Genomic DNA, 112600 nt, shown 5'->3' on the forward strand with positions numbered 1-112600 from the left:
CGTCGAGTCGCTGCGCGCTGCCGGCGTGGAAGTCACCTTGGTCTGAACGACCGGAACGCTGCGTGGAAAGCCGCGCCTGTCCGAGGTTGAACACCACCACGGCAAGATCGCCATCCGCCAGCCGCCGCGTTCGCACCTCTATCTATCCGCCCGCATAGATACGCCCACCTTGCTTGTCGAGCGCGTCCGGGTCGATCGCGATCACGTCCTTATGGGTGAGCACGCTGCGCAGGCGGTCGCTCATCGCGGCGATGTCGCTGCCCGCGATCAGCGGTGCCGCCATCGTCGCCCGCAGGCTGAAGTACACGCGTTGCTCCTGACCGAGCGAACCTCATGGCCTACATAGGTCTTGGCGAGTCGGTCGCTTTTACGCGGACCAGCCACTCCGGAAGCACCGAGGCACTTGCATTCCATATAGCTTTCGTTACTCTCCGTTTATTATCGAATTATTTCCATTTTGCTGTCGATAACTTTCATTTTAGGAAAAAACGAAAGCTCTACCACAAGAGACCTGCCACGCATCTGCTGCCCGACACGTTTTCCGGGCCACCCGAGCCACCCATCCGCGGCGCCGGGCGTCCCTCTCGCTGCAACACGGTCGTCCACTTTGGGAGGAGTTATGCGACATCTAACATGCCGATTGTTCGGATTCCTGCTCGTCATGTCCTGCGCTGCGCCGGCGGCACAGGCCGCATCGAATACCGTACCGCTGGGCGGCAATGCCTATATCACCCAGGCATCGCCCACCGCGAACGAAACCATTACCGACACTGGCTTGCACAGCTGGAATTCCGACAAGGCCATCGTCAGCGTTTACTTCGATGTGCAGCAGGCGGGCGAGCTGCAACTCTCGCTGGTCGGCAGCTTGAACGGCGCCAGCCACAGCACGGTGAAAGTCACGGTCGGCGGCCAATCACAGCTGGTCAATCTTTCCAGCACGACTCCCGCGCCCTTCCCGGCCGGCAGTTTCACCATCGACAAGCCCGGCTACGTGAGGGTGGACCTGCAAGGCATCAGCACCGACGGCGGCTACTACGGCGATATCAGCGACCTGCAGATCGACGGCAGCGCCACCGCCGCCGGCGCGGTCTACGCCAACGACCCGGCCAATTTCTATTGGTCGCGGCGCGGCCCGTCGGTGCATCTCGGCTACAAGGTGCCGGCGAACACGGAGTACTTCTACAGCGAAGTGACCGTGCCGGAAGGACAGGATCCGGTGGGCTCCTATTACATGGCCGACGGTTTCAACGTGGGCTACTTCGGCATGCAGGTGAACTCGCCGACCGAGCGCCATATCCTGTTCTCCGTGTGGGACTCGCCCACCGGCAGCACCACGCTGGTGAACAAAGGGCCCGGCGTTATCACCAACGGTTTCGGCGGCGAAGGCACCGGCGGCCAAAGCCATCTGCGCTACGCGTGGGTCGCCGGCCAGACCTATCGCTTCCTCACCCGCGCCCAGCCCGACGGCAACGGCAATACCTTGTTCACCGCGTGGTTCGGCAGCGCCGCCGCGCAGGGTAATTGCAGTGCGCAGAACAGCGAGGGCAACTGCGACTGGCACCTGATCGCGACCTGGAAGTACGTGGGCGACACCCATTACCTGCGCGGCTTGTATTCCTTCCTCGAATCCTTCGACCCGGATCTTGGCTACATCGGCCGCCGAGCGGCTTATGGCAACCAGTGGGCCAAGCCCGTGGGCGGCGACTGGGTGGAAATCACTTCCGCCTATTACGACGTCGACCCCACCGGCCTCAACAAGCAGCGCCTGGATTTCGCCGGCGGCGTGATCGGCAACCAGTTCTACCTGCGCAACGATGGGTTCTTCACCCCATCGGTATCCTCCGGCCAGACGTTTACGCGCACGGCGACCGGTAACCCGCCGGATGTGGATCTCGACAACCTGCCTTGATACGCACGGCATCGCAGTCGGCCCCCCCGAGCGGGCCGGCTGCGAATGCCATCGCACGAAACTGACAGTGACGCTACGCGCCGCCGGTGTGCAGGTCGTGTGGTCTGAAGCCGTTGACCAACGGCGCTCAGAAGTCCAGACGAAAACTCGCCGTCGCCATCTTCGCTTGTTGCCGCTGACCAAGATACTGGTCGTAGCCAAGCTGCAGACTGGCGCGCGGCGTCATGTGCCAGTCCAGCGTGGTGCCGAACACGCCGCCATAACGCTGTAGTCCGACACCGCCGACGGGAGCGAACTGGTTGATGCCGCTGAAGCTGGCGTCGAAAACCTCGCCGCGCAGACCGAACGATTGCTGCCACAGCATTCGTCCCTGCAGGCTGAGGCTTCCGCCACCGGCCAGCGCCCAGTCATGGGTGGCACGCAGACCCGCGCCGGCCTGCCAGCGCGCCGTGCTCTGCGCAGCCGATTTCAGCCCGAAGCCATAAGCGCCCAGTTCGTTGAAACCATCGCGCTGGATCTGCGCGTATTGCAGACTCATGTAAGGCGTGACCTGCGTACGGCCCAACGCCAGCCGGTACCCGCTTTCGCCGTAGGCCACGCCGTACCTGCCATTGATATCGCTGGCCACACCGGCAAACTGATTGCCGAGTTCAAGCTGGCGACGCATGGTTTCGCGGTAGCTACCGATGCCGAAACGACCCATCGTGTACCACGCACCGCGAACCACGCCGCCATACAGCATGCCTTCCAGCGCATGGCTGTGACCCTGGTCCGCACTTTCGTTCAATCGGCCCAGCCCCTGGCTCTGGCTTAGCGCATAGCCGGCAAAGCCATTGCTGCCGATGCGATAGTCCTGTCCGACCAGCGAGCCGCTGAGGTCGTACCCGACATTGCCGTAGCCGCTGCGCGACATGCCGCCGTGATAACCGAGATTCTGCGTCCAGCTACCGGCTTTCGGCGCATCGAGCAGGCTGTCGAAACGGTCGGACAGCGCACGCGTGCCCGCGTCGATCGCCTCGAACGTCATCGCCGCGCTGGCCGCATGCAACTGGCCGGACAGACTTTCCAGCGAACGCTGCATGACCTCGGTGGAAACGGCGCGTTGCAGGCTGGCGGCACCGGCGATGAAGCCCGCGCTGGCTGGTGTGCCGCTGGCGGTGCCCTGCAACTGCAACTGGCTGTTGATCTGCTGGAACGCGCTCTGCGTGCGTTGCGCGGCGCTGTAGCTGGCGGTGGTGTATGGCAGACCTTGGATCTGGCTCAGGTTCACCTGCTGCACGTCGAGCCAGGCACTGTTGGGATCGTAGTTCAGCGTCGCGGTCAGCGCCACGCTCGGCGCCGTGCTCAGGGCCGAAAAGGTGCCCGTCAAACCACCATAAGCCGACAGCACCGTCGTGTGCGAGTTGAGGGTGTAGTTGGAATTGGCGCCGTACACGTAGAGGTCTCCACCGGACAGGGTGGCCGTGCCATTCACGTACAGCTGCGACCCTAGCGATAGTGCTATCCGCCCGTTGCCCTGCTGCACATAGTTGCCGCTTACATGGACGTCGCCCTGGCTGACCACCAGCACGCCCGCGTTGGTCACGTTGTTGAAGACATCGAAGCCGGTGGGATTCTGCGGCGTATCACCGGACATCAGCGTGCCCTGCGCGCCAATCTCGACGGGGCTGCTCAACCCGGCCACGGCGAGCGTGCCGCCCTGCACCTGGGTGAGACCGGTATAGCTGCTGCTGCCGCCCCAGAGGTTGAGCCTGCCCGTTCCCTGCTTGATCAATCCGCCGGCACCGGAGATCGGGTTGCCCCAGGTCGAGGTGCCGCTGAAGTTCACCGTGACATCGCCCCAGTCGAATTTGGCTGGCCCGTTGACCGCCTTGAAGGCATCCAGTTCGCCGTAGCCGAAGGTGGTATCGGGGCCGGGCGCGCCAAGATCGCGCGCGGTGCCCAGCAGCGTCTGCCTCACCAGATCATTGCTGAAATACGGATAAGCCTGCCATACCAACGCGGCAGCACCGGATACCTCCGGCGCCGCGAACGAGGTGCCGCTGACAACCCAGTAAGTCTGGCTGCCGGTGGTGGTGGCGTTCTTGTCGAGGACGACCACGTCACCGGGCGCGGCGAGACAGTAGTTCATCGCCTTGCCGCAGGCATTCGAGTAGCTGGCGAGCTGGGTCGGATGATTGCTGTCGACGGCCACCGCGACTAGCCAACCGGCTTCCAGTTGGGGGGCCACGCTGGGCAGCGCGGCGATGTCACTGGGATTGCTTTTGGAATCGTTGCCGGCGGCGAACACGACCAGACCGCCATGCTGCACCACGAACGGCTGGTAAGCCTGAGCGAAAGCTTGGTTGATCGTGGCGTTGCTGGTGTCCCAGTAGATGCCGCCCCAGGAGTTGTTCATCACCTGCACGCCGGCATTGATCAGGGCCGGGTTGAGCGTTTGCGCAAAGAAGTCGGCATCGGCGGCGGTCACCGGATTGCCGTTGCCTGAGCCGTCGTCCTTCGGCTCGACGTCGCTGATGATGCGCGCAGAAACCAGCGACGCCCTCGGTGCAATGCCGCCGGGAAATTGCGCAAACGGCGTACCTGCAGCGATCTCCGATACCCAGGTGCCGTGGCCGACCACGTCGTCGACCGTGGTGTTGTTGGTGGCCGGGTCGACATAGATCAATTCCTGCGTGACCCGCCCGGCCAGAGTCGGGTGATTGCGCATGATGCCGCTGTCGACCACGCCGATGGTCACTCCGGCGCCGGTATATCCCAGACCGTGCGCCCCGTAGGTATTGGTGATCGCGAGCTGAGCGTCCAGCGGTGGCTGGGTCGTCGTGGTCGGCGGGGGCGATGCCGGCGCAGTCGGCGGGGGTGTCGTCGGCCTGACGTTGCCACCGCCGCCACCGCCGCAGGCGCTGAGACCCAGCGCCAGGGCTATCACCCATGCCATTTCACGATGCCGCAACCCCAGATATCGACCCTGTCCAAGCGCTTTCATGATGCACCCCAAACGCATTCAATTTTCCGCATCGCCGACCTGCCGGTACGACACGATGCCCCCGCCGCCCATCTTCGCACAACGAAAATCCAATGAAACACGGTGCAGGTCGCAACCCAGCGCGACATGGCCATCGTTTGCCGATGTCCACGGCGGGCTGCGATAATTCGCCGGTTATCGGTCAGGCGCTCGCGCGCCCTCAGTCTTCCAGCGGAGTTATCCATGTCGGATGTCAGCGTAGTCATTGTCGGCGCCAAGCGGACGGCCATCGGCTCCTTCCTCGGCCAGTTCACCGGTGTCCCCACCACCAAGCTCGGCGCCACGGCCATTCGCGCCGCACTGGACCAGTCCGGCGTGGCCCCCGCCGATGTCAGCGAGGTGATCATGGGCTGCGTGCTGCCGGCCAACCTGGGCCAGGCCCCGGCACGCCAGGCTTCGCTGGGAGCCGACCTTCCGGCCAGCACCGGCTGCACCACGGTCAACAAGGTATGCGGTTCGGGCATGAAGGCGATCATGCTGGGCCATGACCTGATCAAGGCCGGTTCGGCGACCATCGTGGTGGCTGGCGGCATGGAATCGATGACCAATGCGCCGCATATGGTCAACGCGCGCACCGGCATCCGCTATGGCGACGGCACCCTGGTCGACCACATGGCGTGGGACGGCCTCACCAACCCATACGACGGCAAGGCCATGGGCGTGTTCGGTGAGCTGTGCGCCGACAAATACCATTTCACCCGCGAGGATCAGGATGCGTTCGCGATCGAGTCTGTCAAGCGCGCGCAGGCAGCGCAGCAAAACGGCGCGTTTGCCGGCGAGATCGTTCCGGTCACCGTGAGCGGCCGCAAGGGCGACGTGCTGGTGGATACCGACGAGCAGCCGGGTCGCTCCGACATCGCCAAAGTCCCGACCCTGAAAGCCGCCTTCCGCAAGGAGAACGGCACCATTACCGCCGCCAGCTCGTCCAGCATCTCCGACGGTGCCGCTGCACTGGTGCTGCTGTCCGCCGACGACGCCAACAAGCGGGGACTGAAGCCGCTCGCGCGCATCGTCGCGCACGCCACCCATTCGCAGGAGCCCGAGTGGTTCACCACCGCCCCGGTCGGTGCGATCCAGAAGGTGCTGGACAAGGCCGGCTGGAAGGTGGCCGATGTCGACCTGTTCGAAATCAACGAGGCGTTCGCGGTGGTCGCGATGACCCCGATGAAGGAGCTCGGCATCACGCACGACAAGCTCAACGTCAACGGAGGTGCCTGTGCGCTGGGTCATCCGATCGGCGCCAGCGGTGCCCGACTGGTGGTGACCTTGCTCAACGCCTTGAAAACACGCGGCCTCAAGCGCGGCGTTGCCAGCCTGTGCATCGGCGGTGGCGAGGCAACGGCTATCGCCGTGGAGTGCCTTGACTGATTTCGGGACTGATTTCCGCCCAGCGTCGCATGATCATTTCATGTCTTTCACATGACGGTCGGCTAAATCGGTTTTTAATATGCCCTGAAGCGCTACTATAAAAATGTGGCGCAATTTCCACGAAAGCGTTATTAATACACGGCCAAACGGCATTCCACGGCAAAGGAGATTCATCATGAAGTTTACGCGTACCCTACTCGCCGCCGCGCTCGTCGCGCTGTTGGCGGCATGCAGCAATGGCGCGCAGGATTCCGCGCAGGACGCCCAGAAGTCGGCTGATACCGCTCAGCAAGCTGCCGATACCGCGCAGAAGGCTGCGGCTCAGGCTCCGACCACGGCGGCCACAACGGCAGCTCCAGCAGCAGCCCCGGCCGCTGCGGGCACGGCACCTGCCGCAGCTCCGGCTTCGACCGCTCCTGCAGCAGCAGCACCGGCAGCGGCTTCCACCGCAGCGCACTGATCCTTTAGCGGTTTCCAGAAAAAGCGGCCGCCTTGTGCGGCCGTTTTTTTGTTCTCCACTTGCCATTTTCGTCCGGCAACTTTGGTCGCCGGCCAACGCCCGCTATCATCCTTGGCTTCGCCTTGCCGGCGCCCGTATCCGTGAGCCTCAGTCCATGAGCGTCATCGCCTCCCAGATCGATCCTCGTTCGCCCGACTTTCAGGCCAGCAGCGCGCAATTGCGGGCGCTGGTCGACGACCTGCAGCGCGAATTGATCCGCAGTGCCGAAGGTGGCGGCGCCAAGGCGAGCGAGAAACATGTGGCCCGCGGCAAACTGCTGCCGCGTGAGCGCATCCGCGCACTGCTGGATCCCGGCTCACCGTTTCTCGAACTGTCGCCACTGGCCGCACACGGCATGTACGAGGACGCCGCACCCGCCGCGGGCCTGATCACCGGCATCGGCCGGGTCAACGGCATCGAGGTGGTGGTCGTTGCGAATGACGCCACCGTCAAGGGCGGCACCTATTTTCCGATCACGGTGAAAAAGCATCTTCGCGCGCAGGAAGTGGCGCTGGAGAACCGCCTGCCCTGTGTCTATCTGGTCGACTCCGGCGGCGCGTTCCTGCCGCTGCAGGACGAGGTATTTCCGGACAAGGAACACTTCGGCCGGATCTTCTACAACCAGGCGCGGATGTCCTCGCTGAACATCCCGCAGATCGCGGTGGTCATGGGCTCGTGTACCGCCGGCGGCGCCTATGTGCCGGCGATGAGCGACGAGACGATCATCGTGCGCGAACAGGGCACGATCTTCCTCGGCGGTCCGCCGCTGGTGAAGGCCGCCACCGGCGAAGTGGTCGATGCCGAGACGCTGGGCGGCGCGGACGTCCATACCTCCATCTCCGGCGTGGCTGACCACTACGCCGAGAATGACGCGCATGCGCTGTCGATCGCCCGCGACATCGTGGCCCATCTCAACCGTAAGAAGGACATGCCGCTGGCGCTGCGCGCACCGGTCGAGCCAAAGTACGCGGCCGAGGAACTGTACGGCGTAATCCCACAGGACACGCGCCGCCCATTCGACATCCGCGAGGTGATCGCGCGCATCGTCGATGGCTCGGAGTTCCACGAGTTCAAGGCGCGCTACGGCAAGACGCTGGTCACCGGCTTCGCGCATATCCACGGCTACCCGGTGGGCATCATCGCGAACAACGGCATCCTGTTTGCCGAGAGCGCGCTGAAGGGCGCGCACTTCATCGAGCTGTGCAACCAGCGCAACGTGCCGCTGGTGTTCCTGCAGAACATCACCGGCTTCATGGTCGGCAAGAAATACGAACAGGCCGGCATCGCCAAGGACGGCGCGAAGATGGTCACTGCGGTGGCATGCTCGCACGTACCGAAGTTCACCGTGGTGATCGGCGGCAGCTTCGGGGCCGGCAACTACGCGATGTGCGGACGCGCCTACGGCGCCCGCTTCCTGTGGATGTGGCCGAATGCACGGATCAGCGTGATGGGCGGCGAGCAGGCCGCATCGGTTCTGGCCACGGTCAAGCGCGACGGCATCGAAGCAGCCGGCAAGACATGGAGTACCGAAGAGGAAGAGGCGTTCAAGGCGCCGATCCGCGACCAGTACGAGCGCCAAGGCCATCCTTACTACGCCAGTGCGCGACTGTGGGATGACGGCATCATCGACCCGGTCGACACCCGCCGGGTGCTCGGCCTGGCGATCTCCGCCTCGCTCAACGCGCCGATCGAACCGCAGCGCTACGGCGTGTTCCGGATGTAATCCCAGGCAGCTTCAGCGTGGCTGGCGCTCAGCAGCAGCGCCAGCGAGGCTGACAGGCTCAGCCTTGCGGCTGTTCCCCGCGCAGGCGCACGTCGTTCGGCAGCATGTCGGTACGCTCCACACTTTCCTCGCGCTGTGACTCGAAGAAGCGCTGCACCTGCTGGCATACGGCCATGGTGTTCTCGCGGGCGATCGCCGAGACCAGGAACCACGGCTGGGTCCAGCCGAGTTCGGCGATGATCTTCTCCGCGACCGCGGTGCGCTCGTCTTCGGGCAGCATGTCGGCCTTGTTCAGCACCAGCCAGCGCGGGCGTTCGAGCAGCTCCGGGTTGAACTTCTGAAGCTCCTGTTCGATCGCACGCACCTGGGCCGCCACGTCGGAGCCATCGATCGGCGCGATGTCGACGATGTGCAGCAGCAAGCTGGTGCGCGCCACGTGACGCAGGAACTGGATGCCCAGTCCGGCACCTTCGGAAGCGCCCTCGATCAGGCCGGGGATGTCGGCGATCACGAAGCTCTGATCGGTGCCCAGGCTCACCACGCCGAGATTCGGATGCAATGTAGTGAACGGATAATCCGCCACACGCGGCGTGGCCGCGGAAACCGCGCGGATGAAAGTGGACTTGCCGGCATTCGGAAAACCGAGCAGACCGACGTCGGCCAGCAGGCGCAATTCGAGCTTCAGCTCGCGCGCGTCACCGGGCGTACCCGGCGTGGCCTTGCGCGGCGCGCGGTTCACCGAGGTCTTGAAATGGATGTTGCCCAGGCCACCCTTGCCGCCTTGCGCCACCAGCATGCGCTGGCCGTGGTTGGTGAGATCGCCGATCACTTCGTCGGTATCGACGTTGGTGACCATGGTGCCGACCGGCACGCGAATCGTGGTGTCTTCGCCGCCCTTGCCGTACATCTGGCTGCCCATGCCATTTTCGCCGCGCTGGGCCTTGAAGCTGCGCTGGTGCCGGAAATCGACCAGGGTGTTGAGGCCCTCGTCCGCCACCAGCCAGACCGAGCCGCCATAGCCGCCATCACCGCCGTCGGGGCCGCCGAACGGAATGAATTTCTCGCGGCGGAAGCTGATGCAGCCATTGCCGCCATCACCAGCCTGGACCTTGATATTGGCTTCGTCGACGAATTTCATGGTGATGGATCCGGCATTCTTGGAAATCGGAAGAAGGATAGCTGAGTGGCTCCTCCATAAAACAAAAGCCCCGCCGAAGCGGGGCCTTCGCTATCGCGTCGCGAAAGGCTTATGCCGGGACGACGTCGACGAAACGGCGATTCTTGTCGCCGCGAACTGCAAACTGGACGGTACCGTCGACCAGCGCGAACAGCGTGTGGTCACGACCCAGACCGACACCGGTGCCCGGATGGAACTGGGTACCGCGCTGACGCACGATGATGTTGCCGGCTTCGATGGCCTGGCCACCGTAGATCTTCACGCCCAGGTATTTCGGGTTCGAATCGCGACCGTTGCGGCTGGAACCTACGCCTTTTTTATGTGCCATGACTCAATGCTCCAGTGCTCAGGCGTTGATGCCTGTGATCTCGATTTCGGTGAAATGCTGACGGTGACCCTGCTGACGCTTGTAATGCTTGCGACGGCGGAATTTGATGATGCGGATCTTGTCGGCACGGCCGTGCTTGCGAACGGTGGCGCTGACGGTAGCGCCTTCGACGACCGGCGCACCAACGGTGACCGACTCGCCGGAACCGACCAGCAACACCTGGTCGAAGCTCACGGTGGCGCCTTCGTCGGCGGTCAACAGCTCCACGCGCAGCACGTCGCCCTGCTGCACACGGTACTGCTTGCCACCGGTCTTGATGACTGCGTAACTCATGGGAATGCCCTTCTGTCGTTATTCTCTTGGGTATCGCCATGACCCAAATTCAGGTCTGGCGAACCGCGGATTATAACGACCTGCCTGCGCGCTGGTCAAATACTGACCACAAAAAAAACGGGCCACCCCGCCTGAACCGCGCCGACGGCCCTTCTGATGGCCCCGCAGCCCAGTCAGCGGTGTCCGCCGGAGCGACTAGAGCTTCGGCAAACCAGCGTCATCGTCGACGGAAAAAGGCCCCGTACGCCGATTCGGCCAACTGGTTTCAATGAACTATCGAAACTCCTTGGTATAGTAAAGGTTCCCCCCCATATACCGGCGTCATGGACACCATTCGCATCCGCGGCGCACGCACGCACAATCTCAAGAACATCGACCTCGACCTGCCACGCGACAAACTGATCGTGATCACCGGCCTGTCCGGCTCCGGCAAGTCGTCGCTGGCGTTCGACACGATCTACGCCGAAGGCCAGCGACGCTATGTCGAGTCGCTGTCGGCCTACGCGCGGCAGTTCCTGTCGATGATGGAAAAGCCCGACGTCGACCATATCGAAGGCCTGTCGCCGGCCATTTCGATCGAGCAGAAATCAACCTCGCACAACCCGCGCTCCACCGTGGGCACGATCACCGAGGTATACGACTACCTGCGCCTGCTGTATGCCCGCGTCGGTACGCCGCGCTGCCCGGACCATGGCATCCCGCTGGAGGCGCAGACGGTCAGCCAGATGGTCGACGCTACGTTGGCACTGGATCCCGAGCAGCGCTTCATGTTGCTCGCACCGGTGATCCGCGAGCGCAAGGGCGAGCACGTACAGATATTCGACCAGCTGCGCGCGCAAGGCTTCGTGCGCGCCCGCGTCGACGGCACCGTGTTCGATCTGGATGCCGTGCCGCCGCTGACACTGCGCCAGAAACACACGATCGAAGTGGTGATCGACCGTTTCCGCCCACGCGATGACATCAAGCAGCGGCTGGCCGAATCGTTCGAGACCGCATTGCGGCTCGGCGATGGCCTGGTGATCGTGGTGAACATGGATAACGAAAAGGCGGCCGAGCAGTTGCTGTCGTCGCGCTATTCCTGTCCCGTCTGCGACTACTCGCTGCCGGAGCTGGAACCGCGGCTGTTCTCGTTCAACTCGCCGGTCGGCGCCTGCCCATCCTGCGACGGCCTGGGCGTGACCCAGGTATTCGACGCGGCACGCGTGGTGGGTCATCCCGAGCTGCCGTTGTCCAACGGCGCCGTGCGCGGCTGGGACCGGCGCAACGCGCATTATTTCCAGCTGATCCTGTCGCTGGCGGCGCATTACGGCTTCGATGTCGACACGCCGTGGCACAAGCTTCCCGCGAACGTCCAGAAGGCCATTCTGTATGGCAGCGGCAAGGACAATATCGCGTTCCGCTACATCACCGAGCGTGGCGGCAAGGTCACTCGCGAGCACCCCTTCGAAGGCATCCTGCCGAACCTGGAGCGACGCTACAAGGAGACTGAATCCGCTGCCGTGCGCGAAGAATTGGCGAAGTACATCAGCGACCAGCCCTGCCCGGCCTGCGAAGGCCAGCGCCTGAACCGCTCGGCGCGCAACGTGTTCGTCGCCGACCATGCGCTGCCGTCGCTGACCCATCGCTCGATCGACGACGCATTGGCGTTCTTCGCGGATCTCAAGCTGGCCGGCTGGCGCGGCGAGATCGCGGTGAAGATCATCAAGGAGATCCGCGAGCGGCTGACCTTCCTCAACGATGTCGGCCTCAACTACCTCACCCTGGATCGGCAGGCGGACAGTCTCTCCGGCGGCGAGGCACAGCGCATCCGTCTCGCCTCGCAGATCGGCGCCGGCCTGGTCGGCGTGATGTACGTGCTGGACGAACCGTCGATCGGCCTGCATCAACGCGACAACGAGCGCCTGCTCGGCACGCTCACGCGCCTGCGCGACCTCGGCAACACCGTGATCGTGGTCGAGCACGACGAGGATGCGATCCGCATGGCCGATCACGTACTCGATATCGGCCCGGGTGCCGGCGTGCATGGCGGCGAGATAGTGGCGCAGGGCACGGTGCAGGACATGCTCGATTCGCCGCGTTCGGTCACCGGCCAGTTCCTGTCCGGCGCGCGGGCGATCGAGGTGCCCAAGGAACGGCGCCAGCCGATCGACAGCGACTCGTGGTTGCACCTGAAGGGCGCCAACGGCAACAACCTGAAGCACGTCGACCTGGCGATTCCGGCCGGCCTGTTCACCTGCATCACCGGTGTATCCGGCTCGGGCAAGTCGACCCTGATCAATGACACCTTGTTCCGTCTGGCCGCCACCGAACTGCATGGCGCCGGCACCCAGCCGGCACCGTACAAGTCCGTCACCGGTATGGAGCTGTTCGACAAGGTGGTCGACATCGACCAGTCGCCTATCGGCCGCACGCCGCGCTCCAATCCGGCCACTTACACCGGCCTGTTCACTCCGCTGCGCGAGATGTTCGCGCAGGTGCCGGAAGCGCGTTCACGCGGCTACACGCCGGGCCGCTTCAGCTTCAATGTGCGCGGCGGTCGCTGCGAGGCGTGCGAAGGCGACGGCATGATCAAGGTGGAGATGCATTTCCTGCCGGACGTCTACGTGCCCTGCGACGTCTGCCACGGCAAGCGCTACAACCGCGAGACGCTGGAGATCCTGTACAAGGGCCACACCATTGCGGACGTGCTCGACATGACGGTGGAAGACGCACTGAAGCTGTTCGAGAACGTGCCGACCATCGCGCGCAAGCTCGACACGCTGCGCGCCGTGGGCCTCGACTACATCAAGCTCGGCCAGAGCGCGACCACGCTCTCCGGCGGTGAGGCGCAGCGCGTGAAGCTGTCCAAGGAACTGTCCAAGCGCGACACCGGCCGTACCTTGTACATCCTCGATGAACCCACCACCGGTCTGCACTTCCACGACATCGAGCAGTTGCTCGACGTGTTGCACCAGTTGGTCGACCAGGGCAATACCGTAGTGGTGATCGAACACAACCTCGACGTGATCAAGACCTCCGACTGGGTCGTCGACCTCGGCCCCGAAGGCGGTGCCGGCGGCGGCCGCATCCTGGTCGCCGGCACGCCGGAAACAGTGGCGGCCACACCCGAATCGCATACTGGACATTTCCTCGCGCCGCACCTGAAGACGGCCAAGGCGAACAAGGCGGCCCGGGCTCCGGGCGCGGAAAAGCGGGTCAAGGCAGCGACCAAGCACATCGCCTCGGCCGACAAGTACAAGCCTATGCCGCGGAAGAAGCGTTCATGAGTCCGCGCAAGTCGGTCCCGAAGAACGGCGGCGACCTCGCCGCCGTGCCCGAGACGGTCGAAGCGGCGCCGGCGGCAACCGCCGGCAAGCCGCTCATCGTCGCGTCGATCGAAGTGCGCTGGAGCGACCTGGATGCTTTCAACCACGTCAACAACGCCACTTACCTCACCTACCTGGAAGAGGCGCGCCTGCAGTGGCTCAAGCATGTGCCTGGCCCATGGTTCGACGAGCAGTCGATGCCCGTGCTGGCCGCCAGTGAAGTCAACTACCGGCAGTCGATCGCATGGCCGGCGCGGCTGCACGTAGAGCTGCATTGCGCGCGGTTGGGTAACAGCTCGATGACGATCGCACACCGCATTGTCGATGCGGATGACGCAAACCGGCTGTACAGCGACGGCCAGGTGGTTCTGGTGTGGATGAATCCGGCCAGCGGCAAATCGGTGCCGCTACCCGACGCTATCCGCAGCTCCGTGGTCTAGGAGCGTCCGGTTGCTGGGACGTACGACCTCACCGATCGTCCCGCACCCAGATCGCGCCATCCTCTTCGCGCACCGGAAAACTCGCGATCGGCTCATACGCCGGCGGTTTCGTCACGGCACCTGTGCGCAGATCGAAGCGTGCGCCATGCCGCGGACACTCCACCTCGAAGCCGAACACCTCGCCACCGGCCAGATCGCCGCCGTCATGCGTGCAGGTGTCCTCGACCGCGTACAGCGCGCCGTCGAGGTTGTAGACCGCGATCGGCGTGTCGCCGTCCCACACCACCTTGAATTCACCCGGCAGCAATTCGCTGCGCGTGCCGACCTTGATCCAACCGTTCATGCCGGCTGCCCGACCAGATCCTTCACCAGCACCTCGAAGCGCAAATCGTCGCGGCGCGGGATGCCGAAGCGCTCGTCGCCATACGGAAACGGCTGGTATTCGCCGCTGCGCCGATAGCCGCGGCGCTCATACCAGGCGATCAGTTCGGCGCGCTGTTCGATCACCGTCATGCGCATCGCGCGGCACTGCCACTGCTCGCGCGCGATGCGTTCGGCTTCAGCGAGCACGGCCTTGCCCAGGCCGCCGCCCTGGCGGTCGGGATCGACTGCGAACATGCCGAAGTAACCGGACTCGCCCTGCCGTTCCACATGTGCACTGGCGATCAACCGGCCATCGCGTTCGGCCAGCAGCACGCAGCTGCGTGGCCGGCTCACGAGTTCGCCGACGGCTTGCGCATCGGTGCGCCGGCCATCGAGCAAGTCGGATTCGGTGGTCCATCCGCGCCGGCCCGAATCGCCGCGATAAGCGGATTCGACCAGCGCCACGATGGCGGGAATATCGGCAGCCCCGGCTGCGCGGAATACGGGGGAAGTAGGTTCGCTCATCGGCCGATGATAATGCGCACGCGGCCGGGATCACCATGATCTGCAACAGGCCTGGTGTGCGTGTCGCCGTCAAGCTGCCGGTGCGTGCGTTCTGCCGGCTTCGTATATCTTCAGATGCGCATAGGCCACCGCCAGCAAGGAGTGTTCGTCGCGCTGCCGATCGGCGCGGGCCAGCATGTCACCGATCACATGGTCGGCCTCGATCGCATGCCCGTGCTGCAGGTCGCGCAGCATCGATGCGGTCAGGCTCGAACCGACTTCGGTCAGCACCCCGCGAGCGCGTTGCATGGTCGCCTCGCCCGGCGCATGGCCGCAACGCTCCGCCACTGCCCGGCATTCTTCCAGCAGAGTGAGTGCCGCAGCGAGACCGCCGGGTGCCGCCACGATGGCGCCGACCGATCCACGCAGCAGGCAGGTGATACCGGCCAGCGATGCCAGGAACACCCATTTGTCCCACATGTCCTGCAGGATCGCGTGGCTGGGGCGCGCATCGAAGCCCACTTCCGACAGCGTCGAGGTGATCGCGCGCATGCGTTCGGACGCGCTGCCGTCGCGCTCGCCGAAAGTCAGGCTGTGCGACGTGTTGAGGTGCCGCACCGCGCCGTCATTATCCAGCGTGGCGGCGATCACGCATTGGCCGCCCAGCACGCGTTGCGCGCCGAACCGAGCATCAAGAAGATCCAACTGGCGCATGCCGTTGAGTAGCGGCAGGATCGCCGTGTCCGGACCTACCGCCGGCGCGATGTCGGCCATCGCCTGTTCGAGGCCGTAGGCCTTGCAGCTCAGCAGGATCAGGTCGTACGGCGCATGCAGATCGGCGGCCAGTACGGTCGATGGTGTCGGCAGATCCGCATCTCCCGTCGTGCTGCGGATCGCCAGGCCATGCCGCGCCAACTGCGCTGCACGCCGCTCGCGCACCAGGAACGTCACATCGCGCCCGTGCTGCAGCAGACGTCCACCGAAATATCCACCGATGGCACCTGCACCCACAACCAGGATACGCATGGATCAAGCTCCTTTCGGTGTGGGGTTTGCCGCCGCGTACATGCGCGCCGCCTGGGCATCTTTTTCGCGCCACAGCGTGTTCACCCACAATTTGACGCGCCCGCGGAACGCCGCGTCTTCGTCGTAATCGCCGGTCAACCCGGCCTCGATCGGGAGCTCGCGCACATGCACACGGATGTCGTGCACGCGTCCGGCAATCAGGTCCATCATCGTGCACGGGCCTTCCGGATAGACGATGGTGACGTCGAGGATCGCGTGCAGCGCATCGCCCATCGCGTCCAGCACGAACGCCAGGCCGCCGGCCTTGGGCCGCAGCAGGTACCGGTAAGGCGAGGACTGCGCGTCATGCTTGGCCGGCGTGAAACGGGTGCCCTCGGCAAAGTTCATCACCGATACCGGCATGTGGCGGAATTTTTCGCAGGCAAGCCGGGTCGCCTCCCTGTCCTTGCCCTGCAGCTCGGGGTGTCTGAGCAAGGTTTCCCTCGAGTAGCGTTTCATGAACGGAAAATCCAGCGCCCACCAGGCCGGCCCCAGCAGCGGCACCCAGATCAATTGCTGCTTGAGGAAGAAGCGCAGGAACGGGATGCGCCGGTTGAACACCTTCTGCAGCACCGGGATATCCACCCAGCTCTGATGATTGCACAGCACCAGATAATTGCCGTCGCGGCGCAGGCCGGCGAGTCCGTCGATCTGCCAGCGGATGCGGGTGAAGCTGTCGAACAGCCGATTGTTGACGCCTATCCAGCTTTCCGCGATGACGACCAGCACGCGCGAGCAGGCCAGCCGCACCGCGCGTATCGGCACGATCACCTTGAACAGCGTAAACACGAACAACGCCGTCACGTGCAGCACGATGTTGATCGCCAGCAGCAGCGACGCGAGCGGAATGCGGATCAGGCCGGGGAGCTTGGCGAACATGGGATCGATCGTGGGCAGGGGTATCGGCAGGATAATGCTCCGCCAGCGATGACGGAACCATTCGACCTTCCGCGGTCGCCTCACATCAGCAGCTTGCGCACCTTGAGCAGCGCGACGATGAACGTGTCGATTTCCTCACGCGTGTTGTAGAACGCCAGCGACGCGCGCAGCGTGGCGGGCACGCCGTAGAACTGCATCAGCGGATGTGCACAGTGATGGCCCGAGCGCACGGCGACGCCCTGCAAGTCGAGCAAGGTGGCCATGTCGGTGGCCTGGGCACCTTCCAGCAGGAACGAGATCACCGGCTCCTTTTCCTTCGCCTCGCCGACGATGCGCAGGCCGGGAATCTCGCGCAGACGTTCGGTGGCGTAGGCGAGCAGGTTCTGCTCCCATGCGTGGATCGCGCCAAACCCCACCGATTCGTAGTAGTCGATGGCCGCCGCCAGGCCGACGAAACCGGCGATGTTCGGTGTGCCCGCCTCGAACTTGTGCGGCGGCTCGGCGAACGTGGTGCCGCTGAAGCGTACTTCGCGGATCATCTCGCCGCCGCCGAAAAACGGCGGCATCGCTTCGAGATGTTCGCGCCTTGCCCATAGCGCGCCGGTACCGGTGGGACCGAGCATCTTGTGGCCGGTGATCGCATAAAAATCGCAGCCCAGCGCCTGCACGTCGACCGGCCGATGCGGCACGGCCTGGGAACCGTCGACCAGCAGCGCGATACCGCGCTTCTTGCACTCACGGGCGATCTCGCGCACCGGGTTGACCGTGCCCAGCACGTTCGAAACATGGGTTATGCAGGCCAGCTTCACCTCCGGTGTCAGCATCTCGATGTACTTCTCGACGATCAATTCGCCGCGCTCGTCGATCGGCGCCGCCTTGACCGTGGCGCCACTGCGCGCGGCGACCAACTGCCACGGCACGATGTTCGCGTGGTGTTCCATCACCGTGGTGAGGATCGCATCGCCGGCTTTCAGCCGCGGCAACGCGTAGCTGTAGGCGACCATATTGATCGACTGCGTGGTGCCGGAGGTGAGGATCAACTCGTTGCGCGACGTCGCGTTGATGAAGCGCGCCAGCTTGTCGCGTGCGCCCTCGTAGGCCGCGGTAGCCTCTTCGCCGAGCTGATGTACCGCACGCGCCACATTCGCGTTGTGCTCGCGATAATGCGCATTCACCGCCTCGATCACCGACACCGGTTTCTGGCTGGTGTTGGCGTTGTCGAGATATACCAACGGCTTGCCGTGCACGCTTCGTGCAAGCAGCGGAAAATCCGCGCGGATGCGCTGGACGTCGAAGACGGTGGGGGTGGGGGTGGCTGCGGCATTCGTCATGGCGTGTTCGCTTCGATGTGGTTCGGCGCGAGAGTGGCCCCTCACCCCTACCCTCTCCCCGCGGGGGAGAGGGTTTTACGGCATCTCCCAGCGTCCAGCATCACTGAAAGCATGGGAAGTGAGGCTCAGGCATTCGGCAATTGCGCGACCAGCATGACCGACAGATGCTCGCGCAACGCCTCGTTCGGCAAATCGTCCAGCACCGCGCGACAGAACGCGGCGGTCAACAGCGCGCGCGCTTCAGCCAACGGAATACCGCGCGAGCGCAGATAGAACAGCGAGCGCTCGTCGAGCTGACCGACGGTGGCGCCGTGCGCGGCCTTCACCTCATCGGCATAGATCTCCAGTTCCGGCTTGGTGTCGATCTCGGCACCCGGCGACAGCAGCAGGTTCTTGTTGCTGAGACTGGCGTCACTGCCATCGGCGCCAGGTGCCACCACGATCGCACCGCGGAATACGCCGCGGGCGCGGTCGTTGGCGACGCCGCGCCAGTTCGAAGTGGACGCCGTGTTCAGCGCCTGATGGCGGATCGCCAGCTGGGTGTCGATATGCTGGCGGCCGTGCGGCATGAACACACCGCGGGTATCGAACCGTGCCCCGTCACCAATCAGCTCGGCCCGCAGATCATGACGCACCAGTGCACCGCCAAGCTCCAGCACATGCAGCATCGCATGGGCACGCGCATGCAGGCGCACGCTGCTGCGCCGAATCAGGTTGGTACCGACCGCGACGCTCTGCAACAAGGTGTGATGCAGCCGCGCGCCTCCGCGCACTTCGATGTCACTGACCAAGGTGGCCAGCTGCGCCGGCCCGTCGCCGGAAACGTGCTGCTCGACCAGACTCAGCTCGGCGCCCTCGCCCAGCTCGATCACATTGCGCAGATGCCATGCGAGTTCGACTTCGGCCGCCGCGCCGACGAACACCAGCTGTACCGGTGCAGCGACCTTCACGTTGGCGGCAACCCGCAACACCACGCCATCGACCGCACTCGCTGCGTTGACCCGGGCAAATGCATCGCCTGCCTCGCGGACATCCCCGATCAAAGCCGGCCGCGCCAGCACGAAACGCAACGGTTCTGCGTCGCCGCGCAACGCTTGAGACAACGGCTGCAGAGTCAACCCGGCCGGCAACCTGTCGACCGCCGACAGATCCGCACGAAACACGCCGTTGACGAACACCAGCCGCGGTCCTTCGACGCCAGGCAGCGCGAATGTCGACGTATCCACCGCACGCGTTGCGGCAGCCGCATCGCCATGGGCAAAGCGGCGCTGCGCCAGCGCCCGCAGCGCGGTGTACTTCCAAGCCTCCACCCGCGTATCGGGCAGGCCGCCGGCAGCGAATGCCTCGCGATTCTGCTGACGCGCCGCATCCAGCCACGCGATACCGCTGACCGGCAGCGGCGCATCGAGCAGGGACTCGACCAACGGCAGCGGTGCCGGCTGACTCATGCCGGGGCTCCCTCGCCGAGGCCGGCGTAGCCGTGCTCTTCCAGCTTCAGCGCCAGCGACTTGTCGCCGCTTTCGACGATGCGGCCATCGGCCAGCACGTGCACGAAATCCGGCACCACGTAGTCGAGCAGCCGCTGGTAATGAGTGATCATCAGGAACGCGCGATCGGGCGAGCGCAGTGCGTTGACGCCGTCGGCGACGTGCTTGAGCGCGTCGATGTCCAGCCCCGAGTCGGTCTCGTCGAGGATCGCCAACTGCGGTTCCAGCACCGCCATCTGGAATATCTCGTTGCGCTTCTTCTCGCCACCGGAAAAGCCTTCGTTGACCGCGCGGTGCAGCAACTCGTCGGAGATCTGCATCACCTTGAGCTTCTCGCGCACCAGCTTTAGGAACTGCATCGAATCGAGTTCCTTCTCGCCACGCGCCTTGCGCTGCGCGTTGAAGGCCGCACGCAGGAAGTAGGTGTTGTTGACGCCGGGAATCTCCACCGGGTACTGGAACGCCAGGAACACGCCGGCAGCGGCGCGTGCTTCCGGCTCCAGCGCCAGCAGATCGATGCCGTTGTAGGTCACGCTGCCGGCGGTCACCTCGTAACCGTCGCGGCCGGACAGTACGTTGCCCAGGGTCGACTTGCCGGCACCGTTCGGCCCCATGATCGCGTGCACTTCGCCCGCATTCACGCTGAGGCTCAGGCCTTTGAGGATTTCCCTGCCCTCGACGCGGGCGTGCAGGTTTTCGATTTTCAGCATGTTCATTTCTTCGATTCCGCCGCCAGCGTGCACGGCCCGTTGCCTACCAGAGATTTGTAACCCTCGATGACACTGGATTTGCTTGCCGCACTCAAATCGCACGTGGCAACGACGGGGACTTCCAATACTTCGCCGAACAGCGAGGGGTCCGACAGCCAACCGGCCCGAAAGGACTGGCCATCCGTCGACAGTCGCAATCCCCACGGCACGGTGTTTTGCGTGACGGTCAGAACTGGTACGTGGGCGCTCCATGCGAACCGCCGGATCGGGCCCACCACGAAATGCCCTTGCGCATCGGTGACGACCTCGAGCTTCCTTGCGGTGGGGGCAGTCTCGCCGGACTCATCCATCACGTCCGCCAGATGTATGCGCGCACCCGCCACGGGCTGGCCCGCCTTGACGACCGTGCCGGTAATCCGCGGCGCGGTCAGGTAGTGATGCGGCCAGGGCACGCAGCCGGCGAGCCCCGCATACATGATGTACATCAACCATCGATGGACCGGCTTCATCCCACGGCACCTTCCAGCGATACCTCGAGCAGCTTCTTCGCCTCCACTGCGAATTCCATCGGCAGTTCGCGGAACACCTGCTTGCAGAAACCGTCGACGATCATCGACACGGCGTCTTCCTCGCTGATGCCACGCGAACGGCAGTAGAACATCTGGTCGTCGGAAATCTTCGAGGTGGTGGCTTCGTGCTCGACGATGGCCGTCGGATTTTTCACTTCCATGTACGGGAAGGTATGCGCGCCGCACTTCTTGCCGATCAGCAGCGAGTCGCACTGGGTGTAGTTGCGCGCGCCATCGGCACCTTTCTCCATCTTGACCAGGCCGCGGTAGCTGTTGGAACTGCGCCCGGCGCTGATGCCCTTGGCGACGATCTTCGACTTGGTGTGCTTGCCCAGGTGGATCATCTTGGTGCCGGTGTCGGCCTGCTGGAAGTGATGGGTCAGCGCCACCGAGTAGAACTCGCCCACCGAGCGGTCGCCGCGCAGCACGACGCTGGGGTATTTCCAGGTGATCGCCGAGCCGGTTTCGACCTGAGTCCAGCTGATCTTCGAATCGTCGCCGCGGCAGTCGCCGCGCTTGGTGACGAAGTTGTAGATGCCGCCGACGCCGTTCTCGTCGCCGGGATACCAGTTCTGCACGGTGGAATACTTGATCTGCGCCTTCTCCAGTGCAACCAGCTCGACCACCGCCGCGTGCAACTGGTTCTCGTCGCGCTTCGGCGCGGTGCAACCCTCCAGGTAGGAGACATGGCTGCCTTCCTCGGCCACGATCAAGGTGCGTTCGAACTGGCCGGTGTTCTGCGCGTTGATGCGGAAATAAGTGGACAGTTCCATCGGGCAGCGCACGCCCTTCGGGATGAACACGAAGCTGCCATCGGAGAACACCGCCGAGTTCAGCGCGGCGAAGAAGTTGTCGCCGGTCGGCACCACGCTGCCCAGGTATTTCCGCACCAGTTCCGGGTATTCGCGGATCGCCTCGCTCATCGAGCAGAACAGCACGCCGGCCTCGGCCAGCTGCTTGCGGAAGGTGGTGCCGACCGAGACCGAGTCGAACACCGCATCCACCGCCACACCGGCCAGCGCGGCGCGTTCGTGCAGCGGGATGCCCAGCTTCTCGTAGGTTTCCAGCAGTGCCGGGTCGACCTCGGCCAGTGATTTCGGCCCGGCCTTGGGCGCGGCGTAGTAGCTGATCGCCTGATAGTCGATCGGCTCGATGTTGAGCTTGGCCCAGTCCGGCTTCGGCATGGTCAGCCAATGACGATAGGCTCCCAGCCGCCATTCGGTCATCCACGCCGGCTCCTGCTTGATCGCGGAAATCTGGCGAACGGTTTCCTCGCTCAGGCCCGGCGGCAGGCCGGTCATCTCGATGTCGGTGACGAAGCCGGCCGCATAGCTGCGGCCAAGGACCTCGGCAACGCCGGCGTTGCCGCGAAGCGTGGCGGTGGTGCTGCTCTCGTTGTTCATGCTGCTGCTGTTCATTCGGTGATGGTCTCGCCGGTTTTCACGGTGACCGCAATCTTTCGGGTGTACGGCGGCAACGGCCTGAGCATCTCGGCCAGGCTGACCGCGCGCAGCGCGTTGTCCAGCACGCTGTTGATCCGCTGCCAGCTGCCGCGCACGCCGCATTGCGATTCGCGATCGCACTGGCCCTCGCCTGCACTGCATTCGGTCATGCCGATCGGGCCTTCCAGCGCCTCGACGATCTCGGCCAGCGAAATCTCGCTGGCCGGCCGGGCCAACCGGTAACCGCCATTGACGCCGCGGAACGACTCGACCAGGGCGGCGTGGCTCAGCGCCTTCAGCAGCTTGCTCACCGTCGGCAGTTCCAGATGCGTTTCGTCGGCGATCTGCGCCGTGCTGAGCACATCGGCCGGGTGCGCGGCAATGCAGGTCATCACCACGGTGGCGTAATCGGTAAGTCGGCTGACGCGAAGCATGGGTACGCTCGGGCCTGGACGGTCGAATCGGGACTAAAATGGTACTGATTTGGTGCACCGCGGTCAATCCGCGCCATGCACCATGATCGGGCAACGCCCATTGTGAGTTGCCCGCGAGTCGTGCATGCAAAGCCATCGATACAGCACCCGCGCGCACAATCCCTGCCCGGCCCCTGCGCTGCGGCGCTGGCATGCATCGTGCTGCCACGTTGCAACAAGACTCACGGGCGCTGGAGCGCGACATGAAATGGATCACGGCCATCATCAAGCCGTTCACGCTGGACGACGTACGCGAAGCACTGGCCGAAGCCGGCGTACAGGGCATGACAGTGACCGAAGTAAAAGGCTTCGGTCGCCAGCACGGACATACCGAGCTGTATCGCGGCGCCGAATACGTGGTCGACTTCCTGCCCAAGCTGAAGATCGAAGTGGCGGTGAGCGACGACCGCCTCGACCATGCGATCGAGGCGATCAGCACGGCGGCCCGCACCGGCAGGATCGGCGACGGCAAGATTTTTGTCGGCACGCTCGACCAGGTCATCCGCATCCGCACGCAGGAGCTCGACGCCGACGCGCTCTGACGCCATCGTCGCAGCTGTGCTGAGCGAGAGCATCTCGCCACTGCGCCGGCGGCTCGCTAAGCTGGCGCAGTCTTCCCATCTGTTGTTGCCATGACTCAAACGCCCGACCGCGCCGTCGCCCGCCTCGCCTGGACTCGCCAGGTACTGGGCGACGACACGCTGACACTGGCATCCGCCTCGGCCGACGCCAGCTTTCGCAGTTACTGGCGGACCCGGCACGACGGCCGCAGCTGGATCGTGATGGACTCGCCACCGGCGCAGGAGGATCCGCGGCCATGGCTGGAGATCGGTGCGCGACTGTCCGCGGCCGGCCTGCACGTGCCGGCGGTGTATGCGCAGGATCTGGCACAAGGCTTCCTGTTGATCGAAGATCTCGGATCGCAGCTGTACCTGCCGGCCTTGAACGACAGCACGGTGGATGCACTGTACGGCGACGCCATGGACGCGCTGCTGCGCATGCAGCGCGATGCGGACGTGACCGGCATGCAGCCGTACGACCACGCCTTCCTGCAGCGCGAACTGGAGATCATGCCGGAGTGGTTGCTGGCGCGGCACCTGGGCCATACGCCCGAGTGCGAGGAATGGGACGTGCTGGAGTCGGCATTCACCGTGCTGCTGCACAATGCACTGGAGCAGCCGCGCTGCTTCGTGCACCGCGACTACCACAGCCGCAACCTGCTGATCGTCGGAGCCGGCAAGCCGGCAACCATCGCGCCGCAGATGTCGAACCCCGGCATCATCGATTTCCAGGGCGCATTGATCGGCCCCATCACCTACGACCTCGCTTCGCTGCTGCGCGACTGCTACATCGTGTGGGACCGCGTACGTGTCGAAGCCTGGGTCGAGAGCTATCGGCACCGCCTGCAGGCGGCACGGCTGATTGCTGCGGATGTCGACCGCGAACGATTCCTGCGCTGGTTCGACTTGATCGGCCTGCAACGGCACATCAAGGTGCTCGGCATCTTCTGCCGGCTGTGCTATCGCGATGGCAAGCCCGGTTATCTCGACGATCTGCCGCGGGTATACGACTACGTGATCGACGTGGCCATCCGTTATCCCGAGCTGGCCGAATTCGTGGCGCTGCTTCGGCGTTGCGTGGGTGAACGCGATCTGCGCCGACCGGTGGCCGCATGAAGCACGCGCTGATCTTCGCCGCCGGCCTCGGCGAGCGCATGCGGCCGCTGACCGATCACACGCCCAAACCGCTGCTGCCGGTAAACGGCAAGCCGCTGATCGTGTGGCATCTGGAAAAACTCGCCGCGGCGGGTGTGCATTACGTGGTGATCAACACCTCGCATCTGGCGGAACAGTTTCCCGACACCCTGGGCGACGGCTCGCGCTGGGGTTTGCGTATCCGCTATGCCTACGAAGGCATCACGCCACTGGAAACCGGCGGCGGCATGTTGAACGCGCTGCCGCTGCTGGGCAGCGCGCCGTTCATCGCGGTGAACGGCGACATCTGGTGCGATGTCGACTTCACTACCCTGCCTGCCGAGCCGGCCGGCCTCGCCCACCTGCTGCTGGTCGATAATCCGCCACAGCATCCGCACGGCGATTTCGCGCTGGATGCGCAAGGCATCGTGCATGACGAAGGCGACGTCCGGCTGACCTTCAGCGGCGTCGGCGTGTATCGGCATGAGCTATTGCGCAACTGGCGCACGGTGATCGGCAACGCAGCCGGCGCCGAAGCCCAGCCGCCACGCTTCCGGCTCGTGCCGCTGCTGTGCGCGGCGATGGCGAATGGTGCGATCAGTGGCAGCCACCATGGCGGCAAGTGGACCGATGTTGGTACGCCGCAGCGGCTCGCCCAGCTCGAGGTGGAACTGCGCGGATAGCGCGCACGGATGATCTGAATAAAAAACGGCCCGGTACAAACCGGGCCGTTACGTTTCGACAGAACCTGTGCGCTTACGGGCGCCGCGCCAGTTCCGGATTTTCCTTGGTGACCGGCATCAGATCCTTCTTCGACACACCCAGCCACAACAGGATCGGGCTGGCGACGAAGATCGACGACAGCGTGCCGACCACGATGCCGATCAGCATCGTCACGGCGAAACCGTGCACGGCAGGGCCACCGAAGAAATACAGCGCACCCATGGTGATCGCCGTGAACAGCGAGGTGATGATCGTTCGCGACAGCGTGTTGTTGATCGAGCGGTTGAGGATCTCCTCGGGCTCGGCCTTGCGCGCCAGCCGGAACAGTTCGCGGATACGATCGAACACCACCACCTTGTCGTTGATCGAGTAACCGATCACCGCCAGCACCGAGGCCAGCACGGTCATGTCGAACTCGCGCTGGACCAGCGCCAGGATGCCCAGCGTCACCAGCACGTCATGCACTTCGGTGGCCACCGCCGCGATCGCGAAGCGGCGCTCGAAGCGTATCCACAGATAGGCCATGATGCCGAGAATCACAAACACGGCGGCCACAGTGCCGTCGCTCTTCAGCTCGGCGCCGACTTCGGCGGTAACCAGTTCGCGGTTCTTCAGCTTGGCGTCGGGACGCGAAGCGTTCAGCGTCTTGACTACATCTGAAGCGATAAGGTCGAGGTTGACCTTGCCATTGGCATCAACCGCCTTCTGGTCTTCCTTGGGCTGCATGCGGATCGATACTTCGCGGGTACCGCCCAGGCTCTGCACTAATGCATGGTCGAAACCACCCTTCTCCAGCGCCGCGCGCACGTCGGCGATTTCCACCGACTGATCGTAATCGATCACCATCGAAACACCGCCGGTGAAATCGAGTGCGTAGTTCAGAGGCTTGATCACCAGCATCACAACCGAGGCGATCATCAGGAACAAGGCGATGGCGATGCTGTACTTGCGCATGCCAAGGAACGGGATGTTGCTGTCGTGATTGAAAATTTCCATGGTGGTTCCTTAGACCGACAGCGTCTTGAGCTTGCGGTGGCCGTGGATCAGCGCGGTGAACGCATGAGTCAGCGTCACCGAGGTGAACAGCGAGGTCAGGATGCCGATCATCAGCGTCACGCCGAATCCCTTGATCGCGCCGGTACCCATCGTGGTCAGCGCCAATGCGGCGATCAGGTGGGTGACGTTGGCGTCCAGAATGGTCGACCACGCCTTCTCGTAACCGGCCCGGATCGATGCATGCGGCGTGGAGCCGTTGCGCAGCTCCTCACGTATGCGCTCGCAGATCAGCACATTCGCGTCGATCGCCATGCCGAGGGTCAGCACGATACCGGCCACGCCCGGCATGGTCAGGGTAACGCCGATCAGCGACATCACCGCCAGCAGGATCACCAGGTTGAAGAACAGCGCGATATCCGCGACCAGGCCGAACAATTTGTAGTAGACCGCCGCCGCCAGCAGCACCAGCGCCAGGCCCAGCATCACCGCCTTGAAACCCTTGTCGATGTTGTCCTGACCCAGGCTGGCGCCGATCACTCCCTCTTCGACAATATCCATCGGTGCGGCCAGCGCACCGCCCTTGAGCAGCAGCGCAAGGTCAGAGGCTTCCTTCGGGCTGCCCAGGCCGGTGGTCTGGAACTGCCTGCTGAAGGGGCTGGCGATCGAGGCGTCGTTGATCACCGTCTCGGTGATTTTGGGAACACGCACTTCCTTGCCGTCGACGATCTTTGTCTCGTAGACCTGTTCGACGTACACCACCGCCATCGGCTTGCCGACGTTGGCATTGGTGAAATCGCCCATCTTCTTGGCGCCGGCCGCGTTTAAGGTGACGTCGACCTTGGGCGTACCACTCTGCTGATCGATGCCCGAGGAGGCATCCACCAGCTGATTGCCGGTCACGATGATCTGCTTGCTCACTAGCACGGGCAGATTGCTGCCCCGCATACGGTAGAGGTTGGCGTCCGGCGGAATGCTTCCGGTCCGCGCCGCTTCCTGCGCCCGCGCGTCGCCGGCCTGGCCGATACCCGGGCGGTATTGCAGCGTGGCCACGGCGCCGATCAGCTTCTTCGCCTCGGTCGGATCCTGCACGCCGGCCAGCTCGACCACGATGCGGCTTTCGCCCTGCTGCTGGATCAACGGCTCGGACACGCCCAGCGCATTGATGCGGTTGCGCAGCGTGCCCAGGTTCTGGGTGATCGCACTACGCGACAGATCGCGCAGCTTCTCCGGCTTGATCACCACGTTCAGCACGAAGCGGTCGCCGGTGTTGGCACCGTTTGCCACGTTGAGGTCGGTGTATTCGTTGGCGATCGCGTCGGCGGCCGTGGAACGATCGGCGGCCGAACGCAGGACCACGGCGATACCCTGCTCGCGCACGGTATTGCGGGTGACCGACTCGTAGCGGATGTTCTTCTGCCGAAGCAGAGTGCGGATATCGTCGGCGTAGCTGTTTTCCTGCTTGTCGATCGCATCGTTCTGATCGACCTGCATCAGGAAGTGCACGCCGCCCTGCAGGTCCAGGCCCAGCGGCATCGAACGGGCGCCGATCGCGCGCAGCCAGGCGGGCACATTGGACTGCAGCTTGAACGCCACCGTATAGCCGTCGCCCAGTGCCGACTTGATGACGTCGGCGCCGCTCTTCTGCACGTCCGAGTTGGCAAATGTCGCCAGCAGATGGTCGCCTTCCACCACCACGTTGTTGACCGCGATGTGCTTCTCGGCCAGCGCAGCCATCGTCTTCTGCTGCACGGACTGGTCGATAGGCGGAGCGTCGCGGTTGGCAGTGACCTGCACCGCCGGCAACGGGACAAATGCATTCGGCAAGGCGTAGATGACGCCGAACAGCATCACCAGCGCGACCAGCGCGTACTTCCAGCGGGGAAAATCACTCATGCCCTGAATCCATCAAAGCCGCGGCAACAGGCCGCGGGGAAGCAACAATCGAGGAATAATCGTGTGAGAGGCCAACGCGGGGCGGCGCCTCGAAACCGACGATCAGACGGACTTCAGCGAGCCCTTGGGCAGCACCTGCTGGACTGCCCCCTTCTGTACCTTGACCTTCACGTTGGTCGCAATCTCGACCGTGATGAACGTCTCGCCCACTTCTTCCACGCGCCCGGCGATGCCGCCGTTGGTGACCACTTCGTCGCCCTTGGCCAGAGCGGCAATCAAGGCGCGATGCTCTTTCTGGCGCTTCATCTGCGGACGAATCATCATGAAATACATCAGGCCGAACAGCACCACCATCATGATGATCATTTGCAGGCCACCACCGGCGGCGGGCTGCGCGGCAGCGGCCTGGGCGATCACGGGGGAGATCGGAAAAGTCATCGTTTTGTCTCGCAAGTTGTGGCGCAGCCAAGGATTTCAGCTGAACGCCTGATAAAAGATCGTTGATTATGCCATGCACCCCGGAGCCGTGCACTGCGTGCCGGGCCCAAGGGTTATGGCGACATACCGGGCGTTTGCAAGCGCCGGGGCGGACTGCGACTCCGAGCTGGGCGGATCGCCCCGGATCGCCCGCCAGCGGGCTCCTACGCGATCTCCGTACCCTGGCGACGGGCGTAGAACCCGGTGGTGAACGCTTCCAGTGTGCGGTTGGCGATCGCCTCGCGCAGCCCGACCATCAGCCGCTGGTAGTAGCGCAGGTTATGAATGGTGGCGAGCTGGCTGCCGAGGATCTCGTTGCAGCGGTCGAGATGGCGCAGATAGGCCCGGCTGAAGCCATTGCTGCAGGCGTAGCAGTCGCAGCCCTCCTCGATCACCCGCGTATCTGTGGCGAACTTCGCGTTGCGGATGCGCAACGTGCCCTCGGCGGTGAACAGGAAACCGTTGCGCGCGTTGCGGGTCGGCATCACGCAGTCGAACATGTCGATGCCGCGGCGCACCGCCTCCACGATGTCTTCCGGCCGGCCCACACCCATCAGGTAGCGCGGTTTGTCCGCCGGCAGCAGCGGCACGGTGAAATCCAGCGCGTGGTTGCGCTCGGCCTCCGGCTCGCCGACCGCCAGACCACCGACCGCGTAACCGTCGAAACCGATGTTCACCAGTCCCGCGGCGGAACGCTGTCGCAGGTTCTCGTACACGCCGCCCTGCACGATGCCGAACAGCGCGTTCGCATTCCTCAGGTCGTCGAACGCCCGGCGCGAGCGCTCGGCCCAGCGCAGCGAGAGCTCCATCGAGTCGCCGGCCACCTTCTCGGTGGCCGGGTACGGTGTGCACTCGTCGAAGATCATCGCGATGTCCGAATCCAGCGTCTTCTGGATCTGCATCGACACTTCCGGCGACAGGAACACTTTCGAACCATCGACAGGCGATGCGAACGTCACCCCTTCCTCGGTGATCTTCCGCTTGTGCGCCAGCGAGAACACCTGGAAGCCGCCGGAGTCGGTGAGGATCGGCTTGTCCCAGCCGATGAACTTGTGCAACCCACCGAACCTCTCGACGATCTCCAGTCCAGGCCGCAGGAACAGATGGAACGTGTTGCCAAGAATGATCTCGGCACCGATCTCGGTGACGTCGCGCGGCGTCATCGCCTTGACCGAGCCATACGTGCCCACCGGCATGAACGCCGGCGTTTCCACGGTACCGCGGGCAAAGGTCAGGCGACCGCGGCGGGCGGCGCCGTCGGTGGCGAAGAGATCGAAATTCATGGCAGTCATCCGCCCAGTTTAACCGTTGCCGCCACTTAGCCGCCCTGCGGCAGGATGAGCATCGCGTCTCCATAGGAGAAAAACCGGTAACCCTGCTCGACCGCATGGCGATACGCATCGAGCATGAATTCGCGCCCGGCCAGTGCCGACACCAGCATCAGCAAGGTCGACTGCGGCAGATGGAAGTTGGTGAGCAGCCCATCGATGCTGCTGAAGTGGTAGCCGGGGAATATGAAGATCTGCGTTTCACCGGCGAATGGATGCAGCTCGCCGTCCTTGCTGGCGCTCTCCAGCGCGCGCACCACGGTGGTACCTACGGCAATGACCCGGCCGCCATTGGCCCGGGTGCGGCGGATCTGCCCGATCAGGTGGGCGCCGACATTCAGCCACTCGCGGTGCATGTGATGATTCTTCAAATCATCCGCACGCACCGGCTGGAACGTACCGGCACCGACATGCAAGGTGATGTAGCCGAACTCGACGCCACGTTCGCGCAGCGTCGCCAACATCGCCTCATCGAAATGCAGGCCGGCGGTGGGAGCGGCCACCGCGCCGGGCTCGCGTGCGAACACGGTCTGATAGCGCTCCATGTCGCTGGCGTCGGCGTGCCGCTCGATGTACGGCGGCAGCGGCATCTCGCCCAGTTTGAGCAGCAGCTTTTCCAGCGGCTCCTGCGCCTCGAAGCGCAGTCGGAAAAAGCCTTCGTCACGGCCCAGCACCACGGCGTGGCTGCCGTCGGCCAGTTCGATCCGGCCACCTTCCTTCGGCTTCTTGCTGACCCCGAGCTGCACGGTCGCCTCGTGCGCGCCGGTAACCCGCTCGATCAGGATCTCCACCGCACCGCCGGTATCCTTGCGCCCATACAACCGGGCCGGCAGCACGCGGGTGTCGTTGAACACCAGCAGATCGCCCCGCCGCAGGAAATCCGGCAAATCACGAAACATCCGGTCCTGCCGCGAATGTGCCGGCACATCAAGCAGCAGCATGCGGCTGGCCGAGCGCTCGGGCAGTGGTGCCTGAGCAATCAGTTCGGGCGGCAGTTCAAAATTGAAATCGGATTTCTTCAAGAGGTATTCGGCCGGCAAGCGGTAACGAGGCATTATCCCGCAAGCGCCAGTCCTTGCGTGTCGAACTACAACCAGCCCTTTTGCCGCGCCAGTCGATACGCCTCGATGCGATTGGCGACGCCGAGTTTGCCGATGGCTTCGGACAGGTAATTGCGCACTGTTCCATGCGACAGACTCAATTGCGTGGCGATGTCGCCGGCAGACTGGCCTTCGCCGGCCAGCCGCAATACCTGGCGCTCGCGATCGTTCAGCGGATCGGCTTCGGACCAGGCTTCCAGCGCCAGCTGCGGGTCGATCGCGCGGCCGCCGCGATGCACGGTACGCAATGCTTCGGCGAGGTTCTCGGCGGGCGCATCCTTCAGCAGATAGCCGGATACCCCGGCATCCAGCGCGCGGCGCAGGAAGCCGGGCCGTGCGAAGGTGGTGACGATGACCACCTTGATCGGCAATGCCTGGCGCTGGATGCGCTGGGCCAGCTCCAGCCCGGTCAGGCCAGGCATCTCGATGTCGGTGACCAGCACATCGGGCTTCAGCCTTTGAATGTCTCGCCACGCCGCTTCGCCATCCGCGGACGAACCGAGCACCTCGATGTCGGATTCCAGGCTCAGCAGCGCCGACAACGCCCCGCGCACCATCGCCTGATCCTCGGCCAGCAGGATGCGGATCATCCGGCGGTCCTTCGGTTGGCATCGCCGTGTGCGGAAAACAACGGTGATCTTTTCATGCTGCCGGTTGTCCTGAATCCGTTTCGGCCATTGCTGCATCGATGGGCATGCCCGCTGGCGCATGCGACGTTTCGACCAGCCGCAAGATCGGCAGCGGCGCAGTCACCCTCAGGCGAGTGCCCTGACCACGGGGCGATTCGATCGTCAGCGTCCCCGCCAACGCGCGCACGCGCTCGCGCATGCCGCACAAACCATTGCCGTCCTGGCCGATGCCGCCGCGACCATTGTCGCTGATCAGCATGCATACACTCGAACGTTCGCGCGTCAGCTCGATCCGGGCGCGGCTGGCCTCGGCGTGGCGCGCAATATTGGTCACCGCCTCGCGCAATATCAGCGACAGGCCGCGCTCGACGTCGCCAGGCAGGTCGGTGGGCAGATCGCCGTAATCCAGATGCACCCGGGAGGATTCAAGCAACAGCCGCGCCGAAGCCAACTCGGCGGCGAGATCGGTGGCGCGGATGCCGGTGACCGCGCTGCGCACCTCCGCCAAGGCGTGACGTGCCACCTTTTCCGCTTCCTCGACCTCGCGCCGGGCTGCATCGACATCACGGTCGAACAGCTTGCGCGAGAGTTCGAGCTTGAGGGTGATCAGCGACAAGGTATGACCTAGCAGATCGTGCAGGTCGCGCCCGATCCGCTCCCGTTCCGCCGTCGCGGCAAGCCGGCGCACCTCGTCGTGAGAAAGGCTGAGCGCCACGTCCTTCTGCTGGTGGATCTGCTCGACCGTGAGAATGGTGCAGATAACGAAGACCGTGACCGGCATGATCACCAGCAACGATTGCGGATAGCCAATCCACCAGGCCAGCGCCACGTAGACGGCATTGAGCAGCAACACCTGGATCACATAGCTGCGAAAGTGCCGCATGTCGCAACGGCTCAGCATCACGCAGGCATACACGAAGTAGCTGAGCCCGCTGGGATACCAGTGCAGCAAACTGAAGCACAGCGCGGCCATGCCCCACGCATAGAAATAGGCGGTCCGCCGCGGTGCCAGTTGAACCTTGGCGAACAGCAACAGGAATACCGGATACGAGGCCAGCGTGCACAACAGCCAGGTCCTGGTGTAGCCACGCAGGCCATGATCGAACAGCGGCGTGATGAAGATCCACATCGACCACAGCAAGTGCACGCTATCGGCCCAAGGCGATTTGCCGCGGCGAAGGTCGTCGGCCACACCGGAATCCGGTGCCGGCGCAAACCATCGGGTAATGAAGCCTGGAATCATGGCGGCGCTCTTCGCTAGCGGCTCGGACGGGACAGCATGCTACTTCAACCGTTGCGCCGCAGCCGTCGGGCCGCCAGCAGCAGAAAACCGGCGGCGAACCCGATCAGCACCAGCACGTGTGGCAGCAGCGGTTGCTGATCGAGGCCCACTGCTGCCAGCGCCAGCCTGTCGAGGTGATAGCTCGGCCATACTGGTGCGATCTGCTGCAGGAACTTCGGCAGCAGCGGCAGCGGCATCCACAGGCCGGACATGAACGACATCGGCAGATAGATTAGCTGCAGCATGCCGGGCGCACCCTGCCCCTTGATCAAGGTGCCAACGAACATGCCCAGCGCACAGAACGGCAGCACGCCGAGCATGCCGGTGAGCAGCAGCGCGCCGGCCTGGGCCAGGTTCAGCGTCACGTGCCCCAGCGTCAGCGCCATCACCAGGAGCAACAGGATGACTACCGCGGCAGCGGCCATCGCCATCAGCATCTTGCCCAGCAGATAGGCACCCGGTGGCATCGGCAGCGCACGCTTGAAGGTCAGCAGCCCACCGTCGCGCTCCAGCGCCAGCGACACACCGAAACCGAACAGGCCCGGACTCATCACGCCGAACACGCCGTAGCTGGCCAGCAGATAACGCGCTGCATCAGCACCCTCGGACTTCGCCATGAACACGCCGAACAGCAGGTAGAACATCCCCGGGAACAGCATGATCGGCAGCATGAAACCCGGCGCCCGCATGTAGCGCAGGCATTCGCTGCGCGCCTCTTCCAGATAGGCGCCGATGACGCGACGGCGCGGCATCACGAGTGACGTCGGCTCGTTGACAACTGGTTCGTTGACAGACATGACGGTTTCCATCTCAGGCGGCCTCGCGCTGGTCGGTATCCGATGCCTCGTCGGCATCGCGGGTGAGTTCGGTGAATGCCTCGGCCAGGCCGGCGCGCTGCACTTCCAGTTCGCGCAGTTGCAGGTCGGCTACAAGCAAACGGCGCACCACGACTTCTGCTTCGGCGGCGGTGATATGCAGGCGTTCGTTGTCCCGACGCACTTCGCTGACCTCGGGCCAGCCGCGCACCGTATCGATCGACAGCGTACTCAGGCAGCGGATGCGTTTGAGTGCCACCCGCGCCCGCAGTGCTTCGACCGTGCCCTCGTGGATCATGCGGCCGTGCGTCATCACGCAGACGCGGTCGGCCAGTGCCTCGGCTTCCTCCAGATAATGCGTGGTCAGCAGTACCGAGCAGCCCTCGGCGAGCAGTTGCCGGATCGCTGCCCACAGTTTCTGCCGCGCCTCGATATCCATGCCCACGGTGGGCTCATCCAGAAACAACAGCTCGGGCCGGCCGCACAATGCCAATGCGAATTGCACGCGCCGCTGCTGGCCGCCGGAGAGTTTCGCGTAAGGGCGCTTGAGCAGATCACTGACGCCGGCCAGTTCGGCGGTTTCCGCCAGCGTGCGCGGTGCCGGGTAATAGCTGGCGGTCAACCGCAGCAGTTCACCCACCCGCAGCGTCGGCGGCAGTTCGGCGTTCTGCAGCATCACGCCGATCCGCCGGCGCGCCTCGATCCGCTGCGGATCCTGTCCGAACAGTTCGACCGTGCCGGCATCGGCCCGGATCAGCCCCAGCAGCAGGCCGATCGCCGTGGTCTTGCCTGCGCCGTTGGGGCCGAGCAGGGCCAGCAGTTCACCGCGCTGCAAGCGCAGATCCGCACCGTCCAGTGCGGTGAGTCGACCATAGCGTTTGACGACGCCGTCAAGGCGGGCAATCGGATCACGAGTAATTGGATCAGGGGTATGCGGCATGGGTAATCCTCCAGTGCCGCACATCCTCCACGTAGCGGGCTGCCGCAGGCAGTCGCCGGCGTCAGTCATCGGGGGTGACAGCCGTCATCCGCGGCAGGGGCACGGGGTTACGGCCGCCGACAGCGCAAGGTATCCTGTGAGGAGTAAAGCCGCCCGGTTGGCACTGCCACGGCGGCGTGAAATGCCTGAAAACGTTGAGGAAGCGCCATTCGCCTGCGTTTTCCGGCACGCGTTCACTAATGTCCGTCTCCGGCATGGCATGCCGATCGGCGGGACTACGGAGGATTCATCATGGGTGTGATCAACCAGCTGCGCGAACTGCGCGAATTCGGCGGCAAGCCGCGGACCACCGGTCTGGACGATGCCAGCATCGAGCGCATGGCAGCGAACGGTCCCCTGCTGGGTCAGGCGATTGCCGATGCCGTGGCGCGCCATCGCGAACTGCGCGCTGACATGAGTGATTTCCTGAAACTGGACGAAGCAGAACAGCTTGCCCAGGCGCAAGCCGGTTTCGTCAATTTCTACCCGGACGATGCGATCAGCCCGTACCTGCCGGCTGCTGCACGTGGCCCGTGGATCGTGACGCTGAAAGGCGCCGTGGTGCACGACAACGGCGGCTACGGCATGCTCGGCTTCGGCCACAACCACCCGGCGATTCTCGAAGCGATGAGCCGCCCGCAAGTCATGGCCAACGTCATGGCACCCAGCGTGTCGCAGCTGCGCTTTACCGCGGCGCTCAACAAAGAGCTTGGCCGCAACCGCGGCAACAACCCGTATGCGCGTTACATGTGCCTGAACTCCGGCTCCGAATCGGTCTCGCTGGCCTGTCGCATCGCCGACGTCAACGCCAAGCTGATGACCGATGCCGGTGGCCGTTACGCCGGTCGCACGATCAAGCGGCTCGCGGTGAAGGGTGCATTCCACGGCCGCACCGACAAGCCGGCGCTGTATTCCGATTCCAGCCGCAAGACCTACCAGCAGCACCTGGCCAGCTACCGCCACGAAGACAGCGTGCTCACCATCGCCCCGTATGACATCGCGCAACTGGAGGCGGCATTCGCGGACGCCGACAAGCACGGCTGGTTCATCGAGGCGATGTTCCTGGAGCCGGTGATGGGCGAAGGCGATCCCGGCCGCGCGGTGACTCCGGAGTTCTACAAGGCGGCGCGAGCGCTGACCGAGGCTCACGGCACCTTGCTGCTGATCGACTCGATCCAGGCCGGCCTGCGCGCGCACGGCGTGCTGTCGATCACCGACTACCCCGGCTTCGAGAAGCTGCCCGCGCCCGATATGGAAGCTTTCTCAAAGGCACTCAACGCCGGCCAGTATCCGCTGTCGGTGCTGGCGGTCAGCGAGCACACCGCCGGCCTGTACCGCAAAGGCATCTACGGCAACACGATGACCGCGAACCCGCGCGCGCTGGACGTGGCGCTGGCCACGCTCAATCAGCTCAGCGATGGCGTGCGCAACAACATCCGTGAGCGCGGCAAGGAATTCGTCGACAAGCTCAACGCGCTGAAAAACGAGCTGGGCGGCCTGATTACCAAGGTCCAGGGCACCGGCCTGCTGTTCTCCTGCGAGCTGGCCCCGGAGTACAAGTGCTACGGCGCCGACTCCACCGAGGAGTACATGCGCGAGCACGGCATCGGCGTGATCCACGGCGGCGTCAACTCGCTGCGCTTTACTCCGCATTTCAACGTCACCAGCGCCGAAATCGATCTGGTCGTGGCCCATGTGCGCAAGGCCTTGCTGGAAGGCCCGCGCAAGGCGGCCGCCAAGGCCGAGGCTGCCTGAGCAGCCATATGACAGCTCCCGGCTGCGGCGGCGCTCGACACGTTTCCGCAGCTGAATACTTCTTGCACGTCAGGGTTTACCCACTCCCTTGGAGTTGCCGGCCGGCATAGACTGGCACTGCCGGCAGCTGCCGGTCACCTAGGGAGGACTCAATGATGTCGATGTCACTACGTCTGCTGGCTGTCAGCGCCGCCTTCGCCTTCGCCGGCGCCACCTTCGCGGCCACGCCGCAGGCCAGCACCACGGCGCCGGCCACCAAGGCACATACGGCGCAGCAGCAACGCATGGTCGACTGCAGCAAGCAGGCCACCGGCAAGAAAGGCGATGAGCGCAAGACCTTCATGAGCTCCTGCCTGAAGGGTGAAGGCATGGCGCCGGCCGCTGCCGCGCCAATGGCCAAGCAGACCCAGCAGGAAAAAATGAAGAGCTGCAATGCGGACGCCAAGACCAAGGCGCTCAAGGGCGCCGATCGCAAGGCGTTCATGAGCAGCTGTCTGAAGGGCGGCGCTGCCGCGACTCCGTAATCTCGCTGGCTGTATCGGTGCTGCACACGCCCGCATGAGCCATGCGTGCGTGTGCAGGGCCACTTCGCTAAGCTCCCTGACTGTCGCGCGCTGCGCCATCGTTGAAGACCGTCATCCATGAAGATCGTCGAAGTCGGCCATCCGCTGATCCAGCACAAGCTCGGCCTGATGCGCCGTGCCGGCATCAGTACCAAGGAATTCCGCGAACTGGCCTCCGAGGTCGCCGCACTGCTCACCTACGAAGCCACCAAGGACCTGGAAACCGTCGAGGAACAGATTCTTGGCTGGGCCGGCCCGCTGCGGGTGCACCGGATCAAGGGCAAGAAGATCACCATCGTGCCTATCCTGCGCGCAGGCCTGGGCATGCTGCCCGGCGTGCTCGACATGATCCCGTCGGCGAAAGTCAGCGTAGTCGGCGTGCAGCGCGACGAACACACGCTGCAACCGACCGCCTACTACGAAAAACTCAGCGGCCGCATGGACGAACGCATTGCGCTGATCGTCGACCCGATGCTGGCCACCGCGGGCACCTTGATCGCCGCCGTCGACATGTTGAAGGCCGCCGGCTGCAAGCGCATCAAGGGGCTGTTCCTGGTCGCCGCGCCGGAAGGCCTCAAGCGCATCGAAGCGACGCATCCGGATATCGAGATCTACACCGCTTCGATCGATGAGCGCCTGAACGAGCACGGCTACATCCTGCCCGGCCTCGGTGACGCCGGCGACAAGATCTTCGGCACCAAGGTTGAAGCAGAAAAATAGTGGAGAGGAGCGAGAAACGAGAGGCGCGAGTCGTGCGCCTTTCTCTCGTTTCTCACTCCTCTCCACTCACTTCTCGCCTACGCACCAACTTCTCGCCTCACCGGCCGAAGCGGTCGGTCGCCTCCAGCAACTCATGCACGTTGCCTGGCTCGAACGCGGAATGGCCGGCGTCCTGCACGATGCGCAGATCGGCCTCCGGCCAGGCGCGATGCAGGTCCCATGCGCTGCGCAACGGGCAGACCACGTCGTAACGGCCCTGCACGATCACCGCGGGGATGTTGCGGATGCGGTCGATGTTGCGCAGCAGCTGGTCGTCGTGCTCGAAGAAACCCCCGTTGACGAAGTAGTGGCATTCGATGCGCGCGAATGCCAGCGCGAACTCGTCCTCGGCGCTGGATTCGATGTACGTCTTGTCCTGCCACAGGAAGCTGGTGGCGCCCTCCCATACCGACCAGGCACGGGCGGCATCGGTACGCGTCTTCGCATCGGCGCTGGTCAGGCGCCGGTGGTAGGCGCTCATCAGGTCGCCGCGCTCGACTTCGGGAATCGCGTTGAGATAGGTCTCCCAGGCGTCCGGATACAGCGCATCGCAGCCCTTCTGGTAGAACCATTCCAGCTCCCAGCGACGCAGCATGAAGATGCCGCGCAAGACCAGTTCGGTGACCTTGTCCGGATGCGTCTGCGCGTAGGCCAGCGCCAGCGTGGAGCCCCACGAACCGCCGAATACTTGCCAGCGCCCGATGCCCAGGTGTCCGCGCACGCGCTCGATGTCGGCGACCAGATCCCAGGTGGTGTTGTCAGTCAGCTCCGCATGCGGCGTGGACTTGCCGCAACCGCGCTGATCGAACAGCACGATGCGGTACACGGCCGGATCGAAGAAGCGCCGGCACTTCGGATTGGTGCCGCCACCCGGGCCGCCGTGCAGGAACACCACCGGCTTGCCGTGCGGATTGCCGCTCTGCTCGTAGTACAGCGTGTGCAACGCGGACACCTTGAGAAACCCACGGTCGAAGGGCTCGATATCGGGGTACAGCGAACGAAGCGGCGGCGACATGACGGCTCCTCAAGGCCAGCGGACGAGCCGACGAGGCTAGCACGAGCACGGCCCCGCGGCCTTCAGCCAGCTGCGAACAGCTTGCCCGGATTGAGGATTCCGTTCGGATCGAACACCTTGCGCACACCCTGCATCAGTGCGATCTCCGCCGCGCTGCGGGTGCTCTCCAGATAGGCCAGCTTGACCAGCCCGATGCCATGCTCGGCCGAGATGCTGCCGCCGTGGTGCTGCAAGGTGGCTGCCAGCAATTTGGTCACGTGCTCGCATTGCGCGATGAACGCCTCCTCGGCCAGATCATCCGGGCGCAGCACGTTGATGTGCAGGTTGCCGTCGCCGATATGGCCGAACCACACCACTTCGATCTGCGGATATTCACGCGCCAGCAGTGCCTGCATCTCGCGCAGGAATGCCGGTACCGCGCTGATCCGCACTGACACGTCATTCTTGTAGGGTCGCCGTGAGGCCAGACTCTCCGTAATGCCTTCGCGCAAACGCCACAGCGCGGCCGCCTGCGCTTCGCTTTGCGCGATCACGCCGTCGCTGACCCAGCCCTGCTCCAGTGCATGCTCGAACGCGGCCAAGGCAGCATCTTGTGCAGGCTCGTCGGCGGCATCGAACTCGGTCACCACGTAGTACGGATAATCGCCTTCGATGGCGCGCTGCGCTCCATGCGCAAGCACGTGCTCGAGCGCGCGATCGGTAAAGAATTCGAATGCCTGCAACGCCAGGCGCGCGCGAAACAAGGCAAATACCTGCATCAACGCATCCATGTCCGGCAACGCCAGCAGCATGACCTGCGACGGCGGCGGCGGATCGGTCAGCCTCAACGTGGCTTCCACCACGATGCCCAGCGTACCCTCCGAGCCGATCATCAGCTGACGGAAATCGTAGCCGCTGGAGTTCTTGATCAGGCCGCGATTGAGTTCGAGCAGTTCGCCATTGCCGGCAACCACCTTCAGTCCGGCGACCCACTCGCGCGTGTTGCCGTAGCGGATCACCCGGATGCCGCCTGCATTGGTAGCGATATTGCCGCCGATCGAGCATGAACCGCGAGCGGCGAAATCGACCGGATAGATCAGGCCATGGCTGCGGGCGGCTTCATGCACGGTCTGCAGGATGATGCCCGGCTGCACGGTGAACGTGCGATCGACGGCGTCGAAATCCAGCACGCGGTTCATCCGTTCCAGGCTCAGTACCAGTTCGCCATGGGCGGCGACCGCGCCGCCGGAGAGGCCCGTCCGGCCACCGGAAGGCACGATGGCGACCTGCTGCTCGTTCGCCCAGCGCACGATCGCCTGCACTTCGTCCACGCTGGCCGGCAGCGCAATCGCCAGCGGCGCCGGCGTCCAGCGGCGGGTCCAGTCGCGACCGTAATGTTCCAGGTCGCCCGGCGCGGTGAGCAGGCGCAGGTCGGGCAGTCGACGGCACAATTCGGCAAGACGGGGGTCGGACATGCTGGGCTCCGGGATATCCCTCCAAGCCTGCCAGCCGCATCGCTTCGCGTCCAGTGTTGCAACGCCGCAAATCGTCCCCGGCTCTGGCATAGTAGGCGTTCCTCCCTGCCCGGACCGACGCATGCAAACCTCCTACCCCCGCCGAGACATCAAGGTATTGCTGCTGGAGGGTGTCAGTGCCAGCGCGGTCGAGAACTTTCATCGCGCCGGCTACAGCCAGGTCGAACTGCATGCCAAATCGCTGCCGGAAGCCGAGTTGAAGGCACGCATCGCCGACGCGCACATCGTCGGCATCCGCTCGCGCACCCAGCTCAGCGAAGATGTGCTGGCTCAGGCCAAGCGCCTCATCGCAGTGGGCTGCTTCTGCATCGGCACCAACCAGGTGGACCTGACCGCCGCGAGAAAGCTCGGCGTGCCGGTATTCAATGCGCCCTACTCCAACACTCGCAGCGTGGCCGAACTGGTGATCGCCGAGGCGATCATGCTGTTGCGCGGCATCCCGCAGAAGAACGCGCTATGCCATCGCGGCGGATGGACCAAGTCGGCCAGCGGCAGCTACGAGACGCGCGACAAAGTGCTCGGCATCGTCGGCTACGGCCACATCGGCACCCAGGTCGGCGTGCTGGCCGAGAGCCTGGGCATGCGGGTGATCTTCCACGACATCGAAACCAAGCTGTCGCTGGGCAATGCGCGCGCGGTTTCCAGTCTGGACGAGCTGCTGGAGCGCGCCGACGTAGTCACCTTGCACGTGCCGGAAACTCCCGCCACGCAATTGATGATCAAGCGCGAGCAGCTCGCGAAGATGCGCTCGGGCGCGATGCTGATCAATGCCTCGCGCGGCAGTGTGGTCGATATCGATGCGCTGGCCACAGCGTTGCGCGACGGCCATCTGGCCGGTGCCGCCGTGGACGTTTTCCCGCTGGAGCCCAAGGGCAACGACGATGCCTTCGTCTCGCCGCTGATTGGCATGGACAACGTGATCCTCACGCCGCACATCGGCGGCAGCACGCTGGAGGCGCAGGACAATATCGGCATCGAAGTCGCCAGCAAGCTGATCCGCTACAGCGACAACGGCTCCACCTTGTCGGCGGTGAATTTCCCCGAAGTCACCCTGCCCGAACATCCGAACAGCCGTCGCCTGCTGCACATCCATCGCAACGTGCCGGGCATGCTGTCACGCATCAACGACTTGTTCTCGGCCGGCAATATCAACGTCGACGCGCAGTTCCTGCAGACCGACAGCGAAGTAGGCTACGTGGTGATCGACGTGAGCGCCGACACGCAGCAGGCCAACGTGCTGAAAGAACAACTGGCGGCGATCCCGGGTACCTTGCGCAGCCGCGTGCTGTATTGAGCGCGAGAACGGCAGCAGCTTGGCGGTTTTTCCCTTCTTCCGCATTCCCTGCTCCCGATTTCCCATGAAAAAAGCGCCCTCGGGCGCTTTTTTCATACTCGATTACCGAATTGGTCGGGGCGGCCGGATTTGAACCGACGACCCTCTGCCCCCCAGGCAGATGCGCTACCAGGCTGCGCTACGCCCCGACTGTTCGGCAAGACGACTAGTCTAACAGCTCACCGGGCCATGCCGGAAGCCATGCTCGAGCACTCGGTGCTCAGCGACGCAGCAGAGTCAGAACTTCTTCCAGTTCCATCCGCACCTGGCGCACGATCTGGTGCGAGATGCTCGCTTCCATCCGGGCCTGCGGGCCTTCCAGCCGCGCGCGCGCGCCGGTGATGGTGAAACCCTCGTCATACAGCAGCGAGCGGATCTGACGGATCATCAGAACGTCGTGGCGCTGGTAGTAGCGACGGTTGCCGCGGCGCTTGACCGGATTGAGCGCGGGGAACTCCTGTTCCCAGTAGCGCAATACGTGAGGCTTCACACCGCATAGCTCGCCCACTTCACCGATGGTGAAGTAGCGCTTGGCCGGAATGGCAGGCAGTTCGGTGTTATTCCCTTGATCCAGCATAGCCTTCGACTCTTACCTTGAGTTTCTGTCCCGGTCGGAACGTCACCACGCGGCGAGCGGAGATCGGAATCTCCTCACCGGTCTTCGGGTTGCGTCCCGGCCGCTGGTTCTTCAGCCGCAGATCGAAGTTGCCGAAACCCGACAACTTCACCTGCTCGCCGTTTTCCAGCGCTCCCCTGACGACCTCGAAATAGGCGTCCACGAATTCCTTGGCCTCACGCTTGTTGAGGCCCACGTCGAGGAAAAGCCGCTCGGCCATTTCCGCCTTGGTCAGCGCCATTTCATCCTCGCAGCTTTGCCTTGCATGTTTGCTCCAACGCAGCGACCGCTTCGCGTACGCAGCGATCCGCGTCGTCGTCAGTAAGGGTGCGTGAAGCGTCCTGTAAAATCAAGCCCATAGCGAGGCTTTTTCGGCCTGCTTCGACCCCTTTGCCGCTGTAGCGGTCGAACAGCCGCAATTCCTGCAGCCGGAGGCCGAGACTGCCGCGAACAGTCTGCTCAATCTGTGACCAGCTGATCTCTTCCGGCAGATCCATCGCGATGTCCCGCCGCACCGCCGGGAATCGCGGAACCGGGCGTGCCAGCGGCAGGCGGCGCGCCAGCAGCGGCTCCAGCGTCAGCTCGAGCACATGCACGTCGGCGCCAAGATCCAGCGTCCTGGCCAATTGCGGATGCAGCGCACCGAGATAACCCACGGTTTCGCCATCACGGGCAACGCGCGCCCCACGTCCTGGATGCAGCCAGGCTGGCAGGCCATCGGCATGCACCGACCAACGCTGCGGCTCGCCGCCCCAGGCAATCAGCGCATCCAGATCACCCTTGAGATCGTGGAAATCCAGCTGACGGGACGGCTCGCCCCATTGCTCGGCGTGCGCGTTGCCGGAGGCAACGATGGCGACGCTCGGCGTTTCGACCGGTGGATCGCCCGCCGCAAACACCCGCGCCAGTTCGAACATCCTCACCCGTTCCTGCTGGCGGGCACGGTTGTGACGCAAGGCCTCGATCAAGCCCGGCAGCAGCGAAGGACGCATGATGGCCAGATCGGCGGACAACGGATTGGCTAGCGGTACCAGCCGTTCGGTAAAACCCCAGCGCGCCAGCAACTCGGCGGACAGGAAGGACAGGTTCACCGCCTCGTAATAGCCGCGTGCGGCCAGTTGCTCGCGCAGCGCCAACTCGTTGATGCGCGCTTCCGGCTCGATGGCCAGCGCCAGCGCACCGGCCGGCGAATGCGTGGGAATGTTGTCGTAACCGAAGATGCGCGCGACTTCCTCGATCAGGTCCTCCTCGCGCTCGATGTCGAAACGACTGCTTGGCGCGGTGATCCGCCAGCCTTCGGCATGGGTTTCCACCCGCATGCCAAGCGCGGTGAAGATGCGCGCCACTTCCACATCGGCGACATCCACTCCCAGCACGCGCTTGAGACGCGCGCGGCGCAGCGTCACGGCGGCCGGCTTCGGCAGATCCGCGACGTGTTCCGCGACCAGCACCGGACCGGCGTTGCCGCCGGCAATCGCCAGCACCAGTTCGGTAGCGCGTTCCAGCGCGCGACGCGGCAGTTCCGGATCGACGCCGCGCTCGAAGCGATGCGAGGCATCGGTGTGCAGACCCAGCTTGCGCGCACGTCCCATGATCGCGGCCGGCGCGAAATGTGCCGACTCCAGGAAAATGTTGCGGGTGGTGTCCGTGACGCGCGAGTCGAAGCCGCCCATCACACCGGCCACGGCGAGTGGCTTGTGCTCGTCGGCAATCAGCACGAAGCCCTCGTCCAGCTTTGCCGTGCTGCCGTCCAGCAGCTTCAACGTTTCGCCCGCACGGGCATGACGCACCACGATGTCGCCTTGCAACGTGTCGTTGTCGAACGCATGCAGCGGTTGACCCAGCTCCAGCATGACGTAATTGGCGATGTCGACCATCGCGCTGATCGGGCGCAAACCGGAACGACGCAAGCGCTCGGCCAGCCACAACGGGGTCCGCGCCGCGGGATCGATACCTTCGACGACGCGACCCAGATAACGCGGCGCGTCCTTGCCGGCTTCCAGTCGGATACCGCGGCATGCCTTGGCGGTTACCGCAGCAGCGGCCTGTGCCGGCACGTTTACCGCACTGCCGAACAGCGCCGCGACATCATGCGCGAGACCCACCAGACCCAGACAATCGGGACGGTTCGGCGTGAGCTTCAGTTCGATACTTGCATCGGGCAGACCCATGTAATCGGCCAGCGGCTTGCCCACCGGCGCATCAAGCGGCAGTTCGAGCAAGCCGGAGGTATCGGCGTCAATATCCAGCTCCTTGGCCGAGCACAGCATGCCGAACGACTCGACACCACGCAGCTTGGCCGCCTTGATCGACAGGCCACCGGGCAGGCTCGCACCCACCATGGCCAGCGGCACCTTGATGCCGACGCGCGCATTCGGTGCGCCGCAGACGATTTGCAGCAACCCGGCTTGCCCCGCGTTGACCGTGCACACTTGAAGGCGATCGGCTTCGGGATGCTTTTCGGCAGCGACTATCTCGGCCACCACCACGCCGGCCAGGCCGTCGCCCAGCACGGTCAGCTCTTCGACTTCCAGTCCGGCCATGGTCAGCGCATGGGCCAGTGCGGCGCGGTCAGCCTTGATCTCGACCAGTTCGCGCAGCCAGTTTTCGGAAAATTTCATCGGTCTCGTTCCTGCCTTCGATTACGCGAACTGCTTCAAGAAGCGCAGATCGTTCTCGAAGAACGCGCGCAGGTCGGAGACGCCATAACGCAGCATCGCGAAACGTTCCACGCCCAGACCGAAGGCGAAGCCGCTATAGCGTTCCGGGTCGATGCCGCAGTTCTCGAGCACGTTCGGATGCACCATGCCGCAGCCGAGCACTTCCAACCAGCGAGTGGAGCCGTCCTCTGCGTCCCAGCGGATGTCCACCTCGGCCGATGGCTCGGTGAAGGGGAAGTAGCTGGGGCGAAAACGCATCTCGAAATCGCGCTCGAAGAAGGCGCGTATGAATTCCGCCAGCGTGCCTTTGAGGTCGGCCATGCTGGATGTCTCATCGACCAGCAGGCCCTCGATCTGGTGGAACATCGGCGAATGGGTCTGATCCGAATCGCTGCGGTAGACCTTGCCCGGCGCAATGATGCGGATCGGCGGCTGCCGTCCTTTCATCGCACGGATCTGCACCGGCGATGTATGCGTGCGCAGCAGGCGCCCGTCGCCGAAGTAGAAGGTGTCGTGCATAGCGCGCGCCGGATGGTGCGGCGGGAAATTCAACGCCTCGAAGTTATGCCAGTCGTCCTCGATCTCCGGGCCGTCGGCACGCTGATAACCGAGCCGCGCGAAGATCGCGGAAATACGCTCGAGCGCACGCGTGATCGGATGAATGCCTCCGCGTTCGCCATCGCGGCCAGGCAGGCTGATGTCGAGACGCTCTGAGGCGAGGCGCCGATCCATCTCGGCCTGCTCCAGAATCTGCTTGCGCGCCGCCAGCGCATCGGCGAGACGATCCTTGACCCGGTTCACCTCGGCGCCACGCGCCTTGCGCTCGTCCGGCGCCAGCGTGCCGAGCGCCTTCAGCGCCGCGGTGACGATGCCGCTCTTGCCCAACAGGCCGACGCGCAGCGCATCCAGTGCTTCCAGCGTGTCGGCCTTGTCGATATCAGTCAGCGCCTGCGCGGCGCGGCTATCCAGATCATCCATAGTGATGCGCTTCTCGCTACTTGCCCTCTCCCCTTCGGGGAGAGGGCAGGGTGAGGGGCCACTCTCGCGTTATCTCCGATTCGAAGCGTGCCTTGATAAAGGACAGGGCGGGCCCCGAACCCTCACCTCAATCCTCTCCCAAGGGGAGAGGAGGCAATCGCAGAGAGCATTTTTCCAACAAACGAAAACGGGGAGAAGGCTGTGGCCTTCTCCCCGCTTGCTTTACATCATAGCGTGCCGACGCAGCAGCGCCCGACGATCAAGCGGCCAGACTGGCCTTCGCTTTCTCGGCGATCACTTCAAACGCCTTGATGTCGTGCACGGCGATGTCTGCCAGCACCTTGCGGTCGACCGTGATGCCGGCCTTGCTCAGGCCATTGATCAGGCGGCTGTAGGACAGGCCGAACATGCGCGCAGCAGCGTTGATACGGACGATCCACAGCGCACGGAACTGACGCTTGCGCTGCTTGCGACCGATATAAGCGTACTGGCCAGCCTTGATGACGGCCTGGTTGGCAACGCGGAAGACCTTGCGGCGGGCGTTGTAATAGCCCTTGGCACGACCGATAACTTTCTTGTGACGACGACGGGCGGTAACGCCACGCTTTACACGAGCCATGGTTTATCTCCTCGCCTTACAAGTACGGCAGCATGCGCGCTACACCGGGGGTGTCGCACGCTTTGAGGTGGTTCTTGGCACGCAGGCCACGCTTCATCTTGGTCGACTTCTTGGTCAGAATGTGCGACTTGAATGCGTGACCGCACTTGATCTTGCCCGACGCGGTCTTGCGAAAACGCTTCGCCGCCGCCCGGTTAGTCTTGATCTTGGGCATGGAATGCTCCTTGTATGGGGCCCGCCAGCACGGCGGCCCCGGTTTCTGACTGATCTGGCGGCAACCCCGGAGGGTCACGCTTTCCGTCCTGCCACGATCGGTGCACGACCCATCCTGCGGGTCGAACCGGCGATTATACGGAGTTCGAACCCCGGATGCCAGTAATACGACAGCCGAAGCTGTCGTGGCGGCTTATTTCTTCTTGGGGCCGATCATCATGACCATCTGGCGCCCTTCGAGCCGGGGAAACGACTCGATCTGGCCGTTCTCGCCGACGTCTTCCTGGATCTTCTTGGCCAGGTTCTGGCCCAGGTCCTGATGCGACATCTCGCGGCCGCGGAAACGGATGGTGACCTTGACCTTGTCGCCCTCTTCCAGGAAGCGAAGCATGTTGCGCAGTTTGATCTGGTAGTCGCCCACGTCCGTGACCGGACGGAATTTCACTTCCTTGATCTCGACCTGCTTCTGCTTCTTCTTGGCGGCTTGCGCCTTCTTCTGGGCTTCGAACTTGAACTTGCCGTAATCCATGATGCGGCAGACCGGCGGATCGCCGTTCGGCTGAATCTCGACCAGGTCCATGCCGGCTTCCTGGGCCAATGCCAGTGCCTCGTCACGGGTCAGGATGCCGAGCTGTTCCGCCTCGGCGCCAATCACACGAACCCGCGGAACGCGGATTTCCAGGTTACGACGGTTGCCCTTGTTGTCGGTGGTAGCGATACCACGATCCTCCAGAAGAAGTAATGAAACTGACCGCTCGGCGCTCAGCGCCGGGTTTCGGTCACCAGTCGCTCAACGAAATCGGCCAACGGCATGCTGCCCAGATCCTCGCCCGAGCGGGTACGCACGGAAACCGCACCGGTCTCTTTCTCGCGATCACCGACCACAAGCAGATAAGGCACTTTCTGCATCGTATGTTCGCGGATTTTATAGCCGACTTTCTCGTTGCGCAAATCCGATTGTACCCGGAAACCTTTGTCGACAAGGGTTTGCGTCACCTGAGCGACGTAATCGGCCTGTGCATCGGTGATATTGAGCACCACCGCCTGTATCGGGGCCAGCCACGCCGGCAGCAAACCGGCGTGATGCTCGATCAGAATGCCGATGAAACGCTCCATCGAGCCCACGATCGCCCGGTGCAGCATCACCGGATGCTGTTTATGCGAGTGCTCGTCCACGTACTCGGCGTCGAGGCGCTCGGGCATCATGAAGTCGACCTGCATGGTACCGACCTGCCAGGCACGACCGATCGAATCCTTGAGGTGGTACTCGATCTTGGGCGCATAGAATGCGCCCTCGCCCGGCAACTCCTCCCACTCCACGCCGGCCGCACGCAATGCGCGACGCAGCATTTCCTCGGTGCGGTCCCAGAACTCGTCCGAGCCGATGCGCTTGTCCGGCCGCAGCGCCAGCTTGATCGCCAGATCAGTGAAGCCGAAGTCGGCATAGACCTTCATCGCCTGCAGATGGAATGCCGTGACTTCGCCTTCGACCTGCTCCGGCGTGCAGAAAATATGGCCGTCATCCTGGGTGAACGCGCGCACGCGCATGATGCCGTGCAGCGCACCGGACGGTTCATTGCGGTGGCAGCCGCCGAATTCACCGTAGCGTATAGGCAACTCGCGGTAGCTGTGCAAGCCGGTGTTGAACACCTGTACGTGGCCGGGGCAGTTCATCGGCTTCAGCGCGTAGGTATGCTTCTCAGACTCAGTGAAAAACATGTTCTCGGCGTAGTTGTCCCAATGCCCGGACTTCTTCCACAGCGACACGTCCAGCACCATCGGACAGCGCACTTCCTGATAGCCGCTCTTGCGGTACACGCCGCGCATGTATTGCTCGACCTGTTGCCAGATCGCCCAGCCGTTCGGATGCCAGAACACCATGCCCGGGCTCTCTTCCTGCTGATGGAACAGGTCGAGCTGCTTGCCGATCTTGCGATGGTCGCGCTTCTCGGCCTCTTCGAGCTGGTACAGGTAGGCCTTCAGATCCTTGTCGTTGAGCCACGCCGTCCCGTAGATGCGGCTCAGCATGGCGTTGTTGGAATCGCCACGCCAATAGGCGCCCGCCACCTTCATCAGCTTGAACGCGCGCAGTTTGCCGGTATTGGGCACATGCGGACCGCGGCACAGATCGGTGAACTCGCCCTGCGAATACAGTGACAGCGGCTCATCGGACGGAATCGACTCGATGATTTCGGCCTTGTAGTTCTCGCCTATGCCGCGAAAGAACGCCACGGCGTCATCGCGCGATTTCACGCTGCGCGTCACCGGCAGTTGTTCGGCGACGATCTTCTCCATCTCCGCCTCGATTTTCGGCAGGTCATCGGGCGTGAACGGCCGCTCGTAGGCGAAGTCGTAATAGAAACCGTTGTCGATCACCGGGCCGATCGTGACTTGCGCGCCGGGATACAAGCGCTGCACGGCCTGACCCATCAAGTGCGCCGTGGAGTGGCGCAGGATTTCCAGCGCCTCGGGGCTCTTGTCGGTAATGATCTGCAGGCTGGCGTCGTGCGCGATCGAAAACCCGGCATCGACCAGCTTGCCGTCGACCTTGCCGGCCAGGGTCGCCTTGGCCAGACCGGCGCCAATCGAGGCGGCCACGTCTTGCACGGTAACGGGATGATCGAACGGCCGCTTGCTGCCGTCGGGTAGCGTGATTTCAATCATGGGAACCATTCTCTGAAAAGCAAAAAAGGGCATCCGCCCTTCTTCAAAAAAAACCAAGGCGTGGCGTGATCAGCAGTGGAATACGGTAGTTGCCATGTCGCACGCTCGGCCGGCGCGGAGCGCGGGCCACCTGGGTCTTGTGGATGATGTCGAAAAGCTAGTTTAGCCCAGATCGGCTGTCAATCCTCGCTGATGCAGCCGTGCGGGCAAGCCGTCAGCGAGATGAACCCCGCTGCGAAAAAAACCCTTGGCGAGGCATGACGACTTCAGAACGGCTTGGCAATCACCAGAAAGATCACCGCAAGCAGCAACAACACCGGCAGTTCATTAAGCCAACGCAAAGCCCGCGACGACGGCAACGTGCCGCCCGCGGCCTTGCGTTTGAGCAGACGACCGCACCAGACGAAATACGCGAGCAGTACGGCCACCAGGGTGAGCTTGGCGTCGATCCAGTGCATGCCCGCCGCCACGTTCGGCAGCGTTGCGGGAAACAGCCGCCAGCCTTGCCACAGGGTCAGCCCGAATAAGAATGCGAGGCCGAACATGTTATGGCCGAACTTGTACAACCGCCGTCCCATCAACTGCAGCCGCGCCTGCACCGCAGGCTCGTTCGCTGTCTCGGCCAGATTCACCAGGATCCGCGGCAGATAGAACACCGTGGCCATCCAGGCGATGACGAACAGCAGATGCAAGGATTTGATCAGTAGATAAGTCATGGCGAAGACACGCGGCCGCTGCGGCACGCAGCGGCGCGATGATAACGCGCACCCGGCAGATCGCGGCAACGCCGTGGCGTCAGTCCTTCACAACACCCATCCGTTCCAGCAGCGCCCCAAGCAGACGCTCCTGTAGCGCCGCATCGAGCGGTGCATTGTGGCGATCGGTCAGCTGGAAGAAATCCTCCACGCGTTCGCCGAACGTCGCGATGCGCGCGTCATGCACACGCACTCCGGCGTGCAACATGATCTGCGCCACCGCGGCCAGCAGGCCGGGGCGATCCGTACCGACCAGCGCCAGCTGGGTACGATCGCCGGCAGCGTGGAAGCTGATCTTCGGCGTCATCTGGAAATGCTTCTGATGACGCGACATGCCGCGTTTGCTCGGCTGCACACCGGCGGACTGCGTCAGCGCACGTTGCAGTCTCTGCTGTAGCTCTTCCGCGCGCGCCGTGCTCACCGGCTGCTGGCTGTCGGCGTCCAGCAGCAGGAACGTATCGAAAGCCATGCCGGTCGGCGAACTGAGAATGCGCGCTTCCATCACCGAAAAGCGCAAACGATCCAGCACCGCCGTGACGGTGGCGAACAGGCCATCCCGATCAGGCGTGTAGACAAACAGCTCGGTACTGCCGCGCACCGACAATGGATGCACCACAACCAAGGGCACCGCACCGTTCGCACGCAGGATCGCACTGGTCTGCCACGCGATCTGCTCGGGCCGGTGGCGCAGGAAACTGAGCTGCGGGAACTCGGCCCAGAGCCGCACCACATCGGCCTCGGCGTAGCCTTCGTTCATCAGCAACGCCAGCGCATATTCGGAGCACTCATGCACGCGCACGCCGATATCGCGCGGCAGCTCCACGTCGCTGCGCAAGGCGTAGCGGGTAGCGACGCACAAGTCGGACAGCAGCCGGTCCTTCCAGCCATTCCACAGCCGCGGACTGGTACCGATGATGTCGGCGATGGTCAGCAGGTACAGCTGGCCGAGGCGCTCGCGCTCGCCGACCACTTCGGCGAACCGATGCACCACATCCGGGTCAGTGATGTCCTGGCGCTGCGCAGTGGTGCTCATCAGCAGGTGCCAGCGCACCAGCCAGGCGACCCGCTCGACGTCGCCCGGCGGCAGACCCAGCCGCGTGCAGAATACCCGCGCATCCTGCTCGCCCAGCACCGAATGATCGCCACCACGCCCCTTCGCGATGTCATGGAACAGCGCCGCCAACAGCAGTACCTCGGGCTTGGGCAGGCTGGCCCAGATTTCGCAGCCCAGCGGAAATTCACGCTGCGCCGCAGGATCGGCGAAGCGCGCCATGTTGCGCAGTACGCGCAAGGTGTGTTCGTCGACCGTGTAGACATGGAACAGGTCGTATTGCATGCGCCCGAACACCTTGCCGAACGCAGGCAGGATCGCTGCCAGCAGGCCGTGCCGGTTCATTCGCCACAAAGCCTCGACCGCGGGCGCCCCGCGGCGCAGCAGTTGCAGGAAGGCCGCCAGCACATCGTCGTCATCCGCCAGCGCGTCGACGTGCACGGCGGTGGCCTGATGGATGCGCCTCATCGTCTCGGCGCTGAACCCGACCACGCCTGGTTGATCCAGCCGCGTGATGAAGATCTCCACCAGCGCGGCCGGTCGCCGCATGAACAACTGCGGATCGCGTGCCGCCAGGCGCGAGCCGTAGCGCAGGAACTCGGCCCCGACCGGCTGGGCCTCGCCCGGCGGCTCCAGCATTTCCACGAAGCGCTCGGCCACCTGCACGCCGAGCCGCTCGACCTGGCTGGCCGCGCGGTAATAGCCCTGCATGAACTGCTCGACGCCCAGGTTTTTCTCGTGCTCGTCCTCGAAACCCAAGCGGGCGGCCAGCGCACGCTGGTAGTCGAACAGCAGCCGCTCTTCGGGCCGGCCGGCCTCCAGATGCAGCGCATAGCGATAACGCCGCAAGGTGGCTTCGGACTGCTCCAGCGCGGCCAGTTCGGCCGGATCGAGCAGGCCCTCGGCCACCATGCCGGGCAGATCGTCCACATGCGCCAGGCGCCGCGCCATCCAGCGCAGCGAATCGAGCGTGCGCAAGCCGCCGGGACCGTCTTTGAGGTTGGGTTCGAGGTTATAAGCCGTGTCGTCGTAACGGGCGTGCCGGGCATCGCGTTCGGCCAGCCGCGCAGCCAGGTATTCCTGCGGCGGCCATAACTCGGGATCGTCCACGATGGCACGCAGACGGGCGTCGAACGCCGGATCCCCCGCCAGCCGCCGCGCATCCAGCAAGCTGGTGAACACGCTGGCATCCCGCGCCGCCAGCGCCCGGCATTGCGCCGGATCGCGCACGGCATGGCCGACCTTCAGGCCGATGTCCCACAAGGTGGCGAAGAACTGTTCCAGCGCACGCAACCGTGTCGGCTCGGGAGCCTTCACCAGCGCCAGCAAGTCCACATCGGAATACGGAAACAACAGGCCGCGACCAAAGCCGCCGACGGCGAACAGCGTCGTCTCGGCGACTTCGCCGAGACAGGCCGTCCATACATGCGCGACCACCCGCTCGACCGACTCGCCACGTCGCCGCGCCAGCGCACTGGCATCGACGCCATCGCGAAATGCGGTGGCCAGCGCGCGGTCGACATCGCCCAGCAATTGCCGCAAGGCGCGGCGCGCTTCGGTGGAAACGCCGGAACGCGGCACTGCCACGGGCAGGCGCGGTAGGGACGGCAAGGCAACGGAAGCCGGTGTCGGCACCATGGTCAGGCGGGACTCCATAAACGCCCGATGGCTTGCCGGGAGCAACGATTCCGCATCGCGCTTATCGCTGCGCTATCAGGCATCCGGCCAGGCCGTGAGGATCTCGTAGCCGTCGTCGGTCACCGCGATGGTGTGCTCCCACTGTGCCGATAGCGAATGATCCTTGGTCACCACGGTCCAGCCGTCGGGCAATTGCTTGGTCTGCGGCTTGCCGGCATTGATCATCGGCTCGATGGTGAAAGTCATGCCCTTTTTCAGCTCCACGCCGGTACCGGGCTTGCCGTAGTGCAGCACCTGCGGTTCGTCGTGATAGACCTTGCCGATGCCATGGCCGCAGTACTCGCGTACAACGCTGAAACCGGCCGCTTCGGCATGCTGCTGGATGGCATGGCCGACATCGCCCAAGGTGGCGCCGGGGCGAACTGCCTGGATGCCGCGCATCATTGCCTCGAACGTGGTGTCGACCAGCCGCTTGGCCAGCACCGACGGGGTACCGGCGATGTACATGCGACTGGTGTCGCCGTGCCAGCCATCTTTGATCACGGTGACGTCGAGATTGACGATGTCACCGTCCTTCAGCACCTTGCCCTCGTTCGGAATGCCATGGCAAATCACATGGTTGACCGAGGTGCACAGCGTTTTGGGGAACCCGTGGTAGCCCACGTTGGCCGGGATCGCCTTCTGCACATTGACGATATGCTCATAGGCGCGCCGGTCCAGCTCTTCGGTGGTGACGCCAGGCTTGACGTACTCCTTGAGCATAGCCAGCACCTCGGCCGCCAGCTTGCCGGCAACACGCATGCCTTCGAGGTCTTCGGGGGATTTCAGGGTAATGGCCATGGATTCCACTTCAATATGGCGGCAGAAGCCCGGCGGTTCAACGCAGAATCCGCCGGCAACTTGCCGCGCAGCCGGCGTACCGGCTATAATTTCGGAGTTTTGCTGATCTGACGTATCCGTATTTGACGGACGGCCAGCGCAAAGCGAACCGGGATTGTAACCCTCAGCGGTACAACACCCAAACCAACGCCACACACGTATCGGCACCGCCTTCGGGGTGCTGCGGCACGCCCGCCAAGAAAATCGGGCAAGTCGCGGTCGAAGCCGGGGATGCGTGGAGGTCCCAACCCCCAGGCCTTTCAAAGGCCCATGCAAGGAGTTACACCCATGGCACAAGTCACCATGCGTCAGATGCTCGAAGCCGGCGTCCATTTCGGTCACCAGACCCGTTACTGGAACCCCAAGATGGCCCCGTACATCTTCGGTGCGCGCGGCAAGATCCACATCATCAATCTCGAAAAGACCCTGCCGCTGTTCACCGACGCGATGAATTTCCTGTCGGCGTTGGCGCAGAAGCGCGGTACCGTGCTGTTCGTCGGCACCAAGCGTTCGGCCCGCGAACCGTTGGCCGAAGAGGCCGCACGCGCCGGCATGCCGTTCGTCACCTCGCGCTGGCTCGGCGGCATGCTGACCAACTTCCGCACCGTCAAGCAGTCCGTGTCGCGCCTGAAGGAGCTGGAAGCGGCCGAGACCGACGGCAGCTTCGAGAAGCTGGTCAAGCACGAAGTGCTGGCCCGTCGCCGTGAGCGCGACAAGCTGCAGGCCTCGCTGGGCGGCATCAAGGAAATGAACCGTCTGCCTGATGCGTTGTTCGTGATCGACATCGGCCACGAAGACATCGCCGTGCAGGAAGCCAAGAAGCTCGGCATCCCGGTGATCGCCGTGGTCGACACCAACTACAACCCGGAGCTGGTCGACTACGCCATCCCGGGCAATGACGACGCGATCCGCGCGATCCAGCTGTACGCCCGTGCCGCCGCCGACTCGATCCTCGAAGGCAAGGCCGCCGCGCCGGCTGCCGCCCAGGGTGACGCGAACGACTTCGTCGAACTGGACGAGGAAGGCAACCCGGTCGCCAAGATCGATCGCAAGCCGGCTCCGCGCCGCGACGCTGCGCCGCGCAAGAGCGCTCCGCGCCGCGAAGGCAGCCGTGATGGTGGCCGCGGTGATGGTGGCCGTGGCCCGCGCAACGACGGCGCACCCGCCGCCAAGTAAGCGCAACGACGGCGCTCACCCGCCGCCGCATCCGCAAGCGATAACCGCGTGGCGGCGCCCGTGCGCCGCCACGCAACCAAAGCATTAGAGGACTACCGATGAGCAATATTTCCGCCCAACTGGTCAAGGAACTGCGTGAGCGGTCCGGCGCCGGCATGATGGAATGCAAGAAGGCGCTGGTCGAGAACAACGGCGAGATCGACGCTGCGATGGAATGGCTGCGCAAATCCGGCCTGGCCAAGGCTGACAAGAAGGCCAGCCGCATCGCCGCCGAAGGCCGCATCGTTGCCGCGCAGACCGTCGGCAAGGCCGTGCTGGTCGAGATCAACTGCGAGACCGATTTCGTCGGCAAAGATGCCAGCTTCCTGAAGTTCAGCGACACCGTCGCCGACGTCGCGCTGAACTCCGGCGCGACCGACATCGACGCGCTGAAGGCTGCCGCCTACCCGGGCGCCAACAGCGTCGAGGAAGCTGCCAAGACCCTGATCGCCACCATCGGCGAGAAGATCGACGTGCGCCGCATGGCCGTCGTCCAGACTGACGGCGTGATCGGCAGCTATATCCACGGCGGCCGCATCGGCGTGCTGGTGGCGCTCAAGGGCGGCTCCGAGGATCTGGCCAAGGGCATCGCGATGCATGTCGCCGCGATGAACCCGGCGCATATCCGCGCCGAAGACGTACCGGCCGAATTCCTGGCCAAGGAAAAAGAGATCGCGCTGAGCCTGATGTCCGACAAGGAAAAGGCCAAGCCGGCCGATATCCTGGAGAAGATCGTCGCCGGCAAGATCCACAAGATCGTGTCCGAAGTCACCCTGCTCGGCCAGCCGTACGTGCTCGACACCAACATGACGGTGGCCGACGCACTGAAGAAGGAAGGCGCCGACGTCGTGTCGGTGGCTCGTCTGGCGGTCGGCGAAGGCATCGAGAAGGTGGAAGAGGATTTCGCCGCCGAAGTGATGAAGCAGGCTGGCCTGGCGTAATAGTCATCCCTGACGGAAGACCGGCCATCCTTGGCCGGACTGTTTAGAAAGAGCTATCCCTGACTGAAAGACCGGCCATCCTTTAGGTCGGTCTTTTCAGAAAGAGCAGTGCTTCCGAAAAAAAAGCCGCGGGAAACCGCGGCTTTTTTGTGGCCGTCTGGCAGAGATCCAGTGTGAACAAAATTTCCACCGATGGCACGAATGACTCCCTGCCGCTTGCGGTAGACAGTACAATGCGCCTGTTTTGCCCCACACAATCCGGAGAACCCATGAGCGACCAGCCCAAGTACCATCGCATCCTGCTCAAGCTCTCCGGTGAGGCACTCATGGGCGACGCCGACTACGGTATCGACCCGAAAGTGATCGGCCGGCTCGCCGACGAGATCATCGAGGTGCAGCGTACCGGCGTGCAGATTGGCATCGTGATCGGCGGCGGCAATATCTTCCGGGGCGCCGGCCTGGCCGCTGCCGGCATGGATCGGGTCACCGGCGACCACATGGGCATGCTGGCCACCGTAATGAACGCGTTGGCGATGCAGGATGCCATCGAGAAGCGCGGCGGCTTTGCACGCGTGACCAGTGCCATCCAGATCCATGACGTGGCCGAGGATTACATCCGCCGCCGTGCGATCCGCCATATCGAGAAGGGCCGCATCGTGCTGTTTGCCGCCGGTACCGGCAACCCGTTCTTCACCACCGATTCGGCTGCCGCGCTGCGCGCGGTGGAAATCGGCGCCGACCTGCTGCTGAAGGCGACCAAGGTCGATGGCGTGTACACCGCCGACCCGGCCAAGAATCATGACGCCACCCGCTACGACCGGCTCGGCTATGACGACGTGATCGAGCGCAAGCTGGCCGTGATGGACACGGCCGCGATCGCGTTGTGCCGCGATCACCAGATGCCGCTGCGCATCTATGACATGACCGTACCGGGCAATCTGATGCGGATCATGCAAGGTGAGCCGATCGGCACCATGGTCGATGGCGGCTGAACCGGGACGCGCCAGGATGGGACTTTGCCACTGCTATAATCGAACGTTGCAGATTTACCGGGAAACGCCACATGCTCAATGACATCAAGACCGATGCCCAGACCCGCATGGGCAAGAGCATCGACTCGCTCAAGCACGACCTCACCCGTATTCGCACCGGTCGCGCCAGCACCGCGCTGGTGGATCACATCAAGGTGTCCTACTACGGCGCCGACATGCCGCTGACGCAGGTCGCCTCGGTGTCGCTGTCCGATGCGCGCACGATCATCATCACGCCGTGGGAAAAGACCATGGTGGCGCCGATCGAGAAGGCGCTGATGGCCTCCGACATCGGCATCACGCCGACCACCGCCGGCACCGTGATCCGCCTCAACATGCCTGCCCTCACCGAAGAGCGCCGCAGGGAACTGGCCAAGCACGTCGGCCATGAAGGCGAGAACGCCAAGATCGCGATCCGCAACGTGCGCCGCGACGCCTTGCAGCAGGTCAAGGACCTGCTCAAGGAAAAGCTCATCACCGAGGACGACGAAAGCCGCGTCGACGACGAGATCCAGAAGCTCACCGATCGTGCGGTCAAGGACGTCGATGCCGTGGTGAAAGCCAAGGAAGAGGAGCTGATGGCGCTCTGACGAGGCCATCATCCTTCCTCACTCCATGACCAAGGCCAAGGCTTCGCAGGTTCCGCGCCATATCGCCATCGTGATGGACGGCAACGGTCGCTGGGCCAAGGCCCGTCACCGCCCGCGCAGCTTCGGCCACAACGCCGGCCGCAAGGCCGTGCGCGCGACCATCGAATCCTGTCTGCGCGAGGGCGTCCAGGCGCTGACCTTGTTCGCGTTCTCCAGCGAAAACTGGCAGCGCCCGCAGGACGAAGTGGGCGCCCTGATGACTCTGTTCGTACGGGCGCTGGACAAGGAAGTGGAAGAACTGCACGGCCACGGCGTGCGACTGCGCTTCATCGGCGATCTCGGCGCGTTCGACGAACCGTTGCGCGAGCGCATGCAGGCTGCGATGGCCCGAACCGCCGGCAACAGCAAGCTCCAGGTGAATATCGCGGTGAGCTACGGTGGCCGTTGGGACATCGTGCAGGCCGCCCGGCAGGCCGCCGCCGCGGTGGCGCGTGGCGAACTGCGCGTCGACGAAATCGACGAGTCCAGGCTGGGCGAATGGATGAGCCTTGCCGAACTGCCTCCGCTGGACCTGTTCATCCGCACCGGCGGCGAATGCCGCATCAGCAATTTCCTGTTGTGGCAGGCGGCGTACGCCGAGCTGTACTTTACCGAGACCTTGTGGCCCGATTTCGACCAGGCTTGCCTGCGCCAGGCCATCGAAGACTATGCCCGCCGCGAGCGCCGTTATGGCCGCACCGGCGAGCAGATCGCCACTGTTTCCTGAGGATTACCATGCTGCTTCAGCGCACCCTCACCGCCCTGGTGCTTGCACCGCTGGTGATCCTGATCATCCTGCTGTCGTCGAACGCCGTGTTTGCGGTGATCGTCTCGGCGGCGTTCCTGGCCGCCTTGTGGGAATGGAGCCAGCTCAGCGGCTTGAAGAGCCAGCCATGGCGCATCGGCCTGCTGCTCCTGGCAACGTGCGTATTTGCATGGCTGTGGTGGGCGCGCGCCACGGCACTGACGCCGCTGTTGCTGGCAGCGGGCGTGGCTTGGTGGCTGCTGGCCTGCCTGTGGCTGCGTCATTTCGCGTTCGCCGCCGCACCCACCCGCGAGAATCTTGCGCTGAAACTGCTGGCCGGCGGGTTCGTGATCGTCCCGACCTGGGTGGCATTCACCAGCATCCATGCCCATCAGCCGCACGGCCACTGGTGGACCTTGCTCGCGCTGGTGATCGTGTGGGCATCCGACATCGGTGCGTATTTCAGCGGCCGCACGTTCGGCAAGCGCAAGCTGGCGCCGCAGATCAGCCCCGGCAAGACCTGGGCCGGCGCGTATGGTGCGATGGTGGCGGGTGTACTGGTCGCGCTGATCGGCAGTTGGCTGCTCGATGTGCGTGGTGTCCCGCTAATTGCCATCGGTTTGCTGGCGGCTGTCACGGTGGCCGTATCCATCGTCGGCGACCTGATCGAGAGCCTGATGAAGCGGCATGCCCAGGTGAAGGATTCGGGCAGCATCTTTCCCGGCCATGGCGGCCTGATGGATCGACTGGACAGCGTGTTCGCCGCGTTGCCGGTGTTCGCCGCCGGCCTGCTGTTGCTGCACATCTAGAGCCTGCATATGATCTCCACGCAGCTCGCGTTGTCTATGCAGGCTCTACGATGAACAACGTCGCCGTTCTCGGCGCCACCGGCTCGATTGGCGGCAGCACGCTCGATGTCATCGCGCGCCATCCGGATCGTTTTCGCGCCACCGTGCTGACCGCGCACAGCCAGGTCGAGGCGCTGGTCGCCTTGTGTGTACAACATCGGCCACAGCTGGCGGTGATCGCCGACCCTGCCCTGGAGGCTGAACTGTCGCGCCGGCTGGCCAACGCCGGTGTGCACTGCGGGGTGGCCAGTGGCCACGCCGCGCTGACGGCCGCAGCGGCCAGCAGCCTGTGCGACACCGTAGTAGCGGCGATTGTCGGTGCCGCGGGGCTGGATTCCACCCTGGCAGCCGCGCGCGCGGGCAAGCGCCTGCTGCTGGCCAACAAGGAATCCATCGTGATGGCCGGCCCGCTGCTGCTGGAAGCCGTAGCGGTTGGCGGCGGCGCGCTGATTCCGGTCGACTCCGAACACAATGCCATCTTCCAGTGCCTGCCCGGCGGACGACCGGACCTGCGCAAGAGCGGCGTGCGCCGGCTGATCCTGACCGCTTCCGGCGGTCCGTTCCGTGGCCGCACGCGGGCGCAGTTGACCGACATCACACCGGAGCAGGCCTGCAAGCATCCGAACTGGGTGATGGGGCGCAAGATCTCGGTCGATTCGGCCACCTTGATGAACAAGGGTCTGGAAGTGATCGAGGCGCATCACCTGTTCGGTGCACCAGCCGAGTCGATCGACGTGGTGGTGCACCCGCAAAGCCTGATCCATTCGATGGTCGAGTACGACGACGGCTCGGTGCTGGCTCAGCTCGGCAATCCGGACATGCGCACCGCGATCGCCCATGCGCTGGCGTGGCCGGAGCGGGTCGAAGCCGGAGTGCCACCGCTGGATCTGGCCGCTTGCGCTCCGCTGCAGTTCGAGCCGCCGGACCTGACCACCTTCCGTTGTCTGGCCCTGGCGTTTCAGGCCTTGCGCGCCGGCGGCGACGCTCCGGCCGTGCTGAACGCCGCCAACGAGGTCGCGGTGGAGGCGTTCCTGGCCGGCGCGCTGCCGTTCCTGTCGATCGCCGACGTGGTCGAGGCAGTGCTTGAGGAACTGCCGGCGCAAGCCGTGGTCGATGTTCAGACCCTGCGTGAACGCGACCGTATCGCCCGTGAAGCGGCCCGTCGCGTTCTGCGCAATGCTTGCTGATATTCTTGCTTCGATGACTTTCCCGTACGGTACTTGATGACTCCCTTCTTCGGCTCGGCGTTCTGGTTGCTGGTCACGCTTGGCGTGCTGGTCACTTTTCATGAATTCGGCCACTACTGGGTCGCACGCCGCTGTGGCGTCAAGGTACTGCGTTTCTCGATCGGTTTCGGCAGCGCGATCTGGAAGCGGGTGGGCCGCGACGGCACCGAGTACCAGATCGCCGCGATCCCGCTGGGCGGCTACGTCAAGATGCTCGACGCGCGCGAGGGTGAGGTCGATCCTGCCTTGCGCGATCAGGAGTTCACCGGCAAGTCGGTATGGAAACGCATCGCCATCGTCGCTGCCGGCCCGGGTTTCAATCTGATCTTCACCGTCGCCGCGTTCTGGCTGATGTTCATGCTCGGCCGACCGGACGTGGCGCCCATCGTGACGGCCGCACCGCAGAGCATGGCCGCCGAGGCCGGTATCCGGACCGGTGATCGCATTCTCAGCATCGATGGTCGGACGGTGGACACGTTCACCGACGCGATGGACGCGGTGGTCAATTCGCTGCTGGGGCGGGCCCCGCTGCCGCTCGTCGTACGGGGCAACGATGGTCGTTCGCGGCAACTGGTGCTGCCGCTGGACCAGCTGCCTGCCGGCCAGCCCGTCGATCAGTACCTGAAGAAACTCGGTCTGGATATGGCGCCATCGCAGGCCATCGCGGCAACCGTTCTTCCGGGCAAACCGGCAGCGCTAGCCGGCATGCAGGGCGGCGACCGCATCGTGTCGGTCAATGATCAGCCAGTAGCCGACTACTCCGTCTTCCAGAAACTGGTGCCCGCCGAAGCCGCCAAATCGCCTCATCTGAAGCTTGCCATCGAGCGCAATGGCAAGCCGATGCTGCTGACCGTCGATGCGCGACGGGAATCCCTGGGAGGCCAGCCCGTCAACTGGATGATCGGCGTCAACGGCCCCAGGCCCGAACTGGTCACCTTGCGCTATGGTCCGGTCAAGGCATTCGGCGCCTCGTTGCAGGCTACCTGGCGCAATGCCGCGCAGACCTTCAACCTGATCGGAAAGATGGTCAGCGGACAGGCCTCCACCAACAATCTGTCCGGCGTCATCGGCATAGCCACGGTGGCCAATCAGTCCGCGAACATGGGTCTGTCCTGGTTCCTCAGTTTCCTGGCTTTGATGTCGCTGAGCCTGGCCATCCTCAATCTGCTGCCGATCCCGGTCCTGGATGGCGGGCACCTACTGTATTATCTTGTGGAGTTGATCAAGGGCAGTCCGGTCAGCGAGCAGACGATGATCGTCGGCCAGTACATCGGCCTGGCGTTGCTGTTCACCCTGATGGGGCTGGCGTTCTACAACGATATCCATCGCATGCTGCTGTCGTGACACCCATGACCGGTGACCGCAGCATGTCGACGACACGCCAGCCCGCGCCAGCTGCAGTACGGCGCGGCGGCGTGTCAAGCAATGCATTCCACCGGTGGAATGCGGACTCTCTTTCGAGGCAGGGCTCGTCCCTGCCTCATGCGTTGATCGGGGTGGCCGCGCTGGCCACTCCATCGAAATAACCCAACGGAACCGACGATGAAGCGTATCGCCGCGCTGATCCTGCTTGCCTCCCTCTCCGCCAATGCGTTTGCGTTCGACCCGTTCGTGGTGTCGGACATACGCATCGACGGCCTCAGCCGCATCTCCGCCGGTACCGTCTACAACTACCTGCCGGTAAACAAGGGCGACCGGCTGACCAGCGACGAGGCCCAGCGGGCGATTCGTGCGCTGTACCAGACCAAGTTCTTCAGCGACGTGGAATTCGACCGCGACGGCGACATCCTGGTGATCAAGGTGGTCGAAAGACCGTCGATCGCCAAGTTGACCCTGCGCGGCAACAAGGACATCAAGACCGAAGACCTCACCAAGGGCCTGAAGGAAATCGGCCTCAGCGAGGGCGAGACCTTTGACCGGCTGGCACTGGACAACGTGCAGCAGGAACTGATCCGCCAGTATTACAACCGCGGCAAGTACAACGTGTCGGTGGTTCCGCACGTGACCCGGCTGGACCGCAACCGCGTTGCCGTCGAGATCGAGATCCGCGAGGGCAAGGCGGCCAAGATCAAGGAACTGAACATCATCGGCAACCACGCGTTCGTCGACAAGCAGATACGCGACGGTTTCGAATCCAATACCACCAACTGGATGTCGTGGTATTCGAAGGACGACCAGTACTCGCGTGAAAAACTTTCCGGCGATCTGGAAAAGCTGCAGTCGTATTACATGGACCGCGGCTACGCCGATTTCGGTGTCGATTCCACGCAGGTGGCGATCGCCCCGGACAAGCGCGCGATGTACATCGACGCGAGCATCAAGGAAGGCGAAATCTACAAGGTTTCCGACGTCAAGCTGCTCGGCGAGCTGATCCTGCCGGAGGCGACCATGCGCCAGATGGTCTTCATCAAGACAGGCGAAACCTTCAACCGCGGCGCGATCGAGGCAAGCACGAAGGCGATCAAGGCCGTGCTCGCCAATATCGGCTACGCCTATGCCAAGGTCACCCCGGTCCCGAAGCTGGACAAGGAAAAGCGTACTGTCGACCTGACTCTGTACGTCGAACCGGGCCAGCGCGTCTATGTGCGCCGCGTGGTGTTCGCGGGCAATACGCGCACCGAAGACAATGTGCTGCGACGCGAGATGCGCCAGCTCGAAGGTTCCTGGTATTCGCAGGCGGCGCTCGACCGCTCCAAGATCCGCCTGCAGAGACTCGGTTACTTCAAGAAGGTCGATATCGACAAGAAACTGGTCGCGGGCACGCAAGACCAGGTCGATGTCAGCGTCAAGGTCGAGGAACAATCCGCCGGCAGCATGCAGTTCGGTATCGGCTACTCGCAGTACTCCGGCATTATCCTCAACGCCTCGGTGTCGCAGAACAACCTGTTCGGCACCGGCGACAGTTTCTCGGTCAGTGGCCAGCGCAGCAGCTATCAAACCAGCATCGGCGTCAATTACTACAACCCGTATCTGACCGATAGCGGCATCGGTATCGGCTACAACGCCGCCTATTCGAAGACTGACTACGGCAATACCGATTTCGCGAACTACTCCACCAGCGCCAAGAGCTTCTCCAGCTTTCTCGGGATTCCGATCACCGAAACCGACAGCGTGCGCCTGGGCCTCGGCATCAGCACCAACAAGATCAATCTGTTCCAGGGCTACAGCCCCGCGGTACTGATCGATTACCAGAACGAGATCGGCAACAAGACCATCCACTCGTGGACCGGCACCGTCGGCTGGAATCACGATACCCGCAACGGCTACTGGGCACCGACCCGCGGCGGCCTGATTTCCGCCTCCACCGACGTCGCCCTGCCCGGTTCGACCGTGCAGTTCTGGAAGCTGTCCACCGAGATCAACCACTACTGGCCGATCGGCAAGGGTTTCGTGCTGTACCTGGATGGCCAGGTCGGCTACGGCAAGACCTATGGCAGCAATGGCATCAGCGATACGGCCTTCGATGCATTGAAGGCCAGCAGCGCAGCGCAGAATCCCGCTCACGTTCTGACGGACATGCGCCAGGACTTCCCGTTCTGGCAGAACTTCTACGCCGGCGGCGTACGTGACGTGCGCGGCTTCCAGGACAACACGCTGGGCCCGCGCATCTGCATCGACGGCAGCACGCCGGACAAAACCGGCAATTGCAGCGCGGGCTATTACGCACAACCGATCGGTGGCGCATTCAAGGTGCTCGGCACTGCCGAGTTGTACATACCGATCCCCGGCCTGAAGGACGTCAACACCGCTCGCGTATCGTGGTTTGTGGATGTCGGCAACGCTTATAAGGATTACAAGAATTTCAGTGCGAGCACGTTGCGTGCTTCGACCGGTGTGTCGCTGCACTGGCAGGCACCGATCGGCCCGCTGATCATCAGCTTTGCCATGCCCTTCCGCACGCAGGCCGACGACGGCCACTACGAGGAGCGGATCCAGTTCACGTTCGGCAGTCAGTTCTGATCCGAGCCGGAAATCGGCAACCCCGGAAAGCGCGGCCATGCCGCGCTTTCCTTTTTCATGCCGGCGCGCTGCACGCCGCGGCGTCACCCCCTACAATGGCGGGCAGGTTCCGGAGCAAGCATGAGCGCGATCAACCACACAGTGGCCGCACTGGCCGAGCGATTCGAGCTGACGTTCAAGGGCGACGGCGCGCGTGTCATCGATGGCGTCGGCACGCTGGCCGGCGCCGGACCCAGCCAGCTGAGTTTTCTCTCCAACAGCAAGTACACCACTCAGCTGGCCGCGACTTGCGCCGGCGTGGTGGTACTGCGCGAAGAAAACCTCCCTGACTGTCAGACCTCGGCTCTGATCGCCAAGGATCCGTACGTTGCCTACGCGCGGATCGCGGCGCTGTTCGAACGGCTACCGGCAGCACCGCCGGGCGTCCACCCCACTGCCGTGGTCGCCGCCAGTGCGCGGATCAGCGGCAGCGCCAGCATCGGTCCCTGCTGCGTGATCGAGGACGGTGCCGTGATCGAGGACGGTGTGATCCTTGGCCCGCATTGCATTATCGGTGAACACTGCACAGTAGGTGCGCAATCGCGGCTGGTAGCCCGGGTCACCCTGGTCACCCGGGTCACGCTGGGCAGGCGCGTGCTGGTGCATCCCGGCGCGGTGATCGGTTCGGACGGCTTCGGCCTTGCGTTCGATTCGGATCACGGCCGCTGGATCAAGCTGCCGCAGCTCGGCGGTGTGCGCATCGGTGACGACTGCGAGATCGGCGCCAACACCACGATCGACCGCGGTGCGCTGGACGACACCGTGCTGGAAGAAGATGTACGACTGGACAACCAGATCCAGATCGCCCACAACGTGTACGTCGGTGCGCATACCGCGATGGCCGGTTGCGCCGCGGTCGCCGGCAGCGCGAAGATCGGTCGTTACTGCATGATCGGCGGCAACGCCGGTGTGCTCGGCCATCTGGAACTGGCCGACCGGGTTACCATTACCGCCAAGAGCCTGGTCACACATTCGATTCGCGAGCCCGGCGAATATTCTTCCGGTGTGCCGCTGCAGGACAACCGCCAATGGCGCAAGAACGCGGCACGCTTCAAACATCTGGATGAGTACGCGCGCCGGTTGTCGGCGCTGGAGAAGGACAGCAACAATGAGTGAAAAAAATTCGCATCTGTCGGTACCGATCAACGTCGAGCAGATCCAGGCGCTGCTGCCGCATCGCTACCCTTTCCTGCTGGTGGATCGCGTCATCGAGATCGTGCCCAACGTCAGCGTGGTCGCGATCAAGAACGCGACCATCAACGAACCGTTCTTCCAGGGTCACTTTCCCGGCCACCCGGTGATGCCCGGTGTGCTGATCGTCGAGGCGATGGCGCAGACCGCCGGGCTGCTGACCCAGATCAGCCGCCACCTCAATGGCGACAAGGGCAGCCCGCTGTTCTATCTGGTCAAGATCGACAATGCGCGTTTCAGCGCACCGGTGGTTCCCGGCGACCAGTTACGCCTGGAGGTCGCGCAGAAACGCCTGGTGCGTGGCATGGGCCTGTTCGTGGCGCGGACCCTGGTCGACGGCAAGGAAGTGGCAAGCTGCGAACTGATGTGCGCCGCGAGGGCTGAGAAGTGATTCATCCCACCGCGCTGATCGATCCCTCCGCCGTCATCGGCGTCAACGTCAGCATCGGTGCCTACAGCGTGATCGGTGCCGAAGTGGAAATCGGCGACGGCACGGTGATCGGCCCGCATGTGGTGATCGAGGGTCCGACCAAGATAGGCCGCGACAATCGCATTACCCAGTTCGCCTCGCTCGGCGGCGCCCCGCAAGACAAGAAATTTGCCGGCGAGCGTACCGAGCTGGTGATCGGCGACCGCAACCTGATCCGCGAATTTGCCACCATCAATCGCGGCACCGGTGACGGCGGCGGCACCACCCGCATCGGCAATGACAACTGGGTACTCGCCTACGTCCATGTGGCGCACGACTGCCAGATCGGCAACAACGTGGTGTTCTCCAACTACGCGGCACTGGCCGGGCATGTGTCGATCGGTGACTGGACGATCCTTTCCGGCTATTCCGGCGTGCACCAGTTCTGCAAGGTCGGTGCGCATGCATTCATCGGCATGGGCTGCCTGGTCGGCCACGATGTGCCGCCGTTCGTGATGATGGCGAACGAGCAGCAGGGTCGCCCCCGCGGCATCAACAGCGAAGGCCTGAAGCGGCGTGGCTTCGACGCCAACCGCATCGCGGCGATCAAGCGCGCCTACCGCACCTTGTACATGGCCGGCCTGTCGCTGCCCGAGGCACGCGAGAAGCTGGTCGAACAGGCACAGCAGAGCGCCGACGTGCGGGCCATGCTCGATTTTCTCGACCACAGCGAACGGGCGCTCGCCCGATAAGCGTGAAACGCTTATCGGGAAATCAAGCACGCGTTCTTGCTCTGACTTTGACTTAGGCCGGAGGCGTCGACATGCAGATCATCGAAGCCCCTCTCCTCATCGCCATCCTCGCCGGCGAAGACTCCGGCGACCAGCTCGGCGCCGACCTCGTGATCGCGCTGCGTCAACGTTATCCGCAGGCGCGATTCGTCGGCATCGGCGGTGCGCGCATGCAGGCGCAGGGCTTCGAGTCCTGGTACGACATCCGCGAACTTTCGCTGTTCGGCTTCAGCGAAGTGATCAGCCATCTGCCGCGACTGCTGCGCTTGCGCAAGGCACTCGTTGCGCGCCTGCTGCAGGCCAGGCCTGCCGTGGTGATCGGCATCGACGCACCCGATTTCAATCTCGGCGTGGAGCAACGGCTGAAACAGGCGGGCCTGTTGACCGTGCACTACGTGAGCCCGTCGGTCTGGGCCTGGCGCGAAAAACGCGCCGAGAAAATCGGTCGCAGCGCCCATCGCGTGCTGTGCCTGTTTCCGATGGAGCCGGCGATCTACGCGAAGCACGGCATTGACGCCCGCTTCGTCGGCCACCCGCTGGCCGACCGTTTCGCACTGGTGTCCGATCGCATCGGCGCTCGCGACTTTCTGCAACTGCCGCAGACCGCCCCCGTGCTGGCCGTGTTGCCGGGCAGTCGGCCGTCCGAGGTCGCACGACTCGGCCGGATTTTCATCGACGCCGCCAGCCGGGTCGCCGCCGCGTTGCCGGGGCTGCGCATCGTGATTCCCGCCGCCAATCCACAAGTACACGCCAGGCTGAAGGAACTGCTGGGCAACCGACCGCACGATGAAGCGGCGCCTTTGCTGCTGGACGGCCACGCGCATGAGGCCATGCTGGCCGCCGATGTGGTGCTGCTGGCCTCCGGTACCGCCACGCTGGAGGCGATGCTGGCCAAGCGGCCGATGGTCGTCGGCTACCGAGTCGCGCCGATGAGCTACCGCATCGCCCGCGCCATGAAGATGTTGAAGACCGATGTCTACGCGCTGCCCAATATCCTGGCGCGCGCAACGGGCATCGGCGATCGGCTGGTACCCGAACTGATGCAGGTCGACTGCACGGCGGAAAACCTGGCCAGCGCTACCCTCGCGCTGTTCCGCGACAGCGAGCGGCGCGGCGCCATCGTCGCCGCGTTCGAGCAGCTGCATCAGGCATTGCGCGGCGGGCTGGAAGGTCATGCGGGAGATCGCGCGGCCGCCGCCATTGCCGATTTGATCAGCGAGAACCACGCCGGTGGGTAGGCTTTCCGCGAGCGCCAATCCATCGCCTCCATCCTCCTTCGCCCGCAAGGAGAATCTCTTCGGTCGCCAGCAGGGAGAGGAGCCGGCAAAAAGGTTTTTCATCGCCGGGGTGGACGAGGCCGGCCGCGGACCGCTGGCCGGTCCCTTGGCGGTAGCGGCCGTCATTCTCGATCCCGACCGCCCTATCGCCGGTCTCGACGATTCCAAGAAACTCAGCGAGGCCAAACGCGAGGCGTTGTACCCGCAGATCATCGAGCGCGCGGTGGCCTATTGCATCGTGTTGATCGAACGGGACGAGATCGACCGCGTGAACATCTTCCAGGCCACCATGGCCGGCATGACCCGTGCGGTAGCCGGCCTCACACCGGCGGCCCACGAAGCCATGATCGACGGCAACATGCTGCCGAAGGACCTGCCCTGCCGCGGCCGCGCGATTGTCGGCGGCGATGCGCTGGAGCCTGCGATCAGCGCCGCCTCTATCCTGGCCAAGGTGAGTCGGGATCGACTGATGGTGGCGCTCGATGCCATCCATCCCGGCTACGGCTTCGCCAACCACAAAGGCTATTCGACCCCGGCGCACCTGACCGCGCTGCGGCAGCTCGGGCCGTGCGACCAGCATCGCCGGAGCTTTGCGCCGGTGCGCCTGCTGCTGGATCAGGCGAGATTGTTCTGATCGGCCGACCTGTCGCGCCGCAAAATGAGATCAATCCATCTAGCCCATTCGTCTATGCAACTATTTCCCGCGCAAGCGCATCATTCCCTATAGGAATCCCATATGCACGGACGCGCCAGCAACACCGGCCTGCCTAAGGGACCTGCCGACCAGCTGTCATCAGCGCGGTCATCGGCGCCCTCGCAGACTGCAGGAGTCGCGCCATGATGCTTCCGAACAACCCCGAATCCGTACTACTGAAACCCGCGGCCACACCCGTGTCGCCATCGGTCGACCCCGCGCCCGCCGATGTCGAAGACGACCGACAGGAACACGCTGACTACAACCTCCATAAGCTGGCGGTGCCCAGCCTTGGGCACTATGTCATTCATGACGACGAAGACGAACGCTTTCACGTGAGCTGATCGCTTCAGCCGCTCCCGGGCCATGTCGATACGCCTGCTCCGAGCCAGTGCCCCGGCCGTCGCTTTCGCCATCCGGCAGGTGTTGCTACTCTGGCTAAACCGGCCAGGGGGCCAGCCAGGGGATGGATGACATGCGCAGGATTGGCGTCGTGCTACTAGGGCTGATGCTCTGCTTCTCCGCCAGGGCAGAAATCCAGCCGGGCGAAACTCCGCCAGACGCATTGGGTACCACACAGCATGGAGAGGTAGTGAGTGTCTCCTCCTTGCATGGCAAGGTTGTGGTGATCAGTTTCTGGGCTACCTGGTGCGGCTACTGCATGAAGGAGATGCCCGTACTGGCGAACTTGCAATCGCTGGCTACCGAACGAAACCTCCCCTTGCAGGTTGTATCCATCAATTCCCGGGAAAGTCGCGATGTCTTTGTGCGCAGCTCCCGCGCGCTGAGAAAGAGCCTGCCAGGGTTGCTTATCACCTGGGACAGTGATGATGCGATTGGCAAGCCCTATGGTGCCGACAAGGCTATTCCGGTCATGGTGATGCTGCATCGCGATGGCACTGTGGCACACGTCCATGTTGGCTACGGCGAGGACATGCTGGACAGCCTGGTGGCCGAAATCAACGCCTTGCTCGCCGAGCCCGCATCGTCCCCGGCCGTCGCCGGCATCCACTGATCACTGCAACACCGGGATCACCCGATTGCAGGCGGATTGCAGGCGCCGCCGGGCTTCGCGCAAACCGTACAGAAGTCAATCTTGCCGCTGGACAGAGCGCCGGTTAGCCTGCATGGACTCACCGCGCAAATCTGCATGACCGTCCGCTATACCCACCTGCACCTGCACAGCGAATATTCGCTGGTCGATTCGACTATCCGCATCAAGGCGCTGGTCGCGGCCTGCGTGCGCGACGGTATCCCGGCGGTGGCGTTGACCGACGAATGCAACATGTTCGCACTGGTGAAGTTCTACAAGGCATGCAACGCGGCCGGTATCAAGCCGATCGGCGGTTGCGACCTGTGGATCAGTGCGCCGGACGACCCGCGCCCGTGGCGGCTCACCTTGCTGTGCCAGAACCGCGCGGGCTATCTCAATCTGTCGCGGCTGGTTTCACGGGCATGGCAGGAAGGGCAGCACGGTGGCCGCGCCTTGGTCGAAGCCGGCTGGCTGAGTGCCGACGCCAGCGGCGGCCTGATCGCCCTGCTGGGGCGCGACAGCGAGGTCGGCCGCATCGCGGTCAACCAGGGTATCGAGGCAGCGCTGGCGAAGCTGCGCCCTTTGGCCCGGCTGTTCCCCGAACGGCTGTATCTGGAGCTGACCCGCTGCGGCCGCGACGGCGAGGAGAACTGGAATACCCTCGCGCTGGCCCTCGCCGCCGAACTCGGCCTGCCGGTACTCGCCAGCAACGACGTGCGCTTCCTGACGCAGGACGACTACGGCGCGCACGAGGCACGCGTGTGCATCAACCAGGGCCGCGTGCTGGCCGATCCGAAACGTCCGCGCGACTACAGCGATCAGCAATACCTGAAAACGCCCGACGAGATGGCCGCGCTGTTTGCCGACCTTCCCGAAGCACTGGAAAACACGGTCGAGCTGGCCAGGCGCTGCACGCTGGAACTGGAGTTCGGCAAGTACTACCTGCCCGATTTTCCGGTACCCGAAGGCTACGACCTCGACAGCTACATCCGTGAACTGTCGCGGCACGGCTTGAAGGAGCGCCTCGCCCTGGCGCCGCTCGCCGCCGGCTATACGCTGGCCGATTACGAGGCGCGGCTGGAACGCGAGCTCGACGTCATCATCAAGATGGGCTTCCCCGGCTACTTCCTGATCGTCTCGGACTTCATCCGCTGGGGCAAGGACAACGGCATTCCGGTCGGCCCCGGTCGTGGCTCGGGCGCCGGCTCGCTGGTGGCCTGGGCGCTGAAGATCACCGATCTCGACCCATTGCAGTTCAACCTGCTGTTCGAACGCTTCCTCAATCCGGAACGCGTGTCGATGCCCGACTTCGACATCGACTTCTGCATGGACCGCCGCGACGAGGTGATCGACTACGTGTCGCGCAAGTACGGCCGCGACCGCGTCAGCCAGATCATCACCTACGGCTCGATGGCGGCCAAGGCGGTGCTGCGCGACTCCGGCCGCGTGCTCAGCATGGGATATAGCCAGGTCGACAAGCTGGCCAAGCTGATCCCGCCGCGGCCGCTCGATCTCACTTTGTCGGACGCGCTCGGCCGATCGGAGAAATCGAAGAAGGAGACCGACCGCGTCGTCAAGGAATTCTGCGAGGCATACGAACACGACGAAGACGCCCGCGCACTGATCGACCTGGCACTGAAACTGGAAAACCTCACCCGCAACGCCGGCAAGCACGCCGGCGGCGTGGTGATCGCGCCGACCCCGCTGACCGACTTCGCGCCGCTGTACTGCGAAGCAGGCGGCGGCGGCGTGGTGACCCAGTACGACAAGGACGACGTGGAAGCGGTCGGCCTGGTCAAGTTCGACTTTCTCGGCCTGCGCACGCTGACCATCATCGACTGGGCAGTGAAAGCGATCAATGCGCGTCGCGCGAGAACCGGCGAAGCGCCGCTGGATATCGCGCAACTGCCGCTGGACGATCCCAAGCCATACGGGCTGCTGAAGAAGGCGCAGACCGTCGCCGTGTTCCAGCTCGAATCCTCTGGCATGCAGCGCATGCTGAAGGACGCCAAGCCCGACCGCTTCGAGGACATCATCGCGCTGGTGGCGCTGTATCGTCCCGGCCCGATGGACCTGATTCCCAGCTTCATCGCGCGCAAGCACGGCCGCGAGGATGTGGAATATCCCGACCCGCGCGTCGAGCCGATCCTGCAAGAGACCTACGGCATCATGGTCTACCAGGAGCAGGTGATGCAGATGGCGCAGATCGTCGGCGGCTACTCGCTCGGCGGCGCTGATCTGCTGCGCCGTGCGATGGGCAAGAAAGACGTCGAGAAGATGGCGAAGGAGCGCGCCAAGTTCCGCGAAGGCGCCGCGAAGGACGGCCTGGCCGGCGACAAGGCCGATACCATCTTCGACTTGATGGAAAAATTCGCCGGCTACGGCTTCAACAAGTCACATGCCGCCGCGTATGCGCTGGTCTCCTACCAGACCGCCTGGCTGAAAGCGCATTACCCCGCCGAGTTCATGGCCGCGACGATTTCGTCGGACATGGACAACACCGACAAGGCGGTGACCTTCCTGGACGAATCGCGCGCGCTCGGCATCACCGTGCAGCCGCCGGATGTCAACGCGTCGGAATACATGTTCGTCGCGGTCGAACCGGACGCTTTATCCGGTGCCTCGCGCCAAGGCGCTCACACGATCCAGTACGGACTCGGTGCGATCAAAGGTGTCGGCCAGGGTGCGTGCGAGGCGATCGCCGCCGAACGCAGCCATGGCCGCTACACCGACCTGGCCGACTTCTGCCGCCGGGTCGATCCGACCAAGCTCAACCGCCGCGTGCTGGAGGCACTGATTCTTTCCGGCGCGCTGGATGCGCTGGCGCCAAACCGCGCCAGCCTGATGCTGCAGCTGCCCGACGCGATCAAGGCCGCCGAGCAGCATCTGCGCGACAAGCAATCCGGCCAGAACGACATGTTCGGTGCGGCGACGGACGCCCTGACGCCGGTCGTGCACATCAACCTGCCGACCGTGCCGGAATGGCCGCTGGAGCAGAAGCTGCAAGGCGAGCGCGACACGCTGGGGCATTATCTGTCCGGCCATCCGACCGATCCGTGGAAGGACGAGCTGGCCCAGCTGTCCACCTGCCCGCTGGGCGAGATTGGCGACCGCTACCAGCCGCCGAAGCCGCGCAAGAACGATGACGGCGACAACAATCGTTTCCGCCGCGGGCCGGACACGCCCTGGACCGTCGCCGGCATGGTCACTGCCGTGCGAAAACGCGGCGACAGCGATGCGTTCGTGCGGCTGGAAGACGGCAGCGGCATCATCGAGGTGAGTTTCTTCGGCGAGCTTTATCAGCAGGTCGCGCCACTGCTCACCCGCGATCAGATGCTGATCGTCGACGGCGGCTTGCGCATCGACGACTTCTCTGGCGGCGGCTTCCAGCTGCGCGCACGCAGTGCCTGTTCACTGGCCGACGCCTGCCGCAGGCATGCGCGACTGCTGCAGCTGAAATTGAACGGCGTCGGCCCCGACTTCATCGCCCAGCTGCAACATGTGCTGGCCGGCTACCGTGGCGGCCGCGCCAGCGTGATGCTGCACGGCTACCGCAACCGCAACGCCCAAGCCGACATCGAACTGGGCGAAGCATGGCGCGTAGACGCCGTCCCCGACCTGCTGCGCGCCGTGCGCGCGCTGCCCGGCGTGCAGGCGACCCGTCTGCGCATCGTCAAGCAGCAGGATTGAGCTAGTTACATAACTTGTGGGGGCGGCTTCAGCCGCGATGCTTTTCGATCTTGTAGCCGGGCTACAGCAAAGGCATCGCGGCTGAAGCCGCTCCCACAATGCATCTACGATTTGCCTCTGCGCTCCAGCATCGCCTTCAGGTCAGCAAAGGGATTGCCGGTAGCCGGCGGCGCATCCTCGACTTCCATCACACCACCGCGCACGTGGTCGATATGACGCGAGTGCTCGTTGTCGTGGCAGTACACGCACAGCAGCTCCCAATTGCTGCCATCGGGCGGATTGAAGTCGTGATCGTGGTTGCGGTGATGCACGGTCAGTTCCTGCAGGTTCGCGCGGGTGAACTCGCGCGCGCAGCGGCCGCATACCCACGGATACATCTTCAGCGCGCGCTCGCGATAGCCCAGTTCGCGCTGTTCAGCGTTGCGGCGCGCCTCGGCCACGATGCGGTCGAGCTTGGCGTTGTCGATGGGCGGCTTGATCGGCATGGTCGGACGGGTTCATGCAATACGGAATGGGTGGACGATAACGCAATCGGGCGTGGCATGGCGGGCATCTGTCGAACCCGTCACAGCCATACGGCGGCGTTCTCGCGTTTTCCCGGGGGACGGTATACTGAGCCGCTCTGTGCCACGAAATGCAACGAATGAACCCAAACTTCCTCGATTTCGAACAACCGATCGCCGAACTGGAAGCGAAGATCGAAGAACTTCGCCATGCCAGCAGTGGCCAGGCGTTCAACATCGACGAGGAAGTCGGCCGTCTGCGCGAGAAGCTGAAGATCAAGACCGCCGACATCTTCCGCAACCTCAACTCCTGGCAGACCACCCAGCTGTCGCGCCATCCGGCCCGGCCATACACGCTCGACTACATCGGCGTGATCTGCGAGGAATTCCACGAACTGGCCGGCGACCGCATGTATGCGGACGACGCCGCCATCGTGGGCGGCATCGGCCGCATCAACGGCCGACCGGTGATGATCGTCGGCCACCAGAAGGGCCGCGACACAAAGACCAAGGTGCGCCGCAACTTCGGCATGCCGCGCCCTGAGGGTTACCGCAAGGCGCTGCGCCTGATGAAGATGGCCGAGCGCTTCGGCCTGCCACTGCTGACTCTGATCGACACGCCCGGAGCCTACCCTGGCGTCGGCGCCGAGGAGCGCGGCCAGAGCGAGGCGATCGCGCGCAACCTGATGGAAATGGCCGAACTGAAGGTGCCGATCGTATGCACCGTGATCGGTGAAGGCGGTTCCGGCGGCGCACTGGCGATCGGCGTCGGCGACCGCACCTTGATGCTGCAGTACTCGACCTATTCGGTAATCTCGCCGGAAGGCTGCGCCTCGATCCTGTGGAAGAGCCCGGACAAGGTGAAAGACGCCGCGGAAGCGCTCGGCATGACCGCGCCGCGCCTGCTGGAACTGGGCCTGATCGACAAGCTGGTACGCGAACCGCTCGGTGGCGCCCATCGCAATCCGCGCTCGATGGCGATACGCCTGAAAGCGGTGCTGCTGAACCAGCTCGACGAGCTGGAAGCAATGCCGTTGCCCGACCTGCTCGCCCAGCGCTACAAGCGCCTTCGCAGCTACGGCGCGTATCAGGAATAAGTCCGGGGGCAGTCTCCTGAATTGCGGGTCCGGGTACGTCCAAGGTGAACCCCTTCGATACCAGAGCGATTCGATAGCACGGTTTTAACGCGAAGCACACCGCCGCTTACAGCGTCGGGTCTAGACGTTCGCCATCCGTTGCGTAACAACGGTGATCCCCCAAGGGCCATAGCGAACGCGCGAAAGATTCCCGTCAGGCATGTGTCATGTCGAGCATGTCGCCGCGCGGATCGCCAGGGGGAGCCTTTGGGCCTGCTTGCCACGGCTTTGACCCGAGTGGAGGGCTCCCCATGACGCACTTTTCACCACGAACGACGATGCCGAAACACCTGTTGATCGCGCTCGCCATTGCCGCCGCGATCGGTGGCATTACCCTCTCCCCAGCCGCGTTCGCCGGTGTGGAGGGGCACCGCAATATCCTCATTGCCGATCAGTTCAACAACCGCGTCATCGAAATCGACCGCGACACTCACCGTGTGCTGTGGCATTTCGGCAACGGCTCCGACCTGCCGGGGCCCAAAAGCATCGTGGGCGTGAACGACGCCGAACGTTTCGGCGTGTTCACGCTGATCGCGGGCACCGGCATCCCCCCCAGCGATCCGGCCCTTCCAGGCTGCGCTGATCCGGTCAACGGCTGCCCCGACAACCGCGTGCTGATCGTTGGCCGCAACGGTGACATCATTTGGCAGTACGGCAAGGGAGGTATCACGGGGTCGGGTCCGAACGAACTGAATACCCCGGTGCATTCCCTGTTCCTGACCGGCTTTCCGCATCATCCCGGTGCGCATGTGCTGATCACCGACCAGGGCAATCAACGCATCATCCTGGTCAATCTGGCACACAAGATCGTCTGGCAATACGGCATGACCGGCGTGGCCGGCAACGGCCCGAACCAGCTCAGCAATCCGAACAGCGCGGAAGTGCTGAAAAACGGCCACATCCTGATTGCGGATGAAAGCAACGATCGGGTCATCGAGATCAACCCCAACCTGCAGATCGTCAAGCAATTCACCGCCATGGGGACCGTGAGCGGCGCCGCCTTCGCCAGCCGGCTGGACAACGGCGATACGCTGATCACCGACTCCAACAACAGCCGCATCGTCGAAGTCGACGGCAACGACCATGTCGTCTGGCAATACTTCACTAACACCGACCCGGGCAGCAACACCACGCCGCTGCCAACGCGGGCATTGCGATTGCGCAATGGCGATACGCTGATCAGCGATCAATTCAATCAACGTGTCATCGAGGTCACGCCGAACGGGAAGATCGTGTTCCAGCAAGGTGCCCTCAACTTGTCCGGTGCTGGTTTCAACCAGCTCAACGGACCTTACGACGCCAAGGTGATAGGCGACTTTACCGGCATCACGCCACCTTATGGCTTCGACGGTGATACAAACACTCACTGAAACCCGGTGTGATTCCGATCATCGACAGTCAAGCCCCGGCCCATGGCCGGGGCTTCGCTTTCATTGACCCTATCCTTCCCGTGGCTGACGCCTGCAATGCGCGTGTGCATCGTCGACGCAGCAAGGCGCTACCATCCATGCCATCACTTGCTGCTGCGGGAGTTCCGCCATGGCCCACGACACCACCAAGCTCGCCGTATTGATCGACGCCGACAATGCACGGCCGGCGATCGTCGAGGGCCTGCTTGCGGAGATTGCCAAATACGGCACCGCGCACGTCAAGCGCATCTACGGCGACTGGACCAAGCCCGACCTCAACGGCTGGAAGGAAGTGCTGCTGCGCCATTCGATCCAGCCGATCCAGCAGTTCCGCTACACCGTCGGCAAGAACGCCACCGACTCGGCGATGATCATCGACGCGATGGACCTGCTCTACGCCGAGCGCTTCGACGGCTTCTGCATCGTCTCCAGCGACAGTGACTTTACCCGGCTCGCCTCGCGCATCCGCGAATCCGGCCGTATCGTCTACGGCTTCGGCGAGAAAAAGACGCCCGAGCCGTTCCGTACCGCCTGCGACAAATTCATCTACACCGAAGTACTCGCCGGTTCGACCACGGCCACCGCCGAAGCCGCACCGAAGCAGCGCTCGGCCAAGGAGCTGCGCAGCGACACGCATCTGCTCAACCTGCTGCGCGGCGCGATCGAGGCTGCTTCGGACGACACCGGCTGGGCCGGGCTGGGCGCCATCGGCAGCATCGTCAACAAGCAGTCGCCCGACTTCGACTCGCGCAACTACGGCTACGGCAAGCTCAGCGGGCTGATCAAGGGTATCGGCTTGTTCGATACCGAGGAACGCCAGATCGGCAACGGCAAGCATCTTTACGTGCGGCCCCGCGTCCCAAAGAAATGAGCGATTCGAAATGAGCGATCCGTTGCTCCAGCATCTGCTTGCCGCCCTGGCGGCTGCCCCGTCGGCACCGCTGAGTGTCGCGTTCAGTGGCGGCCCGGATTCCACCGCGCTGCTGCATGCGCTGGCACAACTGCCCGAGGCGCGCGCGCGCGGGCTGCGCGCGCTGCATGTCGATCATGGCCTGCACGCCCACAGCGCGGCATGGGCCGAGCACTGCCGACGCTTCTGCGCCACGCTGGGGCTGCCGTGCGAAGTACTCCGCGTGCAGCTCGACAGCAGCAGAGGCGAAGGACTGGAAGCGGCTGCGCGCCGCGCGCGCTATGACGCACTCGCCACGCAATTGCGCGACGGCGAGTGGCTGCTACTCGCCCATCATCGTGACGATCAAGCCGAGACCGTATTGCTGAAACTGCTGCGCGGCGCCGGGCCGGAGGGGCTGGGCGGCATGCGTGAGCTTCGCCCGTTCGGTCGCGGCCGGTTGTGGCGGCCTTTGCTGGCGCTGCCGCGTCAGCGGTTGCGTGACTACGTGGCGACGCATCGGCTGGATTGCATCGACGACCCCTCCAACAGCGACACCCGCATGGCGCGCAACCAGCTGCGCCGCGAAATCCTGCCACGGTTGACGCGGCACTGGCCGCAGGCGGTCGATTCAATCGTGCATAGCGCCGCGCTCAGCCGTGCCGCCGCCGATGCGCTGCGGGTGCAATGGCTGGCCGCGTTCGATGTACTGCACGATCCGGCCAACTGCAGTCTGCACGCCGACGGCTGGCTCGTGCTGAATCCCGCGCTGCGCGAGCCGCTGCTCGATCACTGGCTGCATGCCCGCGGCCTGCCGGCACCCACCACCGCGCAGCGGCGGCAGATCGAGCGCCAGTGCGGCGCACGGGCTGGCCAGTTGCCGTGCATTCGCTGGGCCGGTGCCGAATTGCATATCTGGAAGGATCGGCTGTGGGCATTGCCGCCCGAAGTCGTCGTCGACACCGACTGGGAGTTGTCCTGGCACGGCGAACCGGTAGCGCTACCCGACGGCGGCAAGTTGTCGCTGACCGATGCCAGCGGCCGCCTCGCCGAACCGCTGAGCTTGCGTCTGCGTCGCGGCGGCGAGCGCATCAAGCCCGCTGGCGATGCGCATACACGCGAGCTGCGCGACCTCTTCCAGCAGGGGTTGGTGCCGCCGTGGCGGCGCGCGGCCTGTCCGCTGCTGTATGTCGGCGACGAGCTGGTCGCGGTGGCCGACCGCTGGCTCAGCGCACGCGGCGCGGCGATTTTCCAGCAAGCCGGTGCCCGGCCACACTGGCAGCCGGCACGCTGATCTGCTTCGACAGGCGGCACGGGGAGCGTTCCCTCTCCTCAATCCTCTCCCGCTGGCGGGAGAGGAGGCGAATGTGCCGAGCGGGTTCGCAATTTCGTACATGACCGTGGTTTCCCGGATCGCGTCCACTTTGATCGATCTGTTTTCAGATTGATTCCGGACGGCTGCTGCGTTAGCGTTGCGGGCCATGGCCAAGACCGCACCCTCATCTGTCAAAACCCCGCCCAGCGTCGACTTCGAGCACTCCCTGGATGAGCTGGAGCAACTGGTCGCGCGGATGGAAGGCGGCGAACTGAGCCTGGACGAATCGCTGGCCTCGTTCGAACGTGGCATCGGCCTGTTCCGCCATTGCCAGCAGTCTCTGCAGCAAGCCGAACTGCGCGTGCGCCTGCTGCTTGATCCCGATGCCCCCGACAGCGCTGAACCGTTTGAACCCGAACTATAAGCTGGGCCGTGAACTGCAGTCGCTGATCGTCCGTGCCGAACAGGCACTGAGCCGCAGCCTGCCGCCGGCCGAACAATCCCCCGCGGAACTCCATCGCGCGATGCGCTACGCCGTGCTTGGCGGCGGCAAGCGGCTGCGTCCGCTGCTGGTGTACGCCAGCGCGCATGCGCTCGGCGAAGATGGCCCGCAACTCGACGCGGCGGCCTGTGCGGTGGAGCTGATCCACGCCTACTCGCTGGTGCACGACGACCTGCCGGCGATGGACGACGACGCGCTGCGCCGCGGCCGCCCGACCTGTCATGTCGTGTTCGGCGAAGCGATGGCGATCCTCGCCGGCGACGCGCTGCAGGCACTGGCGTTCGAACTGCTGGCCGATGACACGACGCACCGAATCGACGCGAACACCGGCATGGCGATGCTGCGCGTGCTCGGCCGCGCCTGCGGCGCCGAGGGCATGGCCGGCGGCCAGGCACTCGACCTCGCCGCGGTCGGCCAACCGCTGACACTCACCGAACTGGAACACATGCACGCCTGCAAGACCGGCGCGCTGATCCGCGCCTCGGTACAACTCGGTGCGCTGATGGCCGGCGCCGATGCCGGCTCGCTGGACGCGCTCGACCGGTACGCCCATGCCGTCGGCCTGGCGTTTCAGGTACGCGACGACATCCTCGACGTGGAAGGCGAATCGGCGGTGATCGGCAAGACCGCCGGCAAGGATGCCGCCGCCGACAAACCCACCTTCCCCTCGATCATCGGCCTCGACGCCTCACGCGCGCGGCTGGCAGAACTGACCGAGTCCGCGCTGGCCGCGATCGCAGTCTTCGGCGAACGTGCCTCGCTGCTGGCCGAGCTGGCGCGCTACACGGCGTATCGCGTGCATTGAAAAGGGCGGCTTGTGCCGCCCTCGTTCAAACCGGAAATGCTTCCCGGATCAGACTGATCAAGCCACACCTTCCTTCGGGTCGGCACCGTATTGGTTGGAACCCTGGTCGCCAGCGATGGCAAACAGCACGATGATCCAGATCCAGCCGATCAACGGGATCAACGCAACCAACCACCACCATCCGCTGCGACCGGTGTCGTGCAGACGGCGCACGCCCACCGCAAGGCCTGGTACGAACATTGCCAAGCCGTAAAGCGACCCCAGCATGTGAAAATGGATCGCCCTGCCGATCAGTCCCACTACGATCGAAATGATCAGGTTGACCAGAAAGAACATCCAGTACTCGGTACGACGGGCGCGCCCCTCGAAATCCGCGTAGTGGCCCTTGATGCACTTCAGATACCAGTCAAAGAAACCCATGGATCGACTCCCCTTTCGATAGATTCACGCTTGTCCCTGCGAACAGGACGCCCCGTCTCGCCGCCCACTCACACCGATGGGAGACAGCGCGAGTCTATGGGAAATATGCCGCGTGCCGCCAGGCGCATCGGCGGCACTGAACCTGCTTCAATTGATCAGTCGCAGCGCGAACGGGTAGCGATACAGAGTCCCCTCGTTGGCTTTGATCGTGCCGACGATCACGAACACCAGCCAGAGGATCACCAATACCGGCAACAGCAGGAATCCGATCAGCACGATGCACAGCAGCCCACACACGATCGCGGCAATGGCTACGGTGATGTTGAAGTTCAGCGCCTCTTTACCCTGGTCGTTGACGAACGGCATGGTGTCTTTCTTGATCAGCCAGATCACCAGCGGGCCGATGATGCTGCCGAACGGCATGACCAGGCCGGCCAATGCCGACAAGTGCGCAAACGTCGCCCATTGACGCTCTTCAGCGGATGGACCCACGGTCACCGGGTCGCTTGGCGGAGGCGGAGTGACAGACTCGGGTGGAACGCTCATGCGTATCTCCTTGAAGTCGGAACTTGCGTGGACAACGTGTCTATTGACAGCTGGCCGGCCGCGCCGGTTGCGTGGATGCTAACAAGCTTGGCCCCCTTTGCCGAGTGAACTTGCGACCTATGAAAAACCTGCAGTTGGCTATTCGCCGGCCACCGTCATCCGCTCCAGCAGAATCGAGCCGCTGAGAATGTGCGAACGCTGATCGACGTCGGTACCCACGGCAACGATCCCGGCGAACATCTCGCGCAGATTCGCCGCGATAGTGATGCCTTCCACCGGATACGCGATCTGCCCGTTCTCGACCCAGAACCCGGACGCACCACGCGAATAATCGCCGGTGATGGTGGACACGCCCTGCCCCATCACCTCGGTCACCAGCAGGCCGGTGCCCATGCGCCGCAGCAAGCCGGCGAAATCGTCCTGCGCGTGGTTCGCGCTGCCCGGATCGACGATCAGGTTGTGGATGCCGCCGGCATTGCCGGTCGATTCCAGCCCCAGCTTGCGCGCCGAATAGCTGCCAAGCACGTAGCGCGCCAGCACGCCGCCTTCGATCAACGCACTGTCGCGGGTCGCCACACCTTCGGCATCGAAACTGCCCGAGCCCTGCCCACGCAAAAGCTGCGGCCGCTCGTTGATATTCAGCCACGAGGGCATCACCGGCTTGCCGATGTGATCGAGCAGGAAGCTGGCCCGGCGATACAACGCGCCGCCGCTGACCGCACCCAGCAGATGCCCGACCAGCCCGCGCGCCAGTTCCGGCACGAACAGCACCGGGCACTGCCGCGTCGACAGGCTGCGCGCGCCCATCCGCGCCAGCGTGCGCTCGGCGGCCTTGTCGCCAAGCGCCTTCGCACTCATGAAATCACCGGCGGCCCGTACGCTGTCATACCAGTAATCGCGCTGCATGCCGTCCTCGTCGCCGGCGATCAAGGCCAGCGACAGCGAATGCCGCGTGCCGCGCTCGCGCCCGACGAAGCCGTGCGAGTTCGCGTACACCGACACGCCCTGCCCGGCCTGCACGCTGGCGCCGTCGGAGTTGCTGATGCCGGCATGCGCGCGGCCGGCATCCTCGATCTCGATGCCCAGCTCGATCGCGCGCGTGGTGTCGATATCCCACGGATGCCACAGGTCGAGGTCGGGGAATGACGTTGCCATGCGCGAAGCGTCGGCCAGGCCCGCGGCCGGATCGGCCTCGGTAAAACGTGCGATCGCACAAGCCTGGTCCAGCGTGGCCTGGATCGAGTCCGGATGCAGATCGGCCGTACTGGCCGAACCTTTGCGCTGGCCGAAGTACACGGTGAGGCTGAAGCCGCGGTCGCGCGTGTGCTCGACCGTCTCCACCTCGCCCAGCCTCACATTGACGCTCAGCCCTGTGTCGATGCTGGCTGCCACCTCGGCCTGGCTGGCGCCGGCGGTGCGGGCGCGGCGGATCACGTCCTCGGCCAGTTCGGCCAGCCGGTCAAGTTCGGCCTCACTTCGATCCGTCTGGCTGCGGTCCTGGCTGGTGGCAACTTCGCTCACGTTGGGCTTTCCTGGGATTTAGGCGGGTAGAATAAGCGGTTCGCGACCGCTGACCTTAAAAATGGGGTCACGGCGACGAAATGAAAAGAGCTGCGGAGAACGCCCATGCAACCCACCGCCGGCATCTATCGTCACTACAAGGGTCAGCGCTACCGCGTGCTGGGTACCGCGCATCACAGCGAAACGCTGGAGCCGCTGGTGGTCTATCAGGCGCTCTACGGCGATCACGGCCTGTGGGTGCGCCCGGCCGCGATGTTCAGCGAAACCATCGAGCTGGACGGTGAGCCGATCGCCCGCTTCGCGCTGGAGCAGGTTGAAACAACCAGCGACGACGATACGCATAGCAGCTGATCACGCACCGCTGACCCACGCACTACAACTGGAATTGAAACCCGTGAGCCCGAGCCGCAGCCGCAACCAACACGAACTCGACGAAGAGGATTACGGCCCCAGCCGCACCCAGCAGCGCCGCGAGGCACTCGCCGTGCTGGTGTTGGCTCAGCAACTGGTCGATCTGCAACCGAGCCGGCTGGCCAAGCTCGAACTGCCCGACGACGTGCGCCACGAGATCGACGTCACCCGCCGCATCACCTCGCATGGCGCTAAGAAGCGCCAGCTCGCGTTCCTCGCCAAGGTGATGCGCCGCTACGGCGAAGAAGACTTCGCCGCCGTGCGCGCCGAACTCGGCGAGAACCGCGAGAAGCAGCGCCAGGAAAACGCGGCGATGCACCGCCTCGAAGCGATGCGCGATCGTCTGATCGCCGAGGACGAGGGCGCGCTGTCGGAATTGATCGCCGAGCATCCGCAGGTTGATCGGCAGCATCTGCGGTCGCTGGTGCGGCAGGCGCGTCTGGAAAAGGAAGTCCCGAACAAGCCGCCAAGGGCGTATCGGGAGATTTTTCAGTTGTTGAAGGATCTGGGCAAGGCGGGCGATTCGGCCGAGGGCTGAGCGATTCGCGACACTTTGCGCGACGCGCGCCTGTGGGAGCGCACTCTGTGCGCGGTACTCTTACTCGTCCCAGCGAAGACTTGCAGACTCTTCCAGAGTCGTCATTCCGGCGAAAGCCGGAATCGCTTCTGCACTCTGGCATCAGAACTGAAGAGCTTTCACCCTCCTTCGGAGGGCGAGGCACTTCTCTTTTGCTTGTCCAAAGAGAAAGTGACTCTGTCGCCAAAGGCGAGCGAACGCTCTTTGCTCTAACCAAACAGAAAGGGCAAGAGCATCGCCCGCGAGCGGGCTCCTACAAAAAGAACCCACGACGCAAGTGACTCGGTTGCCGCAGGCAGACCAAAGCGCAGAAGCGATTCCGGCCTTCGCCGGAATGACGAGCACAATAAAAATGTGGAGTGACGGTTGCTCCGCTGGAAATGATCCCGAAGCTTACGAAGCCGTCCCACCCACCGTCATCGAATCAATCTTCAACGTGGGCTGACCCACGCCGACCGGCACACTCTGCCCGTCCTTGCCGCACACGCCCACACCCTCATCCAGCGCCAGATCATTGCCTATCATCGAGACGCGATTGAGCACGTCCGGGCCTGAGCCGATCAACGTGGCACCCTTGACCGGACGGGTGATTTTGCCGTCCTCGATCAAGTACGCCTCAGACGCCGAGAAGGTGAACTTGCCATTGGTGATGTCGACCTGGCCGCCGCCGAAATTCGGCGCGTATAGACCTTTCTTCACCGAGCGGATGATCTCCGCCGGATCGTGCTGGCCGGCCAGCATGTACGTGTTGGTCATGCGCGGCATCGGCAGCGAGGTGAACGACTCGCGGCGGCCATTGCCGGTCGGCGCCATGCCCATCAGGCGCGCGTTGAGCTTGTCCTGCATGTAGCCCTTGAGAATACCGTCCTCGATCAAGGTGGTGCACTCGGTCGGCGTGCCTTCGTCGTCGATGCTGAGTGAACCGCGGCGGCCTACCAAGGTGCCATCGTCGACGATGGTGACGCCCTTGGCGGCCACTCGCTGGCCGATGCGGCCGGAGAATGCGGAGCTGCCCTTGCGGTTGAAGTCGCCTTCCAGGCCGTGGCCGATCGCCTCGTGCAGCAACACGCCGGGCCAGCCGGGGCCGAGCACCACGGTCATGCTGCCGGCTGGTGCATCGACCGCATCCAGATTCACCAGGGCCTGACGCACCGCTTCATCGGCGAATGCGAGCGCTCGCCCGTTCTCGATCAATTCGCGATAGCCATAGCGACCGCCGCCGCCAGAGTTGCCCTGCTCGCGCCGGCCGTTCTGCTCGGCGATCACCTGCACACTGAGCCGTACCAGCGGACGCACGTCGGCGGCGAGTGTGCCGTCGGAGGCGGCGATCAGGATGGTGTCGATCGTGGCAGAGAGGCTGACGATGACTTGCTTGACGCGCGGATCGCGCGAGCGCGCGTACGCATCGACCTCGCGCAGCAACGCGATCTTGTCGGGATTGGGTAGGCTCTCGACCGGATCGATCGCCGGATACAGCTGGCGCGCGCCGTTCAATGCCAGCGGCTTGCCGGTACCGTTGCCGCCGTGGGCGATCGCGCGCGCGGCTTTCGAGGCTTCCAGCAACTGCGGCAGCACGATCTCGTCGGAGTAGGCGAAGCCGGTCTTCTCGCCGCTGATCGCGCGCACGCCCACGCCTTGCTCGATCGAATGGCTACCGTCCTTGACGATGCCCTCCTCCAGCAGCCACGACTCGCTGCGCGAATGCTGGAAGTACAGGTCGGCCGCGTCGATCGACGGGCCCATCAACTGGGTGAATACACGGTCGAGGTCGCCGGTGGCGATGCCGCCGGGGGACAACAATTTGCTTTCGGCTAGCGTGATCAGGGAATCCATGGGCTTTGTTCGTCTGCGGTCGATCGGTAACTATCCCACATGGGGCTGCCGCCAGCCGCTTTAAAGCCTTGGCACGGGCGCTGCGCTACCATGCGCGGCAACGCCGGCCGGCGTCTGACGTGAAGGATCACCATGAGCGAACACTCCAAACGCGAGGCTGCACGCGAAGCCCTTGGCCGCGCCGTGAAGGCGCCGGTCGCGCAGACCCGCGAACTGCTGCACGCCGACGGCGAGCTGACGCCTGGCCGCGGCATGATCACCAGCATCATCGCGCTGTCGCTGGGCTTCCTGTGCCTGCTGGCGGTACTGGCGTTCCACTTTCCGCAATACCTGACCACGCCGGATCTGCGCCACAAGTATTCGGTCGACGTGATCCGCCAGCTGCTGCTGGTCGGCTTGCTGGCGGCCGGTGGCATCTCGCTGGGCAATCTCATCCTCAATCGCCAGCGCAACCTCAACCTCGTAGCGTTCGTGCTGGTGATCGCGGCGGTGGCGCTGGGCGGTTCGCGCGTGCCGGTCGGCGAGTTCCCCGACCACACGCCGTACATCGGGCTGGACTGGTTCATCCTGGACCTGCTCGGCTCGACCCTGATCTTCGTGGTGATCGAGAAGCTGTTTCCGCTGTACAAGGGCCAGGCGATCTTCCGCAAGGAATGGCAGACCGATCTGAAGCATTTCGCGGTGAACCATTTCATCGTGGGGCTGGCGCTGCTGACGGTGAATTTCCTGCTGCACCACATGTTCGGCTGGCTGGTCAGCAGCCATTTCCAGCAGACCGTGCAGCACATCCCGTTCCTGCCGCAGCTGCTGCTGTGTGTGCTGGTGGCGGATATGGCGCAGTACTGGACGCACCGCGCGTATCACGAGGTGCCGTTCCTGTGGCGTTTCCATGCGGTACACCACAGCGTGAAGACGATGGACTGGCTGGCCGGCTCGCGCCAGCACATGCTGGAGCTGATCTTCACCCGCGTATGCGTGCTGGCGCCGCTGTACATCCTCGGCTTCAGCGAGGCGGCAATGAACGGCTACATCCTGATCGTGGGCTTCCAGGCGGTGTTCAACCACGCCAACGTGCATCTGCCGTGGGGACCGCTCAAATACCTGATCGTGACGCCGGATTTCCACCACTGGCACCACGCTTCAGACGACGAGGCGATCGACAAGAACTACGCCGCGCACTACGCGTTTCTCGATTACCTGTTCGGCACGGCGGTGAAGTCGAGCAACAAGTTTCCGGAGCACTACGGCGTGGTCGGCGATTACATGCCGGACGGCTTCGTCAAACAGCAGCTGTTTCCTTTTCGCGGCAACCAGACGCCGGCCGAACCGTCTGCGTAATCACGCAGGTTGTAATCCTGTGGATCAGGGATGGATCGAGCTGGCCGCGGCGGGCGGCTGCACGCTGCCCGCCGCGGCAGGCAGGCCGGTGGTAGGCAGACCGGTGGCGGGCGGACTCGTTGCGGGATTGAGCAGCAGCGGCGTGTTCGTGGCTCCACGCTTCTCGATCAAAGTCATCACCGGCTTGTCCCAGGTGCCGGTGACCTTGTAACGCGCGCTGGCCGCCTGATTCAGGCCCCTGCCGAGCAGGCCCTGCACGGCGAAGCCCGCCGCCGCACCGATCGGGCCACCGACCACCGCACCGACCAGTGGCAAGCTGTTGCCGACATGCGGCACCACCCGCATTTCCTGGTCGTAATCCTTGGCGCGCAAACCGGTACGGCCGGAGATGCTGATATTCGCCGCCGGACCGGCGATCAGTAGGTTGTCGGTGGTGGCATTGCCGTTCGACAGATGAAAGTCGCCGGCAATCGAATCGAATGCCAGCCCCTTGCCGAACACGTCGCCGAAATCCAGGGTGAGCCGGCGCGGCACTTCAGCCAGCGACACCAGTCCGAGCAAGCGCCCCACGCCGGGTGATGTCGCCTCGGGAATGCGGCCGTCGTTGACGTGAATGCTGAGGGTACCGTCCATCGTGGCCAGCGATAACGCGCTGGGGCTGCCGGGCCAGGTGGCGTCGAGCTGGTCGTGCGTCTTGCCGCCATTGACGAGTCCGTCAAAACCCAACGCCCCCAGCATCGCGCCGAGATCCTCGGCTGAGAAATTGATGCGCATGTGGGTGTGGCTGTTGCTGGCGCTGCCGTTCCAGTCGCCGCTGGCGTTGATCTGCACGCGACTGGACAGCGCGCGCAGCTGCTCGATATGCATGCCGGCCGCGGTCGGCCAGGTTTCCAGCCGGGCTTCGCCGAGCTTCGAGTCACCCAGGCGCAGGTCGCCGATCCAGAGATGGAACGGCGGCAGCGCACCCGGGTTGATGCCGGTATTGGCGGGATCGGACGCCGGCACAACCGCGGCCTTCGCACCGGCGGCCGGCGGGGTGGCTGCCGGCCAATACAACCGCTGCAATCGTGCGGTGACGCCGCGCTTGTCCAGCTCCTGGGTCGGTACACTGAAATTGCCCGCCATCGCGGCGCCATCCACATCGACGCTGAGCACGTCAGGTTGCGGCGTGGCGCGCAGTTTCAGCGCCCCCATCGGACGGCCGAACCAGCCAGCCTGATCGGTGCTGACATCGAGACTTTCCAATCCCGGGCCATTGCCACCGCTACCAGCCACCGTCTGCTGCACCCAGCCGGTGATGTCCAGGCGGCTGGCGTGACCGCGGATGCGCAGGCCGCTGGTGGGCAGCGCCTCCGGCATCTGATTGCCGAATGCCAGCGTACCTGCCAGTGGATGCTGTGCTCCGTCGGAGAGGCGCAGGTGCCCGCGTGCCGCATCGCCCAGTCCAAATTGCAGATCGCTGCCGCCGACCGGCAGGCTCATCGTCAGGTGCAGCGGCAGGCTCGCCACCGCCGGCTTGTCCAGCGGCGCCGGCAGGCCCAGCGTGATTCCGCTCAATGGCGAATCGACGCTGAGGGTTTGCGCCAGCGCGTCACTGCCCGGCACATGCGCGATCGTGAAACCGATGTCGAAGTCGCTGCGGCCGTCGGCCAGCTGGCCGAGCCAGTTCAGCGACGGGTAGTCCTGCACCAGTTCTGCCATGCGGTAGCTGCCCTGCAATTGCGCGGACAGCACAGTGGCCGGGTCGCTGTTGGCCGCTGCGATCGCCAGTTGCAGTTTCGACGGCTGGCCGCGAAAGCCGGCATCCAGCGGACCGGCCTGCATGCCATGCAAGTTGAAGCGCAACGGCCCGTTGAGCTTGTCCAGCTTGAGGTTCCAGTCCGGTGCGCTGAGGTCGGCGTCCTTCAGCTGGGCGTTGCCGTCCAGCTGAGCATCCTCGGCCTTCTTCAGCGGCATACTCAGGTGAAAATCGAAGGTGCCGCTGCCATCCAGATTCAGCTTGGCCAGCGTATCGGCCTGACGCATGCCGATCGGACTCTTGCGCACGAACTCCATCAGGCTGGCGCCGCTGCCGTTACCCTGCACGCTGAGATCCAGCAGGCCCTCGCCGAAATCCGGGATCAGCGCCACCGCTTTGTCCGCCTTCACGCCCAGCGACTGGCCACCGCTGGCCTCGACCAGCATGCCGTTGTTGATGAAGCTGGCCACCGCATTGACACCTTCCGCGTGCGGCCACTCCTTGCCGTAGTCGAGGGTCAGGTTGCTGATCACTGCACGCGCCTCGAAGCGCCCTTCGTTGTGGCGGAATGGCCAGTCCGCGAGATCGCCGCGCACCAGCACCTGCGCCTGGTCGAGACTGCCGGCCAGCAAGCCCCGATCCAGCCAGGCGATGGTGCCGGGCGACATCGAGCCTAGCGGCCAGAACAGTTTGGCCGCAGGCACATCGGCGTGGTCCAGCGTGGCGTAGAGGTCCAGGAACGGGCGGCCCTGCGCCGGCAAGATCACTTCGCCACGGGCCTGCCCGGCATACCCGGCGCCGGCAAAATCCAGCGCATCGACGCCGATATGCCAGTCGCCGTCCTGCGGCCAGAAAGCCAGCGTGCCGCCTAGTTGCGACATCACGAAGGGCTGCCGGAACGACTGCGGAAATTGCAGTGTTGTGGCCTGTGCCGGCAGCTCCAGCGACAGCGCTTCGGCGTCGCCGCGCAACTCGCCATGCAGGCTGCTCACGCCCGGCAATTTGCCGACCGCGTCGATGCCCAGATCGTTGAAGGCCACCGCGACGGCCTGCAACCCGTCGGCACGATTCCAGCGCAGCGCGACGCGGCTGAGGTCGCCACGCGGGTGTCCTCCACCCAGCCATTGCGCCAGCGCCGGCGCCAGCGCCGGTTTCAACGCCAGCCAAGGCAGCAGCGGCGCCAGCTGCAGCTCGCGCGCGGCGACGCCCATACTGGCCTGCGCGCTGCCAGGCTGATGCAGGCTGAGCGCCATAGCGCTGCCGTCGTCGCCCGCCCAGCGCACGTCGTAACCATCGCGGCTCTGGCGCACGCCGGCCAGTCCATGCAAAGACGCCACACTGGCGGCGCCACCCGTGGGCGCAGTTACCGTCAGCGTATCCAGGTCGAAGCGGATCAGGCTGCTGGTCAGCGTGCCCTCGCGCCAGTCCAGCCATGCGCTCAAGCGGCCATGGCCCTGGTTGGCCGTGTAGCCGCCCGGATCGATGCCGTTCAGCAACGGCTTCAGATCCACATCATCGACGCCCACCCACACCTGCCCGGCGCTACCGTCCTCGCGGAAGCGACCGGCCGTGTGCACGGCGGCATTCACGCCACCGCGCTGCAACACGCCGCCGAAGCGGATCTGGCCGCCTTGGTGGCTGAGGCGCAGTTGCCTGGACAGCAAGGTGTATTGCTTGTTCAACGTGGCTTCGGTGACCACCACGCGCAGGTCTTCCAGCCACAGGTCCACCGACATCTGGCCCAGCGACAGCGGCTGCCGATTGCCGCCGCCGGCGACGCCGATGCCATTGACGTGCCAGCCGCCGGCATCGTGCAGCAGGTCCAACTGCAGGCCGCGTACATGCAGGTTGAGCAGGTGCCGCGACGGCAGCAGCCAGCCGCCGAAATCGAGCTTCAATTCGGACTCGGGCAACTGCAACGCCGCACCGCTCTCGCCTGCCGCCGCACCGATCGTCACGCCGTGCATCACGAACAGCGGGCCCGATGGCGTCCAGCGACCTTCCATCGAAGCGAAGCTGACCGGCCGCTGCAGCCGCTGGCTGAGCTGTGCGGCCACCCACGCCGGATGCCGCGCCAGCAGCGGCAGCAGCAACTGGGTCAGCGCCACCAGCACGGCGAACAGGATCACCGTTACGCCGACGGTCCAGCCCAGCGCGCGGGCGCAACGATGCAGCCGTCGCTGCCACAGCGCGTTCACGCGTGGCAGCCCAGGCCGGATTTAAAGCAAAACAACATCGAACTGTTCCTGCGAATAATGTTCTTCAGCCTGAAAGCGTATGCTTTTGGAGATGAACTCTTCCAGTTCGGCCACCGCGCTGGACTCTTCCTCCAGGATGCGGTTGACCACGGCGGGGTTCGCCATCACCAGCAGCTTCTGCGCGTTGAACTGGCGCACCGCGCGGGTGATCTCGCGGAAGATCTCGTAGGTCACCGTTTCGGCGGTCTTCAGCACGCCACGGCCGTTGCAGGTCGCACACGGCTCGCATAGCTGGCGCGCCAGGCTTTCGGTGGTGCGCTTGCGGGTCATCTCGACCAGGCCCAGCGCCGACATCGGATACACCGTGGTCTTGGCGTAGTCGCGCGCCAGCCCCTTGTTCAACATGCGCAGCACCTGGCGCTTGTGTTCCTCATCGTTCATGTCGATGAAGTCGATGATGATGATGCCGCCCAGATTGCGCAGCCGCAGCTGGCGCGCCGCCGCCTGCGCCGCTTCGAGGTTGGTGCGGTAGACCGTCTCCTCCAGGTTGCGCGAGCCCAGATAGGCGCCGGTGTTGACGTCGATCGTGGTCATCGCCTCGGTCTGGTCGACGATCAGATAGCCGCCGGATTTCAGCGGCACCTCCTTCTTCAGCGCGCGCTGCATCTCGTCCTCGACCCCGTACAGGTCGAAGATCGGCCGCTCGCCGTCGTAATGCTCGATACGGTCGTCCAGGCTCGGCATGAACTTGTGCACGAACTTGACCACCTTCTCGAAGGTGGCACGCGAGTCGATCCGCACCTTCTCGATGTCGTCGTTGAGCATGTCGCGCAAGCTGCGCAGCGGCAGCGACAGCTCCTCGTAGACGCGCTCGCCCACCTTGGCCTTGGCGATGTTCTCCTGCACCACCCGCCATACCTTGGTGAGGTAGGCGACGTCGAATGCCAGCGATTCGGCGCTCTGGCCCTCGGCGTTGGTGCGCACGATGTAGCCCATGGGATTCTCGCCGATCAGCGGCGTCAGCACGTCGCGCAGCCGCTGGCGTTCGGCCTCGTCCTCGATCCGCGCCGAGATGCCCAGGGTGCGTGCGTATGGCAACAGCACCAGGTAGCGCGAGGGAATCGACAGGTGCGCCGACAGCCGCGCACCCTTGGTGCTGATCGGATCCTTGACCACCTGCACCACGATCTCCTGGCCTTCGTGCACCAGTTCGCTGATCGAGGGAATGTGGCCGTTGCCGTTCGATTCCACGCCTTCGACGGCTGCAGCCGGAGCCGGTCGCACGATGTCCGAGGCGTGCAGGAACGCCGCGCGGTCCAGCCCGATCTCCACGAACACCGCCTGCATGCCGGGCATCACCCGCTGTACCCGGCCTTTGTAGACGTTGCCGACATAGCCGCGCCTGGAGGCCCGTTCGACGTGTACCTCCTGCAGCATGCCGTTCTCGACCACGCCCACCCGCGTCTCGCGCGGAGTCACGTTGATCAGGATTTCTTCACTCACCGCATACTCCCCGAATTGACCATCTTTATAACGGCTGCAGGCGCGGCCTGTCGATGAGCCATTTCATGGGAACTGCAATCCGGCTCCCGATATCGCAAAATGCTGCTGATTGCCGCCTCGGCAGGAGTTCGCAACATGACTACCCCGATTCTGCTGGCCTGGAGCGGCGGCAAGGACTGCCTGCTGGCGCTGCAACGCCTGCTTGCCGATCCGCAGTGGCAGGTGGTCGGCCTGCTCACCACGGTCAACCGCAACTACCAGCGCGTGGCGATGCACGGCGTGCAGCATGAGGTGCTGCGGGCGCAGACTTCGGCGCTGGGCCTGCCGCTGGTCGAGGTGATGCTGGACTGGCCCGGCAGCAACGAAGCCTATGAGCAGGCCCACGCGCAGGGGCTGGTCGAGGCGCGCATGCGCTGGCCGGGCATCCGCCATTGCGCATTCGGCGACCTGTTCCTGGAAGACGTGCGCGACTACCGCGTACGCCAGCTGGGCCGCGAGAACTGGCGCGCGGTATTTCCGTTATGGGGCGAGGACACCACCACGCTGTCGCGGCGCTTTGTCGCCGAAGGCCATCGCGCGATGCTGTGTTGCGTCGACACCCAGCAGCTCGACGCCGAGTATTGCGGCCGCGCTTATGACGCCGCCTTGCTCGATGCGCTGCCGGCCGGAGTCGATCCCTGCGGTGAGCGCGGCGAATTCCATACTTTGAGCTATGCCGGTCCGCTGTTCAGTCAACCGCTCAAGCTGCGCCGCGGCGAATCGGTGCTGCGCGATGGACGTTTCCAGTTCACCGATTTCCTGCTCGACGAACATGCCGCGAAAAGTTGAGAGCCACATCCTGCCCGACGTGCTGCAACCCGCACTCAAGCTGGTGTTCTGCGGCACCGCCGCCGGCAAACGTTCGGCCGCCGAACGCGCCTACTACGCCCATCCCGGCAACTTGTTCTGGCGTGCGCTATTCGAGGCCGGGCTGACCCCGCGTCAGTTGGCGCCGCCCGAATTTCCGCAATTGCCCGACTACGGCATCGGCCTCACCGACCTGGCCAAACGCCACAGCGGCAACGATAGCGAGCTGCCGCGAGACGCGTTCGACGTGCCAGCCTTGATTGGCAAGATCGAACGCCATCAACCACGCCTGCTCGCGTTCACGAGCAAGAACGCAGCACGAGCCGCGCTCGGTCATGCGGCGCCCTACGGCCTGCAGGACGAAACCATCGGCGACACGCAGCTGTTCGTGCTGCCGTCGCCTTCGGGACAGGCGCGTGGGCATTGGGATCTCGGACCATGGCTGGCGCTGAGCGAGCTTTACCGGGCACGGTAGGGGTTCGCTAATGAGCGATGCTCTTGTTTGTTCCTGCATCCAGAGCAAAAAGCTTTCGTCCTCCTGCGGAGGGCGAGTTACTTCTCTTTTGCTTGTCCAAAAGAGAAGTAACCAAGAGAAAACGACACCCCGCTTACGCGCTTTGCGGGCATCCCTGCCCGCAAAGTCCGCGGGTGGGTTACGGGGTTTGTCGACAGCACATCCCGTGCTGACGCCAAACTGGCCGGCATCCCTGCCGGCCACCCTGCGGGCTGTTCCTCCACCCACCCGCCGCTGCAGAGGGGCCCCGGGTAGAGCAGCGGGCCATCCTGGCCCGCACTCGGTGAACAGCCGAAGCGAAGCGGCGCCCTGGCTGTTGACCTAGCTCTTCTGAAAAGTACGCGCAGGACGCGCGTTGCTCTACCCGGGGCCCCTGTGCGGCGGTGAGACGGGGACGACAGGCCGCGCAGCGGGAGTCGACAGGGAGGTCGACTCCTTTTCGCCAGGGCAGGAGCCCTGTCGAAAAGCCCGGCCCCGGCTCACGAACTTGCCGGGCAGGAGCCCGGCAAGCGCGTAAGCGGGGTGGCCTTTCTCTTTGGTTACCTTTCTCTTTGGCCACACAAAGAGAAAGTAACTCGGGCGCCAAAGGCGCACGAAAGCTCTTGCTTCGATCAACCCACCTAGAGCCAAGAGCATCGCCCGCTAGCGGGCTCCTACACAAAGAGCCCCACCAGCATCAATCGATCGGCGTATGCCGATACCGGCTGACATCCTCCGGCCGCACCACCGACGCGTTGTTTGTCCACGAGCGTCGCATGTAGCTGACCACGGCCGACACGTCGCTGTCGCTCAGCTGCTGGGCGAATGGCGGCATCGAATACGGCCGCGGATTGGCCGCGGTCACCGGCGCAAAACCTCCCAGCAAAACCATCCGGGTCGCGTTGAGGCCGGTCGGTTCGGTCACCGAAGAGTTGCCGTCAAGCGGCGGATACGCCCCGGCGACACCGCGGCCATCCTTGCCGTGACAATCCGCGCAGTGCTGCGTGTAGATTTTCTCGCCTTGCTGCACGATCGTCCTGGCATTGAACAGCTGCGGCTCTTCAGGCGGCAGCATGCGCGGCGGCAGCGACTGCAGATAGATGGCGACCGCCTGCAGGTCGTCGTCACTCATGTGCTGAGTGCTGGTCGCAACCACATCGGCCATCGGACCGAACGCCACGCCCTTGGCCGACCGCCCGGTTTTCAGCAGGTCGACGATGTCCTGGGCGCTCCAGCCCTGCAGGCCGCCGTTCTGCTGTGTGCTCAGATCCGGCGCGTACCAGTTCTGCATGGGAATCTGACCACCGGTCAGATGCCGATCGCCGGATGTCCCACCTAGCGAATCGCGCGCCGCATGACATTCGTTGCAGTGGCCCAGTCCCTGCACCAGGTAGGCACCGCGATTCCACTGCACCGACTGTGCCGGATCAGGCTTGAACACGCCTTCCCTGAAGTACAGCGCACGCCAGGCAGTCAGGCTCTTGCGGACGCTGTACGGGAAATTCAGCGCCAGCGATGGAGCCGGCTGGTGCACCGGCGCCAGCGATTGCAGGTAGGCAAAGATCGCCAGCGCATCGTCATGCGTCACCTTGGTGTACGAGGTGTACGAGAACGCCGGATACAGCAGTTCGCCGTGCCTACCCTTGCCGACATGCAGTGCCTGCCAGAAATCCTCGAAGCTCCAGTCGCCCAGACCGGTGTTGCGATCGGGTGTGATGTTCGGCACCGGGATATTGCCGAACGGCGTGGCCAGCGAACGACCACCGGCGAGGCGTGCGCCGCCTTGCGCGGTATGACAGCCGGCGCAGTCGCCGAGCGTGGTCAGGTACTCGCCTCGCGCGATCAAGGCGGGATCATGCAACGTCGCTGCGGTCACCGCACTCTTGGCCGGTGATGTCGGTCGATGATCGCCACCGACAAACCACCAGCCCAGCAGCAGCACGACCAGTACCACGATCAGCAGCAAGCATCGACGCAGCCATTTCATGCGCCATCTCCGGTCGCACCCAGGACACCGCAAGGCAGCGGCGGCGTTACCGAACCGGCCGCCTGCGCATGCGTGTCGGCCGGCAACGGGCGACTGGCCAGCGATGCAGCCACCGCGGTGATGTCCGAGTTGCTGAGCCGGTTGGCCACCAACGCCATGCAGTCCGGCGCCACGGTGGCGCGGGTGTGCGTGCGCCAGGAGCCCAGCTGCGCACTGAGATAGTCGTATGGCAGACCGACCAGCCCTGGCGTGGACGGTTCAACGCCGGTGAGCTGGCTGCCATGGCAGCTGGCGCAGGCGGGAATCTTGCGGGCGGGGTCGCCCTTGGTGATCAGCTGGTCGCCTCGCTGCAAGGTCGCTGCGGAAACCGACGGCACCGGCGAATGGCTGTAAGGCACTTGCTGCGCGGAAAAATAGTCGGCGATTTCCTGCATGTACGCCGGGCTCAGCTGGCGGACGGTGTATTCCATCGGCGCGTACTTGCGCAGGCCATTCTGGAAATCCTGCATCTGTCGCGCCAGATAGACGGCCGGCTTGCCCGCCAGGCGCGGAAAATATCCGCTGCCCGGAGTGCCTTCGCCATGTACGCCATGGCAGGTGGTGCAGGCGGCGATGCGCTGCTGCAACGTGTCAGGTGGCATAGGAGATATCGGCGGTGCATCGGCGGCATGGCTGGCGGCGCCGAACAGCGTGGCAACCACAAACAACACCGCGGCACCGAACGGCTTGGCAAAGCGCAGGCTGATGTTCGTGTTCATCGTTGAATTATAGGCATGAGCAGCAGCAGCGATTGGCCACGCATGGCGCTAAGCTGGGACATCGCGACAACATGCCGCATTCGTCGAACCCGGGGGTTACCGTGTGCCGCCCAGCCGTCTGTCTTGCCGCACTCGTCACCGCATTGCTCGCGGTCCCGGCCATCGCCGCCGATGCAGTGCCGCCCATCTCCGCTTATGCGTCGATCGCGCAACTGCAGCAGCGCATGGATGCCGGCACACTGGACAGCCGGCAGCTGGCCGGCCAGTTTCTCCAACGCATCCAACAGATCGACCGCTCCGGCCCCACTCTGCGCGCCGTGATCGAGACGAATCCCGACGCATTGCAGCTTGCCGGCAAGCTCGACAATGCGCGCAGTGGCCGCAAGGCGCGCAGCCCGCTGTACGGCATCCCCGTGTTGCTCAAGGACAATATCGACACCGGCGACCGCATGCTCACCACCGCCGGTTCGCTGGCGCTGGCCGACGCGCCGGCAGCGCATGACGCCGGGCTGGTCGAGCGGTTGCGCAAGACCGGCGCGCTGATTCTCGGCAAGACCAATCTCAGCGAGTGGGCCAACTTCCGATCCAATCACGCCAGCAGCGGCTGGAGCGGACGTGGCGGACAGACACTCAATCCGTATGCGCTCGACCGCAATCCCTGCGGCTCCAGCGCCGGTTCCGCGGCAGCCGTGGCGGCCGGTCTGGTCACGGTGGCGATCGGCAGCGAGACCGACGGTTCGATCATCTGCCCCGCCTCGATGAACGGCATCGTCGGCATCAAGCCCACGTTGGGCCTGGTCAGCCGCAGCGGGATCGTGCCGATCAGCCACAGCCAGGACACCGCCGGTCCGATGGCACGCAGCGTGGCCGACGCCGCCGCGTTGCTCACTGCGATCGCCGGCAGCGATCCGCGTGATCCGGCCACCGCCGAAGCCGACCATCACGCCACCGACTACAGCCGCTTCCTCGATCCGAATGGCTTGAAGGGCAAGCGCATCGGCGTAGTGCGCCAGCTCGCCGGTGCCGAGCCGAACGCCGATCGCGTACTCGAACAGGCGATCGCGCTGATGAAAGCGCAAGGCGCCGTCATCATCGATCCGGTCAACCTGCCACACCTGGCCGAGCTCGGCGATCCGGAACTGACCGTGATGTTGTACGACTTCAAGCACGACATCGATGCGTATCTGGCCACCCGCACCGGTCTGAAGACGAAGACACTGGCGGACCTGATCGCCTTCAACCAGGCCCATGCCAGCGAAGAGCTGACGTGGTTCGGCCAGGAGCTGTTCGAGCGGGCTGCCAAGAAAGGCCCGCTCAGCGACAAGGCCTATACGGATGCGCTGGCGAAGGCGAAGCTGCTGTCCGGCCCGCAAGGCATCGACGCCGCGTTGCAGTCACAGCATCTGGATGCGTTGCTGTCGCCGTCATGGGGGCCGGCCTTCATGACCGATCTGGTGCTCGGCGACCATATCGTCAGCGGCGACCCCACGGTGGGCGGCGCCTCGCAGCCGGCTGCCGTCGCGGGCTATCCGTCGATCGCCGTACCGGCCGGGTTCGCGCACGGTCTGCCGGTCGGCATCGTGCTGTTCGGCGCGAAATGGAGCGAGCCCACGCTGATCTCGATCGCCTACGGCTTCGAGCAACATGCCAAGGCGTGGCAGCCGCCGCAGTTTCTCGACACGGTCGGCGGCAAGCCCGTCGCAGCATTGAAGCTGCCGTAGCGGCAGATCGCTCAGGTACCGGCGTTGCCGCCAACCGATTTGCGCACGATCAGCATGGCCAGTTCCAGCGACTGCTCGTAGTTGAGGCGTGGGTCGACCATCGACTTGTAGGCACGATCGAGATCGGTCTCGGACAGATCGCGCGCACCGCCCATGCATTCGGTGACGTCTTCGCCGGTCAGCTCCAGGTGCACGCCACCCAACCGGGTGCCGTGCGCCGCATGAATGTCGAACGCCTTATCCAGCTCGCCGCTGATGTTGTCGAAGCGGCGGGTCTTGTAACCGTTCGAGGTGCTCTCGGTATTGCCGTGCATCGGATCGGCCACCCATAGCACGCGACGCCCTTCGCGCTTCACCGCCTCCAGCAGCGCTGGCAACGCTGTGGCGATCTGCGCATTGCCCATGCGATGGATCAGGGTCAGTCGACCTGGCTCGTCATCCGGGTTCAGTGCATCGATCAGCGGCAACAGCTGCGCCGGGGTCACCGTGGGGCCGACCTTCACCGCAATCGGATTGCGGATGCCGCGGAAATATTCCACATGCGCACCATCGAGTGCGGCCGTGCGCATGCCGATCCACGGAAAGTGCGTTGAGAGATTGAAGAAGCCGGGATTGCGGGGCACCTGCCGGGTCAGCGCCTGCTCGTAGTGCAGCAACAAGGCCTCGTGCGAGGTGAAAAAATCCACCCGGGAGAACCCGGCAATCGGGCCAGCCAGCGTCTCCATGAAGCGCAGCGAGTCGCCGATGCCTGCGACCATTTGCCGGTATTCGGCGGCCAGCGGCGAATGTTCGACCCAGGCCAGATCCCAGTACTCCGGGTGATGCAGATCGGCGAAGCCGCCGTCGATCAGCGCACGCACGAAGTTCATGGTCAGCGCCGAATGCGCATGCGCCTGGATCATCCGCTGCGGATCGGGCCTGCGCGCGGCGGCAGTGAATTCCGGGCTATTGACCAGATCGCCGCGGAAACTGGGCAGACTCACTCCGTCACGAATTTCCAGATCGGTCGAGCGCGGCTTCGCGTACTGACCGGCAAAACGGCCCACCCGCAGCACCGGCTTCTTCAGCCCATGCACCAGCACCAGGCTCATCTGCAGCAGCACTTTCAGCCGGTTGGAGATGATCGGGCTGGTGCAATCGGCGAAGCTTTCCGCACAATCGCCGCCTTGCAGCAGGAAACGCCGACCCTCCTGCGCCTCGGCCAGCGACTGCTTCAGCGCGAGCACTTCCCACGACGTCACCAGCGGGGGCAGCCTGGACAACTGGGCACCGGCCGCCGCCAACTCGAGCGCATCGTCATACTGCGGCTGCTGCAGCGCCTGGCGCTGCTGCCATGAATCGGGCGCCCAGTGGCTGGGAACGGAAGCATCGGGCAAACCGGCATTCATCGATACGGCCTTGATCACAGTAGGAGCATTCATTTCAGAGAGCTTCGCCGGCGCGTGGCGATGACTGCCAGTACGGCCAGCGCGATGAACCACAGCAGGGTCCAGGCCGGCATCGGCAGGCCCAGGATCGGCTCGACCTTGGCGCATTCGCCGGAGCCGGTGAATACCAGTTGCAGCACCCTGGCGAAGGGGAACGCGTTGAACATGTAGTCCAGCGGCGGCCCACAGGACGGAATCTGGTCAGCCGGCAGCGACTGAATCCACAGATGGCGGGCTGCTACGGCGATGCCGAAGAGCGCTCCCAGCAGCACGCCGCCGGTATAAGCCCAACGTGTGCCGCCGCGCGGCGCATGCAGCGCGCCAAGCAGGAAAAACAGGCCCATCACGATGAAACCGATCCGCTGGAAAATACACAGCGGACAGGGGAACAGGTGCCAGTATTTTTCTGTAAAGAGCGCGAACCCGAGCAGGCCGGCGCAGATCAGAAAACCGACGATGAAGCTGACACGGTACGACCAGCGGAATGGATTCATGGCACTTTGCTGCGTTGCGGAACAACGACATTACCTGTTCGCCGCCGCGCTGTCAGCAGCGCGGCGAAATTCAGCGGAAATTCGCGATTTGCCCACTCCAGAAAGCAGAAACCCGGCGGGTTGCCCGGCCGGGTTTCTGTATATGGACGTCTGAACGCCCATCCGATCAGGCAATGCCCGTCCGGCTTATTCGGCGTCGACAGCCTCGACCTGCGGGCGACCGACCAGTTCGACGTACGCCATCGGCGCATTGTCGCCCGGACGGAAGCCGCACTTGAGGATGCGCAGGTAGCCGCCGGCACGCTCGCGGTAACGCGGACCCAGCTCGACGAACAGCTTGCCGACCGCTTCCTTGTCGCGCATGCGCGAGAACGCAAGGCGGCGATTCGCGACGCCGTCGACCTTGGCCAGCGTAATCAGCGGCTCGGCCACGCGGCGAAGTTCCTTCGCCTTGGGCAAGGTGGTACGGATCAGCTCATGCTTCACCAGCGACGAGGCCATGTTGCGAAACATCGCTTCGCGGTGGCTGCTGGTACGGTTGAGTTTGCGTCCTGATTTTTGGTGGCGCATGGCAAAATTCTCTATCTGTTGTTATGAAAAGCCGGCACCTGTGTCCGGCTTCCCGCGGTTACCCGCTTATATGGCCTTGTTGAATCCGAGGCTCTGTCTTGAAAACCCCATCGGAGCAAACGCTCTTGTGAGGAGTGCGGCCATGGATGACCGCTTCTGGTGCACAGTCAGGGCGCTACGCACACCCTGACCGCATCTAGCTACACAGCGATCAAGGACGATCGCACGAACATTCGTTCGCAAAAATACCTCATCAACCCAGCTGCATCCCGTGCGACAGACCCGGCGGCGGCCAGTTTTCGAGCTTCATGCCGAGCGCGAGACCACGCCCGCCCAGTACATCCTTGATCTCGGTCAGCGACTTCTTGCCCAGGTTCGGCGTCTTGAGCAGCTCGACTTCGGTCTTCTGTACCAGATCGCCGATGTAGTAGATGCTCTCTGCCTTCAGGCAGTTCGCCGAACGCACGGTGAGCTCGAGATCGTCGATCGGACGCAGCAGCAGCGGGTCGAAACCGCTCTTCTCCGCCTTGTCGGTGGCGCTCTCGCGACGCGAGAAATCGCCGAACACCGACAGCTGGTCGTTGATGATCTCGGCGGCCTTGCGAACCGCGTCTTCCGCGCCAATCGTTCCATTGGTCTCGATATCGAGAACCAACTTGTCGAGGTTGGTGCGCTGCTCGACACGAGCGGCGTCCACTTCGTAAGCCACCCGCAACACCGGCGCAAACGACGCATCGAGCTGCAGGCGACCGATCGGACGCGCCTCGTCATCCGGATGCTGGCGCGTGCTGGCCGGCTGGTAGCCGACGCCGCGACGCACCTTCAGACGCATGTTGAGCGCGATGTCCTTGGTCAGGTGGCAGATCACGTGCTCGGGGTTGATGATTTCCACCGAGTGGTCGACGACGATGTCGCCGGCCGTGACCACGCCCTTGCCCTTCTTGGACAGGGTCAGGGTGACTTCATCACCCGTATGCTGACGGATCGCCACGTCCTTGAGGTTGAGCAGGACTTCAATGACGTCCTCCTGCAGGCCTTCCAGAGTGGTGTATTCGTGCAGCACGCCATCGATTTCAACCTCGACGATGGCACTGCCAGGGATCGAGGAGAGCAGTACGCGACGCAGCGCGTTGCCCAGGGTATGGCCGAAGCCACGCTCGAGCGGCTCGACCACCACCTTGGCGCGGTTGGCTCCGAGCTGTTCGACGCTGAGGCCCCGAGGCCGCAGCACACTAGTTGACGAAACTGCCATGCAGAGCTCCGGTAATTACTTCGAGTAAAGCTCGACGATCAATGCTTCATTGATGTCGGACGGCAGGTCACCGCGATCCGGCACCGACTTGAACGTACCTTCAAATTTCTTGGCGTCGACTTCGACCCAGACCGGACGAAGGTCCATGGTGTCGAAAATGGTCGCCGCTTCCTGTACGCGCAACTGGGCGCGGGCCCGCTCGGTCAACGCAATCGCGTCGCCGGCGCGAACCTGGTACGAAGGAATGTTCACCTTCTTCCCATTCACCAGGATCGCCTTGTGGGCTACCAGCTGGCGAGCCTGGGCGCGGGTGACCGCGAAGCCCATGCGATAGACGACGTTGTCCAGACGGCTTTCGAGCAGGCGCAACAGGTTTTCACCGGTGTTGCCCTTGATCGTCGACGCCTTGGCGTAGTAGTTGCTGAACTGACGCTCGAGCACACCATAGATGCGCTTGACCTTCTGTTTCTCACGCAGCTGCACGGCATAGTCGGACATGCGCATGCGCTTGTTCGCGCCATGCTGGCCGGGCTTGTTTTCCAGCTTGCACTTGGAGTCCAGCGCACGCGCCGGGCTCTTCAGGCTGAGATCTGCACCCTCACGACGGGCGAGTTTGCAGGTAGCTCCACGATAACGGGCCATGGGTATGCTCCTTAGACTCGACGCTTCTTGGGGGGACGGCAGCCGTTATGCGGAATCGGCGTGACGTCGATGATGTTGAGCACCTTGTAGCCCAACGCGTTCAGTGAACGCACCGCCGACTCGCGGCCCGGGCCGGGGCCCTTGATGCGTACTTCCACCGTCTTCACGCCGTAGTCGCCTGCAGCACGGCCAGCCTTTTCGGCGGCAACCTGGGCAGCGAACGGGGTCGACTTGCGCGAGCCACGGAAACCGGCGCCGCCGGCGGTAGCCCACGACAAGGCATTGCCCTGGCGATCGGTGATGGTGACGATGGTGTTGTTGAAGGAGGCCTGCACGTGCGCCACGGCATCCGTGACAACGCGCTTGATCTTCTTCTTGGTCTTGACCGGCTTAGCCATGGTTTAGAGGCTCTTTGTTAATCAGTGCGGCCACGGACGGCCGCTTTTTGATCTTCGCGATCAGGGAAGATCGCACTAGTGCAATCACTTCTTGATCGCGCGACGGGGACCCTTGCGGGTACGTGCGTTGGTACGCGTGCGCTGGCCGCGCACAGGCAGGCCGCGACGATGGCGCAGGCCACGATAGCAACCCAGATCCATCAGGCGCTTGATGGCCATACCGACCTCGCGGCGAAGATCGCCTTCGACAATGTACTTGCCGATCTCGTGGCGGATTTTCTCCACCTCGCCTTCACTGAGGGACTTGATCTGGGTGGTGGGAACCACACCAGCATCCACGCAGACCTTCTTGGCCCGGCTGCGGCCGATACCGTAAATGCTCTGCAGACCAACCCAGACATGCTTCTGGACCGGCAAATTGACACCCGCGATGCGCGCCATGATGTACTTTCTCCGATGCGTTTCGTGCGCGGTAAACGCGCAATTCTAACCTGAATTACCCTAACTGGAAAGCCCTGCGACACCGCGGTGTCGCCACTCCCCGACTTTGACCACCCGTCCGCAGCCTCAGCTGCGACGCAGATTGGCCTTCTTGAGCAGACTTTCGTACTGGTGACTGACCAGATGCGCCTGCACCTGAGCCGTGAAATCCATCACCACCACCACCACGATCAGCAGCGACGTGCCACCGAAGTAGAACGGGACATGCCAGGACTGCTGCATGAACGACGGCACCAGACACACCAGCACCAGATACAACGCACCGACACCGGTCAGACGAGTCATCACCGAATCAATGTAACTTGACGTGGCCCGCCCCGGACGAATCCCCGGAATCAACGCACCCGACCGTTTGAGGTTGTCGGCGGTCTCGTCGGCGTTGAACACGATCGCCGTGTAGAAGAACGCGAAAACGATCACCAACACCGAAAACACAATTTCGTACAGCGGATTGCCCGGGCTCAGCGACTGGGTCAGATCCTGCAACCAGCGCGACTGTTGACCCGTGCTGAACCAGCTGATCGCGGTAGCCGGGAACATCAGCAGGCTGGAGGCGAAGATCGGCGGGATCACACCCGACATATTGATCTTCAGCGGCAAACTCGAGCTCTGGTTCATGTAGGCCTTCTGCCCACCGGAACGCCGTGCGTAATTCACCGTGATGCGTCGCTGGGCGCGCTCCATGAACACCACGAAGGCAGTGGTGAGCAGCACCAAACCAAGCACCATCAGCAGCTTGATCAGAGACAACTCACCGTTGCCTGCCATGCCCAGGGTATGCACTACCGCACCCGGGAGACCCGCGACGATGCCCGCGAAGATCAGCAGCGAAATACCGTTGCCGATACCGCGCTCCGTCATCTGCTCGCCCAGCCACATCAGGAACATCGTGCCGGCGGTAAGTCCGACCACGGATGACATGATGAAACCGAAACCGGGCGTGTAGACCACTGGCGCGCCACCGGCGGCAACCTGATTCTGCAACGCCACCGCGATTCCGAACGACTGGAACGCCGCCAAGCCCACCGTGGCGTACCGCGTATACATCGTCATCTTGCGCTTGCCGGCCTCGCCTTCCTTGCGCAGGCCCTGCAGACTCGGTATCACCGAGCCCATCATCTGGAACACGATCGACGCCGAGATGTACGGGATCACGCCGAGCGCAAACACCGAGAACCGCGCCAATGCGCCACCCGAGAACATGTTGAACATGTCCATCAGGCCATTGCCGTTGACCAGGCTGGTCATCGCTTCCGGATTGACGCCCGGAACCGGAATGAACGAACCGAGCCGGAACACCACCAGCGCACCGATCACGAAGAAGATGCGCTGACGAAGCTCCGTCAGCTTGCCGAGTGCATTGCCCTTGGCTGCTGCCACCGTCAATTACTCCACGCTGCCGCCGGCCGCTTCGATGGCTGCCTTGGCGCCGGCGGTAGCCAGCAGACCCGACAACTTCACCGCGCGACCGATTTCACCCTTCAGAACCACCTTGACCTTCTTCGCACGGCTGTTGATCAGGCCAGCCTGATGCAGCACGACGGTGTCGATCACGTCAACCTTGAGGTTGGCCAGCTGGTACAGGAATACTTCCTGACTCTCGACCTTCGTCTTCGAACGGAAACCGACCTTCGGCAACCGGCGCTGCAGCGGCATCTGGCCGCCCTCGAAACCGTACTTGTGGGTGCCACCCGCACGGGCATGCTGACCCTTGTGGCCGCGACCGGCGGTCTTGCCCATGCCCGAACCGATACCGCGAGCGACGCGCAGACGCGTCTTGTGCGAACCGGCGGCCGGCTGAATGTCATTCAAACGCATGATGCTTACTCCTCGACCCGGACCAGGTAATAGACCGTGTTGATCAGGCCACGAACCTGCGGGCTGTCCTTCAGTTCACGGACGTCGTTGATCTTGCCCAGACCCAGCGCCTTGACGCTGAGGCGATGACGTGCCTGTACGCCGCGCAGGCCCTTGACCAGGCGCACGCGCACGGTCTTGTCGGCGGTTTGTTGAGACTTAGCCATTACCGAGCACCTCATCCAGGGTCTTGCCACGCTTGGCGGCGATCTTCTTGGGCGAGGCAACTGCCTGCAGACCCTTGATGGTGGCGCGCACCAGGTTGATCGGGTTGCGCGAACCGACGGCCTTGGCCAGCACGTTCTTGACACCGACCACTTCCAGCACCGCGCGCATGGCGCCACCGGCGATCACGCCGGTACCTTCGGAAGCCGGCTGCATGTAGACGCGAGCCGCACCGTGGTTGGCCTTGATGGCATACCACAAGGTGCCGTTATTCAATTCGATGTTCACCATCTGACGGCGGGCACGCTCCATCGCCTTGGAGATGGCAACCGGCACTTCACGCGCCTTGCCATAGCCGAAGCCGACCTTGCCCTCGCCGTCACCGACCACGGTCAGTGCGGTGAAGCTCATCTGGCGGCCGCCCTTGACGGTCTTGGCCACACGGTTGACGGCAATCAACTTTTCCAGCAGGCCGTCGGAATTTTCGCGATCGGTAGAAGACATGTTCTTTTCCATGTGCCCGGCGAACCGGGACTTTGCTTGCGGCTGAGCCGCTTGGAGTTGTAGGTGACACAGAGGACATCAAGCACAGCCTGATTTCCGGGTAGTGCTTTTAGAACTTGAGGCCCGCTTCGCGCGCCGCGTCGGCCAGCGCCTTGATGCGGCCATGGAAACGAAAGCCGGAGCGGTCGAATGCCACCGACTCGATACCCGCAGCCATCGCACGTTCGGCGACCGCCTTCCCCACCGCAGCAGCAGCGGTCAGGTTCTTGGTGCCCTTGAGACCTTCGGCAACCGACTTCTGCACAGTGGAAGCCGCAGCCACCACGTTCACGCCGGAAGCGTCGAACACCTGTGCATAGATGTGTTGACCGGTGCGGTGCACCGACAGGCGGGCCACAGCCAGCTTGCGGATATGGCAACGCGTGGACTTGGCACGGCGCAGGCGATTTTCGTTCTTGTTCATCGTTAATTCCTCGAAAGCGGATCGGCTTGTATCAGGGCTCTCTTGAAGAGTCTGGTCATGGAATGGCCAGTCTTCCGTGGAGGGACCCGCATTAGGCCTTCTTGGCTTCCTTCAGCGTGATCTTCTCACCGGCATAACGCACACCCTTGCCCTTGTAGGGCTCCGGCGGGCGGAAGCCACGAATCTTGGCAGCTACCTGGCCCACAGCCTGCTTGTCGTTGCCCTTGATCAGGACCTCGGTCTGCGTCGGGGTTTCGATGCTGATGCCTTCCGGCGCATCGAACACCACCGGGTGGGAAAAGCCCAGGCTCAGGTTCAGCGACTTGCCCTGCATGGAGACGCGGTAACCGACGCCCACCAGCTCGAGCTTGCGCTCGTAACCCGTGGAAACTCCGGTGACCATGTTGGCCAGCAGCGCGCGAGCGGTGCCGCCGAACTTGTCGTCGACGCCTTCGGCGAGACTAATGGTGGCGACACCATTGTCGACGGCGACGGTGACGCCCGGCAGGTGGTGCACCGACAGCGTGCCCTTGGGACCCTTGACGGAGATGTTGTCGGTACCGACAGTCAGCTCGACGCCCTTGGGCAGGGAAATGGGTTTCTTGGCAACACGTGACATCGAAAGACTCCTTATGCCACTTGGCCGATGACTTCGCCGCCCAGACCCTTGGCACGGGCCTGCGCATCGGTCAACAGACCGGCGGAAGTCGAGATGATCGAGATACCCAGGCCACCAAGGACCTTCGGCAGCTCGTCCTTGCCGCGATACACACGCAGGCCGGAACGGCTGACACGGGAGATGGTCTCGATGGCCGGCTGGCCTTCGAAATACTTGAGCTTGAGCTCGAGCACCGGCTTGCCTTCCTCGGCGGAAGTCTTGGCGTCGAGGATGTAGCCCTCGTTCTTGAGAAGGTTGGCAATTGCCAACTTCAGTTTCGACGACGGCATACGCACGGTCGGCTTGCCCATGGCCTGGGCATTGCGGACGCGCGTGAACAGATCGGCGATGGGATCAGTCATGCTCATGAAAACATCCTTCAGAGTGCACCGATATCCGATAAAACCGGAAATCAATCAGATTGTGAGCCGACATAAAGCCGGCCTGCTTTGCGCAGACCGCCGACTATATCAGCATTTCCAAATTTTAGCGAATCTCGATGCGGTAGTCGCATCAGCGGCTGCGCAACAGTGCAGCCGGGTGAGTCGGTCTTGGAGCCTTGGCCCTGTCGACCGACCCTGCAAGTCGTTTATTACCAGCTGGCCTTGCGCAGGCCAGGTACATCACCACGCATGGTCGCTTCACGCAGCTTGTTGCGGCCGAGGCCGAACTTTGCGTAGACGGCACGCGGGCGGCCGGTCAAGGCGCAGCGGGTGCGCTGACGCACCGGGCTGGCATCGCGCGGCAGTTTCTGCAGCTTGGTCTGTGCCTCCATCTTCTCCTCGTAGGAGGCGGTGGGGCTCAGCACGATCGCCTTCAGTCCAGCGCGCTTGGCGGCGAACTTCTCGACGAGTTTGGTCCGCTTGATATCGCGGTTCACCATTGATGTCTTGGCCATGGATTACGCGCCTATCAGTTGCGGAACGGGAAGCTGAACGCTGCCAGCAGGGCTTTCGCTTCTTCATCGGTCTTGGCGGTGGTGGTGATGGAGATATCCATGCCACGCAGCGCATCAACCTGGTCGAAATCGATCTCCGGGAAGATGATCTGTTCCTTGATGCCGAAGTTGTAGTTGCCACGACCGTCGAACGCTTTTGCTGACACACCGCGGAAATCGCGGACGCGCGGCAGCGAGATGTTGATCAGACGATCGAGAAACTCGAACATCTGCGCCCGGCGCAAGGTGACCTTGCAGCCGATCGGCCAACCGTCGCGGATCTTGAACGAGGCCACGGAAACGCGCGCCTTGGTCGTGATCGGCTTCTGGCCCGCGATCTTGGCCATATCGGCCACGGCGTTCTCGAGCACTTTCTTGTTGCCCGCAGCTTCGCCCACGCCCATGTTCAGCGTGATCTTGGTGATGCGGGGAACCTGCATCACGTTCTGGTAGCCGAACTGCTCGGTGAGCTTGGCCACTACCTGGTCTTTATAAAATGTTTCAAGGCGCGTCATGATCGTGTTCCTTACGCGTCCACGACCTCGCCAGTCGAACGGAACACGCGGACCTTGCGCCCATCTTCGAGCGTTTTGGTGCCGACGCGTTCACCCTTGTTCGTGGCGGGGTTGAACAGCTGCACATTGGAGAGATGGATCGAGGCTTCACGCTCGACGATACCGCCAGCCTGGTTGGCCTGCGGGTTCGGCTTGGTGTGACGCTTGACCAGATTCACGTTGGAGACGAACACGCGATCGTCTGCAACACGCAGCACATCGCCGCGTTGACCCTTGTTTTTGCCGGTGATCACGAGGACCTGATCACCCTTACGGATACGGTTCATTTTGTGATCTCCGCTCAGAGCACTTCGGGCGCGAGCGAGACGATCTTCATGAACTTCTCGCTGCGCAGCTCGCGGGTAACCGGTCCGAAAATACGGGTGCCGATCGGCTCGAGCTTGTTGTTGAGGAGGACCGCTGCATTGCCGTCGAAACGGATCAGCGAACCATCGGGACGACGTACACCCTTGGCGGTACGCACCACCACGGCATTGTACACCTCACCCTTCTTTACCTTGCCGCGGGGAATCGCATCCTTCACGGTGACCTTGATGACGTCACCGATCGCGGCGTAACGGCGCTTGGAGCCGCCGAGCACCTTGATGCACATCAATTCCTTCGCGCCGCTGTTGTCCGCTGCGGAAAGCGTGCTCTGCATCTGGATCATGGCTGCACCCTCCCTTAGACGTTGGCGCGCGTGATGATTTCAACCACGCGGTGATGTTTGGTCTTGGACAACGGACGGCATTCGGCGATACGCACGAGGTCGCCCTCATTCGCACCGAGGTCGTCCTGCGCGTGCAGCTTGGTCGAACGGCGGATGATCTTGCCGAGCAGCCAATGCTGAACCTGACGCTCGACCAGTACGGTGACCGTCTTGTCCATCTTGTTGCTGGTAACGCGACCCTCGAGGGTACGCGCCTGCTTCTTTTCTGCTTGAACCTGGATGTCGCTCATGTCGGCCGTCCCTTACTTCTTGCCGCCGAGCACAAACTTCGTGCGGGCGATGTCACGCCGAACGCGGCGAAGCTGGTGCGGCTGAGTGAGCTGGCCGGACCCTTTTTGCATGCGCAGATTGAACTGCTCCTTGCGCAGGTCCAGCAGGTGCTGCTTCAACTCGTCGGCCGACTGGTTATTGATATCTTTGCTGGCCATCACATCACCGCCCTGGTCACGAACTGGGTCTGCACCGACAGCTTCGCTGCCGCCAGACGGAACGCCTCACGTGCCGTGACCTCGTCGAGGCCCTCGATCTCGTAAAGCATGCGGCCGGGCTGGATCTGGGCGACCCAGAACTCCACACTGCCCTTGCCGGCACCCATGCGGACTTCGATCGGCTTCTTGGTGATCGGCTTGTCCGGGAACACGCGGATCCATAGCTTGCCACCGCGCTTGACGTAGCGGGTGATGCAGCGGCGAGCCGCTTCGATCTGGCGCGCGGTGAGCGAGCCATGCGTGATGGCCTTCAGGCCAAACTCGCCAAAGCTGACGAGGTTGGAGCACTGGGCCAAGCCGTCATTACGGCCCTTGAACTGCTTGCGGTATTTGGTTCGCTTCGGTTGCAACATGGCAACTCTCCTTACTTCGCAGACCGCTCGCGGCGGCCGTCACCGGCCTCGCGACGCGAATCGTTACGACGACCTTCGCCACCTTCGCGGCGCGGCTGCGACGGTTCGTCCTTCGACTCCTGGGATGCCGCTGCCAGGTCGAAAATCTCACCCTTGTAGACCCACACCTTGATGCCGATGATGCCGTAGGTGGTATTCGCCTCGGCAAAGCCGTAGTCGATGTCGGCGCGCAGCGTATGCAGCGGCACCCGACCTTCACGGCTCCACTCGGAACGAGCGATCTCGGCACCGTTCAGACGACCGGACACGTTGATCTTGATGCCCAGCGCTCCCAGACGCATCGCATTGCCGACCGAGCGCTTCATCGCACGACGGAACATGATGCGGCGCTCGAGCTGCTGCGCGATGGACTCGGCCACCAGCTGCGCATCGAGTTCGGGCTTGCGCACTTCATTGACGTTGATGTGCGTCGGAACGCCCATCATGTCGCTGACTTCCTTGCGCAGCTTCTCGATATCCTCACCCTTCTTGCCGATCACCACGCCCGGGCGGGCCGTGTGGATCGTCACGCGTGCGGTCTTGGCCGGACGCTCGATCTGGATTTTCGAGATGCCGGCAGCAGCCAGCTTCTTCTTCAGCATGTCGCGGACCTTGATGTCGGCCACGAGATACTTTGCGTAATCACGCTTGTTGGCGAACCACTTCGAGTTCCAGTCCTTGGCAATGCCGAGGCGGATACCGGTGGGATGAACTTTATGACCCATCGTCTATATCCTCGGTCAGTTACCAACAACCACAGTGATGTGGCTGGTGCGCTTGAGAATGCGCGAACCGCGGCCTTTGGCGCGGGCGTGCATGCGTTTCATCGCCGGACCTTCATCAACGAAGATGCTGGCCACTTTCAGCTCGTCGACGTCGGCGCCGAGATTGTTCTCAGCGTTGGCGACGGCCGACAGCAGCACCTTGCGGACAAGGAGCGCGGCTTTCTTGTTGGTAAAGGTGAGCACGTCGCTGGCCCGGCCGACGGGAAGCCCGCGGACGAGGTCAGCCACCAGGCGTGCCTTTTGCGCCGAAATGCGGGCGCCACGCAGGATCGCTTTGGCTTCAGTGCTCATCACTTGCCCTTCTTGTCGCCGACATGGCCCTTGAACGTACGGGTCACCGCGAACTCGCCGAGCTTGTGCCCGACCATGTTCTCGTTGATCAGTACGGGTACGTGCTGACGGCCATTGTGGATAGCGATGGTCAAGCCAACCATTTCCGGCAGGATCATCGAGCGGCGCGACCAGGTCTTGATCGGACGCTTGTTGTGGGCGGAAACCGCAGCTTCCACCTTCTTTACGAGGTGAAGGTCGACGAACGGACCTTTCTTCAAAGAGCGAGGCATGTCGGCTTCCTGTTACTTGGTACGACGACGCACGATGAACTGCTGCGTGCGCTTGTTGTTACGGGTCTTGTAGCCCTTGGCCGGCGTGCCCCACGGGCTGACCGGATGACGACCACCTGAAGTCTTGCCTTCACCACCACCGTGCGGATGGTCGACCGGGTTCATCACCACACCGCGAACGGTCGGACGAATGCCCAGCCAGCGCTTCGCACCGGCCTTGCCCAGCTTCTTGAGGCTGTGCTCGCCGTTGCCGACTTCGCCGATGGTGGCGCGACAGTCGACCGAAACGCGGCGCATCTCGCCGGAGCGCAGACGCAGCGTGGCGTAACCGGACTCGCGTGCCACCAGCTGCACCGAAGCGCCGGCGCTGCGTGCGATCTGGGCACCCTTGCCCGGACGCAGCTCGATGCAATGGATCGTGCTGCCCATCGGGATGTTGCGCAGCTGCAGGCAGTTGCCGGCCTTGATCGGCGCATCACGGCCGGACACCAGGCGATCGTCCACCTGCACGCCCTTCGGCGCGATGATGTAACGACGCTCGCCATCGGCGTAACACAGCAACGCGATATGTGCGGTGCGGTTCGGATCGTACTCGATGCGCTCGACGCGGGCGGCGATGCCTTCCTTGTCACGCTTGAAGTCGATGATGCGGTAATGCTGCTTGTGACCGCCGCCGCGATGACGCACGGTGATGCGGCCATGATGATTGCGACCACCGGTGCGGGACTGCGACTCGGTCAACGCCGCGTACGGCGCGCCCTTGTACAGACCTTCCGTCTTGACGCTGACTGCGTCACGACGGCCCGGCGAGGTCGGCTTGTGGTTGATTAGTGCCATCTCACAGAACTCCTGGCTCAGGCCTTGGCGGACACGTCGATGGTCTGGCCATCGGCAAGACGCACGTAGGCCTTACGCTTGCCCTGGCGGCTGCCAGCACGAAAACGGAAGGACTTGACCTTGCCCTTGGTGTTGACGAGGTTCACCTGCTCGACCTTGACGTCGAACAGCTTTTCCACGGCAGCGCGGACATCGGCCTTGGTTGCCGCAGGGGCGACCACGAATACGTACTGATTGTGCTCGGCCAGACGCGCCGATTTCTCGGAAATATGCGGCGCGCGCAGCGTATCGAGAATGCGTTCGTTGTTCATGCCAGCCACTCCTCGATCTTCTTCACCGCGTCAACCGTGACCACCA

The 112600-nt window shown here is 63.9% G+C and carries 115 protein-coding genes, 1 tRNA gene and 1 pseudogene (2 of these 117 cut by a window edge); 43 read left to right on the forward strand and 74 right to left on the reverse strand.

Going from position 1 to position 112600, the window contains the following annotated elements; translation table 11 throughout:
* Positions 1-46, forward strand: partial view of a DeoR/GlpR family DNA-binding transcription regulator gene (locus tag BUA26_RS02465; RefSeq protein WP_072757574.1) — the 3' portion only. The gene continues 752 nt to the left of window position 1, outside the view; only the last 46 of its 798 coding nucleotides appear in the window; its start codon lies off the left edge, out of view; the stop codon is at positions 44-46.
* A 96-nt stretch (positions 47-142) separates the two neighbouring features.
* Here BUA26_RS02465 and BUA26_RS20000 read toward each other — a convergent pair whose 3' ends face one another.
* The gene (locus BUA26_RS20000) at positions 143-307 is read right to left on the reverse strand and encodes a hypothetical protein (RefSeq protein ID WP_143154154.1); all 165 of its coding nucleotides are present in this window, start codon (positions 305-307) and stop codon (positions 143-145) included.
* A 354-nt stretch (positions 308-661) separates the two neighbouring features.
* Between BUA26_RS20000 and BUA26_RS02475 the strand changes: the two genes are divergently transcribed.
* Entirely contained in the window at positions 662-1909 is a 1248-nt protein-coding gene (locus BUA26_RS02475; RefSeq protein ID WP_218587769.1) for a DUF3472 domain-containing protein, read from the forward strand.
* 127 nt (positions 1910-2036) lie between these two features.
* Here BUA26_RS02475 and BUA26_RS02480 read toward each other — a convergent pair whose 3' ends face one another.
* The gene (locus BUA26_RS02480; RefSeq protein ID WP_072757579.1) at positions 2037-4895 is read right to left on the reverse strand and encodes an autotransporter serine protease; all 2859 of its coding nucleotides are present in this window, start codon (positions 4893-4895) and stop codon (positions 2037-2039) included.
* Between the two features lie 222 nt (positions 4896-5117).
* On the opposite strand from BUA26_RS02480, the gene BUA26_RS02485 reads away from it, so the two are divergent.
* The 3 genes and pseudogenes from BUA26_RS02485 (at position 5118) to BUA26_RS02495 (ending at position 8524) form a co-directional block, all read left to right on the forward strand.
* Positions 5118-6302: a thiolase family protein gene (locus tag BUA26_RS02485; protein WP_072757581.1), complete on the forward strand. Its 1185-nt coding sequence runs from the start codon at positions 5118-5120 to the stop codon at positions 6300-6302.
* Positions 6303-6477: 175 nt separating this feature from the next.
* Positions 6478-6753: pseudogene (locus tag BUA26_RS02490) on the forward strand (hypothetical protein); the annotation flags it as partial.
* 163 nt (positions 6754-6916) lie between these two features.
* Complete coding sequence (locus BUA26_RS02495; RefSeq protein WP_072757583.1) at positions 6917-8524, forward strand: carboxyl transferase domain-containing protein; 1608 nt, start codon at positions 6917-6919, stop codon at positions 8522-8524.
* A 58-nt stretch (positions 8525-8582) separates the two neighbouring features.
* On the opposite strand, the gene cgtA is transcribed toward BUA26_RS02495, so the two are convergent.
* The 3 genes from cgtA to rplU all read right to left on the reverse strand — a co-directional run bounded on the left by cgtA (position 8583) and on the right by rplU (position 10362).
* On the reverse strand, positions 8583-9662 hold the full coding sequence (gene cgtA, locus BUA26_RS02500) for an Obg family GTPase CgtA (protein WP_072757585.1): 1080 nt from the start codon (positions 9660-9662) through the stop codon (positions 8583-8585).
* A 109-nt stretch (positions 9663-9771) separates the two neighbouring features.
* On the reverse strand, positions 9772-10029 hold the full coding sequence (gene rpmA, locus BUA26_RS02505; RefSeq protein ID WP_072757587.1) for a 50S ribosomal protein L27: 258 nt from the start codon (positions 10027-10029) through the stop codon (positions 9772-9774).
* 18 nt (positions 10030-10047) lie between these two features.
* Positions 10048-10362, reverse strand: a complete 315-nt coding sequence (gene rplU / locus BUA26_RS02510) for a 50S ribosomal protein L21 (protein ID WP_007511941.1) — start codon at positions 10360-10362, stop codon at positions 10048-10050.
* Between the two features lie 323 nt (positions 10363-10685).
* On the opposite strand from rplU, the gene uvrA reads away from it, so the two are divergent.
* Positions 10686-13628, forward strand: a complete 2943-nt coding sequence (gene uvrA, locus BUA26_RS02515) for an excinuclease ABC subunit UvrA (protein ID WP_072757589.1) — start codon at positions 10686-10688, stop codon at positions 13626-13628.
* The gene (locus BUA26_RS02520) at positions 13625-14107 is read left to right on the forward strand and encodes an acyl-CoA thioesterase (RefSeq protein WP_072757591.1); all 483 of its coding nucleotides are present in this window, start codon (positions 13625-13627) and stop codon (positions 14105-14107) included. Before uvrA ends, BUA26_RS02520 begins: the two co-directional genes overlap by 4 nt.
* 28 nt (positions 14108-14135) lie before the next feature.
* On the opposite strand, the gene BUA26_RS02525 is transcribed toward BUA26_RS02520, so the two are convergent.
* The 10 genes from BUA26_RS02525 to BUA26_RS02570 all read right to left on the reverse strand — a co-directional run bounded on the left by BUA26_RS02525 (position 14136) and on the right by BUA26_RS02570 (position 22891).
* On the reverse strand, positions 14136-14450 hold the full coding sequence (locus tag BUA26_RS02525) for a non-heme iron oxygenase ferredoxin subunit (protein WP_072757593.1): 315 nt from the start codon (positions 14448-14450) through the stop codon (positions 14136-14138).
* Positions 14447-14995: a GNAT family N-acetyltransferase gene (locus tag BUA26_RS02530; RefSeq protein WP_072757595.1), complete on the reverse strand. Its 549-nt coding sequence runs from the start codon at positions 14993-14995 to the stop codon at positions 14447-14449. Before BUA26_RS02530 ends, BUA26_RS02525 begins: the two co-directional genes overlap by 4 nt.
* A 69-nt stretch (positions 14996-15064) precedes the next feature.
* Positions 15065-16000: a 2-dehydropantoate 2-reductase gene (panE, locus tag BUA26_RS02535; RefSeq protein ID WP_072757597.1), complete on the reverse strand. Its 936-nt coding sequence runs from the start codon at positions 15998-16000 to the stop codon at positions 15065-15067.
* Positions 16001-16003: 3 nt separating this feature from the next.
* Entirely contained in the window at positions 16004-16918 is a 915-nt protein-coding gene (locus BUA26_RS02540) for an acyltransferase (protein ID WP_072757599.1), read from the reverse strand.
* Positions 16919-16998: 80 nt separating this feature from the next.
* Positions 16999-18249 carry a cysteine desulfurase gene (locus BUA26_RS02545; protein ID WP_072757601.1) on the reverse strand — a complete coding sequence of 417 codons (1251 nt, stop codon included), beginning with the start codon at positions 18247-18249 and terminating at the stop codon, positions 16999-17001.
* Between the two features lie 125 nt (positions 18250-18374).
* Entirely contained in the window at positions 18375-19697 is a 1323-nt protein-coding gene (gene sufD, locus BUA26_RS02550; protein WP_072757603.1) for a Fe-S cluster assembly protein SufD, read from the reverse strand.
* Positions 19694-20446, reverse strand: a complete 753-nt coding sequence (gene sufC / locus BUA26_RS02555) for a Fe-S cluster assembly ATPase SufC (RefSeq protein WP_072759954.1) — start codon at positions 20444-20446, stop codon at positions 19694-19696. The genes sufD and sufC overlap by 4 nt, the downstream gene beginning before the upstream one ends.
* Positions 20447-20448: 2 nt before the next feature.
* The gene (locus BUA26_RS02560) at positions 20449-20931 is read right to left on the reverse strand and encodes a transthyretin-like family protein (RefSeq protein WP_143154155.1); all 483 of its coding nucleotides are present in this window, start codon (positions 20929-20931) and stop codon (positions 20449-20451) included.
* A 20-nt stretch (positions 20932-20951) separates the two neighbouring features.
* Positions 20952-22418 carry a Fe-S cluster assembly protein SufB gene (gene sufB, locus BUA26_RS02565; RefSeq protein WP_143154156.1) on the reverse strand — a complete coding sequence of 489 codons (1467 nt, stop codon included), beginning with the start codon at positions 22416-22418 and terminating at the stop codon, positions 20952-20954.
* An 11-nt stretch (positions 22419-22429) separates the two neighbouring features.
* Complete coding sequence (locus tag BUA26_RS02570; RefSeq protein WP_072757609.1) at positions 22430-22891, reverse strand: SUF system Fe-S cluster assembly regulator; 462 nt, start codon at positions 22889-22891, stop codon at positions 22430-22432.
* 242 nt (positions 22892-23133) lie between these two features.
* Here BUA26_RS02570 and BUA26_RS02575 point away from each other — a divergent pair, with 242 nt between their 5' ends.
* The 3 genes from BUA26_RS02575 to murU all read left to right on the forward strand — a co-directional run bounded on the left by BUA26_RS02575 (position 23134) and on the right by murU (position 25307).
* Positions 23134-23472 carry a P-II family nitrogen regulator gene (locus BUA26_RS02575; RefSeq protein WP_072759956.1) on the forward strand — a complete coding sequence of 113 codons (339 nt, stop codon included), beginning with the start codon at positions 23134-23136 and terminating at the stop codon, positions 23470-23472.
* 90 nt (positions 23473-23562) lie between these two features.
* Entirely contained in the window at positions 23563-24606 is a 1044-nt protein-coding gene (locus BUA26_RS02580; RefSeq protein WP_072757611.1) for an aminoglycoside phosphotransferase family protein, read from the forward strand.
* The gene (murU, locus tag BUA26_RS02585) at positions 24603-25307 is read left to right on the forward strand and encodes an N-acetylmuramate alpha-1-phosphate uridylyltransferase MurU (protein WP_072757613.1); all 705 of its coding nucleotides are present in this window, start codon (positions 24603-24605) and stop codon (positions 25305-25307) included. The genes BUA26_RS02580 and murU overlap by 4 nt, the downstream gene beginning before the upstream one ends.
* 73 nt (positions 25308-25380) lie before the next feature.
* Here murU and secF read toward each other — a convergent pair whose 3' ends face one another.
* The 9 genes from secF to BUA26_RS02630 all read right to left on the reverse strand — a co-directional run bounded on the left by secF (position 25381) and on the right by BUA26_RS02630 (position 34807).
* Entirely contained in the window at positions 25381-26343 is a 963-nt protein-coding gene (gene secF / locus BUA26_RS02590; protein WP_072757615.1) for a protein translocase subunit SecF, read from the reverse strand.
* 9 nt (positions 26344-26352) lie between these two features.
* Positions 26353-28236, reverse strand: coding sequence for a protein translocase subunit SecD (secD, locus tag BUA26_RS02595; RefSeq protein WP_072757617.1), 1884 nt, complete (start codon positions 28234-28236; stop codon positions 26353-26355).
* Between the two features lie 102 nt (positions 28237-28338).
* A complete protein-coding gene (gene yajC, locus BUA26_RS02600) occupies positions 28339-28674 on the reverse strand; it encodes a preprotein translocase subunit YajC (RefSeq protein WP_072757619.1) in 336 nt (111 codons plus the stop codon).
* A 203-nt stretch (positions 28675-28877) separates the two neighbouring features.
* The gene (gene tgt, locus BUA26_RS02605) at positions 28878-30005 is read right to left on the reverse strand and encodes a tRNA guanosine(34) transglycosylase Tgt (protein ID WP_072757621.1); all 1128 of its coding nucleotides are present in this window, start codon (positions 30003-30005) and stop codon (positions 28878-28880) included.
* Positions 30006-30031: 26 nt separating this feature from the next.
* Complete coding sequence (gene queA / locus BUA26_RS02610; protein ID WP_072759957.1) at positions 30032-31063, reverse strand: tRNA preQ1(34) S-adenosylmethionine ribosyltransferase-isomerase QueA; 1032 nt, start codon at positions 31061-31063, stop codon at positions 30032-30034.
* Positions 31064-31128: 65 nt separating this feature from the next.
* On the reverse strand, positions 31129-31731 hold the full coding sequence (locus tag BUA26_RS02615; protein WP_072757623.1) for a response regulator transcription factor: 603 nt from the start codon (positions 31729-31731) through the stop codon (positions 31129-31131).
* A gap of 52 nt (positions 31732-31783) precedes the next feature.
* Positions 31784-33013: a sensor histidine kinase gene (locus BUA26_RS02620; protein WP_072757625.1), complete on the reverse strand. Its 1230-nt coding sequence runs from the start codon at positions 33011-33013 to the stop codon at positions 31784-31786.
* Between the two features lie 44 nt (positions 33014-33057).
* Positions 33058-33849, reverse strand: a complete 792-nt coding sequence (locus BUA26_RS02625) for an ABC transporter permease (RefSeq protein ID WP_143154157.1) — start codon at positions 33847-33849, stop codon at positions 33058-33060.
* A gap of 13 nt (positions 33850-33862) precedes the next feature.
* Positions 33863-34807 (reverse strand): ABC transporter ATP-binding protein, encoded by a 945-nt coding sequence (locus tag BUA26_RS02630; protein ID WP_072757629.1) that lies wholly within the window; start codon positions 34805-34807, stop codon positions 33863-33865.
* 291 nt (positions 34808-35098) lie between these two features.
* Here BUA26_RS02630 and BUA26_RS02635 point away from each other — a divergent pair, with 291 nt between their 5' ends.
* From BUA26_RS02635 to upp, 3 genes are all read left to right on the forward strand, one after another.
* Positions 35099-36601: an aminotransferase class III-fold pyridoxal phosphate-dependent enzyme gene (locus BUA26_RS02635; protein ID WP_072757631.1), complete on the forward strand. Its 1503-nt coding sequence runs from the start codon at positions 35099-35101 to the stop codon at positions 36599-36601.
* Positions 36602-36756: 155 nt separating this feature from the next.
* Complete coding sequence (locus tag BUA26_RS02640; protein WP_072759960.1) at positions 36757-37125, forward strand: PsiF family protein; 369 nt, start codon at positions 36757-36759, stop codon at positions 37123-37125.
* A 117-nt stretch (positions 37126-37242) separates the two neighbouring features.
* A complete protein-coding gene (upp, locus tag BUA26_RS02645; RefSeq protein ID WP_072757633.1) occupies positions 37243-37884 on the forward strand; it encodes a uracil phosphoribosyltransferase in 642 nt (213 codons plus the stop codon).
* Between the two features lie 97 nt (positions 37885-37981).
* On the opposite strand, the gene pip is transcribed toward upp, so the two are convergent.
* On the reverse strand, positions 37982-38938 hold the full coding sequence (pip, locus tag BUA26_RS02650) for a prolyl aminopeptidase (RefSeq protein WP_072757635.1): 957 nt from the start codon (positions 38936-38938) through the stop codon (positions 37982-37984).
* 62 nt (positions 38939-39000) lie between these two features.
* A complete protein-coding gene (locus BUA26_RS02655; RefSeq protein WP_072757638.1) occupies positions 39001-40392 on the reverse strand; it encodes an FAD-binding oxidoreductase in 1392 nt (463 codons plus the stop codon).
* Between the two features lie 121 nt (positions 40393-40513).
* Here BUA26_RS02655 and serA point away from each other — a divergent pair, with 121 nt between their 5' ends.
* Entirely contained in the window at positions 40514-41746 is a 1233-nt protein-coding gene (gene serA, locus BUA26_RS02660; protein ID WP_072757640.1) for a phosphoglycerate dehydrogenase, read from the forward strand.
* A 111-nt stretch (positions 41747-41857) separates the two neighbouring features.
* Here serA and BUA26_RS02665 read toward each other — a convergent pair.
* The 12 genes from BUA26_RS02665 to map all read right to left on the reverse strand — a co-directional run bounded on the left by BUA26_RS02665 (position 41858) and on the right by map (position 53819).
* Positions 41858-41934, reverse strand: a tRNA-Pro gene (locus tag BUA26_RS02665).
* A 71-nt stretch (positions 41935-42005) separates the two neighbouring features.
* Entirely contained in the window at positions 42006-42362 is a 357-nt protein-coding gene (locus BUA26_RS02670) for a MerR family transcriptional regulator (RefSeq protein WP_056386704.1), read from the reverse strand.
* Positions 42343-42642 carry an integration host factor subunit alpha gene (gene ihfA, locus BUA26_RS02675; RefSeq protein ID WP_007804491.1) on the reverse strand — a complete coding sequence of 100 codons (300 nt, stop codon included), beginning with the start codon at positions 42640-42642 and terminating at the stop codon, positions 42343-42345. The genes BUA26_RS02670 and ihfA overlap by 20 nt, the downstream gene beginning before the upstream one ends.
* A 1-nt stretch (position 42643) precedes the next feature.
* Positions 42644-45022: a phenylalanine--tRNA ligase subunit beta gene (pheT, locus tag BUA26_RS02680; RefSeq protein ID WP_072757642.1), complete on the reverse strand. Its 2379-nt coding sequence runs from the start codon at positions 45020-45022 to the stop codon at positions 42644-42646.
* A 21-nt stretch (positions 45023-45043) separates the two neighbouring features.
* A complete protein-coding gene (gene pheS / locus BUA26_RS02685) occupies positions 45044-46039 on the reverse strand; it encodes a phenylalanine--tRNA ligase subunit alpha (protein ID WP_072757644.1) in 996 nt (331 codons plus the stop codon).
* 259 nt (positions 46040-46298) lie between these two features.
* A complete protein-coding gene (gene rplT, locus BUA26_RS02690; protein WP_072757645.1) occupies positions 46299-46658 on the reverse strand; it encodes a 50S ribosomal protein L20 in 360 nt (119 codons plus the stop codon).
* 16 nt (positions 46659-46674) lie between these two features.
* Positions 46675-46872 carry a 50S ribosomal protein L35 gene (gene rpmI / locus BUA26_RS02695; protein ID WP_072757646.1) on the reverse strand — a complete coding sequence of 66 codons (198 nt, stop codon included), beginning with the start codon at positions 46870-46872 and terminating at the stop codon, positions 46675-46677.
* A 192-nt stretch (positions 46873-47064) separates the two neighbouring features.
* Complete coding sequence (gene infC, locus BUA26_RS02700; RefSeq protein WP_072757647.1) at positions 47065-47589, reverse strand: translation initiation factor IF-3; 525 nt, start codon at positions 47587-47589, stop codon at positions 47065-47067.
* 44 nt (positions 47590-47633) lie between these two features.
* Positions 47634-49535, reverse strand: a complete 1902-nt coding sequence (thrS, locus tag BUA26_RS02705) for a threonine--tRNA ligase (RefSeq protein WP_072757648.1) — start codon at positions 49533-49535, stop codon at positions 47634-47636.
* Between the two features lie 266 nt (positions 49536-49801).
* Positions 49802-50251, reverse strand: coding sequence for a CopD family protein (locus BUA26_RS02710; protein ID WP_072757649.1), 450 nt, complete (start codon positions 50249-50251; stop codon positions 49802-49804).
* A 79-nt stretch (positions 50252-50330) separates the two neighbouring features.
* Positions 50331-52979, reverse strand: a complete 2649-nt coding sequence (gene glnD / locus BUA26_RS02715) for a [protein-PII] uridylyltransferase (RefSeq protein WP_072759962.1) — start codon at positions 52977-52979, stop codon at positions 50331-50333.
* A 75-nt stretch (positions 52980-53054) separates the two neighbouring features.
* Positions 53055-53819 carry a type I methionyl aminopeptidase gene (gene map / locus BUA26_RS02720; RefSeq protein ID WP_072757650.1) on the reverse strand — a complete coding sequence of 255 codons (765 nt, stop codon included), beginning with the start codon at positions 53817-53819 and terminating at the stop codon, positions 53055-53057.
* Between the two features lie 327 nt (positions 53820-54146).
* Here map and rpsB point away from each other — a divergent pair, with 327 nt between their 5' ends.
* The 17 genes from rpsB (at position 54147) to dnaE (ending at position 73577) form a co-directional block, all read left to right on the forward strand.
* Positions 54147-55034 (forward strand): 30S ribosomal protein S2, encoded by an 888-nt coding sequence (gene rpsB, locus BUA26_RS02725; protein WP_072757651.1) that lies wholly within the window; start codon positions 54147-54149, stop codon positions 55032-55034.
* A 98-nt stretch (positions 55035-55132) separates the two neighbouring features.
* Entirely contained in the window at positions 55133-56014 is an 882-nt protein-coding gene (gene tsf / locus BUA26_RS02730; RefSeq protein WP_072757652.1) for a translation elongation factor Ts, read from the forward strand.
* Between the two features lie 269 nt (positions 56015-56283).
* Positions 56284-57006 carry a UMP kinase gene (gene pyrH / locus BUA26_RS02735; protein ID WP_072757653.1) on the forward strand — a complete coding sequence of 241 codons (723 nt, stop codon included), beginning with the start codon at positions 56284-56286 and terminating at the stop codon, positions 57004-57006.
* 71 nt (positions 57007-57077) lie between these two features.
* Positions 57078-57635: a ribosome recycling factor gene (gene frr, locus BUA26_RS02740; protein WP_072757654.1), complete on the forward strand. Its 558-nt coding sequence runs from the start codon at positions 57078-57080 to the stop codon at positions 57633-57635.
* Between the two features lie 25 nt (positions 57636-57660).
* On the forward strand, positions 57661-58401 hold the full coding sequence (uppS, locus tag BUA26_RS02745) for a polyprenyl diphosphate synthase (RefSeq protein WP_072757655.1): 741 nt from the start codon (positions 57661-57663) through the stop codon (positions 58399-58401).
* Positions 58402-58409: 8 nt separating this feature from the next.
* On the forward strand, positions 58410-59228 hold the full coding sequence (locus BUA26_RS02750; RefSeq protein ID WP_072757657.1) for a phosphatidate cytidylyltransferase: 819 nt from the start codon (positions 58410-58412) through the stop codon (positions 59226-59228).
* A 50-nt stretch (positions 59229-59278) separates the two neighbouring features.
* Complete coding sequence (locus BUA26_RS02755; RefSeq protein WP_072757659.1) at positions 59279-60454, forward strand: 1-deoxy-D-xylulose-5-phosphate reductoisomerase; 1176 nt, start codon at positions 59279-59281, stop codon at positions 60452-60454.
* A gap of 36 nt (positions 60455-60490) precedes the next feature.
* Positions 60491-61837 carry an RIP metalloprotease RseP gene (gene rseP, locus BUA26_RS02760; RefSeq protein WP_072757661.1) on the forward strand — a complete coding sequence of 449 codons (1347 nt, stop codon included), beginning with the start codon at positions 60491-60493 and terminating at the stop codon, positions 61835-61837.
* A 198-nt stretch (positions 61838-62035) separates the two neighbouring features.
* Positions 62036-64453: an outer membrane protein assembly factor BamA gene (gene bamA / locus BUA26_RS02765; protein ID WP_072757663.1), complete on the forward strand. Its 2418-nt coding sequence runs from the start codon at positions 62036-62038 to the stop codon at positions 64451-64453.
* Positions 64454-64573: 120 nt separating this feature from the next.
* Entirely contained in the window at positions 64574-65608 is a 1035-nt protein-coding gene (lpxD, locus tag BUA26_RS02770) for a UDP-3-O-(3-hydroxymyristoyl)glucosamine N-acyltransferase (RefSeq protein ID WP_072757665.1), read from the forward strand.
* On the forward strand, positions 65601-66074 hold the full coding sequence (fabZ, locus tag BUA26_RS02775; protein WP_072757667.1) for a 3-hydroxyacyl-ACP dehydratase FabZ: 474 nt from the start codon (positions 65601-65603) through the stop codon (positions 66072-66074). The genes lpxD and fabZ overlap by 8 nt, the downstream gene beginning before the upstream one ends.
* Positions 66071-66844, forward strand: coding sequence for an acyl-ACP--UDP-N-acetylglucosamine O-acyltransferase (lpxA, locus tag BUA26_RS02780; protein ID WP_072757669.1), 774 nt, complete (start codon positions 66071-66073; stop codon positions 66842-66844). The genes fabZ and lpxA overlap by 4 nt, the downstream gene beginning before the upstream one ends.
* A gap of 71 nt (positions 66845-66915) precedes the next feature.
* Complete coding sequence (lpxB, locus tag BUA26_RS02785; RefSeq protein ID WP_072757671.1) at positions 66916-68121, forward strand: lipid-A-disaccharide synthase; 1206 nt, start codon at positions 66916-66918, stop codon at positions 68119-68121.
* A gap of 100 nt (positions 68122-68221) precedes the next feature.
* The gene (gene rnhB / locus BUA26_RS02790) at positions 68222-68794 is read left to right on the forward strand and encodes a ribonuclease HII (protein ID WP_072759964.1); all 573 of its coding nucleotides are present in this window, start codon (positions 68222-68224) and stop codon (positions 68792-68794) included.
* 203 nt (positions 68795-68997) lie between these two features.
* Positions 68998-69198 (forward strand): hypothetical protein, encoded by a 201-nt coding sequence (locus tag BUA26_RS02795; RefSeq protein ID WP_072757673.1) that lies wholly within the window; start codon positions 68998-69000, stop codon positions 69196-69198.
* Positions 69199-69329: 131 nt separating this feature from the next.
* The gene (locus BUA26_RS02800) at positions 69330-69869 is read left to right on the forward strand and encodes a TlpA family protein disulfide reductase (RefSeq protein WP_072757675.1); all 540 of its coding nucleotides are present in this window, start codon (positions 69330-69332) and stop codon (positions 69867-69869) included.
* 135 nt (positions 69870-70004) lie between these two features.
* Positions 70005-73577 carry a DNA polymerase III subunit alpha gene (gene dnaE, locus BUA26_RS02805; protein ID WP_072759967.1) on the forward strand — a complete coding sequence of 1191 codons (3573 nt, stop codon included), beginning with the start codon at positions 70005-70007 and terminating at the stop codon, positions 73575-73577.
* Between the two features lie 104 nt (positions 73578-73681).
* On the opposite strand, the gene BUA26_RS02810 is transcribed toward dnaE, so the two are convergent.
* A complete protein-coding gene (locus tag BUA26_RS02810) occupies positions 73682-74062 on the reverse strand; it encodes a YajD family HNH nuclease (protein WP_072757678.1) in 381 nt (126 codons plus the stop codon).
* Positions 74063-74220: 158 nt separating this feature from the next.
* Between BUA26_RS02810 and BUA26_RS02815 the strand changes: the two genes are divergently transcribed.
* The 6 genes from BUA26_RS02815 (at position 74221) to BUA26_RS02840 (ending at position 80136) form a co-directional block, all read left to right on the forward strand.
* On the forward strand, positions 74221-75177 hold the full coding sequence (locus BUA26_RS02815) for an acetyl-CoA carboxylase carboxyltransferase subunit alpha (RefSeq protein WP_072757680.1): 957 nt from the start codon (positions 74221-74223) through the stop codon (positions 75175-75177).
* 206 nt (positions 75178-75383) lie between these two features.
* Positions 75384-76586, forward strand: a complete 1203-nt coding sequence (locus tag BUA26_RS02820; protein WP_143154158.1) for an NHL repeat-containing protein — start codon at positions 75384-75386, stop codon at positions 76584-76586.
* 169 nt (positions 76587-76755) lie between these two features.
* The gene (locus BUA26_RS02825) at positions 76756-77496 is read left to right on the forward strand and encodes an NYN domain-containing protein (RefSeq protein ID WP_072757684.1); all 741 of its coding nucleotides are present in this window, start codon (positions 76756-76758) and stop codon (positions 77494-77496) included.
* A gap of 10 nt (positions 77497-77506) precedes the next feature.
* Positions 77507-78808 carry a tRNA lysidine(34) synthetase TilS gene (gene tilS, locus BUA26_RS02830; protein ID WP_072757686.1) on the forward strand — a complete coding sequence of 434 codons (1302 nt, stop codon included), beginning with the start codon at positions 77507-77509 and terminating at the stop codon, positions 78806-78808.
* Between the two features lie 187 nt (positions 78809-78995).
* Positions 78996-79253 carry an exodeoxyribonuclease VII small subunit gene (locus tag BUA26_RS02835; RefSeq protein WP_072757688.1) on the forward strand — a complete coding sequence of 86 codons (258 nt, stop codon included), beginning with the start codon at positions 78996-78998 and terminating at the stop codon, positions 79251-79253.
* Positions 79237-80136: a polyprenyl synthetase family protein gene (locus BUA26_RS02840; RefSeq protein ID WP_072757691.1), complete on the forward strand. Its 900-nt coding sequence runs from the start codon at positions 79237-79239 to the stop codon at positions 80134-80136. Before BUA26_RS02835 ends, BUA26_RS02840 begins: the two co-directional genes overlap by 17 nt.
* Before the next feature lie 57 nt (positions 80137-80193).
* Here BUA26_RS02840 and BUA26_RS02845 read toward each other — a convergent pair whose 3' ends face one another.
* The 3 genes from BUA26_RS02845 to pmbA form a co-directional block, all read right to left on the reverse strand.
* Positions 80194-80556: a DUF805 domain-containing protein gene (locus BUA26_RS02845; protein ID WP_072757693.1), complete on the reverse strand. Its 363-nt coding sequence runs from the start codon at positions 80554-80556 to the stop codon at positions 80194-80196.
* Positions 80557-80703: 147 nt separating this feature from the next.
* On the reverse strand, positions 80704-81102 hold the full coding sequence (locus tag BUA26_RS02850; protein ID WP_072757695.1) for a DUF4870 domain-containing protein: 399 nt from the start codon (positions 81100-81102) through the stop codon (positions 80704-80706).
* A gap of 138 nt (positions 81103-81240) precedes the next feature.
* The gene (gene pmbA / locus BUA26_RS02855) at positions 81241-82623 is read right to left on the reverse strand and encodes a metalloprotease PmbA (protein WP_072757698.1); all 1383 of its coding nucleotides are present in this window, start codon (positions 82621-82623) and stop codon (positions 81241-81243) included.
* Positions 82624-82728: 105 nt separating this feature from the next.
* Here pmbA and BUA26_RS02860 point away from each other — a divergent pair, with 105 nt between their 5' ends.
* Together BUA26_RS02860 and yjgA are read left to right on the forward strand one after the other, a co-directional pair.
* Positions 82729-82974, forward strand: a complete 246-nt coding sequence (locus BUA26_RS02860; RefSeq protein WP_072757700.1) for a DUF1653 domain-containing protein — start codon at positions 82729-82731, stop codon at positions 82972-82974.
* A gap of 43 nt (positions 82975-83017) precedes the next feature.
* Entirely contained in the window at positions 83018-83572 is a 555-nt protein-coding gene (gene yjgA / locus BUA26_RS02865; protein WP_072759969.1) for a ribosome biogenesis factor YjgA, read from the forward strand.
* Between the two features lie 432 nt (positions 83573-84004).
* Here yjgA and tldD read toward each other — a convergent pair whose 3' ends face one another.
* Entirely contained in the window at positions 84005-85444 is a 1440-nt protein-coding gene (gene tldD, locus BUA26_RS02870; protein WP_072757702.1) for a metalloprotease TldD, read from the reverse strand.
* A gap of 132 nt (positions 85445-85576) precedes the next feature.
* Between tldD and BUA26_RS02875 the strand changes: the two genes are divergently transcribed.
* Positions 85577-86782 (forward strand): sterol desaturase family protein, encoded by a 1206-nt coding sequence (locus BUA26_RS02875; protein ID WP_072757704.1) that lies wholly within the window; start codon positions 85577-85579, stop codon positions 86780-86782.
* A 24-nt stretch (positions 86783-86806) separates the two neighbouring features.
* On the opposite strand, the gene BUA26_RS02880 is transcribed toward BUA26_RS02875, so the two are convergent.
* Both BUA26_RS02880 and rng read right to left on the reverse strand, forming a co-directional pair.
* Positions 86807-90718: a YhdP family protein gene (locus tag BUA26_RS02880; RefSeq protein WP_072757706.1), complete on the reverse strand. Its 3912-nt coding sequence runs from the start codon at positions 90716-90718 to the stop codon at positions 86807-86809.
* A gap of 21 nt (positions 90719-90739) precedes the next feature.
* A complete protein-coding gene (gene rng / locus BUA26_RS02885; RefSeq protein WP_072757708.1) occupies positions 90740-92221 on the reverse strand; it encodes a ribonuclease G in 1482 nt (493 codons plus the stop codon).
* Positions 92222-92356: 135 nt separating this feature from the next.
* Here rng and BUA26_RS02890 point away from each other — a divergent pair, with 135 nt between their 5' ends.
* Complete coding sequence (locus tag BUA26_RS02890; protein ID WP_072759972.1) at positions 92357-93049, forward strand: Dph6-related ATP pyrophosphatase; 693 nt, start codon at positions 92357-92359, stop codon at positions 93047-93049.
* Positions 93033-93542, forward strand: coding sequence for a mismatch-specific DNA-glycosylase (locus BUA26_RS02895; protein ID WP_072757710.1), 510 nt, complete (start codon positions 93033-93035; stop codon positions 93540-93542). The genes BUA26_RS02890 and BUA26_RS02895 overlap by 17 nt, the downstream gene beginning before the upstream one ends.
* Positions 93543-94257: 715 nt before the next feature.
* Here the strand turns inward: BUA26_RS02895 and BUA26_RS02900 are convergent.
* Together BUA26_RS02900 and BUA26_RS02905 are read right to left on the reverse strand one after the other, a co-directional pair.
* On the reverse strand, positions 94258-95547 hold the full coding sequence (locus BUA26_RS02900; protein WP_072757712.1) for a cytochrome c: 1290 nt from the start codon (positions 95545-95547) through the stop codon (positions 94258-94260).
* Positions 95544-96305: a c-type cytochrome gene (locus BUA26_RS02905; protein WP_072757714.1), complete on the reverse strand. Its 762-nt coding sequence runs from the start codon at positions 96303-96305 to the stop codon at positions 95544-95546. The genes BUA26_RS02900 and BUA26_RS02905 overlap by 4 nt, the downstream gene beginning before the upstream one ends.
* A gap of 101 nt (positions 96306-96406) precedes the next feature.
* Between BUA26_RS02905 and BUA26_RS02910 the strand changes: the two genes are divergently transcribed.
* Positions 96407-98026: an amidase gene (locus tag BUA26_RS02910; protein ID WP_143154159.1), complete on the forward strand. Its 1620-nt coding sequence runs from the start codon at positions 96407-96409 to the stop codon at positions 98024-98026.
* 11 nt (positions 98027-98037) lie between these two features.
* Here the strand turns inward: BUA26_RS02910 and BUA26_RS02915 are convergent, their stop codons facing one another.
* The 27 genes from BUA26_RS02915 to rplD all read right to left on the reverse strand — a co-directional run.
* On the reverse strand, positions 98038-99414 hold the full coding sequence (locus tag BUA26_RS02915; RefSeq protein ID WP_072759975.1) for a class II 3-deoxy-7-phosphoheptulonate synthase: 1377 nt from the start codon (positions 99412-99414) through the stop codon (positions 98038-98040).
* Between the two features lie 29 nt (positions 99415-99443).
* Positions 99444-99947: a disulfide bond formation protein B gene (locus tag BUA26_RS02920; RefSeq protein WP_072757716.1), complete on the reverse strand. Its 504-nt coding sequence runs from the start codon at positions 99945-99947 to the stop codon at positions 99444-99446.
* 186 nt (positions 99948-100133) lie between these two features.
* Positions 100134-100517, reverse strand: coding sequence for a 50S ribosomal protein L17 (gene rplQ, locus BUA26_RS02925; RefSeq protein ID WP_072757718.1), 384 nt, complete (start codon positions 100515-100517; stop codon positions 100134-100136).
* Positions 100518-100770: 253 nt separating this feature from the next.
* A complete protein-coding gene (gene rpoA, locus BUA26_RS02930) occupies positions 100771-101769 on the reverse strand; it encodes a DNA-directed RNA polymerase subunit alpha (RefSeq protein WP_056714883.1) in 999 nt (332 codons plus the stop codon).
* A gap of 15 nt (positions 101770-101784) precedes the next feature.
* The gene (rpsD, locus tag BUA26_RS02935; protein ID WP_072757720.1) at positions 101785-102411 is read right to left on the reverse strand and encodes a 30S ribosomal protein S4; all 627 of its coding nucleotides are present in this window, start codon (positions 102409-102411) and stop codon (positions 101785-101787) included.
* 11 nt (positions 102412-102422) lie between these two features.
* Complete coding sequence (rpsK, locus tag BUA26_RS02940; protein WP_007513384.1) at positions 102423-102809, reverse strand: 30S ribosomal protein S11; 387 nt, start codon at positions 102807-102809, stop codon at positions 102423-102425.
* 84 nt (positions 102810-102893) lie between these two features.
* Positions 102894-103250 (reverse strand): 30S ribosomal protein S13, encoded by a 357-nt coding sequence (gene rpsM, locus BUA26_RS02945; RefSeq protein ID WP_072757722.1) that lies wholly within the window; start codon positions 103248-103250, stop codon positions 102894-102896.
* 126 nt (positions 103251-103376) lie between these two features.
* Positions 103377-104690 carry a preprotein translocase subunit SecY gene (gene secY / locus BUA26_RS02950; RefSeq protein WP_072759977.1) on the reverse strand — a complete coding sequence of 438 codons (1314 nt, stop codon included), beginning with the start codon at positions 104688-104690 and terminating at the stop codon, positions 103377-103379.
* Positions 104691-104696: 6 nt separating this feature from the next.
* Positions 104697-105128, reverse strand: a complete 432-nt coding sequence (gene rplO, locus BUA26_RS02955) for a 50S ribosomal protein L15 (RefSeq protein ID WP_072757724.1) — start codon at positions 105126-105128, stop codon at positions 104697-104699.
* Between the two features lie 5 nt (positions 105129-105133).
* Complete coding sequence (gene rpmD, locus BUA26_RS02960; protein WP_068095376.1) at positions 105134-105334, reverse strand: 50S ribosomal protein L30; 201 nt, start codon at positions 105332-105334, stop codon at positions 105134-105136.
* Positions 105327-105836, reverse strand: a complete 510-nt coding sequence (gene rpsE, locus BUA26_RS02965; RefSeq protein WP_072759978.1) for a 30S ribosomal protein S5 — start codon at positions 105834-105836, stop codon at positions 105327-105329. Before rpsE ends, rpmD begins: the two co-directional genes overlap by 8 nt.
* A 109-nt stretch (positions 105837-105945) precedes the next feature.
* On the reverse strand, positions 105946-106299 hold the full coding sequence (rplR, locus tag BUA26_RS02970) for a 50S ribosomal protein L18 (protein ID WP_072757726.1): 354 nt from the start codon (positions 106297-106299) through the stop codon (positions 105946-105948).
* A gap of 91 nt (positions 106300-106390) precedes the next feature.
* Positions 106391-106918, reverse strand: a complete 528-nt coding sequence (rplF, locus tag BUA26_RS02975) for a 50S ribosomal protein L6 (protein WP_072757728.1) — start codon at positions 106916-106918, stop codon at positions 106391-106393.
* 11 nt (positions 106919-106929) lie between these two features.
* On the reverse strand, positions 106930-107325 hold the full coding sequence (gene rpsH / locus BUA26_RS02980) for a 30S ribosomal protein S8 (RefSeq protein ID WP_072757730.1): 396 nt from the start codon (positions 107323-107325) through the stop codon (positions 106930-106932).
* A 224-nt stretch (positions 107326-107549) separates the two neighbouring features.
* The gene (gene rpsN, locus BUA26_RS02985; protein ID WP_072757732.1) at positions 107550-107855 is read right to left on the reverse strand and encodes a 30S ribosomal protein S14; all 306 of its coding nucleotides are present in this window, start codon (positions 107853-107855) and stop codon (positions 107550-107552) included.
* A gap of 14 nt (positions 107856-107869) precedes the next feature.
* Positions 107870-108412 carry a 50S ribosomal protein L5 gene (gene rplE / locus BUA26_RS02990; RefSeq protein ID WP_178368567.1) on the reverse strand — a complete coding sequence of 181 codons (543 nt, stop codon included), beginning with the start codon at positions 108410-108412 and terminating at the stop codon, positions 107870-107872.
* Between the two features lie 8 nt (positions 108413-108420).
* Positions 108421-108735, reverse strand: coding sequence for a 50S ribosomal protein L24 (gene rplX, locus BUA26_RS02995; RefSeq protein ID WP_056386827.1), 315 nt, complete (start codon positions 108733-108735; stop codon positions 108421-108423).
* Between the two features lie 14 nt (positions 108736-108749).
* Positions 108750-109118, reverse strand: a complete 369-nt coding sequence (gene rplN, locus BUA26_RS03000) for a 50S ribosomal protein L14 (protein ID WP_007513359.1) — start codon at positions 109116-109118, stop codon at positions 108750-108752.
* A 14-nt stretch (positions 109119-109132) separates the two neighbouring features.
* On the reverse strand, positions 109133-109408 hold the full coding sequence (rpsQ, locus tag BUA26_RS03005; protein ID WP_072757736.1) for a 30S ribosomal protein S17: 276 nt from the start codon (positions 109406-109408) through the stop codon (positions 109133-109135).
* Between the two features lie 12 nt (positions 109409-109420).
* Positions 109421-109606 (reverse strand): 50S ribosomal protein L29, encoded by a 186-nt coding sequence (rpmC, locus tag BUA26_RS03010; protein WP_007082182.1) that lies wholly within the window; start codon positions 109604-109606, stop codon positions 109421-109423.
* Positions 109606-110019 (reverse strand): 50S ribosomal protein L16, encoded by a 414-nt coding sequence (gene rplP, locus BUA26_RS03015; RefSeq protein WP_072757738.1) that lies wholly within the window; start codon positions 110017-110019, stop codon positions 109606-109608. The genes rpmC and rplP overlap by 1 nt, the downstream gene beginning before the upstream one ends.
* Positions 110020-110030: 11 nt before the next feature.
* A complete protein-coding gene (gene rpsC, locus BUA26_RS03020; RefSeq protein WP_072757741.1) occupies positions 110031-110783 on the reverse strand; it encodes a 30S ribosomal protein S3 in 753 nt (250 codons plus the stop codon).
* 15 nt (positions 110784-110798) lie between these two features.
* Complete coding sequence (gene rplV / locus BUA26_RS03025; RefSeq protein WP_072757742.1) at positions 110799-111134, reverse strand: 50S ribosomal protein L22; 336 nt, start codon at positions 111132-111134, stop codon at positions 110799-110801.
* Positions 111134-111406 carry a 30S ribosomal protein S19 gene (gene rpsS, locus BUA26_RS03030; RefSeq protein ID WP_056386835.1) on the reverse strand — a complete coding sequence of 91 codons (273 nt, stop codon included), beginning with the start codon at positions 111404-111406 and terminating at the stop codon, positions 111134-111136. Before rpsS ends, rplV begins: the two co-directional genes overlap by 1 nt.
* Before the next feature lie 12 nt (positions 111407-111418).
* A complete protein-coding gene (gene rplB, locus BUA26_RS03035) occupies positions 111419-112243 on the reverse strand; it encodes a 50S ribosomal protein L2 (protein WP_007808200.1) in 825 nt (274 codons plus the stop codon).
* 17 nt (positions 112244-112260) lie between these two features.
* Positions 112261-112554 (reverse strand): 50S ribosomal protein L23, encoded by a 294-nt coding sequence (gene rplW, locus BUA26_RS03040; RefSeq protein WP_007082176.1) that lies wholly within the window; start codon positions 112552-112554, stop codon positions 112261-112263.
* Positions 112551-112600, reverse strand: partial view of a 50S ribosomal protein L4 gene (gene rplD, locus BUA26_RS03045; protein WP_072757744.1) — the 3' end only. 553 nt of this gene lie beyond the right edge of the window; 50 of the gene's 603 nt are visible here — the last part of the coding sequence; the start codon falls outside the window, past its right edge — the gene reads right to left on this strand; its stop codon occupies positions 112551-112553. Before rplD ends, rplW begins: the two co-directional genes overlap by 4 nt.

Source organism: Rhodanobacter sp. OK091, assembly GCF_900142825.1.
Lineage (GTDB): Bacteria > Pseudomonadota > Gammaproteobacteria > Xanthomonadales > Rhodanobacteraceae > Rhodanobacter.

What these genes read in the sequence shown, in the direction of transcription:
- BUA26_RS02920 (WP_072757716.1), bottom strand. Translation starts at nt 99,947, where the DNA reads ATGAATCCATTCCGCTGGTCGTACCGTGTCAGCTTCATCGTCGGTTTT.
- BUA26_RS02795 (WP_072757673.1), top strand. Translation starts at nt 68,998, where the DNA reads ATGATGCTTCCGAACAACCCCGAATCCGTACTACTGAAACCCGCGGCC.
- BUA26_RS02900 (WP_072757712.1), bottom strand. Translation starts at nt 95,547, where the DNA reads ATGAAATGGCTGCGTCGATGCTTGCTGCTGATCGTGGTACTGGTCGTG.
- rplO (WP_072757724.1), bottom strand. Translation starts at nt 105,128, where the DNA reads ATGCGTTTGAATGACATTCAGCCGGCCGCCGGTTCGCACAAGACGCGT.
- BUA26_RS02890 (WP_072759972.1), top strand. Translation starts at nt 92,357, where the DNA reads ATGACTACCCCGATTCTGCTGGCCTGGAGCGGCGGCAAGGACTGCCTG.
- lpxD (WP_072757665.1), top strand. Translation starts at nt 64,574, where the DNA reads ATGAGCGCGATCAACCACACAGTGGCCGCACTGGCCGAGCGATTCGAG.
- rpsN (WP_072757732.1), bottom strand. Translation starts at nt 107,855, where the DNA reads ATGGCCAAGACATCAATGGTGAACCGCGATATCAAGCGGACCAAACTC.
- secD (WP_072757617.1), bottom strand. Translation starts at nt 28,236, where the DNA reads ATGAGTGATTTTCCCCGCTGGAAGTACGCGCTGGTCGCGCTGGTGATG.
- BUA26_RS02620 (WP_072757625.1), bottom strand. Translation starts at nt 33,013, where the DNA reads ATGATTCCAGGCTTCATTACCCGATGGTTTGCGCCGGCACCGGATTCC.
- sufB (WP_143154156.1), bottom strand. Translation starts at nt 22,418, where the DNA reads ATGAACAACGAGAGCAGCACCACCGCCACGCTTCGCGGCAACGCCGGC.
- tilS (WP_072757686.1), top strand. Translation starts at nt 77,507, where the DNA reads ATGAGCGATCCGTTGCTCCAGCATCTGCTTGCCGCCCTGGCGGCTGCC.
- BUA26_RS02825 (WP_072757684.1), top strand. Translation starts at nt 76,756, where the DNA reads ATGGCCCACGACACCACCAAGCTCGCCGTATTGATCGACGCCGACAAT.
- pip (WP_072757635.1), bottom strand. Translation starts at nt 38,938, where the DNA reads ATGTCGCCGCCGCTTCGTTCGCTGTACCCCGATATCGAGCCCTTCGAC.
- rpsS (WP_056386835.1), bottom strand. Translation starts at nt 111,406, where the DNA reads ATGCCTCGCTCTTTGAAGAAAGGTCCGTTCGTCGACCTTCACCTCGTA.
- pyrH (WP_072757653.1), top strand. Translation starts at nt 56,284, where the DNA reads ATGAGCGACCAGCCCAAGTACCATCGCATCCTGCTCAAGCTCTCCGGT.
- rpmI (WP_072757646.1), bottom strand. Translation starts at nt 46,872, where the DNA reads ATGCCCAAGATCAAGACTAACCGGGCGGCGGCGAAGCGTTTTCGCAAG.
- rplV (WP_072757742.1), bottom strand. Translation starts at nt 111,134, where the DNA reads ATGAGCACTGAAGCCAAAGCGATCCTGCGTGGCGCCCGCATTTCGGCG.
- BUA26_RS02530 (WP_072757595.1), bottom strand. Translation starts at nt 14,995, where the DNA reads ATGAGCGAACCTACTTCCCCCGTATTCCGCGCAGCCGGGGCTGCCGAT.
- rplP (WP_072757738.1), bottom strand. Translation starts at nt 110,019, where the DNA reads ATGTTGCAACCGAAGCGAACCAAATACCGCAAGCAGTTCAAGGGCCGT.
- BUA26_RS02815 (WP_072757680.1), top strand. Translation starts at nt 74,221, where the DNA reads ATGAACCCAAACTTCCTCGATTTCGAACAACCGATCGCCGAACTGGAA.
- BUA26_RS02625 (WP_143154157.1), bottom strand. Translation starts at nt 33,849, where the DNA reads ATGTCTGTCAACGAACCAGTTGTCAACGAGCCGACGTCACTCGTGATG.
- rpmA (WP_072757587.1), bottom strand. Translation starts at nt 10,029, where the DNA reads ATGGCACATAAAAAAGGCGTAGGTTCCAGCCGCAACGGTCGCGATTCG.
- rplQ (WP_072757718.1), bottom strand. Translation starts at nt 100,517, where the DNA reads ATGCGCCACCAAAAATCAGGACGCAAACTCAACCGTACCAGCAGCCAC.
- glnD (WP_072759962.1), bottom strand. Translation starts at nt 52,979, where the DNA reads ATGGTGCCGACACCGGCTTCCGTTGCCTTGCCGTCCCTACCGCGCCTG.
- BUA26_RS02750 (WP_072757657.1), top strand. Translation starts at nt 58,410, where the DNA reads ATGCTGCTTCAGCGCACCCTCACCGCCCTGGTGCTTGCACCGCTGGTG.
- rpsH (WP_072757730.1), bottom strand. Translation starts at nt 107,325, where the DNA reads ATGAGCATGACTGATCCCATCGCCGATCTGTTCACGCGCGTCCGCAAT.
- BUA26_RS02800 (WP_072757675.1), top strand. Translation starts at nt 69,330, where the DNA reads ATGCGCAGGATTGGCGTCGTGCTACTAGGGCTGATGCTCTGCTTCTCC.
- murU (WP_072757613.1), top strand. Translation starts at nt 24,603, where the DNA reads ATGAAGCACGCGCTGATCTTCGCCGCCGGCCTCGGCGAGCGCATGCGG.
- bamA (WP_072757663.1), top strand. Translation starts at nt 62,036, where the DNA reads ATGAAGCGTATCGCCGCGCTGATCCTGCTTGCCTCCCTCTCCGCCAAT.
- BUA26_RS02820 (WP_143154158.1), top strand. Translation starts at nt 75,384, where the DNA reads ATGTCGAGCATGTCGCCGCGCGGATCGCCAGGGGGAGCCTTTGGGCCT.
- panE (WP_072757597.1), bottom strand. Translation starts at nt 16,000, where the DNA reads ATGCGTATCCTGGTTGTGGGTGCAGGTGCCATCGGTGGATATTTCGGT.
- BUA26_RS02545 (WP_072757601.1), bottom strand. Translation starts at nt 18,249, where the DNA reads ATGACGAATGCCGCAGCCACCCCCACCCCCACCGTCTTCGACGTCCAG.
- BUA26_RS02630 (WP_072757629.1), bottom strand. Translation starts at nt 34,807, where the DNA reads ATGCCGCATACCCCTGATCCAATTACTCGTGATCCGATTGCCCGCCTT.
- BUA26_RS02710 (WP_072757649.1), bottom strand. Translation starts at nt 50,251, where the DNA reads ATGACTTATCTACTGATCAAATCCTTGCATCTGCTGTTCGTCATCGCC.
- tsf (WP_072757652.1), top strand. Translation starts at nt 55,133, where the DNA reads ATGAGCAATATTTCCGCCCAACTGGTCAAGGAACTGCGTGAGCGGTCC.
- pheT (WP_072757642.1), bottom strand. Translation starts at nt 45,022, where the DNA reads ATGAAATTTTCCGAAAACTGGCTGCGCGAACTGGTCGAGATCAAGGCT.
- BUA26_RS02525 (WP_072757593.1), bottom strand. Translation starts at nt 14,450, where the DNA reads ATGAACGGTTGGATCAAGGTCGGCACGCGCAGCGAATTGCTGCCGGGT.
- sufC (WP_072759954.1), bottom strand. Translation starts at nt 20,446, where the DNA reads ATGCTGAAAATCGAAAACCTGCACGCCCGCGTCGAGGGCAGGGAAATC.
- BUA26_RS02635 (WP_072757631.1), top strand. Translation starts at nt 35,099, where the DNA reads ATGGGTGTGATCAACCAGCTGCGCGAACTGCGCGAATTCGGCGGCAAG.
- dnaE (WP_072759967.1), top strand. Translation starts at nt 70,005, where the DNA reads ATGACCGTCCGCTATACCCACCTGCACCTGCACAGCGAATATTCGCTG.
- rplW (WP_007082176.1), bottom strand. Translation starts at nt 112,554, where the DNA reads ATGAACAACGAACGCATTCTCGATACGCTGCGCGCGCCGCATATTTCC.
- BUA26_RS02560 (WP_143154155.1), bottom strand. Translation starts at nt 20,931, where the DNA reads ATGTACATCATGTATGCGGGGCTCGCCGGCTGCGTGCCCTGGCCGCAT.
- BUA26_RS02485 (WP_072757581.1), top strand. Translation starts at nt 5,118, where the DNA reads ATGTCGGATGTCAGCGTAGTCATTGTCGGCGCCAAGCGGACGGCCATC.
- BUA26_RS02640 (WP_072759960.1), top strand. Translation starts at nt 36,757, where the DNA reads ATGTCGATGTCACTACGTCTGCTGGCTGTCAGCGCCGCCTTCGCCTTC.
- BUA26_RS02615 (WP_072757623.1), bottom strand. Translation starts at nt 31,731, where the DNA reads ATGATCCGCATCCTGCTGGCCGAGGATCAGGCGATGGTGCGCGGGGCG.
- uppS (WP_072757655.1), top strand. Translation starts at nt 57,661, where the DNA reads ATGACCAAGGCCAAGGCTTCGCAGGTTCCGCGCCATATCGCCATCGTG.
- BUA26_RS02520 (WP_072757591.1), top strand. Translation starts at nt 13,625, where the DNA reads ATGAGTCCGCGCAAGTCGGTCCCGAAGAACGGCGGCGACCTCGCCGCC.
- BUA26_RS02540 (WP_072757599.1), bottom strand. Translation starts at nt 16,918, where the DNA reads ATGTTCGCCAAGCTCCCCGGCCTGATCCGCATTCCGCTCGCGTCGCTG.
- BUA26_RS02575 (WP_072759956.1), top strand. Translation starts at nt 23,134, where the DNA reads ATGAAATGGATCACGGCCATCATCAAGCCGTTCACGCTGGACGACGTA.
- BUA26_RS02495 (WP_072757583.1), top strand. Translation starts at nt 6,917, where the DNA reads ATGAGCGTCATCGCCTCCCAGATCGATCCTCGTTCGCCCGACTTTCAG.
- BUA26_RS02670 (WP_056386704.1), bottom strand. Translation starts at nt 42,362, where the DNA reads ATGCTGGATCAAGGGAATAACACCGAACTGCCTGCCATTCCGGCCAAG.
- tldD (WP_072757702.1), bottom strand. Translation starts at nt 85,444, where the DNA reads ATGGATTCCCTGATCACGCTAGCCGAAAGCAAATTGTTGTCCCCCGGC.
- BUA26_RS02915 (WP_072759975.1), bottom strand. Translation starts at nt 99,414, where the DNA reads ATGAATGCCGGTTTGCCCGATGCTTCCGTTCCCAGCCACTGGGCGCCC.
- rpsM (WP_072757722.1), bottom strand. Translation starts at nt 103,250, where the DNA reads ATGGCGCGCATCGCGGGTGTCAATTTGCCGGTCCAGAAGCATGTCTGG.
- frr (WP_072757654.1), top strand. Translation starts at nt 57,078, where the DNA reads ATGCTCAATGACATCAAGACCGATGCCCAGACCCGCATGGGCAAGAGC.
- upp (WP_072757633.1), top strand. Translation starts at nt 37,243, where the DNA reads ATGAAGATCGTCGAAGTCGGCCATCCGCTGATCCAGCACAAGCTCGGC.
- rpoA (WP_056714883.1), bottom strand. Translation starts at nt 101,769, where the DNA reads ATGGCAGTTTCGTCAACTAGTGTGCTGCGGCCTCGGGGCCTCAGCGTC.
- rplR (WP_072757726.1), bottom strand. Translation starts at nt 106,299, where the DNA reads ATGAACAAGAACGAAAATCGCCTGCGCCGTGCCAAGTCCACGCGTTGC.
- BUA26_RS02475 (WP_218587769.1), top strand. Translation starts at nt 662, where the DNA reads ATGTCCTGCGCTGCGCCGGCGGCACAGGCCGCATCGAATACCGTACCG.
- BUA26_RS02860 (WP_072757700.1), top strand. Translation starts at nt 82,729, where the DNA reads ATGCAACCCACCGCCGGCATCTATCGTCACTACAAGGGTCAGCGCTAC.
- rseP (WP_072757661.1), top strand. Translation starts at nt 60,491, where the DNA reads ATGACTCCCTTCTTCGGCTCGGCGTTCTGGTTGCTGGTCACGCTTGGC.
- ihfA (WP_007804491.1), bottom strand. Translation starts at nt 42,642, where the DNA reads ATGGCGCTGACCAAGGCGGAAATGGCCGAGCGGCTTTTCCTCGACGTG.
- rplT (WP_072757645.1), bottom strand. Translation starts at nt 46,658, where the DNA reads ATGGCTCGTGTAAAGCGTGGCGTTACCGCCCGTCGTCGTCACAAGAAA.
- rplB (WP_007808200.1), bottom strand. Translation starts at nt 112,243, where the DNA reads ATGGCACTAATCAACCACAAGCCGACCTCGCCGGGCCGTCGTGACGCA.
- cgtA (WP_072757585.1), bottom strand. Translation starts at nt 9,662, where the DNA reads ATGAAATTCGTCGACGAAGCCAATATCAAGGTCCAGGCTGGTGATGGC.
- rplU (WP_007511941.1), bottom strand. Translation starts at nt 10,362, where the DNA reads ATGAGTTACGCAGTCATCAAGACCGGTGGCAAGCAGTACCGTGTGCAG.
- uvrA (WP_072757589.1), top strand. Translation starts at nt 10,686, where the DNA reads ATGGACACCATTCGCATCCGCGGCGCACGCACGCACAATCTCAAGAAC.
- BUA26_RS02480 (WP_072757579.1), bottom strand. Translation starts at nt 4,895, where the DNA reads ATGAAAGCGCTTGGACAGGGTCGATATCTGGGGTTGCGGCATCGTGAA.
- rpmD (WP_068095376.1), bottom strand. Translation starts at nt 105,334, where the DNA reads ATGGCTAAGTCTCAACAAACCGCCGACAAGACCGTGCGCGTGCGCCTG.
- thrS (WP_072757648.1), bottom strand. Translation starts at nt 49,535, where the DNA reads ATGATTGAAATCACGCTACCCGACGGCAGCAAGCGGCCGTTCGATCAT.
- rpsB (WP_072757651.1), top strand. Translation starts at nt 54,147, where the DNA reads ATGGCACAAGTCACCATGCGTCAGATGCTCGAAGCCGGCGTCCATTTC.
- tgt (WP_072757621.1), bottom strand. Translation starts at nt 30,005, where the DNA reads ATGACTGCCATGAATTTCGATCTCTTCGCCACCGACGGCGCCGCCCGC.
- BUA26_RS02845 (WP_072757693.1), bottom strand. Translation starts at nt 80,556, where the DNA reads ATGGGTTTCTTTGACTGGTATCTGAAGTGCATCAAGGGCCACTACGCG.
- rpsC (WP_072757741.1), bottom strand. Translation starts at nt 110,783, where the DNA reads ATGGGTCATAAAGTTCATCCCACCGGTATCCGCCTCGGCATTGCCAAG.
- BUA26_RS02905 (WP_072757714.1), bottom strand. Translation starts at nt 96,305, where the DNA reads ATGAACACGAACATCAGCCTGCGCTTTGCCAAGCCGTTCGGTGCCGCG.
- yajC (WP_072757619.1), bottom strand. Translation starts at nt 28,674, where the DNA reads ATGACTTTTCCGATCTCCCCCGTGATCGCCCAGGCCGCTGCCGCGCAG.
- lpxB (WP_072757671.1), top strand. Translation starts at nt 66,916, where the DNA reads ATGCAGATCATCGAAGCCCCTCTCCTCATCGCCATCCTCGCCGGCGAA.
- pheS (WP_072757644.1), bottom strand. Translation starts at nt 46,039, where the DNA reads ATGGATGATCTGGATAGCCGCGCCGCGCAGGCGCTGACTGATATCGAC.
- rpsE (WP_072759978.1), bottom strand. Translation starts at nt 105,836, where the DNA reads ATGTCTTCTACCGATCGCGAAAATTCCGACGGCCTGCTGGAAAAGTTG.
- rpmC (WP_007082182.1), bottom strand. Translation starts at nt 109,606, where the DNA reads ATGGCCAGCAAAGATATCAATAACCAGTCGGCCGACGAGTTGAAGCAG.
- fabZ (WP_072757667.1), top strand. Translation starts at nt 65,601, where the DNA reads ATGAGTGAAAAAAATTCGCATCTGTCGGTACCGATCAACGTCGAGCAG.
- BUA26_RS02875 (WP_072757704.1), top strand. Translation starts at nt 85,577, where the DNA reads ATGAGCGAACACTCCAAACGCGAGGCTGCACGCGAAGCCCTTGGCCGC.
- rpsQ (WP_072757736.1), bottom strand. Translation starts at nt 109,408, where the DNA reads ATGAGCGACATCCAGGTTCAAGCAGAAAAGAAGCAGGCGCGTACCCTC.
- BUA26_RS02895 (WP_072757710.1), top strand. Translation starts at nt 93,033, where the DNA reads ATGCCGCGAAAAGTTGAGAGCCACATCCTGCCCGACGTGCTGCAACCC.
- rplX (WP_056386827.1), bottom strand. Translation starts at nt 108,735, where the DNA reads ATGAACCGTATCCGTAAGGGTGATCAGGTCCTCGTGATCACCGGCAAA.
- BUA26_RS02655 (WP_072757638.1), bottom strand. Translation starts at nt 40,392, where the DNA reads ATGTCCGACCCCCGTCTTGCCGAATTGTGCCGTCGACTGCCCGACCTG.
- BUA26_RS02755 (WP_072757659.1), top strand. Translation starts at nt 59,279, where the DNA reads ATGAACAACGTCGCCGTTCTCGGCGCCACCGGCTCGATTGGCGGCAGC.
- sufD (WP_072757603.1), bottom strand. Translation starts at nt 19,697, where the DNA reads ATGAGTCAGCCGGCACCGCTGCCGTTGGTCGAGTCCCTGCTCGATGCG.
- BUA26_RS02580 (WP_072757611.1), top strand. Translation starts at nt 23,563, where the DNA reads ATGACTCAAACGCCCGACCGCGCCGTCGCCCGCCTCGCCTGGACTCGC.
- serA (WP_072757640.1), top strand. Translation starts at nt 40,514, where the DNA reads ATGCAAACCTCCTACCCCCGCCGAGACATCAAGGTATTGCTGCTGGAG.
- rpsD (WP_072757720.1), bottom strand. Translation starts at nt 102,411, where the DNA reads ATGGCCCGTTATCGTGGAGCTACCTGCAAACTCGCCCGTCGTGAGGGT.
- BUA26_RS02570 (WP_072757609.1), bottom strand. Translation starts at nt 22,891, where the DNA reads ATGCTTCGCGTCAGCCGACTTACCGATTACGCCACCGTGGTGATGACC.
- secF (WP_072757615.1), bottom strand. Translation starts at nt 26,343, where the DNA reads ATGGAAATTTTCAATCACGACAGCAACATCCCGTTCCTTGGCATGCGC.
- rplF (WP_072757728.1), bottom strand. Translation starts at nt 106,918, where the DNA reads ATGTCACGTGTTGCCAAGAAACCCATTTCCCTGCCCAAGGGCGTCGAG.
- BUA26_RS02850 (WP_072757695.1), bottom strand. Translation starts at nt 81,102, where the DNA reads ATGAGCGTTCCACCCGAGTCTGTCACTCCGCCTCCGCCAAGCGACCCG.
- BUA26_RS02835 (WP_072757688.1), top strand. Translation starts at nt 78,996, where the DNA reads ATGGCCAAGACCGCACCCTCATCTGTCAAAACCCCGCCCAGCGTCGAC.
- BUA26_RS02810 (WP_072757678.1), bottom strand. Translation starts at nt 74,062, where the DNA reads ATGCCGATCAAGCCGCCCATCGACAACGCCAAGCTCGACCGCATCGTG.
- rpsK (WP_007513384.1), bottom strand. Translation starts at nt 102,809, where the DNA reads ATGGCTAAGCCGGTCAAGACCAAGAAGAAGATCAAGCGCGTTGTCACG.
- map (WP_072757650.1), bottom strand. Translation starts at nt 53,819, where the DNA reads ATGGCCATTACCCTGAAATCCCCCGAAGACCTCGAAGGCATGCGTGTT.
- rplN (WP_007513359.1), bottom strand. Translation starts at nt 109,118, where the DNA reads ATGATCCAGATGCAGAGCACGCTTTCCGCAGCGGACAACAGCGGCGCG.